A 115,343-nucleotide genomic window follows, 5' to 3' on the forward strand; every position below is an offset into this window, starting at 1 on the left:
CACCCTGAGCGCGACGGCGAACGCAGAGCTCAGCGCCCAGCGCACGCTCGAGCTCGGTTATCGAGGCCGAGATGGCGGACGGCGAGAACCGTAGCGTCTTCGCGGCCCCGCTGATCGTGCCGGCGTCCGCAGCGGCGACGAAGTGGGCGAGTTGACGGAAGGTGAGCTCACCACGGGTGAGCTGACCCTCGAGCGTGGGATCGACATTGACCATGCGCTCACTGTATAACCCAGCAAAACCGTGCTTCATCCTCGCATTGTTCTGTTTGACCGTCGAAAGAGCGGCCGCACAGGATGGTCACGGATCCACATCCCGGTCAGGCGCCCATTCAGGTCGCGGCCGCGACGCCATCACCAGACCGCCGAGTTCAGCGACGACCCCGGCGGGATGAGCGTCACCACCACGGGAGGCACAGCTCGATGAAGATCTCAGGTTCCTCGCGTCGCGCGTACGCGACGCTCGCAACGATCAGCGTCATCGCCTTGGCGATGACCGGATGCGCTCGAGGGGGTGGGGGCTCGGGCGATGCGAGCGACGGCACGGTCGAAGCGAGCCCCGGCATCACCGACACATCCATCACGATCGGCACAACGGCGCCGCTCACGGGCAACGCGGCGGGTGTCGGCAACTGCGCCGTCGACGGCGGGCTCGCCTACTTCGGCGCGAAGAACGCCGAGGGCGGTATCGAGTTCGGCGACGGCAAGACCCGCACGGTGGAGTTCACGGCCTACGACGACGGCTACGACCCGCAGCGCGCGCTCGCGAACTTCCAGCAGATGCAAGCGGACGGTGCGTTCGCGGCGGCACTGAGTCTCGGCACGCCAACGAACCGCGCGTGGCGCGAGGCCGCCATCGACGCCGAGTTCCCGCAGGTTCTTCTGCAAACGGGTGATCCGCTGTTCAGCAACCGCGAAGAAAGTCCGTGGCAGTTGGGCCTGCTTCCGGTTTATCAGCAGGAGGGCGAGGCGTTCGGCGAACTGCTCGCCAATTCCCCCGATGACCACAAGGTCGCCATCCTGTTCCAGAACGACGACTTCGGTGAGGGCTACGTCGAGGGCTTCAGGGAGGCGATCGAGGACGCTGACAACGTCGAAGTCGTCAAGGAGCTGGGCTACGAGGCCACCTCAACCGATGTGAACGCCCAGATCACCGACCTCGCGTCGACGGATGCCGACGTTTTCCTCAACGCCATGTCTTCGCTGGCACCGCTCGTGATCGGCTCGCTGCAGCAGGCCGACACGATCGGGTGGCACCCCAGCATCTTCCTCCCCTCGGTCTCTGCGAGCCCCGCAGCGTTCCTCGTCCCCTCCGGAGTGGCCGACACCTTCCCGGGCATCTACACCACGGCATCGTCAATGACCGTGGGCTCGCCGCTGTTCACGGAGGACCCGAACAGCACGGTATTCCTCGACGCGCTCGCGGAATACACGGCGCAGCCGGGTGAGCCCAGTTTCCCCCAGTGCCTCTGGAGCTGGATCGGAGCATCGATCCTCGAGCAGGCGTTCATGAAGATGGAGGAACCGACGCGGGAGAGCTTCATGGAGGCCCTCCGCTCGATCAGCGATTACTCGGCGCCGTTCCTCCTCGACGGCGGCGTGATCGACACGACGACCGATGACCGACCGGCCATGAGCACCGTCGTCGTCCAGATGTACAACGGGGCTGGCTTCACGATCGTCGACGCGCTCGACTGATCGACTCCCCACCGAAGGGCGCACGAACGAGAGGTTCGTGCGCCCTTCGTCATGACCGCCTCGTGACGCGCATGCTCCGAACGAGCACGCTCGTGCACGAGGTGGGTGTACGGTGATATTGTACGTATACGGACGATCTTTCGTGATCGACGCTGCCGCGCATCGAAGGAGATATGACATGCAGTTCTACCGTGACGGCTATCGGCCCGGCGATCCCGACGAGCTTCCGGCCCGGGACTACGGACTCGCCCGATCCGTCGACATGCCCAGCGAGGTCGATGTGCTGATCGTCGGAACCGGGCCCGCCGGCTGCGTCCTGGGCGCCCAACTGGCGGCCTTCCCCGACATCGATACGCGAATCGTCGAGCGTCGGAACGGCCCCCTTCAGGTCGGGCAGGCAGATGGAGTCGCATGCCGCACGGTCGAGATGTTCCAGAGCTTCGGTCTCGCCGAGGCTCTCGTGCGCGAGGCTTACTGGGTCAACGAAACGCGCTTCTGGGGACCCTCGGCTGAGGACCGCTCGCGCATCGTTCGCACGGGATGGGTCGACGACACCCCCGAGGGGCTCAGTGAGTTCCCGCACGTCATCGTGAACCAAGCACGCATGCAGCAGTACCTGCTCGATCACATGGAGTCCTCGGCCAGCAAGCTGGTTCCGGATTACGGGATCGAATTCGTGGACCTCACGGTTCTCGACGGCGACTATCCGGTCGAGGTGCGGCTGCGCCGGGCCGACACAACGGGCGAGAGCGAATTCACGATCCGCGCCCGCTACGTCGTCGGGTGCGACGGCGCCCGCAGCTCCGTCCGCCAGGCGATCGGCCTCGAGCTGAAGGGTGACGCCGCCAACCATGCGTGGGGCGTGATGGATGTGCTCGCCACGACCGACTTTCCGGACTGGCGCACGAAGAACGTAATCCAGTCCGCGGGACGCGGCAGCCTCATCATGATCCCCCGCGAGGGCGGGAACATGGTGCGCTGTTACGTTGATCTCGGCGCCGTGCCCGCCGGGGACAGCCGCATTCGGCAGACCACGGTCGAGCAACTCACCGCCGTCACCAACTCGATCCTGCATCCCTATTCCATAGACGTCCGCTCGGTCGCCTGGTCTTCCGTCTACGAGGTCGGACAACGACTCAGCGATCGTTTCGACAACGCAGACACCGCGCCCGAGCCGAGTGTGTTCATCGCGGGTGACGCGTGCCACACCCACTCGGCAAAAGCCGGACAGGGCATGAACGTGTCGATGCAGGATGCCTTCAATCTGGGCTGGAAGCTCGCCGCTGTCCTGCAGGGTCGCTCCCCCGCCGAGCTTCTTCGGACGTATTCGGCCGAGCGCCAATCCGTGGCCAAGGACCTGATCGAGTTCGATCGGTTCTGGTCGGCGTTCGTCGCGCAGCCGACCTTCGACCCGGATCGCCCCGAGGAAGGCGGCGTGACGGCGACCGAACTGCGAGACGAGTTCGCCCGGCAGGGCCGGTACACCGCCGGACTCGCCACGACCTATCAACCCTCGACGCTGACGGGCACGAGCCAGTACCAGTCACTGGCCTCCGGCTTCGTGATCGGTACGAGATTCCACTCGACCCCTGTCGTGCGTCTCGCCGACGCCAAGCCGATGGAGCTCGGGCACGCTCATCGAGCCGACGGGCGATGGCGAATCTACGCATTCGCTTCGAGTGATGATGCGGAACTCCTGAACACCGCTTCGTGGCTGTCGGACGCTCCGGACTCCCCCCTGCGGGTTTTCGCCGCGGAGGCGGACGACCTCGACGCGGTCATCGATGTGCACGGCGTCTTCCGATCCGGGCACCACGAAATCGACGTAACCCGCCTTCCCGCCGCGCTGATCCCGCGCACGGGCCCGTTGCATCTCCAGGACTGGGAGAAGGCGTGGGCAAAGCATCCGAAGCGCGACATCTTCGCCGAGCGTGGGATCGCCGATGCGGGAGCGCTTGTCATCGTGCGACCCGATCAGTATGTCGCGCACGTCCTGCCCCTCGACGCCCGCGCCGAACTGACGGACTTCTTCGCCGGGTTCCTCACCGCACAACCCGCGTTATCGATCGGGAGGGCGCGCCATCCGGAAACCTGACACAGGGGATGGGGCGCATTCCCGTTCGTGACATGATGGGCGGCGATGGTCGACTCGCATCCCGCCGATGGTGGAGCGCCCCTCGGGGGCGTCCCGATGCACGCGATCTGTGGCCATCTTCTGCGACGCGCTCAGCAGGTCCATACCGCGATCTGGACGGAATCGTTCGGAACGGATCTGACCAGTCCGCAATATGCCGTGCTCACCGCGCTCGCCGCGCACCCGCGGATCGACCAGCATCGCCTCGGGCAGCTCGTCTCCCTCGACAAGTCCTCCGTGGCGGACGTCGTGGCTCGGCTGACGGACCGGGCATGGATCGTCCGCGAGGGCGACCCCCAAGACGCCCGCCGCAATGTGTTGACACTCGCGCCGGGCGTCGGAGCTACGCTCGATCGCTTGACGAGCATCGCCCAGTCCGTGCAAGATCGGCTGCTCGAAATCGTACCGATGGCGCAGCGACCACATCTTGTGTGCGGGTTGCGCCAGATAGCTTCGTTGGATCCGCGAAACTGGGCAGCGTTCGTTGTGAGCCCGATCTCGACGCTACGGAGCGACGCGCCCGGAGCGCTGCTGCGCCGCGCACAGCAGATGCACACGGCTCTCTGGACCGAAACGTTCGGGCAGACAATAACCGGGCCCCAGTTCGCCGCCGTTCAGACTCTCGCGCAATATCCCGGTATCAGTCAGCGCAACCTGGGTGAGCGAGCGGCGCTCGACAAGTCCACGGCCGCCGACATCATCGCCCGCCTCGCGCGGAGAGGATGGATCGCACGAGAAAATGATCCGCTCGATCGTCGCCTGCGGCTCCTGACGTTGACGACGACAGGGAAACAGACGGCGGAGTCGACTTTCACGCCGGTCATGCAGGTACAAGAACGGCTTCTCGAACCCGTGCCCGCACCGGAGAGGGAGCGCTTCCTCGAGGCGCTCGCCGTGTTGGCGTACTCACGCAACACCTGAGATGTTCACGGGTCAGCCGGAGCGAGATCCGACTCCGGTGCCGCGGGCACGCGATGCCCGGCCCGATCGAGCGCGTTGCGCGCGCGCCGCAGATAGTCGCCGAACTGCTCGCGTTCGCTCTCCGACAGATCCGACACCAGCAGATCCTCGAGCGCCTCGACCTGCGGCGTCAGACCCGCAACGGCCTCCGCGCCGCTCTCGGTGAGGAAGAGCAGGATGCGACGACGGTGCAGGGGATCGCTCTCGCGCCGGACGTACCCGGAATCGAAGAGCGGGTCCATCGTCGCGGCCATGGTCTGCGCGCGTACGAACGAGCGCCGCGCAAGCTCTGAGCTCGTGATGCCGGGACGTCGGGCGAGCACCGTCATCGCCGTGTACTGGGCCGCGGTCATGCCGGCCGCCGCGCAGGCCTCGAACAACCGTGGACGCAAAGCCAGGTCGAGCTGTTTGATGATGTACACGAGTCCACGACTGCTCTCCACGTGCTCCTCCTCCCGCCGCGGTTCAGGGTAGCGCGTTCGGGTCGCTTCGTCCCGGTCGCGAGTTTCAGTTATCCTGAATATGAATCGATGCGCAGTCGCTCGGATTCACGCTCATGCTCAAAGGAGAAGCCATGACGCCATCTACCGAAGTCGTTCGCTTGGACGGTCGTGTCGCCATCGTCACCGGCAGCGGTCGAAGCCTCGGGCGTGCCTATGCCCTCGCGCTTGCAGACGCGGGTGCCGCCGTCGTCGTCAACGATGTGGACCCCGTGACGGCTGCCGAGACGGTGGCCGCCATCACCAGCACGGGCGGGCGAGCCGTCGCCGTCGTCGCGCCGGTCGGCCCCGCGAGCACGGCGGAGGCGCTGGTCGACGCGGCCCTGACGCAGTTCGGGCGCCTCGACGTCTTGATCGCCAACGCGGGCGTGCTGCGCGACCGCGTCCTGTGGAAGATGTCGGACGAGGACTTCGACGCCGTGGTCGACACGCACCTGCGGGGCACGTTCACGTGCGGCCGTGCCGCCGCGATCGCCATGCGCGAGCAGGGCGACGGCGGACGAATCGTTGTGATCGGGTCGCCCGCGGGCCAGTTCGGCAGCTTCGGACAAACGAACTACGCCGCGGTGAAGGCGGGTGTCGTCGCGATGGCCCGCACCTGGTCGCTCGAACTCGCGCGGGCCGGAATCACCGCGAACGCGGTGATCCCCACGGCCCTCTCGCCGATGACGGCGACGATACCCGCGTACACGCAGGTCTACGAGGACTTCCTCGCGACCGGCGAGATTCCGCGCGAATACCGAAGCAGCCACGCTCTGGGAACCCCCGAGGACGTTGCGCCGCTGCTGGTCTGGCTCGCCTCCGAGCGCTCTGCACACGTCACCGGTCAGGCCATCGGGATCGGCGGCGATCGACTCACCCTGTATGCGCACCCGTCAGCGCTCCGCACCCTCGACCACGACGGCGGCTGGAGCGCCGAGCGGATCGACGAGGCGTGGCGAGACGATCTGGGCGCTCTGGCCCAGACATCCGGTCCGCCGGACCTGTCCTGACGCGCGGTCATGGCTACGGCGATGAAGGGGTACTACAGCGACGTCTGGCAGGCGCTCGGGCGCGCGATGCCCGACCGCACCGCGATCGTCGCCCCCGACGAACGCATCAGCTACCGACGGTTCACGGATGCAGCGGGCTCGCTCGCTCGCCATCTGACCGAACGGGGCCTGGGGCCGGGCGACGGCCTCGGGATTCTGCTCTACAACCGGCCCGAGTACCTCGTCGCCTTCTACGCGGGATTCGCGACGGGGATCGCTCCAACGCCCATCAACTACCGGTTCCGTCCCGCCGAGGTCGCCGGGCTGCTCAACGACAGCAGCGCTGGCGCCCTGCTCTATCCGGCCTCGCTGGCCGATGTCGTCGCGGAGGCCGTGCTGCTGTGCGCCATCCGTCCCGCGCTCATCGAGATCGACGACGTGGGCGCGGGAACGGGTCCCGTGCTCGCCGGGGCGACCAGCTACGTCGATGTCATCGCGACGCCCGGGCGGTTGCCCGAGACACCCCCGCCCGGCGGCGAGCTCCGCCTCTACACGGGCGGAACCACGGGCCGGCCGAAGGCCGTGCTCTGGGGCGCGGAGGACATCCTGGACGTTCAGCTGTACTCGATCTACGACTCGGTCGGCGTCCGCCCACCGACCGATATGACGCAGGCCGTCGGCATCGCCCTCTCCCCCGAAACGCCCCGCGTCGTGAGCCTGCCGCTCGCCCCGTTCATGCACGGCACGGCGCTGTTCACCTCCATCAACACGTTGATCCTCGGCGGCACGGTCGTTGTCACCTCCTCCCCCCGCCTCGACGCCGACGACGCGGTGCGCCTGAGCATCGAAGAGGGCGTTACGCGGCTCATAGTGGCGGGTGACGCGATCGCCCTCCCCCTCGCCGCCGCCGCCGAACAGGCAGGCATCACGCGGCTCGGGCGCGTCTCGTCGGCGATCAGTTCGGGGATGCGCTTCGGAGACGTGGCCAAACGTCGCCTGCACGATCTCGGACTGACATCGATCATCGACCTGCTGGCCTCGACCGAAGGCGGGCCCTTCGCCGTGAATGTCACGACATCGGTCGAGGATGTGCCGGGCACTTTCCGGCTCATGCCGGGCGCCGTCGTGCTGGACGAGCAGCAGGAAGAGGTGCAGCACACGGTCGGCGCCCGCGGCATCCTCGCATTCCGGGGGACCCTGCCGCGAGGCTACCTGGGCGATGAGGAGAAGACGCGTGCGACCTTCCCCGAACTCCGCGGAGTCCGACACGTCGTGCCCGGCGACTGGGTGCGCGTGCTGCCCGAGGGAGCGGTCGAGCTGCTCGGCCGTGGCAGCGCCGTCGTCAACACCGGGGGCGAGAAGGTCTACCCGGTCGAGGTGGAAGAAGCTTTGTTGACCCACGCATCCGTCGCGGATGCCGTGGTCTTCGGCATGCCCGACGCCCGCTTCGGCGAGGTCGTCACCGCCGTCGTCGTGCCGGCGCCCGGCGCGACGGTCGACACGGAACAGTTGCGCGATCACGTCGGTGCGCGCCTGGCCGGCTACAAGAAGCCGCGCAACGTCTTCGTCCGCGAGAGCCTCGAACGCACACCGCACGGCAAGGTCGACATGCTTCGACTGAAGGAGAGCGTGGCCGCTGAGCTCACGGTCGACTGAAGAGCCGGCGCATAACAGCGAGGGTCAGTCTCGTTCGGCCAGGATCCGCTCGAACCATGCGAGCGTCGCGCGCGTCATATCGGCGGGTTGACCGGATGCCTCGAGCTCTGCCAGTGATGCGCGCACCTCTTGTTCACGGCGCGGCGCGTGCTCGTACGAGCCCGAGACGAGCCGCTCCACGAGCGCCGCACCACCCTCGCCGAGCTCTTGCGCGATGCGGTCGCGCAACCAGACCTCGGAACCGGACACCCGCGCGGCTCCCAGACTCTCGATCACGAGCGCCGCGAGGCCTTTCATGAAGATGCTCCGCAGCAGCTTCATGCGCGCCGCCTCGCCGGCAGCGCCCGGCACCACCGTGAGCGACATCCCGAACGGCTCCATGAGAGCCACAAAGCCTTCGGCGCCACCGCCGCTTGCGAGAAGCGCGGTGCGGTGGCCGTCGCGGGGCACGGGTGCGAGTACGGCCACATCGGCCATAAGCACCCCGGAGCGCTCCGCCCGCAGTGCGATCTGCTGCTTGATCTCCGGCGCGGTGGTGTTGAGGTCGGCGTAGATCGTCTGTGCGCCCAGGAGCGGGAGCGTCTCGGTTGCAACCTCGACGGCTGCTGACGCGCCGACGAGGCTCAGGACGAGATCCGCCCCGTTGATCGATTCGGACAGCTCGTCGCGCTGGTCGACCACGGGGCCCGGCGTCGTACGCGTGTCCTGGTACGGGTCGAAGCCGCGCACCTCGGCGCCGGCCCCGGCAAGCCCCGCCGCGTAGAGACGGCCGGCTTCGCCCAGTCCGATGATCGCGATTCTCGTCATGACACCCGTCACGATACCCGCGCGTCACGACACCCGCGGCGTCACGTTGCCCATCACGACACCCGCGGCGGGGCGGGCGGATCGTGCGGGTCGTGCGCGAGCCGCTCCAGGTACTCGATCGAGCGTCGCGACGAACCCACGAGAGAGCGGATGCCTCGGGATCCGTCGCCCTCGTCCGGAAGGTAGGCCTGCGCGAGGTCGTGCGAAACGCCCACCGCGGCGCGGCGCAGTAGGTCGATCAGGGACTGCGGCGACGCGCCATCGTTCGGCACGACCACGCCGAGCGCCGCATACACCGAGCCGTCCGGACCCGTCACGGGCACGGCGATCCCGGTCGATTCGGCATGAATGTGCCCCGCGCTGACCGCGTACCCGTCTGCTCGCACACGACGGACCTCACGGCGGAGCTCGTCCGGATCGACGATCGTCCGATCCGTGTACGCACGCAGACCACCGAGGATCACGTCCTCGACGACCGAAGGATCACCGTACGCGGCGAGGACGAGCCCGCTGGATGAGGCGAACAGCGGGATGCGCCCGCCGATCAGGGTCGCGTTCAGCACGGCGTCCTGCGCCGACATCCGCTCGATGAACAGCACATCACGACCCGCGCGAACCCCGAGCTGCACGTGCTGGCGGACGCGCTCGTGCACCGCACCGAGCCACGGCCGAGCGATCTCTCGCAGACCGACCGCGCCCGGCGTCCGACTCGCGAACTCCCACAACCGCACGCCGAGGCGATACGTGCGATCGGGCTGCCGCTCGAGCAGACCCTCGCGTTCGAGCTCGGCGATCAATCGGTGTGCGCTCGACGGCGCGAGCCCCGTGGCATCCGCGATCTCGGTCAGGGTGAGAAACGGATGCCACGCGTCGAACGACTCCAGGATGCGCAGGTGCTTGTGCAGCACCGACTCCCCCGCGGATCCGCGAGCCATGGCATCCTCCTCGACGCATCCCGCGGCGCCGCCCACGCGGCCACCATGGGTGGTCGGGCGCCATGTTAGTCGACGGATCGCGCAACCCACGTTCGCGTGGGATCTCGGGCGTCAGCCGTTCGCGCGGTACACGGTGCGAGCCCAGTCGTGGAAGGGCGCCGGGGCAACGGTCGCGCGAATCCGCACCTGGCGGTGGACGGCATCGACCGAGTGCTTCTGCGAGATCGGGTCTTCGCCCCAGACGACCTCGACGACCGATCCGTCGGCGATGTCGACGTCGAGTGTGGCGAGCGACATGTAGAGCTGGTCGTAGGCGACGTACCCGGCGTCGGTCGAGATGCCGACCGGCTTTCCCTCGAGCAGCACGGTGTCCATCTGGTACAGGCCGTAGCGCGCCTTCGGGAAGTCGAGGAACTTCGCGGGAATCCCCGGCTCAACCTGCGAGCGGACGACATCCGCGACGTCTTCGGCGTTCCAGAGCAGCGTGACCTTGTGTCGCGTCTGGTTCTCCTTGTGGCGCTCGAGCGCGGCGCGGCCGTGGAAGTCGTGGTCGAAGCGCACCGAGCGACCGAGGCCCAGGTCGTACGGCGTCATGTAGTAGTCGTGGATGTCGTCCGAGAAGAGCGACCCCGCGATCGATCCTGCTCGATCCGCGGGCAACCACTCGCGGTACTCGGCCAGGTCGTCGTCGAAGATGGCCGGGAACGGCGTCGGAACCCAACCGGACTCGAGCGGCGTCGCCGAGTACGCCTTCGCTCCGACCCGCCGGATGTCGAACTCGGCGCCCGCCTCGAGGATCGCGCCCAACACGACCTCGTTATCGGCCCACGGCCCGAAGAACTCGAATCCGGGCTGCCCCGCCATGCCGTGGCGCAGGCCCTTGACGGCGCGGCCGGCGATCGTGAAGTCGCCGATATGGAAGAACTTCACCTCGGGCACCGGACCGCCGAACAGCTTCTCCATGACCTCGTTGGCTGCGGGCCCCTGCAGTTCATACCGATAGAAGGTCGGCGGGCCCTGACGCATGTGCGAGTTGCCCTCGAGCCGGTGATGCACGTCCTTGCCCGCGGCCTCAGCCTTTTCGACGTTGAAGCGCACCCAGTCGATCAGCAGGTGGTGCCCGATCAGCACCAGTCCCTCGCGGTCTTCGGAGTTGTAGAACAGGATGCCGTCGCCGATCAGGTAGCCGTCCTGGTTGACCGAGATGAGCTGCTTCGCGATGCCCGGCCGGAAAGTGGCGAACGTGTTGGGCGAGATCGACTCCAGCAGCGGAATCAGGTCGGTTCCGCCGAGGAAGAGCTGCGTCATGTGGTGCGACTGGTCCATGAGGGCGACGGTCGTGTTCCACGCGCGCTGCTCGTCGCGCCAGTTGGTGAACTCGGGAGCGACGGGGAACGTGAACGCGGGCCAGTTCTGGTTGCGCAGCAGTTCGACGGCGCCGCCGGCGCGGGTGATCGCCTGGGCGAGGGATTCGGATGTCATCATCGACCTTCCTGTGGGGAGCGGGAAACTCATGCTGACACGACGTCACGGTGAAGTCGTCCGCCGTTTCCGTTCAACAGAAATCAGCACGCGCCACACGGATTCCGTCGGAAAGAATCACGATCACGACACAGGATGCAGGACTCACACCAAGATCGTTGACAATCCACAGACGCATCCGTAAGGTCCCTGAAGCGGGATCTCACCCGACCCGAATGCAATGGTGCGACGACAAGGACGGTAGCTATGGCGGCTCAGCTGACCTTGAATGAGGTGAATCTGCGCTTCGGCGGCGTCCGCGTGCTCGAAGACGTCGGGTTCACCGTGGAGCCCGGCCAGATCTTCGGACTGGTGGGCCCGAACGGTGCCGGAAAGACATCGCTGTTCAACTGCATCAGCGGGCACTACCGACCCACGTCCGGCTCGATCAAGATCGACGACACTGAGATCCTCGGCACCCGGCCGTCGAGCCTCGCGGCACTCGGTCTCGCACGCACGTTCCAGCACCCGGCCCTTCAGTTGCACTCGAGCGTTCTCGAGAATGTGCTGCTCGGTGGCCACTCACGCCTCCCGGGTGGCCCCGCCGCATGGTCGCTGCGGCTTCCTCCCACACCTCGGGCGGAGCGGGACCTCCGCACCGAGGCACGTGGCCTGCTCGAGCGGAACGGACTCGGCTGGGCCGCGGATCTTCCCGCGGACGAGTTGTCGCACGGCCTCCACAAGGGCGTCGAGCTCTGCCGGGCACTGATCTCTCGTCCGCGGCTCCTGCTCCTCGACGAGCCGGCTGCGGGCCTCTCCCACGGCGAGGTCGAGCAGTTCATCGCCACGATCCGGCGCCTGCGCGACGAAGAGGACATCACGGTCATCATCGTCGAGCACCACATGGGTCTGATCTCGGCGCTGACCGATCGCGTCGTCGTCCTCGACCACGGCCGCAAGCTCATGGAGGGCACGGCGGCCGAGGCGCAGTCGGACCCCCGGGTCATCGAGGCCTACATCGGAAAGGAGCCCGCGGATGACGCTGCTTGAGCTTGTCGACGTCACGGCGTCATACGGGTCCGTCCAGGTGTTGGAGGGCGTCTCGCTCAGCGTGCCCGACGGCGGCGCCGTCGGGATCCTGGGCGCCAACGGCGCGGGCAAGACCACGACGCTCCGCGCGATCACCGGGGTCGTCCGCACGGGCGGCACCATCCGATTCGACGGGCGCGACATCAGTGGCATGCGCCCCGACCAGGTCGCAGCACTCGGGATCGCACATGTTCCGGAGGGGCGCGGCACGCTCGGGCAGCTCTCGGTCCGCGACAACCTGCGCGTCGGTTCCTACCTGCGGAAGGACCGGAAGGCGATCTCGGAAGACATCGACTACTGCCTGGATCTGTTTCCGCAGTTGAAGGATCGCATCGGTTCGCACGCCGCGGCGCTCTCGGGCGGTGAGCAGCAGATGCTCGCCGTCGGGCGGGCGTTCATGGCTCGGCCGCGACTGCTGCTCCTCGATGAGGCATCTCTGGGGCTCGCCCCGAGCACCGCTCGCAACGTCTACGACGCGATCGGGCGCCTCCGCCGTGAATCCGGCATCGCGATGCTCGTCGTCGAGCAGAACGCCAACCTCGCATTCAGCCTCGTCGACTCGGCCACCGTGCTCGAGACCGGCAGGAACGTCCTCACCGGAACCTCGGCCGAGCTCAAGGGCATGGACGAGATCCGCCGCGCCTACCTGGGAGGGTGAGCGATGGGTACCTTCGTCCAACTCGTCATCGACGGCCTGTCGGTCGGCTCGATCTATGCGGCGCTCGCGCTGGCAATCGTGCTCGTCAACCAGGCGACCGGATTGATCAACTTCGCACAGGGCGGGATGGCCGTGCTGTCGGCCTACCTGGCCTATGCGTTCCTGCAGCTCGGACTGCCGCTGATCGTCGCGATCATCATCTCGGTCATCCTGTCGTTCGCCCTCGGGGCGCTCATCGAACGGTTCGTCATGCGCCGCTTCGAGGGTGGTGAGCCCGACACCGCGATCGTCGTCACGGTGGGTCTGCTCACCCTCATCACCGGCATCTGCGGCTGGATCTGGAGCTACAACAACCTCCAGTTCCCCTCGCTCTTCCCCCTCGACAGCATCAGCGTGCTCGGCGCCGTCGTGAGTGTGCGCTCGATCGGCACGACACTCGTCATCGTCGGCATCATGCTCCTTCTGCAGCTGCTGTTCCTGCGTACGAAGCTCGGACTGGCGCTGCGTGCCGTTGCGAGCAATCCGCAGTCGGCGTCGTTCTCGGGCCTGCCCGTCGGCCGGCTCCTCATGACCGGCTGGGGTCTCGCGGCCGTGCTCGGCGCGGTGGCCGGCGCGCTCATCGCACCGCAGCTGACCCTCACCCCCGGAATGATGGACACGGCGCTGGTCTACGCTCTCGCGGCCGTCATCCTCGGCGGCATGTCGAGCCCGATCGGTGTCGTGATCGCCGCGTGGGCGATCGGCATCCTCGAGAACCTCGCGGCCGTCTATGTGCCGTTCATCGGATACGACCTGAAGATCGCGGTGCCGTTCATCCTGATCTTCGTCGTCCTGATCGTCCGCCCCCAGGGCCTGTTCGGCCGGAAAGATGTGGTGCGAGTGTGATGGCGCAGGCAGCGAGTCTCAAGAACAAAACGTGGGTGCGGTGGGGCGGCATCCTGCTCGTCGTCGTCATCCTCGCGGTCGCTCCGCTGATCCTGCCGGAGTTCGCCAACCAGACGGTCGCCCGCATCGGCGTCTTCGCGGTCGCGGTGCTCGGGCTGAACGTCGTCATGGGCTACACGGGGCAGGTGTCGCTCGGCCAGATCTTCTTCGTCGGCGTCGGTGCGTACGTCACCGCGTGGGGTGTGAACAACGACTGGAACATCATCCTGACGTTCGCGCTCGCCATCCTCATTCCCGGTATCGCGGGTCTGCTTGTCGCTCTGGCGGCGGCGCGTCTGGGCGGGCTGGCCATCGCGATGGTCACGATCGCTCTGCCGATCGTCGGCGTACCGCTCGCCAAGAGGCTTTCGGAGTTCACCGGCGGGTCGCAGGGAACATCCGCGCGATTCTCGGATGCTCCCGAATGGACCGGCCTGTTCGATGACCAGTGGCAGCTCTACATCGTCATCGTGATCGGTGCGGCCACATTCCTCCTGACTCGCAACCTCGTGCGTGGCAAGTACGGCCGCGCCTTCGGAATCGTGAAGAGCAATGAAGCGGTGGCGTCGTCGATGGGCATCTCGCCCTACCGGTACAAGGTGCTCGCGTTCACCATCGCGTCGCTGATCGGCGGTGTCGCGGGCTTCCTCTACATGGTCGTCGTGCAGTACACGTCCCCCGAGACGATGAGCTTCGGACACTCCATCACGCTGCTCGCCTCGATGGTCATCGGCGGAGCGGGAAGCATCATCGGGTCGCTTCTGGGGGGCGCGTACTACGTGCTCGGACCGCAGCTGACGAACCTGATCGATCCGAACCTGACCGCCGCCCTTCAGGGGGCGCTCCTGCTGCTGATCCTCTTCATCCTGCCCGGCGGGCTCGTCTCACTCCCCCGCCTCTGGCGCCGTCGACGCGGCGGTCACCGTCCCGGCGATCCGGCAGCGCCTGCGTCTGCGGCTTCGGGCACACCTACCGCACCAGCCGCAACACCGACCTCAACCACACCCGCACCACAGAACACACACTCAGAAGAAAGAGGCACGTGACATGAGCACACTGCGCAAAAAAGCGCGGATCACCTCGGTCGTGGCAGGAATCGGCATCGTCGCCGTCCTGGCCGCCGGATGTTCCCGCGGAGGAGATAGCGGCGGATCCAGCGATGGACCGGTCGAAGCCAGCCCCGGAATCACCGACACGAGCATCACGCTCGGCATCACGACACCCCTGAGCGGCGCAACAGCCGGCCCCGGCACCTGCACCGTCGCCGGGATCACGGCATGGTTCGGCGCGAAGAACGCCGAGGGCGGCGTCGAGTTCGGCGATGGCGTGACGCGCGAGGTCATCATCGACGCGCTCGATGACGCGTACGACCCGCAGAAGGCGCTGGCGAACTTCCAGCAGCTCGAGGGCAGCGCGTTCTTGATGACGTCGGGCCTCGGCACGCCGACCAACCGCGCGTACCGCGAAGCGGCGATCGCCGACGAGGTACCTCAGGTGCTGATCCAGACCGGCGACCCGATCTTCAGCAACGAAGAAGAGAGCCCCTGGCAGCTCGGCTTCGTGCCGATCTACCAGAACGAGGGCGCCGCCTTCGGTGAGCTGCTCGCCAGTTCCGGCGAAGACCACAAGGTCGCCATTCTGGCTCAGAACGACGACTATGGCGAGGGCTACGTCGAGGGCTTCAAAGAGGCCATCGAGGGCGCCGACAACATCGAGATCGTCGACGAGCTGACGTATGAGGCGACCGACACGGACGTCAACGCACAGCTCACCGAGCTGGCGGCGACCGACGCGGACGTGTTCTTCAACGCCATGTCGATTACGCCGCTCGTGATCTCCTCGCTGCTCAAGACGCAGGAGCTCGGTTGGCTGCCCAGCTGGTTCCTGCCCTCGAACACGTCGAGCCCCGGCGCGATCCTCACCCCCGGAAACGCCGTGGCCTTCCCCGGCATCTACACGGTGGCCTTCGCCCAGTCCGCATCGTCCCCGACCTTCGCGGACAGCGAAGAGGGCGCGGCCTTCCTGTCGAACCTCGCGGAGTACGCGGACTACCCGGATGTCCCGGCGTTCCCGCACTGCGTGTGGAGCTACCAGATCGGCGCGACGCTCGAGCAGGTCTTCGCCAAGATGACCGAGCCGACGCGTGAGGACTTCATGGAGCAGCTGCGTACGATCAGCGACTTCACGGCCCCCCTGATGCTCGAGGGTGCGTCCATCAACACGACGGAGGACGGACAGCCCGCTATCTCGGGTGTCACGGTCCAGAAGTACAACGGCGCGGGCTACGCGACGGCCGAGACCTTCGGATAACACCTACCCGCTAGAACGAGAACGGCCCGGTCGGGAAATCGACCGGGCCGTTCTCGTCGTTCCGCTCAATCGATACTGCGGAGCACGGCGACGATTCCCTCGAGGTGCTTGCGGGTCGCCGCCTCCGCCGCGTCGGCGTTGCGCGCCAGCACAGCCTCGATGATCGCGATGTGCTCGGGCGCGGACTCGGTGGCGCGTCCCGGGTGGAACGCGAGCCGGAACTGATGGCGCGCCGACTGGGCACGCAGGCGCTCGAGCAGTTGCATCGCGGTCTCGTGACCGCTGATCTCACGGATGCGGCGGTCCATGTCCTGGTTCAGGCGGGCGTATTCGACGAGGTTGCCGCTCGCGACGGCCTCGCGGATGCGGTCGCGCAGGTCGCGGAGTTCGTCGGCTTCGTCGTCGGACAGCCGCTCGGCTGCTTTTCGCGCGCAGAGGGCCTCGAGCCCCATGCGCACCTCGACGATCTCGACGGCTTCGTCGACGCTGATGGCGCGGACGCGTGCGCCGCGGTTCGGCAGTCGCTCGACGAGCCCCTCGCCCGTGAGGTTGAGCAGAGCGGTTCGAACGGCCGCGCGCGTTGCGACGAATCGCTCGCTGATGTCCGCCTCGATCAGACGCTGATGAGGGGCGAACTCACCGCCCAGGATGGCCTCGCGGATCTGCTGAGTGAGATCGGGGCGACCACCCGGCGCGGGCTCGACCGCCGGTGCGACAGAAACCACGACCGACCTCCTGTTCTTCGGCGGCGACGACCCTGTCTCCGCACAGCTGGTTCACGACATGCTGGTGTGAACGGTGCCTCGACAGTACCGCACCACCCCATATTGGCGCCGACATTCGCGCCAATATCGGTCGTTGGAGGGAGGCCCGAGTCCCGCACAAGAAGTACGGTCGAAGGTAGCGCGAGCCTCGACGTTCCGCCCCCATCCCCTTCCGCGCAATCAACACGAGGTAACCATGTCCGACACCACCCGCACCCGTGGCCGCGGCCGCGGACGCCGCTCCGAGCCCGAGGGCCCGCGCGCGACGATGCGCCAGCTGCTCCCCTTCCTGTTCGAGCACAAGAAGGTGCTGATCGTCGTCGCGATCCTGAGCGTGCTCGGCGCGGGCGCGACCCTGGTGCAGCCGCTCTTGGTCGGCCAGATCATCGAGCGCGTGCAGACCGAGGTGTCGCTCGGCGCGCTCGTCTGGCTGCTGGTCGGATTCGTCATCGTCTCGTCGATCATCTCGGGCTACCAGCACTACCTGTTGCAGCGCACGGGAACGGCCGTCGTCTACTCCAGCCGGCGCAAGCTGATCTCCCGCATCCTGCACCTCCCGATCAGCGAGTTTGACGCACGACGCACAGGCGATCTCGTATCTCGAGTCGGCACCGATACGACCCTGCTCTACGCGGTACTGACGCAGGGCCTCGCAGACGCCATCGGCAGTGCGCTCATCTTCGTCGGGGCCCTCATCGCGATGGCCATCATCGACCCGCTTCTGCTCGGGCTGATCGTCGTCGTGATCGGCGTCTCGGTCACCGTCGTGGTGCTGCTGAGCGGACGCATCCGCACCGCTTCCACGGAACAGCAGGTCAAGGTCGGCGAGCTCGCCTCGGGCGTCGAGCGCGCCGTCGGGTCGATCCGCACCGTGCGCGCCTCGGGCGCGACCGAGCGCGAGGTCGCGCAGGTATCCTCGCTCGCCACGGAGGCGTACGGCGTAGGAGTGCGGATCGCCAAGGTCTCGGCCCTCGTCGTGCCGATCGCGGGGATCGCGCTGCAGGTTTCGCTGCTCGTCGTGCTCGGCGTGGGGGGCTTCCGCGTCGCATCCGGGGCGATCGGCATCGCCAGCCTCGTGACGTTCATCATCTTCCTCTTCATGCTGATCGGCCCGCTGGGCTCGACATTCGGTGCGATCACGAGCGTGAACCAGGCACTCGGTGCCCTCGGCCGCATCCAAGAGGTGCTCGACCTGCCGACCGAAGACCAGGAAGACGCCACTCTCGCGGCCGGGGTCGCCGCGCGCGTACGGTCTGCGGATGCCACGGCATCGGCGTCCTCCGGGTCGGGAACCGCCCCCGCGTTGGCATTCCGCGACGTGCACTTCCGCTACCCCGACGACGTCGTAGCGGCCCGTGCCGCCGCTGCCGCCGCCGCGCGCACCCTGCTCGAAGAGGTCCACCTCGAGAAGCCCGCGCAGGAGAGCGCTGCGTTCGAGAACGGGGCCGAGCACGACGCCGAGCAGGAGGCCGCGCGCGAGGTGCTCCGCGGTATCTCGTTCGACGTGCCTCATGGCGCACGCGTCGCCCTCGTCGGGCCGAGCGGCGCCGGCAAGAGCACCGTCCTGTCTTTGCTGGAGAGGTTCTACGACCCCACCGCGGGGTCGATCGAGCTCGACGGAGCAGACATCCGCACTCTTCCGCGCGACGAGTTGCGCGCTCGCTTCGGATACGTCGAACAGGATGCCCCGACGCTCGCCGGCACGATCGCTGACAACCTGCGGCTGGCCTCGCCCGACGCGAGCGACGCCGAGTGCGAAGCGGTGCTACGCGCCGTGAACCTCGGCGATGTGCTCGAGCGCAGCCCGCTCGGGCTACAGGCGCCCGTGGGCGAGGATGGCGTCATGCTCTCGGGCGGTGAGCGTCAACGGCTCGCGATCGCCCGCGCCCTGCTGTCCGCTCCCCCGATCCTGCTACTGGACGAATCGACGTCGTCGCTCGACGGCGTCAACGAGCAACGGATGCGGGACGCTATCGACGCCGTCGCGACAGGCCGAACCCTGCTCGTCATCGCGCACCGCCTCTCGACGGTCGTCGACAGCGACCTGATCGTCGTGCTCGATCAGGGTCGCGTCGTCGGTCAGGGCACGCACTCCGAGCTGGTCGCTTCAACGCCGCTCTACCGCGAGCTCGCGAAGCACCAGCTGCTCGTGTGAACACCCTGGGAAGGGGACTGCTGCACGGATAGGTGACAGGTTGTAGTCACGCCGCCAGTGCGGCGGTCGTGTTCATGATGGTCTCGAACTCGATGGGCGTCAAAGTCCCGAGTCGACGTTGTCTGCGTCGACGGTGGTAGGTCCGTTGGATCCAGGTCACGATCGCGATGCGCAGCTGTTCCCGGGTGGTCCAGGATCGGCGGTCGAGGACGTTCTTCTGCAGCAGGGCGAAAAACGATTCCATGGCCGCGTTGTCTCCGCTGGAGCCGACTCTGCCCATCGATCCGACCATGCGATGACGGGTCAGGGCGCGCAGGAATTTCCTGCTGCGAAATTGAGATCCTCTGTCGCTGTGGACGGTGCAGCCGGCGACGTCGCCGCGCATCGCGACAGCGTTCTCGAGCGCTTGGACGGCCAGACGGGACTTCATTCTCGAGTCGATCGAGTAGCCCACGATCCGGCCGGAGAACACGTCTTTGATGGCGCAGCAGCAGAGCTTGCCTTCCGCGGTCTTGTGCTCCGTGATGTCCACCAGCCAGCGCTCGTTCGGCGCCTTCGCCGCGAACACATGTCGCGTTCTGCCGTCCTCGTCGATGACGGCGCAGAGATCGTCGTGGACCGGCGGGCCTGGCTTCTTGCCATTGCGGCCCCGCTTCTTCCCGAACGCGGACCACCAGCCGTTGCTCGATGCGATCCGCCATGCGGTCCGATCGGCCATCGCCTCACCCGCCTCCGCGGCCTCGTCGGCGAGGAGCCGGTGCCCGAACTCCGGGTCGTCCTTGTGCGCGTCGAACAACGCGTTCGCGCGATACGCCTCCACCACCTCGCTGGGCAAGATGGGAGCGGCCAGCCACCGGTAGTAGGGCTGGCGAGAGAGCTTGAGCACCCGACACGTCACCGTCACAGGGATCCCTGCGGCGGCGAGCTCACTCACGAGCGGGTAGAGCCTTTTCCCGGCAGATTCGCCTGCGACAAATACGCCGCAGCCCGCCGGAGGACCTCGTTCTCTTGCTCGAGGAGCCGGATTCGCTTCCGCGCTTCGCGCAGCTCGGCGCCCTCGGTTCGCGACTGACCGGGCATGGAACCGTCGTCGACCGCAGCACGTTGCAGCCACTTCTGCAGAGTCATCGGGTGAACGCCGAAGTCTTTCGCGATCTGCTCGATCGTCACTCCGGACTCGCGGTGCCTGGCGACGCGCATGACGTCATCACGGAACTCGGACGGGTAGGGCTTAGGCACAGCAACATCCTTCCAGGCCGCCCTCCCGGGCAAGCCAGATCAGATGTCACCTACTCGTGCAGCAGTCCCTTGATGTTCTCCGACCAGCTGTCCGGGTCGCTCAGATCGGTGGTGTACGCGTACTTCAGCTGATTCGCGTACCAGCCCGACTGCCCGGACGTGAACAGGTAGTAAACCCCGTCGACCTGGGTGATCGCCGCTGCCTCCCGGCTCTGGCCGTTGAACAGCGGGTAGGAGTTCTCGTAGTCCGTCTCGGTGTAGGCCGCGGTGAGGGGGTAAATCCGCAGCTGCTCGTGCGCCTCCGCGGAGATGAGCCATCCCTTGTCCTCGGCGTCAACGTAGACCGTGAAGTCGCGGGACTGGTGCCCATTGGGCGTGTTCCCGGCGGCCCGATACGCGGCTTCGGCTGCTGCGAAGTCGGGGTAAGTGCCCGCTGTGACGGTCGCGTCGATGGCATGCTCCTGCTCAAGATCCCACACCACGCCTTCTCCGGGCCGCCCGTGGTAGGAGACCGCGTAGTCCCCGTCGATGGTCGAGGAGGTCGCGACGACCACCTCGGATGCCGAGTACGAGTCAGCGGTCTCCCAGTGGCCCCACAGCACGAACGTGTCGGTCGACTCGTTGTACAGCAGCTTCGGTCGCTCGACCTTGCAGGTTGCCGCGCCCTTGACGTTACAGTCCAGCCCCGCCGCCTCAGGCTTGAGGATCTGGGTGATGAACTCCCAGTTCAGCAGGTCCTGCGAACGGTAAAGATTGACACCGTTGAAGGACGCCGAGTTGTGCGACTTGTCCTCGCCGACCCAGTAGTAGTAGCCGTCGTGCTCGAGGAAGCCGCCACCGTGCGCCTGGATGCTGTTGCGGTCCGTGTCAAACCACGGAGCACCTACCGGCACGGACGTGTAATCGCCGTCCTGGACCACGATCGTGTAGTCCGCTGCGGTAATGGGGCTGGGCACTCCGTTCGTGATTGCGACGGCGCTCACTGTGGCCGAAGCGGAGAGAGTGAACGGTGCAGAATACTTCGTGCCGTTCACTCGCGAGGGAGTGCTGCCGTCGGTGGTGTAGTAGACGACTGTGCCGTTCGCGGCGCTGATCGAGATCTGCTGTGCGGTGCCGTAGATCGTGGCGGCGGTCGGCGATATCACCGGCGCAGTCACCGTGTCCGGGGTCAGGTCAAGCGTCTGCGCGCCCTTGGCGATTCCGAACCACGTCACGGTCGCGCCCTGCCAGCCCACGTTCGTGAACCGAAGGGTGACCGCGCCAGCCCCATCCGCGGGGACGGTGAAGGTGCCCGAAAGAGAGGTGGACCGGTTGTTCTTGTTGATCGCGCCGGCGGTACTCTCTGCGATGGCGATGCTGCGACCCTGAGAGTCGACGAGGGTCGCCCGCACTTGGCGGTCTGGGGCGTCCCACCACTCGTAGATTCCAAAGGCGGCCGTGTATGTGCCCGCGGGCAGGGTCAACGCGTAGTCGACGTTGTTCCCGGCGTTGTTCTTCCCATAGAGACCGTTGACCTCCTTGGCGCCGGCTTCAGTAACCACACCGTCCTGTCCGGAATAGCCCCAGGTAGTGGAGTTTGTCTTCGCCCGATCTGACGCGCTGTTGAGCAGGTCGGCGCCGCGCAGCCACTTCGCGCCCAGATAGGAATTCGATGAACCTGTAGCGGTGCCCGAGTCCACGTAGTAGATGGTCTGAGTCGCGAGCGTCTCGATGCTGCCGGTGGCGTAGCCCGGGAGTCCATCGACGGTGCCGTAGATCGTGTACGACTTGTACGGCTTAGTGAAGGTCATCCCGTCCAGCTCCCACGTGACCGGCGCGTCCACGACCCCGCCGGATGCGGTATTGACCTTGATCGTTGCGGGAAGGTCTGGCGTCTGACCGGGCACGACCGCGTACGCGGGGGTCTCGGCCACACTCACCGGGCTGTCCCCAGACAGGATGGAGTACGCAGCGGTCAGGACCTCACTGACCGTGCCGTCGCTGATCGCAACCGCCTTCAGGGTGTAGTCCCCGAGTTCGGTGAGCTGGATCGGTGCGGTGTACTCCGTGCTCGAGGCGGTGGGAGTAGACCCGTCCAGTGTGTAGTGAATCTCGGCGCCCTGGTCGCTGCTGGTCAGCTCGATGGTCTGCGCGGCGTAGTAGCGGCCCGCGGGGACACTGGGGACCGGGGTGGAGACGGGCGTGCCGAACACGGCGACCTCGTACAGTCCGTCACCCCAGCCGGTGACACTGCCGCCGTCTTTGATCTTGGTCACACCGGTGACGGTGAGTTTCACGTACCGGTAGGACGCTGTGCTGTTGACCTTGTCAATCAGGTATCCAGGACGGGTGTTGTTGGTCTGGTCGACGAGCTTTGTGAAGTCGGAGCCGTCCAGCGAACCGGAAATCGTGTACTTGTACGCCGCCTCGGACCCGTTGTACAGGAACGTGGTCGTATCGATCTCGGTGAGGCGGTGCGCCGTGCCGAGGTCGATGACCGCATCGTACGGGTACGCGTTGGCGGCGCCTTCATTGCCCGAGCGGAAGAACCCGGAGGCGGCAAGGTCTGCGCCGTCGGTGATGACGCCCTGGTTGTTGTTGGCGGATGCTCCATCAACGGAAACACTCACCGGCTTGTTCAGGGACACGAGGCGTCCGGACTGCACCGGGACGAGTCCCGTGCCTGGGTAGTACTCGACGGTGCTGTAATACTCCATCGACGCGAAGCCGGCGTTGAAGCTCACCGGCAGCAGGCGCGGGTAGTTGCCTGTGCTTTCCGCGGGCGTCCAGTTGGCACCCCACCGCCACCCGTACAGTGCATAGCTGTTCTCACCGAACTCGGAGACACCGGTGGATTGCGTGCCGTAGGTGGCGGCGTTTCCGAGCTCCCGCAGGTCGGTCCAGGGTCCGGCAAGGGACCCGGCGGACGCATAGTTCGCCTGGCTGGGCAGCCACCCGGATGCCTTGGAACTGAAGAAGTAGTAGGTGTCTCCGTTGCGGGTGATCTGAGGTGTTTCGCGGCCTTGCCCCTGGAAGGCGGTCGCGACCAGGGTGTCGGGTGCAGTCCAGGAGCTGTTGAGCTTGATAATCGCGATATCCGCGTTGGTGTTGGTTGCGGTGCTCACGTAGGCGGAGCCATCGGTGTCGGTGAACACCGACATATCGCGGGAATCTTTCCCCAGCGGGCGGCCACTGAAGGTGACGGACAGGTCACCGCCGACGGTGACCTCGGCCAGGAACAGTTCGGCTTCGTTGTAGTCAGCAGCGTTCTCCCGGTGCGCAGCGATGATGACCTTGCCGGTGGCGGGGTTGAGGTGCGCGGAGAAGCTTTCCAGCTTGGTGTCCTCGAGCGTGGTCAGCGTCCGCGCCGTGCCGAAGGTTCGCCCATCGGTGGAGGCCGCCTCGGTGATCGTGGTGGAGCCGCCCTCGCCGGTCGTGGCGTACAGATAATAGGCGTCGCCGACTTTCACTCCGCGCGGCAGGCCGAGGTCATTGCCGTTGGTCGTGTTGTCCCAGACCGCCGGGCTACCCGTGGGGGTGTACGTGCGCACCGCTGCGGGCACAGAGGTGCCGATCTCGGCATCATTGTGGAAGGCTTTGACCGTGTACGTGAGGGCCACATCTGAGCCCAAGGCGTAGTCGTCGACAGTGTCGCCGGTCGTCGTCGCGATCAGATCGGAGCCGCGGAAGACCTCGTACCGGGTTGCCTCGGACACAGCATCCCAGGTCACCTTGACGTTGTCCGCAGCCGTCCCGCCGGCGAGTTTGAATGCGGTGGCCGTCGCGCCCCACACGCTGATCGTCAGTTGGGCGGAACTGATCGCGCTGACATCGTCGCCGACCGCGGCGATCGTCTTGATGGCGGCGCTGTGACTGAGCGTGAACGGCGCCGTATACGGGGTGCTTCCCGTCGTCGGCTCGCTGCCGTCCAGGGTATAGAAGATCTCAGCACCCGCAGTCGGCGACGAGATCGACACCGTCTTGGCGGCGTTGAATGTGCCGGACCCTGGAGTAATCACCGGCGCCGCGGTGGTGCTGGCAACTTTCGAAACACCCAGCCAGCTGACTACCGGCCATCCGCCGGCAACCTCACTGAAAGACAACCGGTAGACCCCGTCGGTCTGTGCCTCCACGGCACCGGCGGCGACAACGACGGATCCCTTGTTCAACTGCATGTCGGTGACGACCGGCGTAGCCGTGCCATCCGGTGCGATCAGTGTGACGTTCTGCTTGCGACCGGGGGTGTTCCACCACTCGTAGGCTCCGACCGTGATCGCGTACTTCCCTTTTGCGAGGGTCAGCACGTACGAGGCCGGGTTGTCATCTGCGTACAGTCCGGTCTGGTCCTTGCGAGAACCGGAATCGTTCTTTGCCACCCAGTCCGGCTTGTTCCCCGCGGTGCCATTCAGGTCGTAACCCCACGTTGCCGTCCCGCTGTACTGCTGGTCAGGGCTTACGTTGAGAAGCGTTGCCTGCTCCCCCACGCCGGCGAGCTGCTGGGCAGCCGTGAACTCCACTGAGTTGGATGTCCCGGAGTCGATGAGATAGACCAGATCTTTGGGGACGACCTCGACGGTCGCGGCAACCGTGTCCCCACCATCCAAGGTGCCCGTGACGCTCCGGGTGACGTACGCGGTCCCGGTGTCCACAGTCGGCCAGGTCACCGCCCGGCTCACCCGGCCCACGGTGACAGTAGCCGGCAACGTGGTCGTTGCCGTGTCCTCATAGGCTGCCGCCCGCACGTGCCCGGTGTCGGGCGTGACCTCGGCCGCGGTCGCGGCGCTCGGTGCTGCCACAAGGGACAGCAGCAGCCCCAGAGCGGTTACTGCGACTGCGGAGGCAGAAGCGGAAGAAACGGGCGACGTCTTCGTCATTTTGGATCCGTTCGTGGACGCAAGGGTCAAATACACGCCAATGTTTGCGCTGCCATTGTTTGCGTAAACACTGACGGTAGCCGTTGACGGCGAGTCCGTCTAGAGGGAGTTAGCGGGAGGGCGCGGCGGTGCTGCGTCGAACGATTAGCTCCGTGGGAACCAGATCACCGCGTTCCCGGGGCTGGCCCTCGATCGCGGCGACAAGCGCCTGCAGCGACGCCACGCCGACCTGGTCAAAGTGCTGACGGATGGTCGTGAGGGCCGGCCAGAAGCTTGCGGATTCGGGCGTGTCGTCGAACCCGACCACGCTGATGTCCTCGGGGATACGCAGTCCTGCTTCGTGAATGGCGTGCATCACGCCCAGCGCCATCTGATCGTTCGCCGCAAAGACGGCCGTCACTTCTTCACGCAGCGCGAGCTCGCTCCCCGCCACCCTGCCGGAGTCCGCGGACCAATCGCCGACCAGGACCTCGGGCGCCGCAGCGCCGCGGCTGTGCAGCGTCGCTTTCCAGGACTCACGTCGCCGCTGTGCAGAGAAGGACTCGTCAGGGCCGGCGACGTGCCACACCGTCCGGTGACCCAAGTCAAGTAAATGTTCCGTGGCCAGACGAGCACCTTGCGCCTGGTCGGTGTCCACGACCGGCTGATCGTACTGGGCGTTGGAGTCGACGACGACGACCGGCAGCCCCTGCGGAAGCTCGATGTCTGACTCGTTCAGCTGGTGCGCTTCGATCAGAATCACGATTCCGTCGACAGCCTGCTCGCTCAATCGCGCAAACGCCCCCGAGACCCTCGACTGGCTGGCCGCGCCGAGCGGGATCAATGTCAGCGCGTATCCGACCCGAGCCGCCTCCCCCGCAATCGCCTCCAGAGTGCGCATGTTGCCGTACGAGGACAACGAGAACATGATCACGCCGATATTCCGATACCGGCCAGACTTCAGAGCGCGAGCAGCGCCGTTCGGACGGTACCCCAGACGGCGCATTGCCTCGACGACTTTTTCGCGAGTCTGCGGTCGGACAACGTTCTTGCCCGTCGCGACTCGGGAAACTGTCTGCGCAGATACGCCAGCCTCGCGGGCCACGTCCATGATGGAAGGCTCACGCCGTGGGGCGACCTCTACAGATTGGTTCAGCATCATCGCTCCACATTCTTGGATGTTTGCGTTGACATTATACGCGAGACCCGGGTTTTCACTGTTTCACCCGCGATTTTGCCGGCGTTGCGCCTCGATCCATGTCGCCCCATTGGCCCGCCAAGGCTTCGGCGATTTGTCATCACCTTGATTGCGGGGTGGGATTGTCACAGAATGTTTGCGTTGACATCGTTCGACATCCGTCATATGTTTGCGTAAACAGCCCCGGGATTTCTGACCCGGGAACACGAAAAGGTACTCCGTCAATGACGACCACAATCGCACCCGTGCCGCCCTTGGCGGCCCGCGCCCGGCCGCGCCGAGAACGGCGAGACTGGCGAGGATGGACCTTCGTAGGCCCCTTCCTAGTGGTCTTCGCCCTGGTTTTCATCGCACCCGTTCTTTACGCGCTCTACTTGAGCCTGTTCCGCAACCAGCTGGTAGGCGGTAACGCGTTCGTTGGGCTCGAGAATTACCTTCGCGTTTTCGGTGACGCACAGTTCTGGGAGGGGTTCTGGCACGTCTCGCTGTTCCTCGTCATCCAGGTGCCGATAATGCTGGGCCTCGCCATGCTGGCGGCACTGGCGATCGACAGCGCTCGCCTGCATGGCTCGGGCTTCTTTCGCATCGTCATCTTCCTGCCCTACGCCGTACCCGGCGTCGTCGCGGTACTGATGTGGGGGTTCATCTACGGCGGCAACTTCGGACTGGCCGGCAACATCAACGATGCCGTCGGATTCGAGCTGATCACCCCCTTCGCCCGCGACTGGATCCTCGCCTCCATCGGCAACATCGTGACCTGGGAGTTCGTCGGCTACAACATGCTGATCTTCTACTCCGCACTCCGCACAATTCCCGCAGATCTCTATGAAGCGGCGGAGATCGACGGCGCCGGCCAATTCCGGATCATCACCGCGATCAAGATCCCCTCCCTACGCGGCGCGATCGTGATCGCGACGATCTTCTCCATCATCGGCAGCTTCCAGCTGTTCAACGAACCAAACATCCTCAAACCCCTCGCACCCAACGTGATCACCACCTTCTTCACCCCCAACATGTACGCCTACAACCTGTCCTTCGCCGGGCAGCAGTACAACTACTCAGCGACCGTGGCCATTGTGATGGGTGTGATCACCGCGGTGATCGCCTACGTCGTGCAGCTGCGCGGATCCCGGGCGGAGACACGATGACCGCCCCCACCCTCGTTCGCAACAAGCCCACCCACCCGCGGCGGTCAGTCACCCTCACGGTGGTCATGACCCTGTTTCTCATCTACACCCTCGTGCCACTGTGGTGGCTTGTCGTCAACTCGACCAAGACACAGGCCGGGCTGTTCGACAGTTTTGGACTGTGGTTCGCCGACGACTTCGTCTTCTTCCAGAACCTTGCCGAGACCGTGACCTACCGCGACGGGATCTTTGTCCGCTGGCTCGGCAACACCCTGCTGTATGTGGTAATCGGCGCCGGGGGCGCGACAGCCCTCGCAACTCTCGCCGGATATGGAATGGCGAAATATAAGTTCCCCGGCCGTCGCGCTGTCTTCGCGATCGTTCTGGGCGCCATCGCCATCCCCGGAACGGCACTGGCGGTGCCGACGTTTCTGATGTTCAGCGAGCTCGGCCTGACCAACACGCCCTGGGCGATCATCATCCCGTCGCTGATCAGTCCGTTCGGGATGTATCTCGTGTGGATTTACGCGATCGATGCCGTCCCGACAGAGTTGCTGGAAGCCGCCCGGATGGATGGCGCCGGCGAGATCCGCACCTTCTTCACCATTTCCCTGCGCCTGCTCACACCCGGCATCGTCACCGTCGCACTCTTCGCCGTCGTCGCGACCTGGAACAACTACTTCCTGCCTCTGATCATGCTGAGCAATCCCGAGTGGTATCCGCTTACCGTTGGCCTCAACCAATGGAACGCGCAAGCGACCGGGGTATCCGCGCAGCCGATCTACAACCTGGTGATCATGGGCTCGCTGCTCACGATCGTCCCCATTGTCGTCGCCTTCCTCTTCCTGCAGCGGTACTGGCAGTCGGGGCTGAGCGCCGGAAGCGTCAAGCAGTGACGAGAGGCACCGCATGACGCCCACCGAACCCTCTCAACCGGCACTCGTCCGGACATTCCGAGTACAACGATGTGAAAGGAAACACAGCATGAATTACCCGACTAGCCGCGCCGCATTCACCAGGCGCGCACTCACGGTCCTCGCGACCGGGGCAGTCATCGGCGTAACACTGGCCGCCTGCTCCGGCGGTGGCGGCGGTGACACCGCAGCCCCGGGGTCAGACACCGATGTCGAGGCCGCGCTCGAGGCTGGTGGCTCGCTCACCTACTGGTCCTGGACCCCGCAGGCCGAATCTCAGGTCGCCGCGTTCGAGGAGGCATACCCGAACGTTGACGTCGAACTGGTCAACGCCGGCACCGGTAACGACCAGTACACCAAACTGCAGAACGCCATCACCGCAGGCTCCGGCGCCCCGGATGTCGTGCAGATCGAGTATGGCGCACTTCCGCAGTACGCACTCTCGGAGTCGCTGCTGGACCTCACCCCGTACGGGTTCGCGGACCTCGAGGACGACTACACCGCCTCTACCTGGAGCCAGGTCGTCTTCGACGACAAGATCTACGGCCTCCCCCAGGATTCCGGTCCCACCGCGCTGTTCTACAACGCGACCATCTTCGACCAGTACGGCATCGAGGTCCCCACCACGTGGGACGAATACCTTGCCGCGGCGCAGAAGCTGCACGCCGCCGACCCGACGAAGTACATCACCAGCGACACCGGTGATGCCGGCTTCACGATGACCTCGATCTGGCAGGCCGGTGGCCTGCCGTTCAAGACCGAAGGCACCAACGTGACCGTGAACCTGCAGGACGAGGGCACGAAGCGCTGGGCGGACTTCTGGAGTCAGCTGACCGAGAACGACCTCGTCTCTCCCGTGCCCGGGTGGAGCGATGACTGGTACCGCGGACTGGCCGACGGTGGGGTTGCATCGCTGGTCATCGGCGCGTGGATGCCTGGTGTGCTGGAAGGCTCCGTGCCCGACGCCGCCGGTGACTGGCGCGTCGCACCGGTCCCCACATGGGATGGCACGCCTGCCTCCTCGGAGAACGGTGGCGGTGGGCAGTCGGTGACCGCTCAGACTGAGAACCCTGCACTGGCGGCAGGATTCCTGAAGTGGCTGAACAACAGCGACGAAAGCCTGAAGATCTTCACGGACGAGGGCGGCTTCCCGTCCACGAACGCGCAGCTGACTGACCCGGAGTTCCTCTCCTACGAGTCGGACTACTTCGGTGGCCAGAAGATCAACGAGGTGCTCGGCGCGGCTGCTGCGGACGTCATCCCGGGCTGGTCGTACCTGCCCTTCCAGGTGTATGCCAACAGCATCTTCGGTGACACCGCCGGTCAGGCGTGGGCGAACAAGACCGACCTGAACGAGGGTCTGATCGCCTGGCAGGACGCCATCATCGAATACGGCAACCAGCAGGGCTTCACGGTTAGCCAGTAGCCCCCGGAAGAAAGCGGCGTGGCCAGCCAGACCCGACGGCTGGCCACGCCGCCCCACCATCCCTACGACATGAATTCCCCCACCATGCCCGCCATTCGCACCCGCCAGCCGTCGCGGAGCGGCGCGGCGAATCTGGAAGGGATACCGTGCGACTGAACGACTTCCGCATCCGCGATCCCTACATCCTGGCCGACGCGACCTCGGGTTCCTATTTCCTCTACGGCACCACCGATCTCGACCCCTGGTCCGGCCCAGGCGTCGGCTTTGACGCCTACCGCAGCACCAACCTCGAGGACTGGTCCGGACCCGTAGCCGTGTTCCGGCCCCCCGCGGACTTCTGGGGAACAGCCCAGTTCTGGGCACCGGAAGTGCACGCCCACTCCGGCCGCTACTTCATGTTCGCTACCTTCGCAGGCGAAGGGCGATCACGCGGCACACAAGTACTCGTAGCTGAGCAACCTGAAGGCCCGTTCCTGCCGTGGAGCGATGGCCCAGTCACACCCGAGGATTGGGAGAGTTTGGACGGCACGCTGCACATCGACCCACACGGAAGACCGTGGCTGGTGTTCTGTCACGAGTGGGTACAGATCGGTGATGGGTCGATCGCGGCGCTACGACTGACCAGCGACTTGAAGAAGGCCGCGACCACACCCGTCGTTCTGTTCCACGCCTCGGAAGCGCCGTGGACGCGCCCCGTGCCCGGCACCGCGAATTACGTTACCGACGGGCCATTCTTGACCCGCGACAGCATCACCGGCGAACTTGTGATGCTGTGGTCAAGCCTCAGCGATACTGGCTACACCCTTGGCGCAGCACGCTCCTCCACCAGCATCCTCGGTCCCTGGAAACATCACGACCGGCCAGTCTGGTCGCAGGACGGCGGCCACGGCATGCTTTTCACCACATTTGATGGCCGGCAGATGCTGACCCTGCACCAACCCAACGACTCCCCCTGGGAACGCGCCACACTACTTCAGCCACGCGGACGCGGCACGACACTGGGCCCAGCCACCCCCGTTCCCGCCGAGACGTGACCTCGCCCACCGGCCACCCCTACCCCACCTCACCCCACATTGACAACGATGGAGCCGCACACCTTGCCCACCTTCCAGATCGGCGACCAGGATTTCCTGCTCGACGGCCAGCCGCACCGCATCCTCTCCGGGGCGTTGCATTACTTCCGTGTACACCCAGAGCAGTGGGCAGACCGGATTCACAAGGCACGCCTGATGGGGCTGAACACGATCGAAACCTACGTGGCCTGGAACGCGCACGCGCCCAGCCAGGGCGAGTGGGATGTCACCGGTGGTCTCGATCTCGGCCGCTTCCTCGACTTGGTCGCTGCGGAGGGAATGCACGCCATCGTGCGGCCCGGGCCATACATCTGCGCGGAATGGGACAACGGCGGGCTCCCCGCATGGCTTTTCCGCGACGAGCAGGTCGGTGTGCGGCGCCTCGAACCGCTCTATGTAGCCGCTGTCACCGACTACCTTCAGCGCGTCTATGAGATCATCACTCCGCGTCAGATTGAGGACGGCGGCCCGGTGATCCTGGTCCAGATCGAGAACGAGTACGGCGCCTACGGCGCCGACAAGCAATACCTCACCGAACTGGTCCGAGTCACCCGTGAAGCCGGCATCACTGTGCCGCTCACCACGGTCGACCAGCCCATCGATCAGATGCTGATCGACGGCAGCATCCCCGGTGTTCACATGACCGCCTCGTTCGGTTCTCGCACCACTGAACGGCTGGCTACCCTCCGGAAGCATCAACCCACGGGGCCTCTGATGTGCATGGAGTTTTGGAACGGCTGGTTCGATGACTGGGGCACCCACCACCACACCACCGACCCCGAACTGACCGCACGCGACCTGGACGCTATCCTCTCCGTCGGCGGATCGGTGAACTTCTACATGTTCCACGGTGGCACCAACTTCGGGCTCACCAACGGCGCCAATGACAAAGGCCGCTATGCCGCCATCACGACCTCCTACGACTACGACGCGCCTCTGGATGAGGCGGGCAACCCCACCGAGAAGTACTTCGCCTTCCGAGACGTCATCGCCCGCTACGCCCCCATTCCCGACGAGGTTCCCTCCGCTCCGCACCGAGTCGACGAGTTCAGCACCCCGCTGTCGCACCGTTCGAATCTTCTGCCGCTCGCCAGCTCCCTGGGCGTCGCGAGCCGTCACGACACTCTCCCCACCTTCGACGACCTGGCGCACGACCGTGGCATCGCCATTTTCACCACAACCCTGCACGGAAATGGCCCAGGATTGCTCAGCTTCGACGAGGTGCGCGACCGGGCGTGGATCTTCCTCGATGGGGCACCGGTCGGTGTGCTCGCCCGCGACGCGCACGAGCAGGCCATCGTCCTGACACGCAGCACCGGCGAGCTCGTGATCATCGTGGAAGACCAGGGACGGGTGAACTACGGCCCCCGAATCGGCGAACACAAAGGCCTCATCGGCGGAGGCCGCCTCGACGGCGAACCGATCATCGGATGGACTGCCATCCCCCTCGACCTCGACCGCGTCCCGGCCATCGAAGTCGACCATGATGACCTGGCCGTCGGCCCGGTCATCGCCCGCGGAACGTTCGAGTTGACCAGGCCGTGCGACCTGTTCTTGGACACCCGTGACTGGGGGAAGGGCTTTGCCTGGATCAACGGTTTCGCCCTCGGCCGGTACTGGCGACGCGGCCCGCAACGCACCCTATATGTCCCCGAACCCGTCCTACGCTCCGGACAGAACGAGCTTGTCATCCTCGAACTTGAAGTGCTCACCCAACAGGAAGCCGTCTTCGCGGCGACACCGCTACTCGGACACGAGGATTTCTAGTGACATGGCTTGTCACCGGAGGTGCCGGCTACATCGGCGCTCACGTCGTACGGGAATTGATCAAAGCCGATATGCGCGCTGTCATCGTTGACAATCTGTCCAGCGGGCTACTGCCCTTCGTCCCCGACGGAGTGCCGCTCATCCGCGCAACGATCCTCCACACCGACACCCTGACCCAAGTGATGAAGGATCATCACGTCACAGGCGTCATCCACGTCGCCGGCTTTAAATACGCCGGAGTTTCCGTGCGGCGGCCGCTGCACACCTACCAGCAAAACGTGACCGGGACAATAAGCGTCCTCGAGGCCATAGTCCGCTACGGGATCGACCAGGTTGTGTTCTCCTCCAGCGCCGCCGTCTACGGAACGCCGGATGTCGAGCAAGTCACCGAGAACACCCCGAAGGATCCGCAATCCCCTTACGGCGAGTCCAAGCTGATCGGCGAGTGGCTGCTTCACGACCAAGGCATCGCCACCGGGTTGCGGCACACCTCCCTGCGCTACTTCAACGTGGTCGGTTCCGGCGACCCGGCGGTGTACGACACCAGCCCGCACAACCTGTTCCCACTCGTCTTCGATGCTCTCGTCTCCGGCCGAACCCCGCAGATCAACGGCGACAATTACCCGACCCCCGACGGCACGAACGTCCGCGACTACGTCCACGTGTCGGATATCGCCGCCGCGCACGTCGCCGCCGCTCGCCGTCTCGAAGCGGCAGAGCCCATCGAGTCCGCCTACAACCTCGGTAGTGGCGACGGGCTCTCCGTTGCCGAGATCATGACCGCCGTCGCGACCGTCACCGGCATCCAGTTCACACCAACGATCGGACCCCGCCGGCCCGGCGACCCGCCCCGCATCGTCGCGAGCGGCAAGCTGGCCGCGCGCGACCTCGACTGGCGGATGCGGCACTCCGTGGAGGAGATGGTACGGAGCGCATGGGAGGCGCGGCTGCGCGCAGAGAAGGAAACCCCGCAATGACCACCGGCGGGATCGCCAAGCGAGTCACCCGCCCTACCCCACGGGCGCGAGCTGATCTACTTTGACGACGTCGACACCACCCTCGGGCCCGAGCGGGCGGTCGACGCCAGGCCGCTCGACCCGCGGCCGCCGACGGCGACCATGCGGCAGGACGTGCTCACGGGCGGCGACTGGGTCTCGATCGCCGCACCCAGGCAGAACCGGGTCTTCCTCCCTCCGGTCGACCAGGACCCCCTCGCACCGCAGACCCCCGGGAACCCCTCCGAGGTCCCGGCACGCTACGACGTGGCCGTGTTCGAGAACCGCTCCCCGTCCTTCGGACCCGACCTCGCCGTTGTGCCCAACAGCCCGCGCGGCCTGGATGATCTTGCGGAGCGAGGCCTGGGGCGCACCCGCACCTCGATCGGCCGCTGCGAAGTGGTCTGCTTCAGCCCCGACCACGAGGGATCGTTCGGCACCCAGACCCCCAGCCGGGCACGCACCCTGATCGAGGCATGGGCCGACAGGACCGAAGCGCTCGCCGCACTTCCGGGGCGTGCATCAGGTGATCCCGTTCGTAAACCGCGGCGAGGCGATCGGAGTCACCGTCCATCACCCGCACGGCTAGATCTACGCCTACCCCTACATCTCTCCCAAGACACAGCAGACCCTCGACACCATCCACCGCACCGCCCCCGACCTGTTCCGGCGCATTCTCGACGTCGAGCGCACCGGGGACCGGGTCGTCAGCGGCGAACATTGGACAGCGTTCGTGCCATTTGCCGCACGCTGGCCGATCGAGGTACACCTGCTGCCACACCGCCAAACTCCCGACTTCGCGGCTAATTGCGGAGGCGGTACCGCAGGGCCGAGAGCTCGGACTGCAGGGCCGCGGGCACCCGACCCTCGAACGTCGCGTAGAAGGCCTCGGTATTGTCGGCCTCGGCCTGCCACGTCGCCGGGTCCACCGAGAAGAGCTCTTCGAGGTCCGCCTCGGGTACATCGATACCGTCGAGGTTCAGGTCCTCGATGCGCGGGAGTCGGCCGATCGGGCTGTCGACGGCGCCGACGTCACCCTGGATGCGACGGACGACCCACTCGATGACGCGCGAGTTGTCACCGAAGCCGGGCCAGAGGAACCGGCCGTCGGCACCGCGGCGGAACCAGTTGACCTGGAAGATGCGCGGAGCGCGGTCGAAGCGCAGCTTCTGCCCGACCTTCAGCCAGTGGCCGAAGTAGTCGGCCATGTTGTAACCGCAGAACGGCAGCATCGCGAACGGGTCGCGGCGCAGCTCGCCGAGGGTTCCTTCGGCGGCTGCCGTGCGCTCGGACGAGATGTTCGAGCCGATGAAGACGCCGTGCGTCCAGTCGGTCGCTTCGACGACCAGCGGCACGTTGGTGGCACGTCGTCCACCGAACAGGATCGCGTCGAGAGGCACACCCTCGGCGGCATCCCAGTCCGGTGCGATCTGCGGGCACTGACCGGCACTCACCGTGAACCGGGAGTTCGGGTGTGCGGCGGGACGACCGGATGCCGGTGTCCACGGGTTGCCCTCCCAGTCGGTCAGGTGCGGCGGGGCCTCATCGGTCAGGCCCTCCCACCAGACATCACCGTCGGGTCGGAGCGCGACGTTCGTGAAGATCGTGTTGCCCCACAGGGTCTCAACCGCCGTGACGTTGGTCGACTCGCCCGTGCCGGGTGCAACGCCGAAGAAGCCGGCCTCGGGGTTGATCGCCCAGAGGCGTCCGTCTTCTCCGGGGCGGATCCAGGCGATGTCGTCGCCCAGGGTCTCGACGCGCCAGCCGGGGATCGTCGGGCGAAGCATCGCCAGGTTCGTCTTGCCGCACGCCGAGGGGAACGCCGCGGCGATGTGGTACTTCCGGCCCTGCGGGTCGATGACGCGGATGAGCAGCATGTGCTCGGCGAGCCATCCTTCGTCGCGCCCGATGACCGAGGCGATCCGCAGCGCGAAGCACTTCTTGGCGAGGATGGCGTTGCCACCGTAGCCCGACCCGTACGACCAGACTTCGAGGGTGTCCGGGAAGTGGACGATGTACTTGTCGTCGTTGCACGGCCACGCGACATCCTTCTCACCGGGCGCCAACGGCGCACCCACCGAGTGGACCGTACGCACCCACGGGGCTCCGTTGGCGATCAGGTCGGTCACGTCGGCGCCGACGCGCGTCATGATGCCGATGCTCGTGACCGCGTAGGGGCTGTCGGTGATCTGCACGCCGATGTGTGAGAGCGGGCCACCGACGGCGCCCATCGAGAACGGGACGACGTACATCGTGCGGCCGCGCATGCTGCCGGAGAAGATCTGCGACATCGTGCCGCGCATCTCGGTCGGGTCGGCCCAGTTGTTGGTGGGGCCCGCGTCCTCTTCGCGCTCGGATGCGATGAACGTGCGGCCCTCGGTACGGGCCACGTCCTTCGGGTGCGAACGTGCGAGGTACGAACCGGGGCGCCACTCGGGATTCAGGCGGATGAGCGTGCCGTCGTCGACCATCTGGCGCAGCAGCGCCTCGTTCTCAGCGCGCGATCCATCGATCCAGTGCACGCGGGCGGGCTGCGTGAGTGCGGCGACCTCGTCGACCCACGCAAGCAGTTCGGTCAGACCGGCCTCGTCCGCGGGGCGCTGTCCGAAGTCGGTGACGCGACGGGGGACGGCGATGCGGGTGCTCAGGGATTCGGCAAGTGCCACGATGCGCTCCTACTTTCTCGGCTCTCCTCAATTTCACCGCGGTCGTGCCGTGATTTGCCAAAGTTTGCGAACGAAAGAAACACGATTCTTTCCCTATACTCAAGGAATGGTCGGCTCCGCTCTCGAACTCACCACCCTCGGTCACCGCATTCGGCATCACCGGCTGCAGAAAGGGCTGACGCTGGATGAGCTCGGCGCTCTGGTGGGGGTCGCCGGCAGCCAGCTGAGCCTGGTGGAGAACGGAAAGCGCGAGCCGAAGCTCTCGCTGTTGCAGGCCGTCGCTGCAGCGACCGGCACCGAAGTGTCGGACCTGATCTCCGGCGAGCCCCCCAACCGTCGAGCGGCACTGGAGATCGAACTCGAACGCGCGCAGGCCAGCCCCGCCTTCCGTCGCCTCGGAGTTGCTCCGGTGCGGGTGGCGAAGACAATGTCGGATGAGACGATCGAGTCGCTGTTGGGGCTCCATCGGGAACTCCAGCGGCGCGAACGTGAGGCCATCGCGACTCCGGAAGAGGCGCGGCGTGCCAACACCGAGCTGCGCCTGCGGATGCGCGAGCACGACAACTACCTGCCCGACATCGAACGACTCGCCGAGAAGCAGCTCAAGACGGCGGGGCATGTCACCGGCGCCCTGACGCACCGCACGGTCAGCATCATGGCCGAACGGCTCGGCTTCGAGCTGATCTACGTCAACGATCTGCCGAGCTCGACCCGATCGATCACCGATCTCGAGCACGGACGGATCTACCTGCCCCCCGCGTCGATTCCCGGAGGCCACGGCCTGCGGTCGATGGCGCTGCAGGCCATGGCCCACCGCCTGCTCGGTCACACCCGGCCGACGGACTACGCGGACTTCCTGCAGCAGCGCCTCGAGATCAACTACTTCGCGGCGTGCTGCCTCATGCCCGAGACGGCCGCGGTCGCGTTCTTGCAGCAGGCCAAAAAGGATCGGAACCTGGCCGTCGAGGACTTTCGTGACGCGTTCGGCGTGACGCATGAGGCCGCCGGAATGCGCCTGACGAACCTTGTCACCAAGCATCTCGGCATTTCGCTGCACTTCTTGCGGGTGGGTCACACCGGATCTCTCCAGCGCGTGTACGAGAACGACGGACTTCCCCTGCCGATGGACGTTACGGGTTCAGTCGAAGGTCAGATCGTGTGCCGCAAGTTCTCGGCGCGCGGCGCGTTCGACCAGCAGAACCGCGCGACCGAGCACTATCAGTACACGGACACGCCCGCCGGCACGTTCTGGTGCTCGACGCAGACGGGAAACACCACCGACGGCGAGTTCTCGATCACCGTCGGCGTGCCCTTCGACGACGCCCGCTGGTTCCGTGGGCGCGAGACGGCGAGCCGCGCCGTTTCGACCTGCCCCGACGACGCGTGCTGTCGGCGCCCGGCCCCCGAGATCGCCGACCGGTGGGAGGGCAAGTCATGGCCCTCGGCGCGCGTGCACATGCAGATGTTCTCCCCGCTCCCCCGCGGGGCCTTCCCCGGCGTGGACGACTCCGAGGTCTACTCGTTCCTCGAGCGCCACGCCGACTGATCCGGCAGAACAGCTGACAGGTTAACCGGCATCCTGGCGCGGTGACCAGCGGAACCACGCCGCGACGTATATCGCGAGCCCCCCGATGAGCCCGACGATGACCCAGAGCACGATCAGGAAGTCGATCCAGGATCCGATCGGCGGCGAACCGGGCAGGAATGTGCGGAGCGGAATGGTCGCGAACAGCATGGCGCCCATCCAGCTCATGAAGGATGCCTCCACGCGCCGTCGCCCCCGGTAGACGGTGATCGCGACGCTCAGCACGAGCACCGGCATGACGATCATGAGCCCGAGCAGCACGATCCCGAACGCGATCGTGCTGCCGGAACGGGTCGCGGTGAACTGGACGACGTCAACGCCCTCCGAAACGCCGTCGAACTCGGCCTGCAGACCGAGGTCGATCTCTTCGGCAGCGATGCTCCATCCCGGCACGCGACCTGACGCGCTCACCCAGGTCCGGAGCGCTTCGGGCTCTCCGTCAACCACTCGATACGCGATGATCGAGGTCTCGCCCACGTGCGAGTCGAACGGCCACCGTTCGACCACACCGTCGGTCACCAGCTCGACCGCGACCGGCGATGCCACACCGCTCGACCCGAATTCGATCATCCGGTCGCCGTCGGCTCCGCTGATCAACACGCCGAGTGTCTCGTTCAGAACGAAGCCGTCACCCGCGGGGCCCGCTTCGATGACGTCGATCTGCATTGTCACTCGGTCGCGCACGGCGTCGACAGATTGCGGCACGACCGAGAGTTTCACATCCCACTTTTCGGGCTCGTCACCCTCGGCATCCGTGACTTGTCCACCTACCGCGTAGAGCAGGACGGAAACCAAATACACCGCCACCATCACTCCCAGCGCAACGATGAGAGTGGTGCGGCGCCGCCTCCGTGCCGCGGGCGCACGGGTGTCCGCGCTCACGCCAGTTCGGCTCCGGCGCGTTCCAGCTCGGTGAGGGCCGCCGCGCTCGTCTCCTGTGCGACGCCCGCGACCAGGTCGGTCAGGATCCGCACCCGACGCCCGTGCGCTATCGCGTCGAGCGCCGAGGCTCGCACGCAGTAGTCGGTTGCGAGGCCCGCGACATCCACCTCGGTCACCCCGTGCGATTCGATGAGCTCGGCGACCCGGCTGCCGTCGTCGGTCGTCCCCTCGTACAGCGAGTAGGCCGGGATGCCCTGGCCCTTCTTGACGTGATGGGTGACGCGCGAGGTGTCGAACTCAGGGTCATACTCGGCACCTTCTGTGCCCGAGACGCAGTGCACCGGCCAGGTCTCGATGTAGTCGGGTTCGGTATGGAAGTGTCCGCCGTTATCGTTATGCGGATCGTGCCAGTCGCGTGAGGCGACGATGAGGTCGTAGTCGTCGCCGTACGCGTCGAGATACTCCGTGATCTTCGCGGCGACGGCGTCGCCCCCGTCCACGCCGAGGGCGCCCCCCTCGGTGAAGTCGTTCTGGACATCGACGATGAACAGCGCCTTGGTCATCCCCCGAGCGTAGCGCCGAGTACTTCTCCGGCGGAGGTCAGGCGAGTGTCAGGCCAGGGCCTCGACGAAACCCACCTTGCTCACGGCAACACGCTCCGGCACTCCCGCGAATGCCTCGGCACGACCTTCGGACGCCATGTAGGTGCTCTCGAGTTCGAGGAAAGCCGCCTCGTCACCCTCGATGCTCACGGCCCACACGAACTGGTTCGACTCGCGCACGGCGTAGGCGAACTCGATCCCGAATCCGGCGGCGGCGCGCACCCGGGGCATCCATTCCTTCCACCACTCGAGGAAGGCGTCGAACTCTCCGTCGACGATCGTGTACGTGCGCAGTTGGATGGTCTTCACGACTCCAGCTTGGCACGTGCCCGCTCACCCCTCGAGTATCAGCGCGATCCAGCCCGCCGCAAACGCGAGCGCCGCCACCCCCACCATCAGGAACGACAGGCGCACGAGCGCACGGACGAGGGCGGATCCCTTCGACAGACGCATGCGGTTGTGCCATCCCACGCGGTACTCGATGTCGGCCATGTCCCGACCGCCGACGATCGTCAGATCGTGTGCACTGAGCGGCGCCTCGTTCACCGTGCCCTGGTCATCGAACCAGCGCACCAGGGACCCGTCATCGGTGTGCTCCACGACCGCGCGAGTGGGGGCCCAGCTCCCGTCTGCGATGCGCGCGACGAGAGCGAGAAATGCCAGGCCCAGCGCACCGAGCACGCCGATCCACGTGAAGACCTCAGCGATGAGTCCCACCACGTCGGCCATCCGTTCAGGTTACCGGGACGTGGGTCGCCCTCCCCCTCCTGATCGAAAGCCGACGGCGACTGCCGATCCGCGCGCGACCCCGCGACCTATCGCACCACCTCCGGCCCTGACCAAACCCCTGGTCAGCGAAACCGCCCCCACGCGGATGCAAGGTTTCGTGACCGTCCCGCAGGTGAGCCGCGCCCGGCAAACACGTCGACGTGGCTCGTGCCACACGACCGGGCGGGCCTCAGAACGGGGGCGGATCGGGGTCCGGGATGAAGTGGATGACCGGGGGTGGTTTGTCGATGTAGACATGCCCGCCCGGTGAGGTCCATTCGAGAACACCGCCTCCGAGTTGTCGGACTGTCCACGCGGTTTCGCCTTTGAGGACGTGATGGCGTTTGCAGAGACAAGCCAAGTTGCAGACATCCGTGGCGCCGCCGAACGCGTAATCGAGGGTGTGGTCGCGATCGCACCGGTGCGCGGGTTGCCGGCACCCGGGGAACCGGCAGTGCTGATCCCTCGCCCGCAGGAACCGCTTCATATCCGCCGATGGCGTGTACCGATCCACGGCCAGAACGCATCCCGTGATCGGGTCGGCGAGAACTCGATCCCATCCGGTCGCGTGTCCCGCGAGCTGGCGCGCGGTGGCCGGGTCGATCGGGCACCGGCCCACGAGCTCTGCCGGCTCGTCCGTCACCCCGGCCAGAGCCAGTGCGGGGACGGTGACGTTCACGATCGCCTTGATCGTCCCGAGACCACCGAACCCATCCGAGAAGCCGGCACCGGTTTCGACGGTGGGTGTGGTCGTCAGCAGCATGTCGGCGACGAGGTCTGCACGGATCTGATCCAGAGTGCGGGTGTCGGTCGGGTCGGCGTTCTTCAACGCCTGGGCTTGTTGCGTGATCCGGTCGTGCATCGCGTGCGCGAGCACGGCGGGTTGGGTGGAGATGAACTCCGCCATCCCGTCCCCGACGTCGCGAACGCACGCACCCCGCAAAGCGCGTGCCTCCTTGTGCCGCTCCGCGAGCGGACGGGGCTGCAACGACTCGGCGAGGCGCGCGAGCGACGCCCCGAGCCGCCCGGGCGTGGTCCCCTCGGCCCGGAGCAGCGCTTCGGCCTCGAATTCCGCCCGCGCTTCCGGATCGGTGAGGGGGAGTCCGTGTTCCATGATCACCGCGACATGCCCGCCAGCGATCCGTCCCTCTTCCCACGCCGCGAACGTGGCCGGGAACGACTCATCCAAAACCGCGGCATCGTTCATGCGGCGCTGCACGGTCCGGTCGGACATGTTCATCGCCGCGCCGAGTTCTGCCGCCAAAGCCCGGAACGGCAGCTCCGCTTCGCGGGAGGAAGGGGAGGCGAGTTCGGCAACGCGGCGCGCACCGACGCTCGCGGCTTTCGCAAACACTCGCGCGAGCGCAGCTTCGGTGCGCGCATTCGCACGCCGGGCTTCGAGGCCCTCCCCGGCGAGCTCGCGCGCGATCGCGTCCACGCCCCCCGTTTCGACGTCACCATGATTCGAATGCATGTTCGAAACTCTACGGATGACCACCGACATTCGAACCCCGAAAAGTGCCCAAATCATGCGGAATCAGCCCCGTGAAGATGAGAAATTTCCCATCTTCACACTTCGCGCCGGCGGTCTCAGCCGTTACCGCGACCTCCGCTATTTCCGTTCCCGCCGTTCCCGTTCCCGCCATTGCCGCCGTTGCCGTTCCCGCTGTTCCCGTTGCCGTCGTTCCCATTGCCCGGGTTGTCCTCATCACCGCTGCCGTCTTCATCGCCTTCATCCTCGTCCGGCTCAGGAGCCACCGGGGCCACCGGAGTCACCGGCCCCGGCCCCTCGATGGGTTCCTCGGCGGGCGCACTCGGCGTCGCGGATTCGGCGGCTTGCACGAGGTCGGCGCGCACCACATCGATCGCCGTCTGGATCGTCGCGGCCCGCTCGTCGCTGACGTCGCCCTGGCCCCGCGCGGTGTCGAGCGCCGCCTGAAGCGCATCGAGTTCGGCCATCGCTGCGGCATAGTCGCCCGTCGCGGCGGTCTCTGCCACCGACACCACGAGGGACTGCAGTTCTCCAGCGGACTCCGCATTCAGGTCGCTGTCCGCCTGCGCGCACCCACTGAACACGAGCGTGAGAGCGAGCGCGGGGGCTAGCCATCCCGCGCGCCGCGTCACGGTGTCACCTCATCGAGAAGGTCCTGCAGATGCGTGTCGAGGGGCTCGCCCACCTGCGGCAGATCCGGTTGCGCCGGTTCGGACGGCAGGTTCGCGTTCCACAGGGCGACGGCGAGCACGCCCGCGACGACCAGCGCCACGAGCACCAGCAACCACAGCCGCACACGGGTGGGCGAGCTTGCCTGCCCCGCCTCGGCGCGAGTGCCGAGCGGCGCGACTTCGGGAGGCACGGGCGGGACATCCGTCAGCGCTTCGGTCGGCAGCATCAGGGTGGGCGCGGGTGAAACCGCACCCTTCGACGAGACAGGTGCGACGGATGCCGCGCCCCCGTCGGCCCCGCCACCCGTATCGACAGCAAGCGCGGTCACGGCCGGATCACTCGGCGCGACATCGAGTGAGCGCGCCCGTGAGGCGACCTCGAGGGCGGTGGGGCGCTGTTCGGGATCGCGCGCGGTCATGTCGGTGAGCAACGAACGCCAACCGGGACCGAGAGAGGCGGGGATCTCGGGCTGGATCGACAGTCGGGCGGCGATGGCCTCGACCGGGGTCTGCTGCGCGAACGCGCGGCGACCGGTCAACGCCTCGATCAGAACGAGGCCGAGCGAGTAGATGTCGGACGCCGTCGTGGGCGGGGCACCCCGTACCTGCTCGGGCGCCAGATACGCCGCCGTGCCGATCGCGGTGCCCGGCGCGGTGAGACGGGTGGTGTCGACGAGGTAGGCGATGCCGAAGTCGGCGAGCGTGGGGCGGAGGGTGCTCTGCGGCGTCAGCGCCGGGCGCAGCAGGATGTTGGACGGTTTGACGTCGCGATGGATGATTCCTGCACCATGCACGACGTGCAGCGCCTCGCCGAGCTCTCGCGCAAGCGAGGTGGCATCCTCATCGCTGATTGCCCCACCGAGAAGGCGCGAGTCGAGCGTTCCCCCGTCGATGTACTCCATCACGAGGAACGCATCTCCACGCTCGGGCAGGTGCGCATCGAAGAGCGTGACCAGCGCGTGGTGGCTCAAAGACGCCAGCAGCCGCGTTTCGGACACCTGCCGCGCCTCGTCCCCGCGGCCCGCCGTGCCGGGCGTGAACGACTTGATGGCGACCGTACGGCCGAGCGCTTGATCGGTGGCGCGAAAAACGGATGCCATGCCGCCTGAGCCGACGAACTCGTCGACCCGGTATCTGTCCGCGAGCACGTCACCGGCCTGCAGGGTGTTCCCCCGCAGGCCGGCACGTGCGCGTGGAGCATCCGCCCCGCCGCGACGGCCGTCACTGGCCCGTCGCGGGTCGGATGCGATATCCCCCGTCATACCCGCGTTCAGCTGCGGCGCGAGCGACGACCCGAGAAGGCGCCCCAGAGCAGCAGGACGATGATCGAGCCGATGAGCGCGCCGATAATGCCGGCCGGCTGGAAGAATCCGTCCTGTGCATCGGCGCCGAACAGCAAGAACCCGAGGAATCCACCGACGAAGGAACCGACGATACCGAGCAGGATCGTCATGCCGATTCCCATGCTCTGCTTGCCGGGCACGATCAGGCGGGCGAGCGCTCCCGCGATCAGTCCGATGACGATGATGCTGATGATGAGTCCGAGCATGTGCGTAGTGCCTCTCGTGGAGTGAAATGAGCAGTTCAGATCATGCACCGCCCCGGCGCCGCGCGGAAGGGGCTTGCTTTTTCGTCCGCGGCTTCTCGTTCTGCTGATCTTCGTCGCGGGACCGCGGCGTCCGTGGTTCACCGTAGCGTTCTCGGGTGCCATCCGTCGTCCCGCTCGCTGACCCGTGTGTCCTCTGCGGGGCGGTGGAGGGCGAGCGCCGCGACGGATGGCTGAGGTGTGCGCTCTGTCATTGGCGCGTCGGTGACTCGATCGACGCCGACCTGGAGCGACCTCGGGTGGAGGTCGTCTACTACCTGCGGTATGCCGACCGCATCAAGATCGGCACGTCGGCCAGGCCCCGGCAGCGGCTCTCGGCGATCTGGCACGACGAGTTGCTGGCGTTCGAACTCGGTGGTCGGGCGCTCGAGCAGCAGCGTCATCGAGAGTTTGCGGGGATCCGTGAGGGCGGCGAGTGGTTCCACGCGGGCCCGGAGCTGGTGTCGCACATCGCGGCACTCGAGTGCCCGGACCCGTGGCTGTCGTACGCCCGATGGGTGAGCGAAGCGCTCCGGCGGATCACCTGAGTCGATCACCGTCGTGCGAAGGTTGGGAGGACCGTCGTTGCCTGGATGCGACATCGGGCGGCAGTAGACGACGCGACCGACAGGATGAGCGGATGCCTCAGGCACCACGGAGAGACACCGGACCCAGCGCGTGGCGCGGGTGGTGGGCGACCCTGTCCGAAGCGATCGATTCGCGGCTCTGGCCCGTCCCCGTCGCGACGGTCGTGGTCGCGGTGGTCATCGGCATCCTGCTCCCCCGTCTCGACCTGATCGTCGACCCGGAACTGCCGAACGCGGTCGATTCCGTCGTGTTCAACGGCGGCGCCGAGACCGCACGCACCGTGCTCTCATCCATCGCCGGTTCGCTGATCACCGCGACCTCATTGACGTTCTCGCTCACCGTCGTCGCACTGCAGCTGGCCAGCAGTCAGGCCTCACCCCGTGTCCTGCGCCTGTTCGCGCGCGACCGCCAAGTGCACTGGACGCTCGCGGCATTCCTCGGAACATTCGCCTACTCCCTCACTGTGCTGAGGTCGGTGCGGTCGGAAGACGACGACATCGCCGAGTTCGTGCCGCGCCTGTCCGTCACGCTCGGCTTCGTTCTCACACTCGCGAGCGTGATCATGCTCGTCTTCTTCCTCGCGCATCTCGCGGCGCAGCTGCGGGTCGAGACGATGCTGAAAGAGATCCATGCCGAGACGGATGCCACCATCGATCTGATCCATGCGCGAAACGCCGATACGCCCGGCTATGCCGGCGAGATCACGCCCACCGCGGAGCACGAGGCGGCGGCGGTCGCGGATTCGAGCGGGTTCATCACCCGCCACGACCACGATCTGCTCGTCCGATACGCCGCCGAACACCGGATCGTGATCCAGGAGCTCCATCGGGTCGGAGAGAACGTCGTGACGGGAACGCCACTGGCACGGTGGTGGCCGTCTGGGGACGATCGCACTGATCGAGAGGACACCGATCGAGAAGACGTCGTGCGCACGATCCGGAGGGCCTATCCCATCGGATACGAACGAACCTCGGCGCAAGACGTCGACTTCGGTGTGCAGCAGATCCTCGATATCTCCCTGCGAGCACTGTCACCCGGTGTGAACGATCCGACCACCGCCGTGCACGGCCTCGGCCATCTCAGCGCGATCACCGCACGCCTCGTCGCGATGTCACGCCTGCCCGCGGGACTTGCGGGACCCGACGGTCAGCTCTGCGTCATCACCATGCCCCGACGCCAGGCGGACGATGTGGATGCCTCGCTGACCCCTCTTCGCCACTACGGTGCCGAGCACCCCGCCGTCGTCACGCGTTTTGTCCAGGCCGTTTCCGAGCTTTCGCTCGTGTGCGCCAGCTCTGAGGTCGACGCCGCGCTCGTCGCCCAGCTGGATGCGCTGGACGAGCAGATCCGCGGGACCACCGCGGACCCGGCAAGTAACTCGGCGATGCTCACGCTGATCGCCGAAGAACGAACACGTCTGGCTATCACCGGGTCATCGACGAGCTGAGCGATATATCCCGCGTGACCACCCGATCCACCCGAAAGCGGTGGCAGGGTAGATGCCATGTTCACGCAGCAGAGCGCCCGGTCGCGTCACGAACCGGTGTACTCCCTCGCTGTCGGGTTCGGTCGAATGCTGTTCGGCGGGGTCCTGCGACTCAAGCCGGTGGTCAGCGGAATAGACCGGATTCCGACATCCGGCTCCGGTGTTCTTGCGATCACGCACTTCGGATACGCCGACTTCGCGCTCGTCGAGTGGGTCACGTGGCTGCACAATCGGCGTCACGTGCGCTTTCTCGCAATGAAAGGCGCCTTCGACAAACCCATCGTCGGCTGGCTGCTGCGAGCTATGCGCCACATCTCGGTAGACAAGGCCGCGGGGAGCGCCGCGTACGAACTCGCCGTCGATGCCCTCCGCCGGGGCGAACTGTTGGGGGTCTTTCCCGAGGCCGGCGTCAGCGCGTCCTTCACGGTCCGCGAACTCAAGACCGGTTCGGCCCGGATGGCGGCCGAGGCAGGCGCGCCGATCATCCCCATCGTCGTGTGGGGCGGGCAGCTCCTGCGCACCAAGAACCACCGCCCGCGGCTGCGCGAGGCGTTCAAGGCGCCCCTGCGTATCGCCGTCGGCGAGCCGCTCACGGTGACGACGAGCGATGATCCCGTAGCCATGACGGAAGAACTGCGCGAGCGGATGCAGGCTCTCCTCGATGAGGCACAGGCGTCCTATCCCCTCTCGGGTTCGGGGCAGTGGTGGCAGCCGAAGCACCTCGGCGGCAGTGCCCCGACCCCCGAAGAGGCGGCGGTCGCCGAGGCCGAGCGCCAGCAGCGGAAAGCCGCGGCGCGCAACCGTTAGGGCGGGCGCACTCCCGCTCACTCGGGCGGGATACCGCCGGGCCCGCACGTACGATCGAAGGATGACCGACACTCCCCTCGTCCTGGTCGCCAATGCGGGCGACGGATCGATCAGCGTCTTCCAACTGGTGGACCGCACGCTCGAACGCCTCGCCGTCACGGACGGGCTCACCGGATGCTCGACGTTCGCCGTCGACTCGGCGCGCGGCTTGGTTTACGCCGGCGTCAAGGGCAGCGAACCGGGTGAACCCTCCGGCATCCTGACACTCGAACTCGACCGCAGCACCGGGCGCCTCACCCCGCGGGGCCGGCTCGACCTGCCCGATGGCGGGATGAATTATCTCGCGCTCGGTCGCGACGGAACCCTGCTGCTCGGTGCCGCCTACAGCGGCGGCTACGGCATCAGCTGCCCCATCGACGACGGGGTGGTCGGTGAGCCGGTCAGCACGATCGCGTTCCCGAATCTGCACTCGGTGCAGCCCAGCACCGACGGTCGATTCGCCTACTTCGTCTCACTCGGAGCGGACCTCGTCGCGCAGTACGCCGTCGACGACGAACTGCGCCTGGAGCCGCTCGAACCCGAGACGGTCGCGGCACCCGAGGGAAGCGGCCCACGTCACCTCGTGCTGAACACGGCTCAGGATGCGGTGTATGTGATCACCGAGTTCTCGGGCGAGGTCCTGCACTTCTCCCGCGACACCACGACCGGCGAGCTGGCGTTCAGCGGTGCGACGACGGTGGTTGACCCGGCACGGGGGCTCGGGCACAGTGTCTTCGGCGCCGACCCGCGCGAGAATCACTTCATCTGGGGCGCCGACGTGCACTGGGGCCGCGATGAGGCGACGCTCTGGACATCCGAGCGCACGGAGAGCACGCTTGCGGCTGCTCCCGTGGGCCCGGACGGCAGAGTTTCTGCGCCCAGGATCTTCCACGAGACCGAGCCGCAGCCGCGCGGTTTCGCGCTCAGCCCGAACGGATCGCTGCTCGTCGCAGCCGGGGAACGCTCGACCACCGTCTCGCTCTACGCGGTGGACGGCGACCGCCTCGAACTTCTGCAGCAGGCCGAGACCGGCGGCGGCGCGAACTGGGTCAGATTCGCCTGACCGCCGGACCCCGCGCGTTCCCGTACGGGAACGTCGCGGTTCTCGCAATCCCCTGCCCCTGCGGGCGCCGGCACGCCAGACTCGGCGCATGGTCTTCATCGGATACCACGCGTCCCACGAACAAGTTCCGCCGAATCGGCTCTTCGAGGCCGTCGTCCGTGCCGAGGCGGCCGGTTTCGACGGGGCGATGTGCTCCGACCACCTGGCGCCCTGGAGCCTCGATCAGGGCGAGTCGGGCTATGCCTGGAGTTGGCTCGGGGCCGCGCTCGCCTCGACATCTTTCTCGCTCGGAGTGGTCACGGCGCCCGGTCAGCGATATCACCCCGTCATCGCGGCCCAGGCGATCGGGACGCTCGAGCAGATGTTCCCCGGGCGATTCTGGGCGGCGCTCGGCAGCGGCGAGGCCGTCAACGAGCACGTCACGGGCGACCCGTGGCCGCCCAAGGATCGACGCAATGCACGACTCCAGGCATCCGTCGAGGTCATTCGCGACCTGCTCGCCGGCCGAGAAGTCACCCGCGATGACGAGGTGACGGTGCACCGAGCGCGCGTGTGGAGCCGACCCGAGACCCCGCCGCCCCTGCTCGGCGCCGCGGTCACCGCCGAGACCGCGGGCTGGCTTGCATCGTGGGCCGACGGACTCGCCACCGTGGCTCAGCCGCGTGATGTGCTCGCCGGCGTCTTGGACGCTTACGGGAGCGCCGGCGGGCGCGGGCCGCGGGTTCTTCAGGTCCATGTGTCGCTCGAGGATTCGGACGAGGAGGCACTCGCGGTGCTCCGGCAGCAGTGGCGTCACGCGACGATCGAGGGTTCGCTGTGGGATGTCGAACAGCCCGCGGACTTCGATGCGATGGCCGGCGACCCGACAGACGAGGAACTGCGTCGGGGCGCGCTCGTCTCGACAGATGCCGGAGCGCTCGCCGCTCAGATCGCCGAACTCGTCGCGCTCGGATTCGATCGCGTCTACCTGCACGGAGTCGGCACAGACCAGACATCCTTTCTCGACCGCGCCGAACGCACGCTGCTGCCGGCTCTGAGGAGCGCCCTGTGAACATCACCGACACCAGCGACCTGTGGTGGAAGTCCGCCGTCGTCTACTGCCTCGACATCGAGACATATATGGACGACAACAACGACGGCGTCGGAGACTTCGCGGGCCTCGCGCGTCGTATCGACTACCTCGCCGATCTCGGGATCACCTGCCTGTGGCTCATGCCGTTCTATCCGAGCCCCGACCGCGATGACGGATACGACATCAGCGACTTCTACGGCATCGACCCCCGCCTCGGCAACCACGGGGACTTCGTCGAGGTCATCCGCACGGCCAAGGACCGAGGTATCCGTGTCATCGTCGACCTCGTCGTCAACCACACGTCCGACAAGCACCCGTGGTTCGTGTCGGCCAAGCGCAGCCGCGACTCGTTCTACCGGGACTTCTACGTCTGGCGCGACGAACCGCCCGCCAACGAGCAGCCGACCGTCTTCCCGGGCGAAGAGGCGAGCGTCTGGGAACACGATCCGCGGACGGATCAGTACTTCCAGCACGTCTTCTACAAGCACCAGCCCGACCTGAACATCGCGAACCCGCGCGTCCGCGACGAGATCGTCAAAACGGTCGGATTCTGGCTCGCGCTCGGCGTCTCGGGGTTCCGTATCGACGCCGTGCCGTTCTTGATCGAGCCGCCCGACGGCGTCGATCTCGGCGATCCGCACGACTTCCTGCGCGATCTCAAGCGGTTTCTGCAGCGGCGTTCAAGCGACGCCGCCCTTCTCGGTGAGGTCAATCTGCCGTTCGCCGAACAGTTGGACTTCTTTGGCGGCGAGCGCGGCGGCGAACTCGACCTGCAGTTCGACTTCATGTCGATGCAGGCGCTCTATCTTTCGCTCGCGCGCAGCGATCCATCGGCTCTTCGAGAGTCCCTCGCGGCGCGCCCCGCTGTGCCGGACGGTGCGGCCTGGGCGAACTTCGTGCGCAACCACGACGAACTGACGCTCGACAAACTGTCCGACGCCGAACGCGAAGAGGTCTTCGAGGCGTTCGCGCCCGAGGAGTACCAGCGCGTCTACGGGCGCGGCATCACGCGTCGCCTCCCACCCATGCTCGACGGCGATCCCCGCCGCATCCGGATGGTCTACAGCCTGCTGTTCTCGCTACCGGGCACGCCCGTGCTGTTCTACGGCGAAGAGATCGGCATGGGCGAGAACTCCGACGTGCCGGGGCGCGGCGCGGTGCGTACCCCCATGCAGTGGACGGACGGGAAGAACGGTGGGTTCTCGCAGACGTCGCCCGGGCGCCTCGTCGGCCCGATGCCCGGGGATGGCTACTCCCCCGAGCACGTAAACGTGCTGAAACAGCGGAACGACCCGGACTCGCTGCTGCAATTCATCCGTCACCTCATCCGCCGTTACCGTGTCTCGCCCGAGATCGGCTGGGGCGAGCTGGAATTGTTCGAAACCAGCGCGGACGGCGTGCTCGCGCACGGTGTTCTGTCGCCACTCGGACGGATGATCACCCTCCACAACTTCACGGCCGTGCCGGTGCGCACGCGGGTGGAAATCGGTGCGGTCGAGGAGGGCACGATGCTTCTCGATCTGCACGGCCCCGAACGCATGGCCCTGGACGTGAGCGGTCGTGTGGAGTTGGAGCTGGCGCCCTACGGCTTCCGCTGGCTGCGGGTCTCGCCACCCGGCGACACGCGAATCGGCTGATTTCTTCGGGCTGGGGTTTACGCGTTGCGGTCACCGGATGATGTGGTCGCGATGGCGGTGCTTCAGCTACACCGGCTCGGTGGCGCGGATCAGACCACAGATCAGGCACGTCCAAGCGACCAGGAATCGCTCGTCGTCGAGGATTTCGAAGGTAAGCGCATCGCCGCATGTCGGGCAGACTCTCGGATCCAGCCCCGGCAGTGTCATCATGCCAGGCTACGGAAACCTCGATATTTGTGGAGCCACCTAAGGGAATCGAACCCTACTTCGCGGCCTTTTCCGGATCTTGCTCGATCAGAAACCGCGGATTCACGCGGGTCTTGCATAGGGTTCGATCAGGCTGTTCGAACCAGATCCGGATAGCTCGTGGGCACGCTGTGGGCACGAACGCTCCACCGGCTGCCCGCACGAGTGTGATGTATCAGGACATGCCTGACGATTCTGCATCAGGACATCTCTGACAGTTGATGTGTCAGGACATCTCTGACACTCAGACGGTGGGGCGGCCGCGCCCGCGGGGTCTGCCGCTGCCGACGTACTTCGTGCCGGGTGCGGGCCAGGGCTGCTGGATGAGCAGGGTGCCTTGATAATCGAACACGAGCAGTTCGGTGTCTTCCTCGACGACGTAGGCGATCGCGCCGACGAGGGCTCGACTGATGTGGAATCGGATGCCGCGGACGAAGACCGTGCCGTTGTCTCGGACCCGTGTCATCCGGATCCCGTCATCTGCCGGCAGAGTCGCGGGTCGCGGCGCGGGGCGCGGTGGCTCGACTTTCGCCGTCGCTATCCATGCCTGTTGCGGGGTGATTCGACCGGGCAAAGCTTGATGCGGACGCTCGGTGTTATAGACCAGATCGAAGACGTCGACCTGAGCCTGCAACTGCTCGAGCGTGTCGGCGAGGGGTTGCTTATCGAGGAACCGGAACAGGGTCTGGTGGAAGCGTTCGTTCTTGCCCTGCGTGGTCGGCTTATAGGGCTTGCCCGTGATCGGCTCGACCCCCAGAGAGGTCACATACGAGACGAGCTGGCCCAGCACGCCTCGACGGGACGGGTTCAACGCAGCCCCGTTATCGCTGAGCAGTCGCTGCGGAACACCGTGAGCCTCGATCCCCTTCCGGACAACAGCGATCGCCGCTTCCGACGTCTCACCCCAGGCCACGTGAGAGGCGACTGCGAACCGAGAGTGATCATCGATGAGCTGGAAGATGACACACTTCCGACCGCCCGAGAGGACATACTCGGTCGCGTCCAACTGCCAGCATGCGTTCGGGGCCGGATAGACGAACCGGCGAAACGATGCCCTCGGCTTCTTCCGCGGTTCGACTTTCGCTACTCCCGCGTCACGGAAGATCCGCGCCAGCGACGCCGTCGAGGGCACCGGCGCCATCCCGAGCGACCGCATCTTCTCGTGAACACTGATCGGGCCGTGATCCAGGCCGGATCGCTCTAACGCCGCCCGCACCGCCACCGCCTGCTGCGCCACATTCTCTGCGAGCCGCATCGGGCTCTGCTTCGGACGCCTCGATCGCGGCTCCAACGCTGCCACGGGCCCATCCACCGCCGCTCGTTTCCGGATCGCATAGAACGTCTCCCGCGAGATCCCATGCTCCCGGCAAAACGTCGTCACCGACCCGCGCGGCGCATCCGAAGGCCACTGCACGATCGCGAGACGGACACGAGGATCAACAGGCTCAACACGACTCATCCCCCAAACATCGAGGCAGAAGTGTCAGGACCAAACGACCCCGAAACGTCAGAGATCTATTGATCCAGAACCGTCAGAGATGTCCTGATAGATCACAGCTGCCCGCACGAGCTCACCAGGATGCTTGGCGGCACGTCCTAGCCGAGCAGCTCCACCCCGAAGCCTGCGACGACCGTCCGTACTTCGGAGAGGTACCGCAGCGCCTGCTCCGTGAGCGGGATGGCGGAGTGGCCGATCCATCCGATCTCGATGCGTTCGTCGACGTCGAGCGGCACGGCGACGATCTCCGGGTCGAGGTCGTCGCTGATGATGCCCGTCGAGATCGTGTAGCCGTCGAGACCGATCATGAGGTTGAAGATCGTCGCCCGGTCCGAGACCCGAATCTCTTGCTTGCTCGACAGGGTCGAGAGGATCTCTTCGGCGAAATAGAACGAGTTGTTCGCACCCTGATCGAACGTGAGCCGCGGCAGATCCGCGAGATCGTCGAGCATGACGCTCTTTCGAGAGGCCAGGCGGTTCCTCCGCGAGACGAAGATGTGTGGCTCGGCAAGAAACAGCGGATGGAACGCCAACCCCGAATCCCTCAGCAGTTTGTCGATGACGTTCCGGTTGAAGTCGTTCCGATACAGGATGCCCAACTCGCTGCGGAGCGTTCGAACATCCTCGATGATGTCCCAGGTGCGGGTCTCGCGCAGCGAAAACTCGTACTCCGCCGCTCCACTGGCCTTGACCATCCGCACGAACGCGTCAACGGCGAACGAGTAGTGCTGCGCCGACACACCGAGCAGGCGCCGCAGCGGCGGCCGGCCGAGGTAGCGCTGCTCGAGCAGCCCGACCTGCTCAACGACCTGCCGGGCATACCCGAGAAACTCCGCACCATCGGTGGTGAGCGTCACCCCACGGGCGGAGCGGAGCAGCAGCGCACGACCCACCCGCGTCTCGAGCTCTTTCATCGCCGCCGACATCGTGGGCTGAGAGACGTAGAGCAGGTCGGCGGCCGCGCTGATCGACCCCTCCGCCGCGACCTCGATGAAATAGGTCAGCTGCTGCAGCGTTATGCCGCTCGAATCACGTGCCATAGGCAAAGACTATAGGCATGCATAGTCGCGGCTGGTTTCTCGATACATGCGACGTAACCGCACGATGGATGCATCGACTTCCGCACGGCCCAAACGGCCGATCAGCCACCCGATTGGCCACTCATGGCGCACGACTTCGCGTTCCGCATCACCACCACCCGGTTCGACGAGGACTACTCGCCGTCGGACACCTCCCGCATCACCACGAACTTCGCCAACCTGGCGCGCGGCGACAACCGGCGACAGAACCTGCGCAACGCCCTGACGATGATCGACCAGCGGTTCAACGACCTCGCGTCCGGGGACAACCCCAACGGCGACCGGTACACCCTCGAACTCGACATCGTCTCGGTGGCCCTGCAGTTCGACGATGACAGTGAAGATCGGGAGTTTCCGCTGCTCGAGGTCCTCGACGTCCAGATCGTCGACCGACGCTCGGGCGAGCGCCACCACGGGATCATCGGCAACAACTTCTCGTCCTACCTGCGCGACTACGACTTCAGCGTGCTGCTCCCGGCGGTCAACGCGGGCACGACCGAACTCATCGTGCCGGAGGACTTCGGCGACCTGCACGGCAAGCTGTTCCAGCGGTTCCTCGACTCCCCCGCGTATCAGGAACGGTTCCCGACGGCACCCGTGATCTGCATCAGCGTTTCGACGACCAAGACGTATCGCCGGACCGACCTCCAGCATCCGGTTCTCGGTGTCGAGTACAGCCAAGATGCCTTCTCGTTGACCGACGAATACTTCGCGAAGATGGGGCTGCAGGTCCGATACTTCATGCCGCCCGGTGCCGTGGCGCCGCTCGCGTTCTACTTCCGCGGCGAGCTGTTGAGCGACTACTCCGACCTGCAGCTGGCCGGCACCATCAGCACTATGGAGACGTTCCAGAAGATCTATCGCCCAGAGATCTACAGCGCGAATTCAGCCGCCGGGCGCGTCTACCGACCGAGCCTTGAACACCAGGACTATTCGCGGACGCCGATCGCCTACGACCGCGTCGAACGCAGCCAACTCGCGATCACACAGGGGAAGTACGCGGAAGAGCACTTCGTGAAGCCGCACAAGCACGCCCTGGAACAGTGGGCTGCCCTCTCGCCCGTCTCATGAGCACCGGAAAGTCAGCGATCATGCACAAGCTCTTGCCCACCACGATCGTCGGTAGCCTGCCGAAGCCTTCCTGGCTCGCAGAACCCGAAACCCTCTGGTCTCCGTGGAAGCTCCAGGGCGAGGCGTTGGTCGAGGGCAAGCAGGACGCGCTCCGGATCGCGGTGCAGGAACAGCGCCGCAACGGCATCGACATCATCAGCGATGGCGAACAGACCCGACAGCACTTCGTCACGACCTTCATTGAGCACCTCGACGGGGTTGACTTCGAGAAGCGCGAGACCGTACGCATCCGCAATCGATACGACGCAAGCGTGCCGACCGTCGTCGGTGCCGTGAGCCGCGAAAAGCCCGTGTTTGTCGACGACGCAAAGTTCTTGCGTCAGCAGACCGATCAGCCGATCAAGTGGGCACTCCCGGGCCCGATGACAATGATCGACACCCTCTACGACGCCCACTACACGAGCCGCGAAAAGCTGGCATGGGAGTTCGCAACAATCCTCAACCAAGAAGCGAAAGACCTCGAGGCCGCGGGCGTCGACATCATCCAGTTCGATGAGCCGTCGTTCAACGTCTTCTTCGACGAAATGGAGGACTGGGGAATCGCGGCGCTGGAGCGGGCCGCTGAAGGACTGCGCGCCGAGACCGTCGTGCACATCTGCTACGGCTACGGCATCAAGGCCAACACCGACTGGAAGGCAACCCTCGGGTCGGAATGGCGACAGTACGAGAAGTCGTTCCCGATCTTGCAGCGCTCGAGTATCGACGTCATCTCGCTCGAATCCCAGAACTCCCGCGTCCCGCTGGACCTCATCGAGCTCATCCGTGGCAAGAAGGTCATGCTCGGCGCCATCGACGTGGCGAGCGAGACGATCGAGACCGCGGATGACGTCGCCGACACCCTCCGGAGGGCTCTCACGTTCGTCGACGCGGACAAGCTCATCCCGAGCACGAACTGCGGCATGGCACCGCTATCTCGCGATGTCGCCCTGGGGAAGCTGAGCGCGCTGACGGCGGGTGCGAACATCATTCGGGAGGAGCTGACCGGAAGCGAGAGGTGATGCGCAGCTTCTCTGCGGCGTGGACCGACATCTCGCGTCATACGCGCGTCACGGTGCGTAATCGGCAGGCTTATCGGTGAGCTCTCAGCCTAGCTTTGCCTCATGACCGACTTCTTTGATCGTGAGGCCGACCGCGCCTACACGCGCGTTTACAAGGCCCAAACCCCCGACATCCTCAAGGCATGGGTTGACTTTGACGGAGCCGTTTTCGCGGCTGAAGGGCGCGAGATCCCGCTGAAGTATCGCGAGCTGATCGCTCTCGCCGTGGGCATCACGACGCAGTGCGCGTATTGCATCGACGCCCATGCACAAAAGGCCGTTCATGCGGGTGCAACCCAGGGCGAGCTCGCCGAAGCGGCGTGGGTGGCAACCGCGATCCGCGCCGGTGGCGGGTTTGCGCATGGTCGCCTGGCCTTCAAGCTGGCGGAGGGCTCATCCGCCGCTCACAGCCACTGACAGAGCCCTGGCTAGAGGCTGGATCCCGGGTTCAGGATTCCGCGCGGGTCGAGCACCGCACGGATGCTCCGTTGGAGCGAAAGCACTTCGGGTCCGAGCTCTCGGGCCGCCCACGCGCGCTTGAGTCGACCGACGCCGTGCTCGGCGGTGATCGTGCCGCCGAGCTCCAGCGCCAACGCGAAGATTCGGTCGGCGGCGGCCTGCGCGGGCGAGGGAACAGGCGCCCCCGCCGGCGCGTGTTCGGTGACGATGATCGGATGCAGATTGCCGTCGCCGGCGTGCCCGAAGACGAAGATGCGCACCCCCTCCTCCGCCGCGATCATTCCGATCCTTCGCACCGCTTCCGCAAGGCGCGACCGCGGCACCGCAATGTCTTCGATCAGCGGTCGCCCGATCGCTTCGAGCGCGGGGAGTGCGCGTCGACGGGCGAAGAGCAAGCGATCGGCGTCGGCCTGATCGACAGCTATCTCGATCCGGGATGCGGCACCATCGAGTGCGGCGGTGACGACGTCGAGTTCTTCCTCTGCACCGAATCCGTCGGTCTGTGCGATCAGGAGCGCCCCGCCCCGTGAGCGCAGATCGGTTCCTTCCAATGCGTCGATAGCGGCCAGGGTAGCCCCGTCCATGATCTCGAGGACCGCGGGACGTGCCCCGGAGCGAGTAATCGCTGTGATGCCCCGGGCCGCGAGCTCGATGTTGTCGAAAAAGGCCGAAGCTGTCGCTGTCCGCGCGGGACGGGGAAGCAGCCGAAGCGTAGCCCCGACGACGACTCCCAGGGTGCCTTCCGACCCGGTGAACAATCCCACGAGGTCGTAGCCCGTGACGCCCTTGATCGTGTCGCGGCCCGTGTGGATCAGTGTGCCATCGGCCAGCACGACGTCGAGCGCCAGAACGTGATCGCGGGTCACTCCGTACTTCGCGCCACGCAGTCCGCCAGCGTTCGTGGCGACATTGCCGCCGATCGTGGAGATTCCGACGCTTCCGGGATCGGGCGCATACATGAGCCCGTGGGCGCCGGCCGCCGCATCGAGATCGGCGGTTATCACTCCCGCCTCGACACGCGCGAGTTGTTCGTTCGGGTCGATCGAGATGATGCGGTCGAGCCCGGAGAGGTCGAGCACGACGGCATCGGCTACTCCGACCGCGCCGCCCGCGAGCCCACTTCCCGCGCCCCGGGGGACGATGGCTGTACGGGTTTGGTTGGCCCACGCGAGCACCGCGCGAACGCCCTCGACCGAGCGGGGCTGGACGACACCGCGAGGCGCGACCGCTTCGGGCCATCCGGATCGATCTACCGATGCCGCGAGGAGCACTCCCGGGTCGTCGTAGATGTCGAAGATCACGTCCCGGCTCACCGCCCCCTCTGGCTCTCGCGCGCGCCGACGAGAAGGTCGTAGTCGAACTCGATCGGCAAAGCGATCTCGTCGGGGCCTCCACCGCGGGCGCCGAGCGCGCCGAGAGTTCGCGCGACGGCGGCGTTCAGGGGCGCCTCGGCGCCGATCGATCGAGCGATACGGGTGATCTCGCCGCTCAGAAAGTCCACCTCGTTGCTGGTGCGGCGAGCGAAGCTCTGCCACGTCGAGAGCCGACCGGGCGTGTGGCCCGGGACATCCCCGATGGAAAGTCGTACGTCATCGATGGGAGGCGGCGCGACGGCGAGCCCCGCGGCCTCGAAGATCGATCGCGCCTCCTCGACGAGCGCCGCCTCGGCGCGTTCGGCTTCGTCGCGAGAGGCGGCGAAGACATCCACGACATTCCGCAGATTCGCGATCAGCTTGCGTCGCTTGGCCGCGGCGATGTTAGGTTCGACCGCGGTCGCGAATCCCGCCTGAGCCAGGGCTGCTCGATGTCGCTCTTCATCGCCGGGAAGCGAACGGGGATAGCCGCCGATCCAGGCAGCCCCGATCACCGGGTACGCGGGTGAGACGATGACGCCCGGTTCGAGGTGGCTTGCCGGTATGCCGAGCGAGACGCCGAGAACCGTGTCGAAGCGACGTAGCGCGACGCCTTCGGCCCAGAGTCCGTTCTGCAGCGTCAAGATCGGCAAATCGGCGACAACACCGCGCTCGTCGGCGAGCGGAACCCAGGCGATTGCGGCCACGGCAGCCTCGGCATCCTGCGCCTTCACCGCCAGCACGATCGTGTCGGACGAGGTCGGAGCGGCGGCCTGAATATCTTCGACCACGTTCACACGGATGAGGTCGTCGCCGTGAGGACGACGCACCCGGATTCCGCGCTCGCTGATCGCGTCGAATGTCACCCCTCGCGCGAGAAGTATCGAGTGCACACCGGCGAGAGTCCACTGGGCCGCGAGAAGGCCTCCGATGGCCCCCGCCCCCACCACGATGTAACGACTCACGGGATGACGACCTCTCTCGACGCAAAATCCGATCTCAGACGCGCGCCGGGCACGGCGCTGAGGAGCGCCTTCGTGTACTGGTGCTGGGGCGCACCGAGGACGGCGGCGGCGGCTCCGGTCTCCACGACGCGTCCGCGTTGAACGACCGCGACCGTGTGCGCCACCTGCGCTACGACCCCGAGGTCGTGGGAAACGAGCACGTAGCCCACACCGAGGTCCTCCTGGAGTCGCGCGAGCAGGCGAAGGATCTGGTCCTGGACCGAAACATCGAGAGCCGAGACGGGCTCGTCGAGATAGATCAGTTCGGGTTGGATCGCGAGCGCGCGGGCGATCGCGACGCGTTGGCGTTGCCCGCCAGACAGTTCTGCAGGGCGCCGGGTTGCTGCATCCCTCGGCAGTCCCACCAGATCGATGAGATCCGCCACCCGCGCGCGGCGCTCGGCGCGACTGCCGATTCGGAAGGACGTGAGCGGCTCGGCGATCGAGCGTCCGACGCTGAATCGGGGGTCCAGCGCGGCAAACGGATTCTGCTGCACGAGTTGGAACCGCCGACGAAGTGGCCGTGCGGCGCGCCAATCCAGCGCCGTCAGATCTTGTTCGGCAAAGACCACTCGTCCCGTCGTGGGCAGCTCCAGTCCGAGCGCGATCCGCAAGAGGGTCGTCTTGCCCGACCCCGACTCACCCACGATCGCGAGCGTCTGTCCGGCGTGGGCCGCGAGCGTCACGTTGTCCACCGCTCGCACGGTCGGCTCGATCGATCCACGGGGAAGGGAGAAGTCCTTGGTGACACCCTCCCAGCGCACGATGACGGGGGTCTCGGCGACCGCTCGTTGTGGCGCAACCGCTGCGGACAGGCCCGGAGCGGCGGCCACGAGGCGCCGAGTGTAGGGGTGCCGCGGCGCGGCCAGTACATCGAGGGCGGGGCCCTGCTCGACGACCTCGCCATGTTGCATGACGATCACCCGGTCCGCGCGGTCTGCCGCGACCCCGAGGTCATGCGTGATGATCGCGAGCGCGATCCCCCTCTCGCGGACGAGGGCGTCCAGATGATCCAGGATCTGCTTCTGCACGGTGACGTCGAGCGCGCTCGTCGGTTCGTCCGCCACGAGCACATCGGGATCTCCCGCAAGGGCAATGGCGATCAGCACGCGCTGCCGCAGGCCGCCGGAGAGCTGGTGGGGGTACTGCCTGGCGCGTGTCACCGGATCATCGATGCCCGCCTGCGTGAGCGCTTCGACGACGGCGACATCGACGAGAGGCCGCGGGACGCCACGTAGCCGGACGGCTTCGCCCACTTGGTGACCCACCCGCTGCGTCGGATTGAGCGAAACCGTCGGATCCTGCGGCACAAGACCCACAACACGCCCCCGGATACGGCGGGCGGTCCGTTCGGATGCCCCGGCGAGTTCGACGTCGGCGACACGCGCGGAGCCTTCCACAATGTGTCCCGACGAAGGCAGCAGCCCGAGAAGCGCGAGCGCGACGGTGCTCTTTCCGGATCCGGATTCGCCGACGATCGCGACACGCTCCCCCCTGTCGATATCGAGGTCGATACCTCGCACCGCCTGGGTGACACGGCCGTCGCGGCGATATTCGACTCGTAGATCACGGATCTTGACGACCGAGCTCGTCATCTCTGGACCTCCTCGAGCGTCTTGGAGAGGTGATTGAGCGAAAGCACCACAACGGCGACAAAGAGACCGGGGATCAGCGAGACCCACGGCGCGGTAACGAGATAGTTTCGGCCGTTCGCAATCAGAGTTCCCCACTCGGCGGCCGGTGGCGCGGCGCCGAACCCGAGAAAGCTGAGCGACGCGACCGCGAGGATGGCGACACCGATGTCGAGCACGGCAAGCACCATCACAGGCCCCCACGAGTTCGGGAGGATGTGCGTGATCAGGATGCGGGTCCAGGAGGCACCCCCCGCGCGCGCTGCCTCTATATAGGGGAGAGTCCGCACGCGAAGGACTTCGGCACGGGTGGTGCGCGCGAAGCCGGGCACTATTCCGATCCCGACCGCGATGGCGACAGGGATGGTTCCGAACCCGAGGGCCGTGACGATCGCCAGCGCCAGGAGCAGCCCGGGGATCGCCAGGAACACATCCACGATCCGCATCGCGATCGAATCAGTGAGGCCGCCGACGAATCCCGAAAGCACACCGAGAGTCAGCCCGACGACGAGCGCCAGCCCGACAGCCAGCGCTGTGGCCGCGATCGTCAGAGCAGAGCCGTGTACGACCCGCGAATACAGATCTCGCCCGAGTTCGTCCGTTCCGAACCAGTGCGTTGGGCTGGGAGGCAGCAGCCGATCGAGCGGCGCGGTGGCCGTGGGGTCGTAGGTTGCCAGAAGCTGCGGAACGACCGCCGAGAGAACCGCGAACAGGATGATTCCGAGGGCGAGGATCACTCCGAATCGCCGTGGCAGAGCACCCACAGGTCGACGTGTTCGAGCGAGCGAGGCGGTGGGCGCGGCTGCCGCGGGTCCGCTCGGGACCGCGTCAAAGTCGGTGGTGGGCGGACTCTCGAGCACAGTGACTGTCATGCGCGGCTCACATTCGGGGTATGGCTGATCCGGGGATCGAGCAAGGGGTAAAGCAGGTCCACGATCAGGTTGACGACGACGAACGCCCCTGCCGCAAGCACGACGATCGCTTGCACGACCGGCACGTCCTGCGCGAGCACGGACTCCTGCGCGAGCCGCCCCAGGCCGTGACGCGAGAACACTGTTTCGACGACGATCGACCCGGTCACCGTCGCTCCGACGAGCAAACCCAAGATCGTCAACGTCGGCAGCGCCGCGTTGCGGAACGCGTGTCGCAGCTGCACCGACCAGCGACTGAGTCCCTTGGCGCGAGCCGTCGCGATGTAAGGCTCGCTCAGGGTGTCGTCGAAGCTGCGGATGAGCACCTGGGCGAGCACCGCCGACGTCGGAATGGCCATCGTGATGGCCGGCAGAACATAGCTGGCGGGCCCCTCGTTTCCCATTGCAGGGAACCAGCCGAGGGTGAACGCGAAGACCTGGATGAGGAGGAGGCCGATCCAGAACCCGGGGACGCTGACGCCCACCGCCGGCACGCGCCGAAGAATCGCGGCGACAGGTCCCCGCGGCAGCCACGTCGCGAAGAGTGCGAGGGCGACCCCGAAGACGAGCGCGATGAGTACCGCGAACGCGCTCAGGATCGCGGTGGGCGGCAGCCGGTCGGCGATCAACTCGCCGACCGGCACCTGCTTGGCGAACGACACCCCGAAGTCGCCGCGAAGCGCTCCGAGGAGCATGCCGAGGTACTGCTCCCACACCGGTCGATCGAGGCCAAGCCTCGCCGCGGCGGCCTCGCGCTGCTCCGGGCTGAGCGAATCGATCTCGACGTTGTTGGCGGCCAACTGCAGCGCAACCGGGTCGCTCGGGAGCAGGTAAAGGATGACGAAGGTCACGGTATACGCCGCCCAGAGAACGACGACCGCCTGACCGATCCGTCGGAGCACGTACCCCGTCATGTCACTCCTCGGACTTCCAGATGTCGTAGTACGACAGGAACGACTCGCTGGTGAACCGGAACCCGTGCACCCCTGGGGCCGTCGCCGCGTACTGCACGCGCTCGAAGATGGGGAAGGTGACTCCCTCATCGACCAAGACCTTCTGGAGCGCGTCGTACGGCGCCTTCTGCCCCTCGGCAGTCGTCGCGGTCAACCCTTCGTCGAAGAGCGATTGGATCTCGGCCGCGGTTTCGGGGGTCGCAACGCCGTTCGCGAAGGCCTTCGATGACGCGTAGCGGGCGTCGATGATCCACTGGATGACAGAGGGCTCGGCCCGCGTGTAATACGTGACGAGAACGTCGTAGTCGCCGTTGGAGATGATCGATGCCCGCTCCGCGGCCTGGTAGACCCGCAGCTCGAAGTTGATGCCGACCTGCTTGAGCTGATCTTGGAGAAGCACGTCGCCCGGGGATTCGGCCGTGATGGGCTGCACGATCGTGAGGGTCTCACCATCCTTCTCGCGATAGTCCTCACCGTCCTCGAGCACCCAGCCGGCATCCTCGAGGATCTCGGCGGCACCCTCGGGGTCGTATGCGAGCGCCTCGGTCTGCGGCTCGAAGAACGGAGTCGTGGAATTGAACGCACCTTCGACGACGGGGTAATCGGCGCCGTAGATCGTCGCCGCATAGGTCTTGCGGTCGATGGCCTTCTGCAACGCCTGCCGCACAGCGCGGTCGGCGAGAATCGCCCCGTCAGCGGTGTTCGCGAACAGGCTCTGGGACACCCCGGGGAGAGGGCGCGACTGGACCGTCGCGCCGCTGGACCCAAGCAGTGTCCGATCCTCGGGGGTGAACGGGTTGCGTGGCCACGCGACGTCGCTCGCCCCGCTCGCCAGATTGCCGACGCGGACGCTGTCCTCAGCGACGTAATTGATGCGGACCGCGTCCAGATACGCCTCGCCCTGGTGGTCGTTCAGGTCGCTGGCCCAGTCGTACCCGTCGCGCTTGCTCAGATCGATCCCCTCCCCCGGTCGGTACGAGTCGAGCACGAACGGGCCAGAGCCGACCACGTTGCCGAGGCACCGCTCCTCGGGCGTCGCGTCGTACGACGAGGGGGCCAGGATGGCCAGGTTGGTTGTGGAGGTCCCCTGCAGGAAAGACGAGTTGGGGGTCGAGAAAGACACCTCGACGGTGTCGTCGTCGACGGCGGTCGCCGCCTCCAGACCCGCGACGTACACACCTCCATAGGCCCCCGGTACCGCCTGGATGGTCTCGAGCGCGCTCTCGAAGGTGCGCACGACGGCGGCAGCGTTGAGCGGGGTGCCATCCGAGAACGTCACGCCGTCGCGCAGGATGAAGGTGTAGGTCAAGCCGTCGTCACTGACACTCCAGTCCGTTGCGAGCCACGGCACGAGCTCACCCGTTTCGGGGTCCTGGTCGGTCAGGGAGTCGGCCACATTGCGGATGACCTGCCGGTGCTCGATCCAGTAGGTCTGGAACGGATCGACGCACGCGAAGGCTGCGTTGTCGGGCCAGAACTCGAGCGTCAGCTCGCCGCCGGCGACAGGCTCTGCGTCGGTGGTCGGGGCGGGGCCCGCCTGTCCCCCCGCGCAGGCGGTGAGGGCCAGGGTGAATACCGTGGCGGTGGCGATCAGCGGCCATCGGAGGCGATGAGTACTCATGGTGTGGTCGTGCCTTTCTGCTGCGTCAGGACTGAAGGATCGAGCGGCCCGTCGCGAGGAGAGCCGCATCGTCTTGGGGTGGGTGGGGGCGCGCGCACAGAACGTCGCGCAGATGCCGTTCGAACGGCAGCGACCGGGTCAGCCCCGCGTTGCCGATCGAGGCGACGAGCGTTTCGACCGCGCTGATCGCGGCGCGCGAGGTGATCAGCTTGACCAGGCCGAGATCGGCCGGGTTGGCGCGTCCCGCGTCGATATCAGCGGCGACGGCGGCGAGGACGAGTTCGGCCGTACGGATCTGCGCGGATGCCTCACCCGCCGTGGACTGGATGCGCTCCAGTGTCGCGATCGGACGCCCGAGCGAGGTCGGCACCCGCTCGCGGGCGAACTCGCCGAACGCGGCGAGCGCGGCGCGCGCGACCCCGACGTAGAGGGCGGGCACGCCAACCGAGTACGCGCCGGGCAGAGTGGGGTTGTTCGGGACCGTGCCGACGGGGGCACCCGAGAAGTTCTCGAACGGAACCTCGACACCGTCGTAGATGACGTCGTGGGTCGAGCTCGCCCGCATCCCGAGGTGATCCCAGGTCGGCACGACCGTGACCCGCGGGTCATCGCCGGGGACGATGACATGCCCGACGCGGGGTTCGGCCTCGTCGGTGACGACCCAGACCAAGTGGTACGCCAGACCCTCGGATCCCGTCGCGAACCCTTTCCGCCCCGAGACGGACCAGCCACCGGATGTTCGATGCGCCGTCGTTGCGGGCAGCCCGCCCCGGGCTGGAGCCCCGAGCTCGGGTTCCGCCCGCACGGCGTTGAGCAGCACCGGGCGCTCCGCGGACTCGGCGAGCACCCGCGCGTACAGGTCCTCGGGCCAGAACGGCGCCGCATCCTGCACGGCGTGCTGTGCAGCCGTCATCGCCACGAGCAGCGCGACGGACGGGTCACCCTCGCCGAGCGCGAGGTAGACGTCCACGGCCTCGCGGGCCGACAGCCCGCGTCCCCCGTATCGGCGCCCGACCGTCGCGGTCAGTAAGCCTGCGTCGTGCGCTGCCTCGACCCCCGGCCAGGGGAATGACCCGTCGAGGTCGTGGTTCGGCGCGTGTGCGGCGAGCGTGCGGGTCAGCGCGCTCAGCTCGAGCGGCGTCAGGCGCGGCTCGCCGAGGGCGCGCCCGGTTGTCGTCACGGCGCTCACGCGCGCACCCCCTCCGTGATGGGCGGCTGGGCGACGACCTCGCCGCGGACTCCGGTGGCGGCACGGTGCGCAAGCTCCTGGCGCACGAGCGGCAGCACGTATCGTCCGTAGTCGATCGCGTCATTGAGGTTGTCGTACCCGCGGATCGAAATGAGGTCGGCACCGAGGTCGACATAGTCGAGGATCGCCGCGGCGACCGTCTCGTAGCTGCCGACGAGCGCGGTCGAGGCACCGGCGGCGTTCGTCACCTCGGCGGGCTTAGTCCAGAGCGCCCGGTCATGCACCTCACCGCGAGCCGCTGCGTCGAGCAGTCGCTGTGACCCGACGTTCTGCGGGCGCGCGCTGTCGTAGTGGCGGAAGGGAACGAGGCCGGCGTTCGCATATGTCTCGGCGACACGAGCAACGTGACGATGCGCCTTCTCCCACGCGAGTTCGTCCGTCTCGGCGACGATGGGGCGGAACGTCACCCAGATGCGCGGCTTGTCGGCGCGACCCGCCGCGACGGCCTCCGAGTTGACGCGCTCGATCTGCTCGCGCGTGTCGGCGAGGGGCTCCCCCCACAGCCCGAAGATGTCACCCACCGCACCGCCGACGCGGTAGGCCGCATCCGATGAGCCTCCGACCGAGATCGGGATGGGCGCAAACGGGGCGAACCCCGGGCCGAAATCGTCGAACCGGTAGTAGCGACCCTCATGGCTGAACGATCCGGTCTCGGTCCACGCACGTCGGACGATACGGATCCACTCTTCCGAACGGTCGTAGCGTTCGTCCTTGCTGAGGTAGTCGCCCTGCCGCGCCTGCTCGGCATCGCTCCCCCCGGAGATGATGTGCACCACGGCCCGACCGTCCGAGATCTGGCTCAGGGTCGCCAGCTGTTGCGCAGCAACCGTCGGGTAGACCGTGTTGGGTCGCACGGCAACGATGGGGGCAAGCCTCTCGGTAGCAGCCGCGACAGCGGTTGCCACCACGAACGAGTCCGCGGACGAGCTGCCGTAGGGAACGAGGGTGTAGTCGAAGCCCGCGTCCTCGAGCACACGCGCATAGCGACGCACGTACGCGGGATCGAGCGGGCGGCCACCCTTCAGCGGGTTGAGCTCGTCGCCCGGGCGGGTGTTGATGGCACTGATGAACTCGACGGTCATGACTGGTTCTCCTTGACAAGGGGCGCACCGGCGCCCGGGTGTGATCCGACGGCGACGGGGCGATCGGGGTGGTTGGACCATTGGCTCCACGAGCCGGGGTACAGCTGCGGGGCGTATCCCGCCAGGGTGAGAGCGACGAAGGCGTGGGAGGCCGTGACCCCCGAGCCGCAGTACACGCCGACCGGCGCGTCCGGTCGAGCACCCGCCCGGGCGAAGCGCGCGCGAAGCTCTTCCGGGTCGAGGAACCGCCCATCCGGCCCCACGTTCACGGTCGTGGGGACGTTGATGGCACCCGGGATGTGCCCCGCCCGCGGATCGACGGGTTCGGCATCTCCGCGGTACCGCTCCTCGGCGCGCACATCGAGCAGAACCCCGTCCTGCCCGAGGGCCGCCGCCTGATCGATCGTGAGCCGGGGCAGTCGCCCGGGGGTCAGGGTGATGTCGCCGCGCGGCGGGTCGACGAGGCCGTGCTCGAGCGTGCGGCCCGACGCAGTCCAGGCACGCAGCGACCCGTCGAGGATTCGCACGTCGGACACACCGGCGTCGGTGAGCAGCCACCAGGCGCGGGCCGCTGAGAGCGACTTCAGGTCGTCGTAGACCACCACCGTGTCGCCGGTTCGCAGTCCCCAACCGCGGGCGGCGGTCTCGAGCCGGTCCAGCGCAGGGAGGGGGTGCCGCCCATCGCGCGGCGTGCCGTGCTCCGCGAGCTCGGAGTCGAGATCGACATACACGGCGCCCGGGATGTGCCCGGCGAGATATTCCGGGCGACCGTCCGGACGATCGAGCCGCCAGCGGACGTCGAGCACACGCAGGGGGGCTCCGGAGGCGAGGAGCTCAGCGAGCTCAATAGCGGAGATGAGAATGTCGGACATGGTTCTCCTAAGAACGGGCGCAGAGCAGACAGGCGAGCGCCGATGAGGCGGATCAGGACGGCTAGCGGGTGGAGGTGCTCAACACCCGCGCATCATGCGCATTCGACGGACCAGCGAGCTCCCGACACGCACGAAGCGCACGGACGAAGCGGCGGCGAAGATGCCCGTGCTTTCCATGTCATGCCTCTCGCGGTGATGCGCTGGATACGTCGTGTGGTCAGGTTAGGGACGCCGTCGACCGAGCGTTGCCGCGACGTCCCGATTGTTTCGGCACGTTTCACGCCGCGAGCCATCCCGGACTCTCCAGCACCTGCCGCGGTTCGATTTCCGCCTTTCCACCTGGGATAAAAGTTCGAGCTCGGAATGAGCTGCTCGCTACTCCTGGATATCGCTCTGTCACCGATTGCGACGAAAGATGACAGCGATTCTGCGATCGGAGCGCCCGTGCTCGCGTTGACCGACGCCGAAACAGTACTGTCGGGTCCCACCCGCTCCCGCATTCACGGAACGGCGACGACAAGGAAGGCTGTGTCCCCCGATGAACCCACCGTTAGAGATCTGGCATGCAGGTTTCTTGGGGAACACCGCAGTGTTGTATGACGGCGCGTTTCATCGCCCTCGTCGCCCGGCCGCACCCGGCGTAGTGTCACCCGAAATACCCGACACGGAACGCCGCCATGACAACATCCCTCGATCCCGCCGCGGGCTTCGCAACCCAGCAGCTGCACGCAGGTCGTGAACCTGGAGACCCCCACCAGGCACGCGCCACCCCGATCTACCTGACCGCCGGTTTCGCCTTCGACGACTTCGACCACGCGCAGGGAGCTTTTTCGGGCGACGAGCCGGACTTCATCTACTCGCGTCACGGCAATCCGACCGGCGAATCCGTCGAACGTCGCCTGGCGGCGCTCGAGCGCGGGAGCGAGGCGATGCTCGTTGCGAGCGGGCAGGCCGCGACCGCGAACGCGCTGCTGGCGATCCTGCACGCGGGTGACCATCTCGTCTCGTCCGGCACGATCTACGAGGGCACGCGCGGCCTGTTCCTCGAGCACCTCTCGCGGTTCGGGATCACGATCGACTTCGTGGACGATCCCACAGACCTGGATGCCTGGCGCGCGGCTGTCACTCCAACCACACGCGCCTTCTTTGCGGAGTCCATCTCGAATCCCAAGAACAATGTCCTCGATATCGCCGCCGTGGCCGAGATCGCCCATTCGGTCGGCGCTCCGCTGATCATCGACAACACCCTCGCCACCCCGTACCTCTTGCGCCCGATCGAGCACGGCGCCGACATCGTCGTGCACTCCGCGAGCAAGTTTCTCGCCGGGCACGGCAGTGTGCTGGGCGGGTTCATCGTCGACGCCGGCACGTTCGACTGGGGTTCGGGCGCGTACCCGCACCTATCCGAAACGCGGGCGATCGACGGCCTCACTCACGTCGAGCGCTACGGCAGGCGTGCCTTCGCGGGATTCCTCCGCGATCTCGCGGTTCCCCGCTTCGGTGCGGCGCCGTCGCCCATCAACGCGTTCCTGATCGAGCAGGGCATCGAAACCCTCTCGCTGCGCGTCGACCGACAGTCGGGCAGCGCGGCGCAGATCGCGCGTTTTCTCGAAGCGCAGCCCGAGGTCGAGTCCGTCGACTACGCCGGACTGGAATCCAACCCCAACCACGCCACCGCATCACGCTACCTGTCCCGAGGATTCGGATCGGTCTTCGCTTTCACGCTCCGGGGCGGCGAGACAACGGCCCGGCGCTTCTACGATTCGCTGCGCCTGTTCACCAAGATGACCCACCTGGGCGACGTCCGTTCGCTCGTCATCCACCCGAGCACAACGACCCACAATCTGCGGACCGAAGAGGAGCAGCGACGCGCGGGCATCTCCCCGTGCCTCATCCGCCTCTCTGTCGGCATCGAGGACGTCGACGATCTGATCCGAGACCTCGCCGGGGCCTTCGCAGCCACGCGGGACGTCTCCGCCGATGCTTCTGTCCCCGCCGTTTCGAGAGTGGCCTGACATGCCCCGTCCGCAGCACTTCGGATGGTTCCTCTCGCGCGGTTTCGGACCGCAGGGATGGGGCAGCCCGGCCTGGGACTGGGGCTACGAGTGGCAGCGTCCCGCCCTGTATCAGCAGTCCGTGCGCGAGCTCGAACAGGCGGGCCTCGACCTCGTGATCATCGAGGATGCTATCTCGGCGGGTCTGCCCGACACCCTTGATCTCCGCGTTCGCGGAGCCTACGGCGGACCCAAGCACGACCCCGTCGCGCTGACCCCGTACCTGCTCAGCACGACAGAGCACATCGGGATCGTGCCGACCGTGAACGTCGCGTCCTACCTGCCATACGTTGCGGCACGGCAGTTCGCCTCGCTGCACCACCTGAGCGATCACCGCGTCGGCATCAATGTCGTGACGGATGTCGGGAGCGCCCGTCATCTCGGCCTCCACCCGATAGCGCACGACGCCGCCTACGACCGCGCGGATGAATGGACCTCCGGCCTGCGCGAGTTGTGGCGCAGTTGGGGCGAGGGGGCACTCGTCGCCGACGCGTCGACCGGGCGCTTTGCCGACGCCGCCCACATCAACACCGTCCAGCACCGCGGCGAGTACTTCGCATTCGACGGGCCCCTCAACGCGATCCCCTTCGCGGGCGGTGACCCGATCATCGTCTCGCCCGGTGGCTCGCCGCGCGGAATCGAGTTCGCGGCGACACACTCCGACGTGCAGCTCGCGCTCGCGAGTCTCGACATCAACCCGGTGCGCAGCTACCGCGAGAAGGTCGGGGCGGCAGCCGCCCGACAGGGCCGCGAGGGACGCATCCGGACGCTGTTCGTGTTCAAACCGCAGGTGGTGTCCAGCGTCGAGGAGGCAGAGCGGATCGTCACGGCGTCGCTCCACCCATCCGAGGCGGAGTTGCGCCAGATCGCCCTCGGGCATTCGTCCGACCTCGAGACCGACCTGACACGGCTCGACCTCGACAGCCCCCTCGATCCTGCAATCTTCGGTGAGCATGTGTCCCGCGGCTCGATCTCGTGGCTGCGCGGCGGGTTCGAGTCCTTCGACGACGTTCCGCTCCGAGAGATCCTCACCCAGCACGCCCGCAAGGGCCGCATCACCGATCGGCGGGGCTATGTCGGTACGGCCGAAGAGATCGCTGACTTCATCGAGGAGTTGGGGGACGATGCGGGCAACGACGGCTTCATCTTCTCGGGCGACTTCCACCCCACGACGATCCACCGCTACCTCGACGAACTCGTGCCGGTGCTCCGGCGCCGCGGCATCCTGCGCCGCGAGTATGCGACCGGCGGTGCACGGGCCAACCTCTTCGATTTCTGACCCGCGTCGGCACGAATGTGCCGTCGTGTTTCGGGCGCGCTCGCGCCCGCGAGAGGACTGGTGAGAATGGGATCATGACTTCCCCCGCGCATCCGCCCGCGCATCCGTTCGACGCGCTGACGCGCGCGCGGCTCGATCGTCCCGAGAGTCGCAAGTGGAGCCTGCACGCGGGCAAGATCGGTGCCTGGGTGGCCGAGATGGACTTCGGAACCGCCCCCGCGATCGCGGAGGCCCTCGCGCGCGCGATCACCGACGGCACATTGGGGTACCTGTCCCCTCCGCTCGCTGCCGCCGTGGCCGACGCCACGGCGGAATGGATGTCTGCCGAGTACGGCTGGGCTGTGGATCCCGCCCGCGTGCACTCGGTCTCGGACGTCATGGCGGCGCTCGGCGTGGCGATCACCGAGTACTCCCCCGCCGGATCTGCGGTCATCGTTCCGACGCCGGCGTACATGCCGTTCCTGACCTACCTGCCGACGATCGGGCACCCGGTGATCGAGGTGCCGGGGGCCCTGATCGACGGCCGATGGCAGCACGATCTCGAGCGCATCGATGCCGCGTTCGCGGCGGGCGCCCGCACCCTGGTGCTCTGCAATCCGCACAACCCGACCGGGACCGTCCTCACCCGCGATGAGCTCCTCGCGATTGCCGCGATCGTCGAGCGTCACGGCGGCCGCGTGTTCGCCGACGAGATCCACGCACCGCTCCGCTTCGACGGACGCCCGCACATCCCGTACGCGTCGCTCTCACCCGAGACCGCGGCACACACGGTTACCGGCACGAGCGCGTCGAAAGCGTGGAACATCCCGGGACTCAAGGCCGCTCAGCTGATCACCTCCAACGACGCAGACCAGCAGGCCTACCGCCGCTTCGGCTTCGCCGTGCAGCACGGGGCGTCGACCCTGGGGGTTGTCGCTTCGACCGCCGCCTACCGGGAGGGCAAATCCTGGCTCGACGAGACGCGGGCATATCTCTCGGACAGCCGCCTCCTGCTCGCCGAGCTGCTCGCGACACACCTGCCCGGCGCGCGCTATCGTCCGCCCGAGGCGACGTACATCGCGTGGATCGACACCGCCGCCCTGGACATCCCCGATTCTCCAGTCGCGTTCTTCCGCGACCACGCCAACGTCGTGCTGACGGACGGAGCGCTGCTGGGAGCCGGGTACGAGAGATACGTTCGCCTCGTCTTCGCCACGCCCCGCCCGATCCTCGCGGAAGCGGTCGGCGCGATGGGCGACGCCTGGCGTGGCTTGCACCGGTAATGCTCGGCAACAAAACGCGACGGCTCGCCGGAGGGACTTAGCCTCGAGAAATGTCAGAAGCCAGCCTGCCGATCCTCGACCTCTCGCTCCTCGATCAGGGGGACGCTGCCGCGGCGCGATTCCGCGACGAATTGCGTGCCGCAACCCACGACGTCGGGTTCTTCTACCTGACCGGTACGGGCGTGAGCCCCGAGCTCGAGCAGCGACTGCTGGAAGTCTCTCGCGGGTTCTTCGCGCTGCCCGAGGCCGACAAGCTCGCGATCGAGAACGTGACGAGCCCCCACTTCCGTGGTTACACGCGCGTCGGCGGCGAGCGCACCCAGGGACACGTGGACTGGCGTGAGCAGATCGACATCGGGCCCGAGCGCGAGGCGATCACCGACCCCGAGGCGCCCGACTTCGCGCGCCTGATCGGACCGAACCTGTGGCCCGCCGCACAACCCGAGCTGCGCGAGGTCATCGACGAATGGCACGAGCACCTCACGGGAATCGCCCGCAAACTGCTCCGCGCCTGGGCCGTGGCGCTCGGCGCACCCGAGACCTACTTCGACGAGCACTTCGGTGAGCCGTCGACCCTGATCAAGATCGTCCGTTATCCCGGCAAGGACGACCCCGAACCGCAACAGGGAGTCGGCGCGCACAAGGACTCCGGCGTCTTGACGCTCCTGTGGATCGAGCCGGGCAAGGGCGGACTTCAGGTCGAGCGCGACGGTGCGTGGGTCGACGCGCCGCCCGTCCCGGGTGCCTTTGTCGTCAACATCGGCGAGCTGCTCGAGTACGCCACGCAGGGCTACCTCAAGGCGACGAATCACCGCGTGATCTCGCCGAAGTACCCCGACGAGCGCATCTCGGTGCCGTTCTTCTTCAACCCGGCGCTGGATCGACGGCTGCCGCTCATCGAGCTGCCGGACGAGCTCGCCGCCGAGGCATCCGGAGTCACACAGGATCCCGCAAATCCCATTCACGCGCTGTACGGCGAGAATGCGCTCAAGTCACGCCTGCGCGCGCATCCGGATGTCGCGGAGCGCTGGCACGCGGATCTGGTTGCGGAGCGGGCGGCAGCGGCCCGCTAGGCGTGGTCGAGGATTCGCCGAACTGACTCGGATGTCACGGCTCGAGGCTTCGCGTACGGCTGGACGGTGACGTCCGCGACGAAAGTCACCGCGCGCCGTGCTGCCTACCGCGAGTCCGCACCCAACCGCGTGAGACGTGCCGCGTGTCTTGCGTGGGCGGCGGCGTGCCCGAGAAGGGCCGCCAACACAGTCACCAACGCCGCGGCACCAACGCCCCAGCCGATGTGCACCTGAAGCAGCAGAGCACCGATAGCGGCACCGGCGGCGATCAGCACGATCGCGGCGAGCCGACGGAACCACGGTTGACCGGTGCCCCCCGCGAGCCGCGAGTCGGCCGCGAAACCGGTGATGGTCGACGTCACCACGACCGTGGTGACGTCCTTGACGGCGATATGCCGAGCCGTCGCCGCCTGGATGCCCATGCTCGCGGCCAGGAAGAACGTGATGAGGTACTCCCACGGCTGGGGTGGCGCTCCGTCCGTGACGAAGAGGCTCACCGCGAGCGCGGCCTGAACCAGCCCGACGACCGCAAAGAGCCACGTGGTGCGCGTCGTCCAACCCGCCGCGACCGGACGGAGCACCCGTCCCCCGACCACGGCGCCGAACATGAAGGCGAACAGAGCGAGCAGGGGGCCGATCCAGGGCAGGTCATCGGCGCCCGCGAGCGCCATGCCGAGGATGACGACGTTCCCCGTCATGTTGCCCGCGAAGACTTTGTCGAGGCCGAGATAACCGACCGCGTCGACGATGCCGGTCGAGAAGGTGAGAGCCAGCATGAGCGCCAGATGCAGGCGCTCAGGAGCGGATCGAAGTTGGTTGAGCACGGGATACATCCTGTCGATTGCTCTGCGGGCGGGGTCAGCTCAGCGCCCGACGGCGTAGCCCTGCATACCGCGCGCGTTGGCTGCAGCAATGACCATCCCGTCGTCGCGGAATCCCGCGGCGCTCAGTCTGCCGAGACTCCACGCGGGAGCCACGACGACATCATGACCGCGATCGCGCAGCTCGTCGAGCGCCGCGTCTCCCACAGTCTGCTCGACGACGACGCCCCGCGGTTGGAAACTGCGCGGGAAGAAGGACGAGGGCATATGCGTGGAGTGCCATGTAGCCGCGTCGATCGATTCCTGCAGATTCATGCCGTGCGAGAGCAGGTTCAGGAGGAAGGTTACGGTCCACTGGTCCTGCTGATCTCCGCCCGGCGTCCCGAATGCCAGATAGGGGGCACCGTCACGCAGCAACATGCCGGGACTCAGGGTCGTGCGCGGTCGCTTGCGCGGCGCGATCGAGTTCGGCAGTCCCTGCTCGAGCCAGAACATCTGCGCTCGGGTCGGCAACGAGAAGCCGAGCCCCGGAATGGCCGGTGAGCTCTGCAGCCACCCCCCGCTCGGAGTCGCGGCCACCATGTTTCCCCAACGATCGACGACGTCGAGGTGGCAGGTGTCGCCGCGGACCACCCCCATGCTCGCGAGCGTCGGCTCACCCGTACCCGCGGCCGCATCGATCGGCGCGTCGAAGATGGATCTGGACAGGTGCGGTTCGTGCCCGCCCGGCGACCCGGGGCGCAATTCGCCCGATGACTCCTCGCTCACGAGCTGTGCGCGGCTGCGGGCGTAGTCGTCGGCGAGGAGCGCGTCGAGCGGGACGTCGACGAAGTTCGGATCGCCGTAGAAGGCCTCGCGATCGGCGAACGCGAGCTTGGCGGTCTCGGTCACGGCATGGATCATCTGCGCCGAACCGGGTGCGCCGATGTCTTGATGGGCGAGCATCGCAAGTTGCTGCAATAGGACGGGCCCCTGACCCCACGGCCCCGTCTTCGCCACGGTCACACCGCCGAACTCGATCGTCGTCGGGCGCTCCCAGGTGGGCTCCCATTCCGCCATGTCTGCGCCGGTGAGCAACCCCGCGTGGTCGGAGCCGGTCGAATCGCGGACGGGTTGGCGCATCCACGCGTCGATCGCGTCGGCGACGAAGCCGCGGTAGAACTCGTCCCGTGCGCGCGCGATCACGGCCTCTCGACTGCCTCCGTCGGCGTTCGCATTCACCACGATCCGCTCCAGGGTGTCGGCCAGGAGCGGATTGCGGAAACGAGCCCGCGGCACCGGTTGCGTGCCGCCCGGCAAATAGATCTCGGCCGACGTGGTCCAGTGCTCCGACAAGAGCGAAGCCACCGAAGCAATCGCGACGGTCGCGTCGGGGACCAGGGGGTACCCGTGGCGCGCGTACTCGATCGCGAAGCGGGTCACCCTCTCCAGCGACAGCGTGCCGTGGCGCTCGAGCATGCTCATCCAGGCGCCGAACGATCCGGGCACGACGGCAGCGAGATGACCCGTTCCGGGAATGGCGCCCAGCCCCAGATCGGCATAGGCCGCTGCGGTGGCGGCGGCGGGCGCCGGTCCCTGCCCGCACAAGACCCAGGGCTCTCCCCCGGCGACATCAAAACCCATGATGGGTGTGTCGCCGCCGAGGCCGTTCAGGTGCGGTTCGACGACGTGCAGCACGAGTCCCGCGGCGACGGCGGCATCAAACGCGTTGCCGCCCTCTTCGAGGACAGCCATCCCCGAACTCGACGCGAGCCAGTGCGTGGACGCGACCGCGCCGAACGAGCCCACGATCTCGGGGCGAGTGGTGAATTGCATGACACGGTCCTTCTGGAGTGCCGACAAGCGGCCACCGGCTGAAAGCGGGAACTATCCCGAGACCATATCGTATACGAAACGTGCTCCGTGCACGCCTCGGCGATCAGTGGGTCGTGAAGCCGTCGTCACCACCCGTGTCGTGCGCACCAGGCTGCGTCGCGGCACGCCGCACGTGCTCGGCCATGAGACTTTCCGCGCGATCGGCATCACGCGCCTCGATCGCGTCGTAGATGTCGCGATGGTCACGCCAGAAGAACCGGTTGTCGACCGGGATGGAAGCCGTGTTGATCCATTCCGAACGCGCAGACAGCTGGTGCACGAACCCACCGAGCACGCTGTTGCCGCTCGCCGATGCGACGGCATCGTGGAAGCGCGAGTTCAGTCGGTGAAGCCTGTCCATCTGCCCGAGATCGATGGCGCGGTCACCCTCGTCCAGGATCTCCCTGATCGCAGCAAGATCGGCATCGGAGCGCTGGGTGGCGGCGAGCCGGGTGGCGTGCGGCTCGAGCACCGCCCGCGCCGTTCGAACCTCGTGCACGACCCGTTCGGTCAGATTCATGACGGTCGGGGAACCGAAATGGCGCAGCTCGACGAATCCCTCCGCGGCCAGCGCTCGCACAGCCTCGCGAATGGGCACACGAGACACATTGAACGCCGATGCCAGCGCGGGTTCTGTCACCCGCGATCCCGGGGCGAGCTCGCCCCTGATGATCATGTCGCGAACGGCATCCACCAGGGCGGGGCCCCGCAGAATCGTCTCTTCAGGCATCGGCCCCCTCCTCGATCGATCGACCCCGATCGTATCCAGCCCGAGCCATTCATCGACGCACCGCCGAAAAAACATCTTGCCTGGCGGTCGGTGCCGGCGATACAGTGACGCAACTTCGTATACGAAGTGACCCGAATATTGCACCTGCAGAGTCGCTCGTGAGAATCACATCGCGTCGCCGCCTGCCCTTCACACACACCAACAGCAAGGACGACACCATGAGCACGTCACTCAGAGCGGCCGCACTCGTAGCGGTCAGCGCCATCGCGCTGACCGGCTGCGTCAGTACGGCTGCGCCATCCACCGACAACAGCACGGCGACCTCGGACACCATCCTCCTCGGCGCCGTGATGGCCGAGACAGGCTTCATGTCCCCGTTCGACACCCCGGCGTTGAACTCACTCCGCATCGCGATCGATGAGCTCAACGGAGCCGGCGGAATCGACGGCACCCCCGTCGAGCTGCGGGTGATCGACACGGGTTCGGATCTCGAGAAGTACGCGCCGTCCGCACAGACCCTCATCGATGCCGGCGCGAAGGCGATCATCGTGACCTGCGACTACGACATCTCAAGCCCGGCGGCGCTCGTGGCGGAGCAGGCCGGAGTTCTGAACGTCTCCCCCTGTGTCGGCGACACGATCTACGGCCCCCGGGGCGGACTGGACATCGGGTTCTCGTTGGGCAACGCCACACCCGGAGAAGCCAGCGTGATGGCGGAGTTCGCTGACAGCAAGAGCTGGACGAACGCCGTCTTCCTGACCGACACATCGCTGAAGTACACCCAGAGCCAGTGCGCCATCGCGCGCGAGCGGTTCCTCGAGCTGGGCGGCACCGAGATCGCGGGCTACGACTACGTCCAGGGCGAGAACATCAGCGAGGCCGTCTCGAGCATCGCCGCCGGCCCGGCCCCCGACGTGATCTTCAACTGCGGCTATAGCCCGGGCGGCGCACAGGTCGCGAAAGACCTGCGCGACGGCGGCATCGCGGCCCCGATCGTCTCGGGCTTCGGCATGGACGGAACATTCTGGCTCGACTCCATCCCGGGCCTGACGGACTACTACGTGGTGACCTTCGCTTCCACCGCCGGAGACGACCCCGACCCCGCGGTCAACGATCTCGCGACGGTCTACGAGCAGACCTACGGCGCACGCCCCACCGTGGGGAGCTTCGTGACCGGTCCTTCCACGCTCGACGCCATCGTCACGGCGCACGAGGTCGCTCAGAGCTGGGACGGAAAAGCGCTCGCGGACGCGTTCCTGACTTTCGACGGCCTCGAGTTGCTGGCTGGCCCGACGACCTTCACGCCGGAACTCCACGTGAACGTCGACCGCCCCCAGCGCGTCCTGGTGGTCGAAGACGGCGCCCTGAAGTTCGTCGAGCGACGCGCACCCGAGAAGGTCATCCTCGGTGACTGATCGTCTCGCCCCTGGAGCAGGCCGCGGAGGCGGCCTGCTCCAGGGGCATGGGATCACACGCTCATACCGCGGGGTGAAGGCGCTCCAGAACGTCACGATCGATGTCCCACTCGGGCGAGTCACGGGCCTGATCGGAGCCAACGGTGCCGGCAAGTCGACTCTCGTCAACATCCTGAGCGGGTACGACCGTCCGAACGGCGGCGGGGTCTTCATCGACGGCGGCGAGCTGCCCCGCGAGAGCGCCGAGCGGCGCACTCGCCGAGGTATCGCCCGCACGTTCCAACACGGTCACCTCTACCCGCGGCTGACCGTCCTCGAGAACGTGACGGTCGCCGCCCTGGCCTGTGGACTCTCGCGACGAGAGGGACGCTCACTCGCGCTGGCACTCCTCGCGGAACTGCAGCTCGAAGAATGGGCGATGCATGACGCCGACCACCTGCCGCACGGGGTGGAACGACGTCTCGGCGTGGCCAGGGCGCTGGCGACACGACCGAACTGGGTGCTTTTCGACGAACCCGCGGCCGGACTGAACGATGGCGAGGCCGAGCACTTCAGGGACACGATGCGCGCCCTCGCGACTCGCGGACTCGGCGTGCTGCTGATCGACCACAACATGCCACTCATCTTCGGAAGCTGTGACCACATCTTCGTCCTCGGCGCCGGACTGAACGTCATGGACGGTTCACCCGACTCGGTGCGCACCGACCCCCGCCTCGCAGCGTCGTACCTGGGCAACGCCGCACAGCAGATCGCCGAAGGAGCCGAGCATGGTGTCGACTGAATCGCCGCGGATCCTTACCGTCTCAGACCTTCGGGTCTCGTATCGCGGCGTGCCCGCCGTGTCGGGCGTGAGCTTCCACATCGATGCCGGCGAGCTCGTCGGGATCATCGGACCCAACGGCGCCGGAAAGTCCTCGACCCTGCTCGGCATCGTCAACGCCGTGCGCTCGGATTCCTCCGAGACCAGCCTCGGCGGCGTCGACCTACGTCGCATGCCACCCGAGCGCGTGGCGCGAACAGGACTGGCCCTCGTGCCCGAGGGACACCACATCTTCGGGCGACTCTCGGTGCGCGACAATCTGCGTCTCGGCTCCACGGCCCGGCGCGATCCCCGCGGCCTGGAAGAAGACCTGAAATGGGTGATCGAGCTGTTTCCCATCCTCGATGAGTTCGCGAATCGCCCCGCGGGGCTCCTCTCCGGCGGTCAACAGCAGCAGCTCGCGATCGGCCGCGCCCTGTTGGCGAACCCGATTCTCCTCGCACTCGACGAACCCTCTCTCGGACTGTCACCGACCGTCGTCGACACAGTCTTCGCAGCCATCGCGCGCATCCGCGAGCGCGGCACGGCGGTGCTCCTCGTCGAACAGCGAGCACAGCAAACGGTCGCGGCCGCCGATCGCACGTATGTGTTGAACGACGGGCGGATCGTGATGGACCTGGCTCCCGCCGACGCGGCCGACTCCGCCCTCCTGATGAAGGCCTACCTGGGATCATGATGCCCCTCCTGCAATCACTTTTCGACGCCGTCTCCGCGGGAGCCGTCTACGCGCTCGCGGCCCTCGCCATCGGACTGGTCTTCGGCGTGCTGCGACTGGCGAACTTCGCCATCGGCGAGATCATCACCGGGTCGGCCTACGCTCTGATCCTCATCTGGCCCTTCTCGTGGCCGCTGGCGCTGGTCGCCTCGGTGGTCGTCGCCGTCGCACTATCTCTCCTGATGGATGCTGCCGTTTTCCGGTGGATGCGCTCACAGTCGCCGGCGACGCTCCTCATCGCGAGTTTCGGCCTGAGCATCCTGCTGCAGCGGACATATGACGGCATCTTCGGCACGAACGTCCGAACGGCATCCGTCGCTCCAGCCCTGACCACCTCGGTGACGATCGGCGGTCTGCGGATCAACCTGCTGGCGGTCGTCGCCGTCGTTCTGGCCGTCTGCCTGCTGGTGGGGGTGGGGCTCTTCCTGTCGCAGACGCGCGTCGGGCTGCAGGTGCAGGCCGCAGCAGCCGATTTCCGGATCGCGCGCATCCTCGGCATCCGATCCGGGGTCGTCATCTCCCTCACCTTCGTCATCAGCGGGGTACTCGCCGCCGCCGTTGCCTTCGTCCTGACCGCGCGATCCGGTGCCGTCGACCCGACTTTCGGCGTCCAGGCCACGCTGTTCGGTCTCATCGGCGCCGTCATCGGCGGCCTGAACCGCCTCGGTGGCGCGGTCGTCGGTGGGTTCGCCGTGGGCTTCGTTCTCTCACTCTTCACCGCCTGGCTCCCGGGCGGGCTCAACGATTTCCGGACGGCGTTCGTATATCTGCTCGTCATCGTCGTGCTCGTGATCGTCCCGAACGGCGTCTTCGCCGGCCGTACTCTCAAGGAGCGCGCATGACCATCGCCCAACCTGCTCGTAGCTGGATGCCCCGCTGGGTCGTGCCGTCCCCCGCCGTGGATCTGTGGACACTCGTCGTGCCCCTCGTCGTCGTCTGGTTGTTCTCCGCGTTCGCGAGCTCCGTCTCGCAGTCGGCCGCGATCGACCTGAGCTACGCCCTGGCAAACCTGATGATCGTCGTGGGAATGTGGACGTTCATCGGCAACAGCGGCGTTCTCTCCTTCGGCCACATCGCTTTCGTCGCCGTCGGCGCCTGGACGATGTCGCTCCTGACGATCAGCCCCGTGGTCAAGGCGTCCGTCATGCCCGAGCTCTTCCCCTGGCTCTCGGGTGCTGCGGTAGCGCCGCTCATCGCCCTGGTGATCGCGGCAGCGGTCGGCGGACTGCTGGCCCTCGTGAGCGGTCTCGCTCTCATGCGACTGCACGGGCTGGAGGCGGGCATCGCCACGTTCGCCCTCCTCGGCCTCGTCGTCCAGGTGCTCACGTACTGGAGCAGTGTGGGGCCGAAGTCAGGTCAGTCCATGACAGGCATCCCCCAGAGCTTCGACCTGCAGACGACGCTGTTGATCACCCTCGTCGTCATCACGATCGCCTGGACGTACGGAAAATCACGGAGCGCACGGATGCTTCGCGCATCTCGCGAGAGCGTGGTGGCCGCACCCGGGTCCGGCATCCGCATCACCCTGCATCGCGTTGTCGCGTTTGCCCTCTCGGGCGCACTGGCAGCCATCGGCGGAGCCGTGTGGGCACAGACGAACCGGGTCGTTCAGGCATCCCAGTTCTCATTGGATTTCACGTTCACCACGATGGCGATGCTGGTGATCGGAGGCATGCTCTCACTCTGGGGAGCCGTGGTCGGAACACTTCTGATCTCCACCCTCGATCACGTTCTCGGCCTGCTCGAGGGCGGTCTGCACATGGGGGGCGTCATCGTGTCGCTGCCCGCCGGCAGCCGCCTCATCGTGGTGGCCGCCGTCCTGGTCGTCGTGCTGATCCTGCGCCCGTCCGGCATCACCGGCGGCCGGGAAGCTCGCTGGCCGCTCCGGCCTCAAAACCCCTTCGCATCGTCTCTCCCAGGAGTGAAATGACTGTCGACCCGCCCATCCTGATCGCCGCACTGCTCAGGAGCATCGCCTCGAGCCGACTGGAACTCGTCGACCTGACGAGCACCCTCCGCGGATCCACGCCGATCATGACGCTGCCCGACCCGTTTGCGAGTCAGAGCGGCTTCGTCCTCGAGCAGCTGAGCCGGTACGACGAGCACGGGCCCGGCTGGTATCACAACAACATCCACACCGGCGAGCACTCCGGGACACACCTCGATGCTCCGATCCACTGGCTCAGCGGCAAAGAGGGCCGGGATGTCGCGAGCATCCCCCTCGATCGCCTGATCGGTCCGGCCTGTGTGATCGACGTGCGAGAACAGGTCGACGCCGATCCCGACTTCCTGCTCCAGCGGCATCATGTCGAAGAGTGGGAGGCACGGCACGGGCAGTTGCAACCCGGCAGCTGGCTGCTGTTGCGTACCGGATGGGACCGATACTCCGACGACCAGGAGGCTTTCGTGAACGCCGACGAGAACGGACCGCACAGCCCCGGCGTCTCGGGCGAGTGCGCGCTGTGGCTCGCAGAAGAACGCCCCATCTCGGGTTTCGGTGCCGACACTCTCGGTATCGACGCCGGTCGCGCGGGTGAGTTCGACCCGCCGTTTCCCATGCACAACCACCTGCTCGGCCACGACAAGTACGGGATCACCTCGCTTCAGAACCTGAGCAGGCTGCCCGAGACCGGGGCACTGTTGATCGTCGCACCATTGCGCATCGAAGGCGGCAGCGGCAGCCCCGCACGCGTGATCGCGCTCACCGCGGCCGACTCGGCGTAGTCGGTTCCCGACCGATTCAGCTCCCCACCCACCACACAGCCGGCTCGCACACTCCAGCATCCCTACGAGCTCGCGGATCACGATATTGAGGAGAAGTCATGGGCATGTTCGCACATAGGGCGATCGAGACGGTCGACGAAGCTCAGCGCAGGGCCAAGAAGTTGTTGCCCCACGATGTCTACACCGCGCTCGAGGCCGGCAGTGACGGCGGCGCGACGATGAAAGAGAATCTGCGCGCTTTCGAAGAGATCGGCATGATCCCCCGCATCGGCGCCGCGATCCCGACGCGCCTCGACCTGTCGGCGACATTCATGGGGCAGCCGATCGACCTGCCGGTGGTGATCGCGCCCGCCGCGGCGCAGGCGATGCACCCCGACGCCGAGATCGGCGTCGCACGGGCAGCGCAGCGCGCCGGCACCGCGATCGGTCTGAGCAACTTCGCGTCCGTCGCGATAGAGGAGGTGACGCGTGAGAATTCGAAGTCGTTCGCACACGTGTACTGGTCGGGCGGGCGCGACGTCGTCGCGGACCGCATAGAACGCTTCCGGCAGGCCGGGGTCAAGGGCCTGATCTTCACGCTCGATCTGTCCGGCGGACGTGTCGCCTACCAGCCTCGCGACTGGGGCTCGCCGGTCTACCCGGACCGCCTGAACTTCGCTGCTCTCCTCAGGTACGCGCCGATGGCGATCGGCAACCCGTCCTGGTTCCTGCGCTACGCGAAGCGTCGCGTCATCCCGGGATTGAATGCTCCGAACATGAGCCGACGCGGAGGTCCGGTTCCGACCCTGGTCGGCGGCCTCTACGAATGGATGGACACGGCCATCCCCACGTGGGAGGACGTCGCCTGGCTCCGTGAGCTGTGGGGCGGCCCGTTCATGGTGAAGGGTCTGGTGGCGGCCGACGATGCGCGACGAGCGGTCGATGCGGGCGCGACGGCCGTCGGGGTCTCCAACCACGGCGGCAACAACCTCGACACGACTCCTTCGCCTCTGCGGTTCCTTCCCTCGGTCGTCCGCGCGGTCGGCGATCAGGTGGAGGTCACATTGGACAGCGGCGTCCGTCGGGGCACCGATGTGCTGAAGGCGCTCGCGCTCGGTGCATCAAGCGTGATGATCGGACGGCCGTGGTTCTACGGCCTCGCCGCCGACGGGGAACGCGGTGTATATGAGGTCCTCGAAACGTTCCGCGGCACGATCGAGCGAGCGCTCGTCGGGTTGGGCAAGTCCTCGATCCGCGATGTCACCGTCGACGATCTGGTGATTCCAAACGGGTTCATCCTCGACCCGGCACCGGAGTCCGCACGCGCGAGCCGCGCTGTCGCGCAGGAGAAGTAGCGGCGCTCGCGGCAGCGCGGTCGTCCGCGGATGCCGAGCTTCGCGTCCGACTTCGCAATCAGCGATCTGGTTCGCGCGTCGTAGCGTTGGGCCGAGGTCGGGGTCGGCGATTCCTGTCGCCCTCGAGGTCGCTCGGGCTCGAGAGCGTGCCGCGGATCGCGGTCGCCGCGGCGACGAGAGGAGACACCAGGTGCGTGCGTCCGCCCGTGCCCTGACGTCCTTCGAAGTTGCGGTTGCTGGTCGAGGCGCACCGCTCCCCCGGAGCGAGCTGGTCCGGGTTCATGCCCAGGCACATGGAGCAGCCCGCGAACCGCCACTCGGCGCCGAAGTCCGTGATGATCTTGTCGAGCCCCTCAGCCTCGGCCTCGAGCCGCACCCGCGCCGAGCCCGGCACCACCATCACCCGCACCCCGTCGGCCTTCTTGCGCCCCCGGATGATCGAGGCGAAGGCGCGCAGGTCTTCAATTCGACTGTTCGTGCACGAGCCCATGAAAACCGCATCAACCGCGACATCCTTCATCGGCGTCCCCGCCTTCAAGTCCATGTACTCCAGCGCACGCTCGGCCGCGGCCCGCTCGTTAGGGTCTGCGAAGTCGGACGGAGTCGGCACGACGTCGTTCAGCGATACACCCTGACCCGGGTTCGTTCCCCAGGTGACGAACGGTTCGAGCTCGTTCGCGTCGAGGAATACCTCGGCGTCGTAGACCGCGCCCTCATCGGACGGGAGGGTGCGCCAGTAGGCCACCGCATCCTCCCAATCCTGACCCTGCGGGGCGTGCGGCTTGCCCTTGACATACGCGAACGTGGTCTCGTCGGGCGCGATCATGCCGGCGCGGGCGCCCCCCTCGATCGACATGTTGCACATCGTCATGCGGCCCTCCATCGAGAGGGAGCGGATGGCGCTGCCGCGGTATTCGAGCGCGTAGCCCTGCCCGCCGTTCGCACCGATCTTCGCGATGATCGCCAGGATGATGTCTTTTGCCGTCACGCCGGGCTTCAACTCGCCCTCGACCGTGATCGCCATGGTCTTGAAGGGCTTGAGCGGCAGCGTCTGCGTCGCCATGACGTGCTCGATCTCGCTGGTACCGATACCAAATGCCATTGCACCGAACGCCCCGTGCGTGCTCGTGTGCGAGTCACCGCAGACGACCGTGATACCCGGCATCGTGAGGCCGAGCTGCGGGCCCACGACGTGCACGATCCCCTGCTCCGTGTCGCCGAGCGAGTGCAGACGCACACCGAACTCCTCCGCGTTGCGCCGCAACGTATCGATCTGGGTCCGGCTCGTCAGATCCGCGATCGGCTTGTCGATCGCCAACGTCGGCGTGTTGTGATCCTCCGTCGCGATCGTCAGATCCAAGCGCCGCAACGGCCGACCCTCAGCACGCAGACCATCGAACGCCTGAGGGCTCGTCACCTCATGCACCAGGTGCAGGTCGATGTAGATCAGGTCCGGCTCACCGTCATCACCCTTGACCACGACATGGTCATCCCAGACCTTCTCGGCCAGGGTGCGCGGTCCGCGCGACATCGCTCCAGAGAGATCTTCGGACACAGGAATCCTCTCGGTTATGTGGCTCGCGAAGGGCCTTGTCCGTACAAGGCCGGGCGCTCACGCATCTTCACCACCGTCGGCGAGCCGGTCCGCAAAGCCTCGATGCACGCATCCGTCGCGGCGGCGGCGGCGTACCCATCCCAGGCGTTCGGTCCCGTGACGACACCGTGCAGTGCATCCTCTGCCCAGGCGGTAAGTTCGCGACGATACGCATCCCCGAACCGCACCGTGAAGTCCTTCTCACGGACCCCGCTCGTCCGGAAGTCCAGACTGACCGCGGTCACCGGTGCGTTGGTCAAACGCGCCACGCCCTGACGTCCCACGACATCGCAGCCGATCTCGTATCCGTAACCGGCGCGCAAGAAGACCTCGGCGTACACCATGGCGCCGCGCTCCGTGCGGAAGGAGAAGAACTGCGGGTCCAGCCACTCATCGAGACCGGAACGACCTCCCGTTCCCGTGACGCTGACCTCGGCGATCTCGTCGTCAGCGAGCCAGCGGGTCGTATCTACTTCGTGCACGACGGCTTCGGTCGTGTGCATCGCCGAGGTGAAGTACTCCGGAACGTCCGCCGCGCGGTGGACGTACTGCAGCGCGACGATTTCGCCGAGGTCGCCTGTCTCTACAGCGGCTTTCAACTCGACGAAGGCCGTATCGAAGCGGCGCATGAACCCGACCTGCACGAACCGCCGGCCCGCCGCGATCTCCGCATCGATGATCAGCTCGCAGTCCGCACCCGTGAGCGCGAGCGGCTTCTCGCAGAAGACCGGTTTGCGATGTTCGATACAGGCCAGCACCAACGACAGATGCGACGCGGCGCTCGAGGCAATGGCGACGGCATCCACATCGTCGGATGCGATCAGCTCTTCCGCGCTTCGCGCGACCCGTACGTCTCCGGGTAGGCCTTCGGCGATCGCGTGAGCCCGGTCGAGGTCAAAGTCGGAGACGGCTACCAGCTCCCCCAGGGCGACCGAACGGGCGATCGTCGCCACCTGTTCGGACCCCACCATACCGAGGCCGATTACACCGATGCGGAGTCTGTTCATGTGTTCCTCGTTTCCGTGACCTGTCACAATGTGGACCACCCTTCCGGGCGGCTGTTGTCGAACTACTCGACGCCGGGTGTCTCAGCCCACGGTCGGCGGTGCCGCCGCCGCAGGTGGGCTGGACGCCTCCGGCCCGTCACCGTCCCCCGTCGCGCGCGCCCGCGGCCGCAATACCTGGAACTCGTTCGACCCGAACAGCCCCTGCGGTCGGAGCGCAAGGACCACGATCAGACCGATTCCGAGCGTCAGCGCCCCGAACTCCGGCATGCGCGGCAGCTGCAACCCGAACAGGAACAGCCCGCTCTCTACCTGACGCGCCAGCTCCTGCCAGATCGCGACGATAGCCGCACCGACGATCGCTCCACTGATGCTGCGCACCCCGCCGATCACGGCCATGATCACGACGACGATCGCCGGGTCGATGCTGAAAGTCGTCGGCGAGAATGCCGTCAGGTAGTGCGCCCACACCGCCCCCGAGGCTCCGGAGAGGAGGCCTCCCAACAGGAGAGCCGGCATACGCACCCGAGTAGGCGAGAGTCCGGAGGACTCCGCGGCAACGGCGTCGTCGCGCCCTCCGCGAGCCTCCAGGCCCCACCGCGAGAACTTGAATGCCGTGCCGATGAGGGTGATCGCGACCACGGTGAGCCCGGCGACCGGGATCGTCGTGTCGTAAGGCACCCCCGGAAAGACCATTGCCCCGCGCGTGATCGCCGGCGTCTCGCGCAAGAGATCGGAAACGATGAACATGAGCCCCAGGCTGACGACCGCGGCGGCAAGTCCCGATACCCGCACGAGCACCGGCCCCGCGATCGCCGCGACCACGGCGCCCGCGAGTCCACCCATGAGCACGCTGACCCCGAAGCTCACCTCGACACCCGCGAGCCACTCGGGCAGATCGGGCAGAAGACTTGTCCGCGACGCCACGGGGACGGTCAGAACCCCGGAGACATAGGCGCCGACGGCGACGAAAGCGAACTGGCCGAAGAAGATCAGGCCCGTGTTGCCCATGATCACCTGCAACGAGACCGTCAGGCAGACGAAGACCAGACCCGAGACCACGATGGCCTCGAAAGTGCCGCCGGTGGCGGCGTCGATCGCAAACGCGATTGCCACCACGACGAGTGAGATTGCCGTCGGCCCGCCGACCGCGCTGGCGTATCCCCGCGAGGTCTGCACCCTGTCGGGGAAGAACATTCGTGATCTGCTCATTTCGTGGGCACCACCTTGCGTTGAAGGAGTCCGTCCGGTCGCAGCAGCAAAACCGCGATCAGCAGGGTGTACGTGAGGGCGCGCGTGAGGCCCTGAACGTCACTGGGCAGATATGCGGCCATGAACGAGTCCACGAGTCCGAGCAGCAGCCCGCCCAGCACGGCGCCGCCGATGTTGCGCAGCCCCCCGAGGACGAGCGCAACGAATGCAACCATCGTGATCTCGAGGCCAGACCGGGGGGTGACGCTGCCAGCCTTTGCGTACCAGAGGAAGGATGCGATGCAGGCCAGTACGCCCGCGATCACGAGAGCCGTGGTGACGACACGTCGGGTGCGCACGCCGACCAGGGCGGCGGTCGACATACTCTGTGCCGTCGCGCGCATCTTCAGGCCCAGATCTGTCGCGCGCAGGAGGATGAGAACCCCGCCAAGTGCAACCAGCGCGACGCTCAGGCTCGTCAGGCTCGCGGCGCTGATTCTCAGATCGCCGAGGACTATCACTCCGCCGAACCAATCCGGGGCAGGGTAAAGCCGCGGTGCGTCACCGAAGAACAGGACCGCGGCCGCCTGCAGCACGAGTCCGAAAGCGAGCGACTTCAGCATGAGGACCTCGCTTCCGGCCGGACTGCCAACGAGGAACGTCAGCCGCCCTCCAACCACCGCGATCACCACGACGATGGCCGTCGCGATCAGGAGCGCCGGCAGGAGGGGTATGGCTGCCGTGAGGCTTACCGTGATCGATGCGGCCCACATGACGAGCCAGCCATGCGCGAAGTTCGGGAAGGACATGACCGCGCTCACGACGGCAACACCGACCGCGAGGACGGCATACACCCCGCCCTGGGAGAGACCGTCGAACACGGCCTGTAAGAACTGAATCACTCTGCCATCGCCTCCTCGCCAAGGAGCGCGGCGGTGAGAACCCGTTCGTCCTGGAGCATCTCCGCTCCCCCAGACATGACGATCTCACCGCCGCGCATGACAACGACGTGGTCGGCCAAGTCCACGAGCCGCAGAGGTGACTCCTCGATGACCAGGAGCGACACACCGTTCTCTGTGAGCGCACCGAGGATCTCGTACACCGAATCCACGATTGCTGGCGCAAGACCCATCGACGGCTCGTCCACAATCAACACCTGCGGCGCGGCCGCGAGAGCGCGCCCGATCGCGACGATCTGCTGTTGGCCGCCCGAAAGCGAACCCGCCCGGCTGTTACGAAACGCCGCGAGCGCAGGGATCAGCTCGAATACGTCCTCCACGGCAGCCTTGCGAGCCGAAGCGGGACGCGTGAGCGCGCCCATGCGGACGTTCTCGGCGGCCGAAAGGCTCGGGAACACCTCGCGTCCCTGCGGGCAGAGCACGATTCCGAGCCGACAGCGTTCCTGGACGGGCATCTTCGTGATGTCCGCCCCCTGGAAGGTAACTTTTCCCGAAGACGGGATGACTCTCCCCGCCACAGCGGATGCGAGTGTCGTTTTTCCCGCGCCGTTCACGCCCGTCAGCGCGGTGACCTGTCCGGCGCCGAGAGTCAGGCTCACGCCGTGGAGAACGGTGTCTCCCGATCCGTAGCCGGCAATCAGATCCGTTGCTTCAAGCACTGGCATGTCGCTCTCCCAGATAGCACTCCAGCACTTGCGCGTCCTTGAACGCTGCGGCCGGGGTTCCGTCGAAAATCAATTGGCCCTGGCGAAGAACGAGCACCCGCGAGCAGACCCGCGCGATGAGGGCCATGTCGTGGTCGACCACCAGAGTTCCGACCCCGCGCGACGTAAGATCCGCGATAATCCCGGGCAGTCGCTGCCGTTCGGACAGGTCAAGACCGGCCCCGGGCTCATCCAGCAGGACGTACCGAGGCTCGCCGTTGAGGACCCTGGCGAGTTCGACCCGACGTCGGTGACCCCAAGAGAGGTCACCGACGCGGGCGTCCACGTCGTGCTCGAGGCCGAAAGTGCGGGCGATGTCCTGGACGATCGCTTCCGAGCCTCGGCGCCAGCCACCGGCCAGCCGGGCAGACATGGCGATGTTCTCGCGAACGGTCAGATCCTCGAACAACCGGAGGTTCTGAAAGTTCCGGGCCAGCCCCGCTTGCGCCCGCGCCCGCATCGAGAACCTCGTGACGTCCTTGCCCTCAAAGGCGATCGATCCTTCTGTGGCGTGTAGCAAGCCGGACAGGCAGTTCACGAAGGTGCTCTTGCCGGACCCGTTGGGACCGATCAGGCCGGTGCAGACGCCCTGCGCGAGATCGATCGAGACGCCCGACAGGGCCTTGAGCCGCCCGAACGACATCCCCACTCCCCGCGCCGAGACGACCGCGTGGGCGTCAGCGGACAACGTCGATCACTCCCCGTCAGTGAGGTTGTACGAGCCAACCTGCTCGAAAGCACCCTCCGGCGTGAATCCCACGACGACGTTGCTGCCGAGGATGTGGCCGTCCTTCCACTCGTAGACCGTGCGCATCGGCAGTTCGACGTCTTTCTGAGCGAACAGGGCCTTCTCGATGGCCGCTCCGTCCGTGGAGTTCGCGGTCTTGATCGCGTCGAACAGTGCCCACATCGACCAGTACGACTCGACGGCCTGGTGGTTCTCCGGGTAGGTGCCCGTCTTCTCCTTGTACTTCTCGACGTACGCCTGAGCAGCTTCGCTGACGTCCTCGCCTTCGGTGTAGGCGCCGGCGGTGTAGAAGACATTGTCCGTGTGACCGTCCAGCGCGTCGACGATGTTGCGCGTCGCCCACGTCGCGTTACCCACCACGGGGGTCTCGACTCCAGCCTTTCGAAGCTGGGCGATCATCGTTGGTGCGTCGGGGTACTGGGTGGCGAGCAGGATCATCGGGTTGTCGGCTTCGCCGACCGAGCGCTTGATATCGCTGATGACCGCCGAGAAGTCGGTCTGACCCGACTTGAGGACCGAGCTGCCCAGGTCGTCCATATCGTCCCCCGCATCTTCGCGGAAGAGACGCTCGACGATGGTGAAGTACGGATAGGCGTCGTTGGTGACGTAGTAGACCGAGTCGTACCCCTGCTCCTTCGCGAATGCCGCCGCGGTCTTGCCGTTGAGGCTCGCCATGCTCCCGCCGGTGGCGAAGAGCGCTCCGACGCCCGGCGCGTAGTCATCTTCGGAACTCCCCGCCATGCTGAAGATTCCCTCTTTCTGGGCGACCAACGCAGCCGGCGTGCCGAGGCCCCCTTGGTTGGGCGGAAGGAGCACCTCGGCGCCTGCGGCGATCAACTCGCTGGCGACCTGCCTGCCGACGGCGGGGTCGGATTTGGTGTCCTGTGTGACGAGCTCGATTTCGCAGCCGTTGATTCCGCCCTCGGCGTTGATCTGTTCGACGGCGAGCTCTTCGGCGTTCGAGCCAGCCGTGTCGTAGAACGCGAACCCCCCGCTGAGCGCCTTGGCAGAGCCGAGCGTGATCGTGCCGTCTGCGCACAGTTCGCCCGAGGCGTCGGGCGCGGCGTTGTTGCCGCCGGAACCTCCGCTGCAGCCGGCGAGGTGTCGAACTCCAGCTGCAGGGTGAGCTCACCCTCGAGCATGTAGGCATACTCGGACCCCGGGTGGCGCATCAGTTTGCCTTCGAGCGAGCTGGAGGCGCCCGGCTGATAGGTCACGAGCAGGGCGTCCACGTCATCCTGGCGGCCCATCGCGAGCCGCTCCCAACGCACCCCGTTCTCCATTTCCCGCCCGGCGAACGACGATGCTCCTGGACGGTTCGCTCGACGCCGCCATCATCCGCGGCGAGATCAGGAGCGACGCCCTGTGGACGTCTCATGTGTGGGACGAGAGGATCGTGGCCGCCCTCCCCGACCACCACCCGTTGGCCGAACGTGCCTTCGCCACCCTCCCCGAGCTAGCCGCGACCCCCGTCGCGATCGTCGAGAGGTCCGCCAACCCGGCCTTGCACGACCTGCTGAACGCAGCGTTGGCCGGCTCGGGTCGTGTCCTCACCCCCGGCATCCCCTTCTCGGGAATCGAATCGACGTTCGCCGAACTCGCCACGAGCCGAACGCCGATGTGGACCCCCGTTTTCGAGGGATACGAGGCGGAGCACTCCTACGAAGGTATGGTGACGCTTCCCGTCGAGCCCGCGCTCTACCTGCCGTCATTCCTCGCGGTGGGACCCCACATCACACGCCCGCTGCGGCAGTTGTACGTGGATGCGTGCCGCAGCGCGGGTACTCAGGGCTGAGCCGGGCTCACGCGACCCAGATGGTCTTCAGATTGCAGAACTCCCGAATACCTTCGACCGAGAGTTCACGCCCGAAGCCCGAGCGCTTGATGCCACCGAAAGGCAGCTCCGGGTAGGAGATCGTCATGCCGTTGACGAACACCGCGCCGCTTTCTAGACCGCGCTCCGCGCGGGCGATCTCGTCGGCATCTGTGCTCCAGAACGCCGACCCGAGCCCGAACGGGCTGTCGTTGGCGACCGACAGTGCCTCGTCAAGGGATGCCACCTTGTACATCGAGGCCACGGGGCCGAAGGCTTCTTCCTCGTACAGGCGCATGTCTGTGGTGATGTCCGCGATGACCGTCGGGGTGTAATACCAGCCCCCGGCGACATCATTCCGGCGCCCGCCCGTGACGACCGATGCCCCCTTGACTCGAGCGTCCTCCACGAGCTCCTCGAGCTCACGCAGCCCCGACTCCGTCGCGAGGGGTCCGATCTCGGTCAGATCATCGGCAGGGTCACCGATGACGAGCGCCGCCATGCGCTCGGCGAAGAGCGCCGAGAACTGGTCATATACGTCTTCGTGGATGATGAAGCGCTTGGCGTTGATACACGCTTGGCCGTTGTTGCTCGTCCGGGCCCTGACCGCGGTCTCGACCGCGGCATCGAGCCGTGCGGATGGCATGACGATGAACGGGTCGGAACCGCCGAGTTCGAGCACGGCCTTCTTCAGCACGCTTCCCGCCGCCGCACCCACGGAGCGACCCGCAGCCTCGGAGCCAGTCAGCGTGACGGCAGCGATGCGCGGATCGCGGATGACCGCCTCGACTCGTCGAGCCGCGATGAGGAGCGTCGAGAACGCGCCCTGCGGGAAGTCGGCGCGCGCGAAGAGCTCGCCTATGTAGACGGCGACCTGGGGAACGTTGGACGCGTGCTTGAGCAAGCCTGCGTTTCCCGCCATCAGGGCGGGGGCCGCGAAGCGCACGACCTGCCAGACCGGATAGTTCCAGGGCATGACGGCGAGCACAACACCCATCGGCTCGAAGCTCGTGCGCGCGGACGACGCAGAAACCGCGGCCGGGTCGTCGAGCTCCCGGCCCGTCAAGAACTTCTCCGCGTTGTCCGCGTAGAAGCGCATCGCATAGGCGGACTTCGCGACCTCGGCACGAGCCTGCGCAATCGGCTTGCCCATCTCGGCGGTGATGACGGCCGCGACCTCGTCCGCCTCCGACTCGAGGAGGTCCGCGGCGGCACGCATCCGCTCTGCGCGACCCGCGAAACCGAGCTCGGCGAGCAGGGGAACCGCGGCGGATGCTGCCGCGATGCGACTCTCGACAAACTCGTCCGAGTCCTCTTCGAACGCGGCGAGTTCGGCGCCCGACGACGGATTGATACTGCGAATGACAGCCATGGTCTCCTGGTTTCTGGGACGGACGGATCAGATGAGGATCGTGAGCGGATTCTCGATCCGACGTTGGAACGCGGCGAGCCACGTGGCAGCGACGGCACCGTCCAGAACCCGGTGGTCGGCCGACAGTGTCACGGTCATGACCTGGCCCACGCCGAGCTGGCCCGCGTCGTCCACGACGGGCACCGCCCGGGCGGCGCCCACCGCGAGGATTCCGGACTGGGGCGGATTGAGGATCGCCGAGAACTCGCTCGTTCCGAACATTCCGAGGTTCGACACCGAGAAGCTGCCCCCCTCGAGTTCGTTCTGCTTCAGGCGGCCCTCTCGTGCGCGACCGGCCATCTCGGCGACGGTTGCGCTGACCTGGCTGAGGGACTGGGTCTCGACGCCCCGCAGGACGGGGGTCGTCAGCCCACCCTCGGTTGCGACGGCGACCGAGATGTCGACCGACGAGAAGTGACGGATGCTGTCACCGTTCCAGATCGCGTTGGCCTCGGGAACCTCGACCAGGGCCGCGGCGACGGCCTTCAGCACGAAGTCGTTCACCGAGATCTTGCGCGGCGCGCTCTCATTAACCGTCCGGCGCAGCTCGAGCAGCGCATCGACGCGACAGTCGGCCACGAGGTAGAAGTGTGGCACCGTCGACTTGCTCTCGGTCAGGCGCCGGGCGATCGCCTTGCGCATGCGATCGAGGGGAACGTCGACGAAGGACGCGCCCGCGGTGGATGCGGATGCGGCGGGAGTCGGTGTGGTGGCCGGAGCCGCCGTCGGCTGCGCTGCGGGCGCTGCGGCGGGTGCTGCGGCGGGTGCCGTCACGGGTGCTGCAGCGAGGTGGCGTTCGAGATCGCGGCGGACGATACGTCCGTGCGGCCCGCTCCCCCTCACATCCGTGATCTCGACGCCTGCATCGGCGGCAAGGCGGCGCACGAGGGGGCTGGCGAACAGGCGACGGCCCGAGTCAGGTGCTGTCGCGTCACTCGGGTCCACGGGCGTCGGTGTCGGCGCCTCGGCTGCCTGAGCAGCCGTCGCGTCGTTCTCTTCCACCGGGGCGGCCGCCTGTGCGGCGGGCTCGGGTTCGGGTTCGGCGGAAGCGGCAGCTCCGGCAGTGACGCCCGCCGCGGCGAGCGCGAGCGCGATGGCAGTCTCGCCCTCGCCGTCGGCCAGCAGCACGATGATCGGCTCGCCCACCAACACGCTGTCGCCCTCGGCGACGAGGACACGACCGACCGTGCCGGCCTGTTCGGCAGAGAACTCCACGATCGCCTTGTCGGTTTCGATCTCGGCCAGCGGCTGGCCCACCGTGACGGAACTTCCCGCCGAGACGAGCCAGGTCTGGATCGCGGCCTCGGTCGCGCCGGCCAACACCTCCGGCATCCGGATGACGTCAGCCATGATCAGCCTCCCAATCCTGCGCGCACGGCCTCGAGACCGGCGACGACCTCGGGCGTGCGGGCGATCGCGGCCCGCTCGAGAACCTTCGAAATGCTCGGGGAAGCCTCTTGCCCGGTGACGCGGGCGATCGGCTGATCAAGCCAGTCGAAGAACCGACGCTGGATCTCGTCCGAGAGCCACGCGCCGTACGACGTGCCCTGCGCGCCCTGCTCGACGATGAGCACCGCGTTCGTCTTCTTGATGCTGTTGCCGATCGTGTCCCAGTCGATCGAGGCACGGTCGAGCCAGCGCAGGTCGATGAGCTCGGCATCCACGCCGGTCTGCTCGATCGCCTCGGCGGCGTCGTGGACCATCGACAGGTAGCTGATGACCGTGACGTCGCGGCCCTCGCGCACGATGGCCGCGCTTCCCGGGGGAATGATGTAGTCGAGGTCGCCGACGGGCACCTGGTCTGCCCGTCCGTACAGATCGACGTGCTCGATCACGAGCACCGGGTCTTCGAGGGCGAGGGCGGCGTTCATCAGACCGACGTAGTCCGTCGCGTTCGATGCGGCGACGATGCGCCAGCCGGGGCTGGTGGCGAAGATGCCCGCCGGATCCATCAGGTGCTGCGACCCGTAGCCGGAGCCGATCGCGACCTTGGTGCGCAGGACGAGCGGGACGGGGTTGTCTCCGCCGAACATGTGGCGCGCCTTGCCGATCTGGTTGAACACCTGGTCGGCCGCCACCCACATGAAGTCGGGGTACATGAACTCGACGACCGGTCGGAAGCGACCGTCGAGCGCGAGGCCCGCGGCGAGGCCGGTGAACGCGTTCTCGCTGATGGGCGTGCCCAGGACGCGCTCGTCGCCGTAGCGCTTCGCCAGGCCCTTGGTCGCGCCGTTGGTGCCGCCGTTCAGGCGGTGGACGTCTTCGCCCATCACCACGATCCGCGGGTCGACATCCATGCGGCGATCCATCACCTGGGCCACCGCGTCGACGAACTTCAGCGCGCGGGTCTCTCCAACCGCGCCGAGGGTCGTCAGGCTGGCAAGCTCCTGGCCGTCGCCCCGGACGCCCACGTTGACGAAGCTCGTCTCGGGCCACAGCTCGGGCTTGATGCGGCGTTTGCCGGCGTTGTCCGGGTCGGGCTGCAGCAGCTCACCGACGGCGTCGGACATCGCGGACTGGACGCGGGTGCGCAGGTCCGCCACCTGTGCATCGTCGATCAGCCCGCGCTCACGCATCCGTTTCGCCACCAGCTCGAGAGGATCGCGCGCACGCCATGTCGCCTCTTCGTCCTTGGTGCGGTAGCCGAACGCGCTGCCCGGGTAGGGACCGTTCTGATGGAAGAACCGATACACCTCGGCCTCGATGACCGTCGGGCCACCGCCCGAGCGCATTACGGCGGCCGCCTCTTGCGTCGCCAGGTAGACGGCGAGGGGGTCCATGCCGTCGACGCGCCACGAGGGGATACCGAATCCCTGCCCACGCACCGAGAAGCGCGTGTCGGCCGTAATCTCGTCAGCGCGCGTCGACACGGCGTAGAGGTTGTTCTCGATAAAGAACGACACGGGGAGCTTCCAGGCCGCGGCGAGATTCATCGACTCGAGCACGGACCCGATCTGCGCGGCGCCGTCGCCGAGATAGTTGATGGTGAGGTCTGACGTGCCGCTGTGCTTCTGGGCCCAGGCGTTGCCGGTTGCCATGGGCGCTCCGCCGCCGACGATGGCGTTCGTTCCGAGCGCACCTGCCTCGAACCACTGCAGGTGCATGGATCCGCCGCGACCGCGGCAGTATCCCTGCGCGAGGCCGAGGATCTCGGCGAGCGTGCGTTGCAGCACCTCTTGGATCACGTCGTTGACCGGCTCGGCGGGATCGATCACACCGCCCGAGACGTGGGTCAGCGCCTTGGCCAGGAACTGGTGATGACCTCGGTGCGAGCCGTTCACGCCATCCGCGGAGCGCAGCCCGACGATGGACCCGACCGCGCCGCCCTCTTGGCCGATGCTGGAGTGCGCCGGGCCATGCACCAAGCCTTCGCCCGCCAGCTCGAGCACGGTCTCTTCGAACGCGCGGATCAGATGCATCTGCGCGAGCATCGTGCCGAGCAGGGCCGGGCCAGCGGCATCCCAGTCGGCCTGGGTCGTCGTGAGCTCGTACCAGTCCACACCGGTTTGTAGGCGCTTCTTCTTCGGCATCCTCGCCTCAACTCCCTCGAACGACCCGGGACATCCCCGACCTGTGCAGGTTAGAGGAGGATTTGATCCAATGCAAGCACAAGAAGCAGCCATATCCTCAAAATCGCGGACAGTTCCTTGCTATCGGATACAATTCGACGATGGGCGGGGATGTGAAGATGATGACACGGAGGTCCTGATGAGCGTTGGCAACGGCATACCCGGCCTGCGGGGAACGGATCACATCGGCTTCACCGTGCCCGACCTCGATGAGGCGCACGCGTTCCTCGTCGATGTGCTCGGCTGCGATGAGATCTATCGGCTCGGCGCCAAACGGTCGAGCGACGACGACTGGATGCTCACGCATCTCGGCGTCCACCCCCGCACCGTCATCAGCGAGATCCGCTTCTACCGCCTCGGTCACGGGGCGAACTTCGAGGTCTTCCTCTACGAACCGGCCGACGGGCAGAATCCGCAACCGCGCAACAGTGATATCGGCGGGTTCCACATCGCCCTCTACGTCGACGACCTCGACGTGGCGGTCGAGTATCTTCGCAGTAAGGGGGTCGACGTCATGGGGAATCCCACCGCGAGCAAGCAGTCCGCCGAAGGGCAGCGCTGGATCTATTTCCGCAGCCCCTGGGGCCTCCAGTTCGAACTCGTGAGCTTCCCCGCGGGTAAGGCATACGAAAACTCGTCCGCACGCCTGCTCTGGCATCCGGCATACCCGCAACTATGAGGACCGAGAAAGATGCCCGCCGCATGAGCCACGGCGCAACCGGCGCAGCCATCGCCGACAGTCTGCGCGAGAGGATCCTCGCTGGCGCCTACGTGCCCGGCGAGAGACTGCGACCCGACGAAATCGCCGAAGAACACGGCGCAAGTCGCCTGCCGGTGCGCGAGGCTCTCCGCACGCTCGAAGCCGAGGGGTTGATCGACCTCGTCGCGAACACGGGAGCATGGATCTCGCGCATCACGATGGCGGAGTGCGAAGAGATGTATCAGATGCGAGAACGCCTCGAGCCGCTTCTTCTGCGCATGAACGTCCCCCACATCACGTCCGCGCTGGGCGACGACCTCGAGGCCCTCGCGCGCTCCATGGAGCAATCCACCGATGTCGAGAGGTTCCTTCAGCTCGACCGCGACTTCCACCTGTCAAGCCTGAAAGCGATCGAGACACCCGTCCTCGGCCCGACGGTCATGAACCTCTGGAATCGAACGCAGCACTACCGGCGGGCCGCGACGCGCCTGTTCTACCTCGAGGAGGACCGCAGCGTCCACCACGACCATCACCTCATCGTCAACGCGATCCGCAACGGTGACGCCGACGAAGCCGAACAGGTCCTCGCTCGACACATCCGCCGCAGCCGGCTCGAACTCTCGCGGCACCCCGAAGTATTCGGCTGAGCATGGCGACGGGCGGGCGTCGGCGACGTCGGTCCGTCACACGTTCGAACTTCGCAACCGCGGGTGCATCGTGCCCGGCTCACACGGCGACCGCCGAGGCGCGGCTCAGCTGCATCAACTGCTCCAGCGCCTCCGGCGGGAAGGCGCCGCCGGTGAAGGCGAGGAACTGCCGCATCGGCATGGACTCCACCATCTTCAGCTCGTCCGGGTTCTTCTCGGAGTGCTTGCGCTGTTCGTCGGTCATCCCCGCGCTCAGCCCCTGCATCAGAACGGGACCGACGACGGGATGCGCGAACCACTCGCCCACCGCCGACTCGAGGGTCAGCGGACGGACGCGGATGTCTCCGGCCAACGTGATCGTCTGTTCTGCAACGATGCGCGAGACGTCCTCGCCGATCTGGATCGCGTAGTCGCCCGCGGGCACGACCCATCCGGCCGACTCGATGTCCCAGTACGCGAACGCTCGCCGATCGAGAGCGAACTCGACCGTGCGGGACTCGCCCGGCTCGAGCCGGACCTTCGTGAACGCGCGGAGTTCGCGGGCCGCCCGGCGCACCGGACCGGCCGTGGTCGATACATAGAGCTGAACGACGTGCTTGCCCGCCACAGCGCCCGTGTTCGTGACCGTGACCGTCACGGCGGCGGTGTCCGACCCTGTGGTCTCGACCCGCAGGTCGCCGGTCTCGAACGTGGTGTAGCTGAGCCCGTACCCGAACGGGTAACGCACCGGCTGGGCCGCGGTCTCGTAGTGGCGGTACCCGACCATCACGCCCTCGCCGTAGCGCACGTGACCCTGCTCGCCCGGGAAGTTGTTCCAGCTCGGGTTGTCCTGCAGACGCAGCGGGATGGTTTCCGCGAGGTGCCCCGACGGATTCACGACGCCGAAGAGCACGTCGGCGATAGCCGACCCGCCCGCCTGACCGAGTAACCAACCCTCCACGATCGCGTCGACCTCGTCGTGCCACCCCTCGAGCGATACGACGCCCCCGTTGGAGAGCACGACGACCGTGCGCTCGGCGACGGCCGCGACCTCGCGAATCACGGCGATCTGCGCACCCGGCAACGAGAGCGTCGTCCGGTCGAAACCCTCGGACTCTTCGCGGTCGCTGAGCCCGGCGAACACGATCGCGACGCCCGCGCCCGAGGCGACCGAGACCGCTTCCCGGCGGTGCTGCTCGGCGCCCTCCGCGTCGGCCAGGACGAAGCCCGGAGCGTATTCCACACCGATCCCCCGGGCACCGGCGTGCTCGCGGATGCTGTCGAGAGCGGCGTCCGTTCGCGTCGCGTTGATGTGGGAGCTTCCGCCTCCCTGGAATCGCGGTTCGACCGCAAAAGCACCGACAACAGCGATGCGGGAGGGCGCCCCGAGCGGGAGTGTGGCCTGCTCGTTCTTCAGCAGGACGATGGAGTCCGCGGCGAGCGTCCGGGCGAGGGCGTGGTGCCCCTCGACATCCAGCTCGCCGCTCGCCGTGTGCGGCAGGCGCGCGAGCTGGACGACGCGGCGAACGGCCTCGTCCAACACGCTCTCATCCAGCCGTCCGCTCCGCACCGCGTCGACGATCTGCTGATCGGTCGATCCGCCACTGCCGGGCATCTCCAGGTCCATACCGGCCGCGACTGCCGCCACGCGATCGCTCACGGCGCCCCAGTCCGAGACGACCGCGCCCGCGAAGCCCCACTCGGTACGCAGGACGTCTGTGAGCAGCCACGGATTCTGCGACGCATAAACGCCGTTGATCTTGTTGTACGAGGCCATCACGGTGGCCGGTTGAGCCTCGGTGACGACACGCTCGAAAGCGGGCAGGTATATCTCCCGCAGCGTCCGCTCGTCGACGTCGGAGCTGATCCGCATCCGCTCGTGCTCCTGATTGTTGGCGGCGAAGTGCTTCACGGATGCCCCGGGACCGACCTCTTGCATGGCCGCCACGTGAGCCGCGCCCAGCACGCCCGAGAGCAGCGGGTCTTCGGAGTAGTACTCGAAGTTCCGGCCGCACAGGGGGGACCGCTTGATGTTGACGCCGGGGCCCAGGACGACGGAAACGCCGAAAGCCAGCGCCTCTCGGCCGACGGCAGCGCCCACCTGGCGCGCGATCTCGGGATCCCAGCTCGAGCCGACGGCGACGGCCGGCGGAAAACAGGTCGACGGCTCGGCGGCGTTGATGCCCAGGTGGTCGGACCCGCCGGTCTGACGACGGATGCCGTGGGGTCCGTCCGTCAGCACGATGGACGGGATGCCCGCCTCGGGGATCTCCTTCGTGCTCCAGAAGTCGCGCCCGGAGAGAAGCGCTGCCTTCTGCTCGAGGGTCAGGGAGGTGAGGTCGGGATTCATGAGGCCGCTCCGGTCTGCGTGAGGGATCGTTCGAGTTCCGCCCGGAGGGCGTCGGAGGCACCGGGGATGTACTCGAGCAGCGTCGCGATCGTCATCGCGGCCGCCTCCGGCGCCTTGGCGTCCAGGGGAACCCCCGGAAAGTGGGTGCCGAAGACGTCGGTGAATCGCCGCCATGCCGCGGGGTCATCGGAAACCTCGCGCAGGGTCGAGTCGAGGCTGAGGGCGACCGGGGCGGGCCCATCCGGCAGCGCGTACGTCCACGAGTGCTCCCCCGCATCCGTCACCTCCGCCGTGAGTCCCTCGGGGTGCAGCGGCAGGACGACCTCAGCCGACGTGCCGCGCGGGATCTCGACCGTGACCCGCGCCGAGCCGGAGTCCACCGCCCACTCGACGCGCACCGGGCCGTGCACCGTGTCGTGGCGCAGCGACGCCGAGGTCAGGTCGCCGCCGGGCCGAGGGGCGATCCGCATGCGGCGGTACCCGGGTTCGAGCAGGGTCAGCCCCCCGATGGTGCGATGCATCCAGTCCACGACCGCGCCGAGCGCGTAGTGGTTCAGGGAGGTCATGCCCGACGGGTTGATGGTGCCGTCGGGACGCACCGAGTCCCACCGCTCCCAGATCGTGGTCGCGCCCATCGTGACCGGGTACAGGAACGACGGGCATCCCGTCTCGAGCAGCATCAGGTACGCCGCGTCGAGGTGCCCCGTCGACGAGAGGGCGTCGGTGACGAGCGGGGTTCCCGCGAAGCCCGTCGAGATCCGGTAGGCGGCCTGCGCGACGATCTCGGCCAGCCGGTCACCGGCGTGCTTTTTCTGAGCATCGTCGAGGATGTCGAAGACGATCGCGAGCGCGTAGGCGGTTGCCGTCTCGTTGACGACGCGGCCGCGGGCGGTGACGTACTCGTCGAGGAATGCCCGCCGAACACGTTCGGAGAGCCGCTCGAACTCGTCGGCATCGTCGGATCGATCCAGGATGCGTGCGGTCTCGGTCATCTCGCGGGTCGTCCGGCAGAGGTAGGCGGCGGCGACGAGGTGCCGGTCGGTCTTCCCGCCGGCCGGATTGTTCTCGGGCGCGTCCGGGTCGAGCCAGTCCCCGAACTGGAAGCCCCCGCTCCAGAGGCCGTTCGCATCGAGCGACGCGGCGACCTGACGGATGAACGTGGTCATCGACGCGTACGCATGGGCGAGGATCTGCTCGTCGCCGTACTCGCGGTACAGGGCCCACGGCAGGCTGACCGCGACATCGCTCCAGAGCGCGGTCGGCGAGGACGGCGTCGAGAGGACGTCGGGCACGACCCAGGGCACGAATCCCTTCTCGCGCTGTTCCGCGGCGAGGTCCTGCAGCCACGACCCGAGCACCCCACGCACGTCGTACAGGAAGGCGGCAGACGGGGTGAAGGCGTTGATGTCCCCCGTCCAGCCGAGGCGCTCGTCCCGCTGCGGACAGTCCGTGGGAACGCCCACGAAGTTTCCGCGCATCGACCAGACCGCGTTGGAGTGCAGCTTGTTCAGCAACGGATTCGAGGTCTCGAGCCATCCGGTGCGCGTCATATCGGAGTGGATGACGACGGCCTGGAAATCGTCGGGCGTGGGGACGCCCGGCCATCCCTCGACCTCCACGTAGCGGAATCCGTGGAACGTGAAGCGCGGCTCCCACGTCTCGCGCCCCTCACCGGCGAGCGTGTAGCGGTCGGTCGCCCGCGCGGTCCGGATCGTCTCGTAGTCGGGCTCACCGCCCGTCATCACCTCGGCGTGGCGGAGCGTGATCTCGGTACCGGCCGGGCCCTCGACCGAGATGCGCACCCAACCCGAGACGTTCTGCCCGAAGTCGACGACGGTGCGGCCGGCGGGCGTGCTCAGAATCTCGACGGGAACGAGCGCGTCGATGCGGCGGATCGGCGGAGCGGATGCCTCGAACAGCGTGTCTGCCGACCAGTCGAACGACTCCACGTCGCCCCAGGCGGAGTCGTCGAAGCCGAAGGTGTCCCACCCGGTCGGCTCGACCCGGGCGTCGTAGGTTTCGCCGTCGTAGATGCTGTTGACCCCGACGCCCCCGGTGCCCGCCCGAAAGGCGGTGTCGGTCGCGATCACGTCGACCGAACCGTCGGCGTACTCGAGCTCGAGGTGCAGCCATGCTGCCGGGCGGTCCGCGAAGTGATTGCGCACACCGTCCCAGCCGAGTCGGCCCAGCGCCCAGCCTTCGCCGAGCACCGCGCCGAGGGCATTGCCGCCGACGACGATGCCCCCGGTCACATCGTGCGTGCTGACCGCGAGCCGGTGACGGTACGACGTCCACCCGGGCGCGAGGACCTCGGCACCGACCACCTCGCCGTTCAGGTGCGGTTCGATGAGGCCGAGCGCCGTCACCCGCAGAGTCGCGCGAACGGGCTGCTCGGCGACCGCGAACTCGCGGCGCAGGTACGCGGCGGGTTCGCCGCTCGCCCCCGTCGAGGTGACGGGGGTGATGAACGCGGCGGACGGGGCGATGGGCACGATGAAACTCCTCGGAGAGCGGATGTTCGGGGTGCTGATCGTCGACCGATGGACCGGCCGGCCCTCAGCGGACGGAGCGCACCTTCAACACGACCAGGCCGCCGAGGACCGTGAAAATCCCCGCGACGATGTACAGCAGGGTGTAGTTCTTGTCACCGACCGCCGACGCGCCGACCGCAAGGAACACCGGGGCGATGAACGGGGCGACGGCCTGCGGGATCGACACGGCGAAGCCGATGATGCCCATGAAGCGTCCCGCGTTCGTATCCTTTTCCGGCAGGACGTCGAGGATCAGCGCCTGGTCGACGGCGGCGAACATTCCGATACCGACCGACGTGATGAGCGATCCCGCGTACAGCATGGTGATGTCGGCGGCGAAAGCCATCACGATCGCGCCCGCCGCGAACAGGACGGCACCGGCAAGCACGAACAGGCGACGACGGCGGAGCTTGTCGGAAAGGAATCCGCCACCGATCGCGCCGACCGTGGTTGCGAGGATGCCGAAGAGGCCGAGCGACGCGATGATCGGAGCGACCTCGACGACGTCCACGCCGAGCCTCGACGCGAAGAAGAATGCGGTGAACGTGGTGTTGAGGGTCAGACCGAAGTAGAAGAGGAAGCGCCCGAGCCAGACCCAGGAGAAGTCGGGGTATGTCCGCGGGTTGTAGAGGTACTTGCTGAAGAGCGTGCCGAGCGAGAGCGTGTCGGCGAAGCGCGCACCGCGCGTGTCCGCTTCACGCGTGAACAGAACGAACAGGATGACGGCGATGACGCCGATCAGGCCGGGCAGAAGGAACAGCAGGAGCGCGTTACCCGCGAAGCTGCCCGCGATCACGACACCGACAACGGGAGCCACCTGGGTCGCGAAGCCGGCCAGACCGGCCACCTTGCCGCGCTGGGTCTCGGAGAGCTTGTCGGCCATCGAGGTCTGCAGATTCTGGAAGACCTGACCCCAACCGATCTGGGCCAGGATCCATCCCGCGCCCAGCACCCAGACATTCGGGGCGAGGGCCATGACGACGAGCGAGAGAACGCCGAGCGTCATCCCCGCGACCATGAAGGGCCGACGGCGTCCCCAGCGAGTGCGCGTGCGGTCGCTCAGGACCCCGAACAGCGGAGCGGTCAGCATGACGGCCAGCGCGCCCGAGCCGGCGATGTAGCCCAGATACTCTTCGCGGCCGGGCGCGAGCTCGGACAGTCGGATCGACAACGAGATCGCCAGCGGGGTGATGAAGGCGACGAAAACACCGAACTGGCCGAGAACCTGGAACCAGATATACGACGCGCTGGCCTTCTGACCCGTCGGCGGGACGCTCGGGTCGATCACGACCTCGTCGAGCGCACCGGGAACGGCGGGGAGGGATTGCGGTGCCGCGAGCGGGAAGGCCGCAGCGTCGTCCGAGTGCATCGTCATAGAAGACTCCATTGTCACAATTGCGAGAGGATTACTAGCGCGAGCTAGCTTGCAGCAGAGTAGCGGAGACTACTAGCACGCGCAAGTTATTTTGCGAGGCACCGTCGGCCGACAAGAGACCAGCCCCTGAAGCAATACCATGAACCCGGAGGATCCGTGTCGGACAGGACAGCAGAGCGACGGGTGACCGCGGCGGACATCGCCCGTGAGGTGGGTGTTTCTCGCGCCACCGTCGGCTTCGTCCTGAACTCGACTCCGGGCCAGACCATCTCAGAGGCGACCCAAGAGAAGGTCCTGGCCGCAGCGCGACGACTCGGCTACCGCCCGCACCTGGCCGCCCAGGCCCTCGCGAGCGGGCGCAACAGGATCATCCTCCTCGTGCTCCCCGACTGGCCGATCGACTACAGCATGCGCCGCCATGTCGACGAAGCATCCGCGGCCCTCGACCAAGCGGGTTACTCGCTCGTGACGATGACACCTCATCCGGGCGGAAACGCACGACCGCTCTGGGAGACCCTGCAGCCCGACGTCGTGATGGGAATGCTCCCGTTCGGCGAGGAGCTGTTCGACGAGATCCGCGCGTCGGGCGTGGGCGCCGTCATCCCGCAGCCGACCGAGTCCACCGAGGACGACGAGCAGCCCTTCAGCTTCAGCCAGGGCCCCCGCCTACAGGTCGAACACCTCGTCGAGCGCCAGCGCCGACGGCTGGCCTACGCGGCGTCAGCGGATCCGCGCCTCGCCGAACTGGCGGCATCCCGATACGAACTCGCCGCCGCGACCGCACGACAACACGGCATCGAGGACATCCCACACGCCGCCGTCGACGCCGCGAACGTCCGCGAGATCGTGAGCGGCTGGCGGCAGGCTGGGGTTACCGGCATCGTCGCGTACAACGACGACGTCGCGGCCCTCGTCGTCGGCGCCGCCCTCCGCGAGGGAATCGCCGTGCCCCGCGACATCGCCGTGATCGGTCACGACGACGCTCCCATCTCCAGCGTGTTCGTCCCGTCTCTCTCGACCGTCCACGTCGACGACGAGGGGCTCGGCCGGTACTTCGCCGACCTTGCTCTGGCGGCCGCCGCCGGCGAGGATCCGCCTCGTCGGCAGCACAGCCCGCAGGTCACTCTGCGGGTGCGCGAGTCGACCGCCTGATCCGACTGCACATCCTGATCCGACTCGGACCGGAGGTCATGACCGGGCTACTGGTTCACCTCCGGGCCGCGAGCGATTCGCGACGCCAAGCTGCCGCGAGTTGACCTGGGGTTTTGTGGAGCCACCTAAGGGAATCGAACCCTTGACCTATTCATTACGAGTGAATCGCTCTGCCGTCTGAGCTAAGGTGGCGCGCGCCGCTTGCGCGATGCACAAGCAACGATCTTACAGGCTGCCGAGCCGCGCCGTGAACTCGCGCGCGACCGCACCTCGACCTGCCACGCCGAGTGCACCGGTTAGTACCGAATGCACCCCTGACGCCCGGCGAACAGGTGGCGCACTCGGCAACACTTGGCGCACTCGGCACCCCGCGGGCTGCGCGGCGCGGGTGCTACTCGCAGAGCCCGTCCGGTGGCACGGTGCCGTCGATCAGGTACGCCTCGACCGCGTCGTCAACGCACACGTTGCCCTTGTTGTAGCCCGTGTGCCCCTCCCCCACGTTCGTGATCAGGGTGCCGGACTCGAGCTGTTCGGCCAGGGCCACCGACCAGGCGTACGGGGTCGCGGGGTCACCCGTGGTCCCCACGACCAGGATCGGCGCAGCACCGGCCGCAGCGATCGGTCCCCGCGTTCCGGTCGGTTCGTACGGCCACACATCACACGGGTCGGGGCCTTCCCAGTACGGCGCGATCGTCGGGGCCTCAGCGTCGATGCGGGCATTGGATGCATCCTGATCCGCCTGCGAGCCGTCCACCGGGTAGTCCATGCAGTTGTAGGCGCGGAAGGCCTCGGCAGAGTTATCGGTGTACACACCGCCCTCCCGACCGTTGTAGAAGTCAGCCAGCAGGAAGGCCGTCTCGGGATCACCCTGGAGCGCTTCGTTGAGCGCCTGCGTCAGGAAGCCCCAGCTCTCCTGCGAGTACAGGGCGGCGACGATGGCCGTCACCAGGCTGTCCGCGCCGAGCTCCCGCCCATCGCTGGCGGGAAGCGGCGTGCGGTCGACACTCGCCAGAAGCGCACCGAGGTCTGCCATCGCCTGATCCACCGACCCGCGGAACGGGCATTCCTGCGTCGTCAGGCAGTCCGCCATGTACGCCCGCAGCGCGTTCTCGAACCCGATCGCCTGCTCGGTGCCGACCTCGAGACCCGAGATGGACGGATCGATCGCCCCATCCAGCACCATGCGCCCCACGTTCTCGGGGTACAGGTCGGCATACGTCGCGCCGAGGAAGGTACCGTACGAATACCCGAGGTAGTACAGCTCGTCGTCGCCGAGCACGGCGCGCAGCAGATCCATGTCGCGCGCAGCGCTGACCGTGTTGATGAACGGCAGGATGCCCTGACTGTTGTCCTCACAGGCATCGGCGAACGCGGTGTTCCGGTCGGTCAGCTCCGCCTCCCACTCGGCCGAACCTCGCGGGTTTGCCGGCAGGTCGTAGAGGTAGGCGTCCATGTCGGCGGCGTCGAAGCAGCGCACGGCCGTCGACTCCCCCACCCCGCGCGGGTCGAAACCGATGATGTCGTAGGACTCCTGCAGCGCGGACCCGACCGCGAAGTCGAGCGAGTCGCGGATGAGCGAGACACCGCTCGCACCGGGGCCGCCGGGGTTCGTCAGGAGGGATCCGATCCGGTCGGACCCGGTCGCGGCCGAGCGGATGACCGAGAGCCCGATGGTTCCGGCCGAAGGGTCTTCCCAGTCCAGCGGGGCCGCGACCATCGCGCACTCGAAGCCGCCGCAGTCGCTCCACGAGACCTCCTGCTCGTAGAAACCGTCGAGCGTCGTCGGGTCTTCTATCGCGGGCGCGGACGAGGTCGCGTCCTCGGGAATGGCCGCATAGAGGCATCCGCTCAACATCACGGAGGCCGCCACCAGGGCGATCGAGGCACGCAGGATGCGGCCCGCAAGACGTGCGGGGCCGCGGCGTTCGGTACGGGTCACGAGATCCTTCCGGTCGCCGCGGTCACGAGCATGCTCTCGAGGGCGAGAGCCGGCGCGGCATTCTGTTCAAGGTTACGACGGGTCACCTGCAGCTGATCCAGCACCGCAAGCGTTCGTTGGGGCGTCCACGCGGATGCGGCGGCACGCAGTTCCGGCTCGAGTTCGACGTTCACGAGGTCGGTGTCGCGGCCGAACTGCAGCATGACGATGTCGCGGAACATCGACTGCAGGTCGGTGAGGACGCGGTCGATGCCATCTCGGAGGCTCCGCGTGGCGCGACGCTTCTGGTCTTCGTCGAGGGCACTCAACTGCGAGCGGACCGCGGGCGGCACCGCCTGGCCCTCCGTGACGCCGATCGTGCGGAGGAATTCGGCACGCTCGGTCGCGTCGCGCTCTGCCGTGAGCGCCTTGGCATCGTCGGTCGCGACCTCGACGATACGAGCGGCGACCGTCACGACGTCCCCGACGTTGCGGACCGCGAGCACGGCACGCAGCGTCTCTTCGCGCCTCGCGCGGGCGGATTCGTCCGTGGCGAGGCGCTGGGCCATACCGATGTGCCGCTGCGCGTGCCGTGCGGCCTGCTCGGCGATCTCGGGCGATGCACCGGTGCGCTCGGCGACGAGGCGCGCCACGTCCGCAACCTCGGGCTCGCGCAGCCGCACCGACCGGACGCGGGAGCGGATGGTTGGCAGCAGGTCGGCCTCGCTGGGCGCGCACAGAATCCACACCGTGCGCTCGGGCGGCTCTTCGAGCGACTTGAGCAGGACGTTGGAGGTGCGCTCGGTCATCCGGTCCGCGTCCTCGACGACGATCACGCGGTGACGCCCGAGCGAGGGTGAATATGCAGCGCGCTCGACGAGCTTGCGGGCCTCGTCGATCGTGATGATGACACGCTCGGTGCGGAGCGCGGTGAGGTCTGGATGTGTGCCCGCGAGCACCTGGCGCATCGCACCCTGATCGTGCTCGTCGTTCGCGATGAGCGCCGCGGCGAACGCGTAGGCGAGGGTGGAGCGCCCCGAACCCGGGGGGCCAGTGAGCAGCCAGGCGTGCGTCATCCCCTCGGCATCACCGCTCGCCGCGGCGGACAGCGATGCGACGGCGGCGTCCTGACCCCAGACGGCGCCCCAGGGAAGGGCTGCGGGGACGGGGCTGGGCACTCCCCCAGACTAGCCGCGGCGTCCGACGCATCCCATCGGCGCACAACACTCCGGATGACTTGTCTATTCGGCTCCGCGGAGGTCCGTTCGGCCCCGCCGAGGCCGAATGTTCCGGAATGTTGTCCGCGCCGGGGCCGCACACCGGCGCGACGCCCTGCCGACCGTGGATTACAGCAGGGGTTCGATACGGGCTCGCACGCGCGCGGCGAGCTCGTCGGCGGTAAGGGTCGCGTCGAGCACGAGGAACCTCCCCGGCTCGGCCGAGGCCAGATCGAGGAAGGCGGTGCGTACGCGGGTGTGAAAGTCTTCGCGCTCGGCCTCGAGCCGATCGAACGGCTTGTCATCGGCGTCGAGTCGGGCTCGCGCGGCAGCCGGATCGAGGTCGAGCAGAATCGTCACGTCGGGCAGTTGCCCGCCCGTCGCCCACAGCGAGAGGTCCCGCACCTCGGTGGCGTCGAGCACTCGTCCGGCGCCCTGATACGCGACGGATGAATCGAGGTAGCGATCCTGCACGACCACGTCGCCGCGCTCGAGCGCCGGAAGCACCAGCGTCTGGACGTGCTGAGCACGGTCGGCCGCGTAGAGCAGCGCCTCGGCGCGCGGCGCCACCTCGCCCCGGTGGTGCAGCACGATGTCGCGGATCAGCACACCGACCTCGGTGCCGCCGGGCTCGCGCGTGCGGACGACGTTGCGACCGGATGCCTCGAGCCACTCCTGCAGCAGGGCGGCCTGCGTCGTCTTTCCGGCGCCGTCGCCGCCCTCGAGCGTGACCCACAGGCCCGGGCGCCGGGTTACCGCAGCGCCCCCGGCATCCGTCATCACTTCTTCTTGGCCGGCGCCTTGCGGGCGGCGGGCTTGCGAGCGGTGCGCTTGGGCGCGGGACCCTTCGCCCGCTTGTCGGCGAGGATCTGCACGGCACGTTCGAAGTCGATGTCTTCGACGCTCTCACCGCGCGGGATGGTCGCGTTCGTCTCGCCGTCGGTCACATAGGCGCCGAAGCGGCCGTCGCGGATGCGGATCGGCTTGCCGCTGACCGGGTCCGCCTCGAATTCCTTGAGCGCACTCGACGGGCGGCGGGCGCCGTACTTCGGCAGGGCGTACACGGCGAGCGCGCCGGGCAGGTCGATGTCGAAGATCTGCTGCTCGTTCTCGAGCGAACGCGAGTCCGTGCCCTTCTTCAGGTACGGTCCGTACCGGCCGTTCTGCGCCGTGATGACCTCGCCCGATTCGGGGTCGGTGCCGACCGTGCGGGGCAGTTCGAGCAGGCGCAGGGCCGTCTCGAGGTCGATCGTGTCGACCGACATGCTCTTGAACAGCGAGGCGGTGCGGGGCTTGGGCGCGACCTCTTTCTTCGCGCCGCGCTTCTTCGGTGCGGGGGCGTCGACGATCTCGCCGGTCGCCTCGTCCACGCCGGCGGGTTCTTCGGGCTCGAGCTCCTGCACGTAGGGGCCGTAGCGGCCGTCCTTGACGACGATGAGCTTGTGCGTCTCGGGGTGCTCGCCGAGCACACGATCCCCGGCGACGGGTGCCTCGATGAGCTCCTGCGCCTTGGCGGGGGTGAGTTCGTCGGGCGCGAGATCCTCCGGCACATTCACGCGGCGCGGGTCCGCCTCCGGGTTGGCGGGGTCGACGACCTCGAGGTAGGGGCCGTACTTGCCGATGCGGAGCGTCACGCCCTCCGATACCGGGCGCGAGTTGAGTTCGCGGGCATCGATCTCGCCGAGGTTGTCGACGATGTTGCGCAGCCCCGCGTGATCCTCGGATCCGAAGTAGAACTCGCGCAGCCACGACACCCGGCCCTGCTCGCCGCGGGCGATCGCGTCGAGGTCGTCCTCGAGTGCGGCCGTGAAGTCGTAGTCGATCAGGTCGGGGAAGTTCTCCTCCAGCAGCCGCACGACGCTGAAGGCGATCCAGCTCGGCACGAGGGCCTGGCCGCGCTTGGTGACGTACCCGCGGTCGAGGATCGTGTCGATGATGCTCGCGAAGGTCGACGGGCGCCCGATCCCCTTCTCCTCCAGCGCCTTGACGAGGGATGCCTCGGTGTAGCGCGGCTTCGGGGTGGTCTGGTGGCCCTTGGGCTCGACCTCGGTGACCTGCAGCGCGTCGCCGACGGCGACCTGCGGCAGCGACTGGTCGTCGGCCTTGTCGGCGTCGCCGCGCTTCTCGTCCCGGCCTTCTTCGTATGCCTCGAGGAATCCCTTGAAGGTGTAAACGGTGCCGGATGCGGTGAACTCGACGCGGCGCTCACCCGCTGCGACCTCGAGGGTCACGGTGGTGGTCTCGTACTTGGCGTCGGCCATCTGGCTCGCGACGGTGCGCTTCCAGATCAGGTCGTACAGGCGCTGTTCGTCGCGATCGAGCGATCCACTCAGCGACGCAGGGGTGCGGAAGTGCTCGCCCGAAGGACGGATCGCCTCGTGCGCCTCTTGGGCGTTCTTGCTCTTGCTCTTGTAGACGCGGGGGTTGAGGGGCACGGCCGCCGAGCCGTACAGCTGCACGGCCTGCTCGCGCGCGGCCTGGATCGCCTGCGTACCCAGCGACACCGAGTCGGTTCGCATGTAGGTGATGTAACCCTTTTCGTACAGCCGCTGAGCGACGCTCATGGCGTGCTTCGCGCTCATCGAGAGCTTGCGACCGGCCTCCTGCTGCATCGTCGAGGTCGTGAAAGGGGCGTACGGGCTGCGCGTACCGGGCTTGGCCTCGACGCGGGTGACGGATGCCTCCCCCGCCGTCTGCACGTCGGTTGCGAGTTGGCGGGCCGCGGCCTCGTCGAGCACGACCACGGCCTTCTTCAGCTGACCCTTGTCATCGAAGTCGGTTCCGCGCGCGATGGCCGCGCCGTCGATGCGGACGAGTTTGACGCCGAAGGCGGAGGCATCCTTCTCTACCTGAGCCTCGATGTCCCAGTAGTTGGCGCCGACGAAGGCGATGCGCTCGCGCTCGCGGTCGACGACGAGGCGCGTGGCGGCGGACTGGACGCGGCCGGCCGAGAGGGCGGCGCCGTTGCTGCCGGAGCCGATCTTGCGCCAGAGCACGGGCGAGACGTCCCAGCCGTACAGACGGTCGAGGATGCGGCGGGTCTCTTGCGCGTCGACGAGGTCGTGGTCGAGCTCGCGCGTCTTCTCGACGGCGGCCTGGATCGCGTCTTTGGTGATCTCGTGGAACACCATGCGCTTGACCGGGACCTTCGGCTTGAGCGTTTCGAGCAGGTGCCACGCGATGGCTTCGCCCTCGCGGTCCTCATCAGTGGCCAACAGGAGTTCGTCGGCACCCTTGAGCGCTCGCTTGAGTTCGGCGACGGTCTTCTTGCCGCGGTCGCTCTCGACGTAAAAGGGGGCGAAGTCGTTCTCGATGTCGATCGAGTACTTACCGACCGAGGTCTTCTTCAGGTCGGCGGGGATGTCCTTCTTGTCGGCGAGATCACGGATGTGTCCGACAGACGACAACACTTCGTAGTCGTCGCCGAGGTACGACTGGATCGACTTCATCTTCGTCGGAGACTCGACGATGACGAGCTTCTTGCTGGTGGCCACGGGGGTCCTTTCTCCGATGCACACCATACACACCGCAGACTGTGAGCCGGGTCGGGGCGGCTCCGCACCCCCTCAGCTGCTGGGCGGGCCGGCCCGCGCCCGCGCGGTCGTCACCATCCCGGCGAACGGCACCTCGACCGTGACGATCGCATCGAGATCGTCGGTGCCGCAGTCGATCAAGCGAGCTCCGAATGCCTCGGCCACCTCCGCCGCGCGTTGGCACGGCTCACCCGGCAGCGCGCCCGACACGGTGTCGGCCGCGGCGATCGCGGCATTGTCGGCCGCGCCTGCCGCACGGCGAGCGACGACCGCCGCCCCGCCCGTCGCGGCGAGCCCGATCGTGAGGGTCGCGGTCGCCAACATCGACCCGACGACCAGAATCGTGCCCGGCATCAGCGACCGCCCGCGGCGGCGCGAGCCATCAGCGACCGCCCGCGGCGGCGCGAGCCATCAGCGACCACCCGCGGCGGCGCGAGTCATCAGCCACCGCCTGCGGCGGCGCAGGCCCGGGCGGAAGCGTCGAACCCGGCCGCCGCGAGTCCCGGCACGGCGACGGGTGCGGACAGCGTGACGCACACGAGTCGGTCGCCCTCGTCGGCCCGCATCGCCGCCGCGCCGGGCACCCTTCCGACGAGGGACTCTGCGAGCTGGACCTCTCCGCGGGCGATCAGGCGTGCCGCATCCGCCGCCGCACCCTGCAGACGGGCGGTCTGTGCCCCGGCGCTCACGGCGCCGATACCGATCAGGATCAGCAGCAGAGCGGCCGGCAGCGTGACGGCGAACTCGGCCGCAACAGAGCCTCGATCACCGAGTCGTGCGGTTGGGCAGAGGCGAACGACCCGGCACAGGCGAGCGACCCGGCGCGCGTTCACGCCACCGTGAGGGCACGGCGGACGAGGTCGGTGAGGATGCCGCGCACCTCGTCGCTGCGCATGATCACGACAAGCAGGCCGGCAAATGCCACGGCTGCCATCGTGGCGATCGCATACTCGGCCGTGGCTGCTCCGGCGTCGTCCTCGAGCAGTCTGCGGCGTGCGGCGCGAACGGCTCGGGGGGTGAAGGGGTCCTTCATGATGTACCTCTCTATATGTGGTCGGTTCGAACGAACGGGCCCGGGTCGTGGGCCGCAGGGGATTCCCCTGGCACTCATTGCGGCTCTCGGGGGGCGTGAGCGACAACTCGTGCCAGGCGAGCAATGCGGTGGTACCTCCTCTATAGGGCGGGTAGGGCGGTGGTGCCGAGGATCGACAGCACGAGGGGTGCAACCGACAGCAGCAGGAACGACGGGAGCGTGCAGACGCCGAGAGGCAGGAGCAACCGGGTGCCGAGCTTGGAGGCTCGCAACCTGCCCTCGACCCGCGCCCGGTGACGGGCGCTCGCCGACTCGGCACGCAGAAGCTCGACCGCGGGCACGCCGGCCGCTCGCGAGAGCTTGAGCACGTCCTGTACCTCGGCGGGGATGACCGTCTCGGATTCGCCGCGCTCCGCTCCGATCGCGGCGCGCGCACGCCCGACCTGGACGGCTGCGGCGTCGATCGACACCCCGCCGCTCAGCGCAATCGCGAAGAGCTCGGCGTCGATCCCCGGAAGACCCGGCCCGGGGCGGGCGCGCCGGATGAGCTTCGCCGTCCAGGCACGCGCCGCGACGACGAGGGCGAGCCCGCCCGCGAGACACACGAGTCCCCTCGGGTCGGTGAACAGGATGCCGAGGGTGTCAAACCCCAGGGCGATCCCCATCAGCAGCCCCACCACGGGCAGCCACAGCATGAGCCGCGCGGTCGCGGCGGGATCGGCCAGGGCGACGGTCACGTCGTCGAGCGCCTCGGCCGCATCACGCAGACCGTGCGCGAAGGAGCGCAACGCCTCGGCGAGCGCTGCGCCCACCGCGGACGCCACGGCCCATGCCACGGCGAACTCGCGCCACGACTCCCCGCGCGCCGCAATGGCCACCGCCTCGGGCACACCACGTTCGAGGTCGGCGAGGACTGCCGCGGCCGACGCATCCGTATCGGCGAGATAACGCCACACGACCCGGGGAGCGACACCCGCCTGTACCAGCACCGCGGCCCGCCGCGCGACGTCCGCGACAGCCGCCGGTCCGCCGTCTGGCGACGCTCGGGCCGTCCGCTTCAGACCAGCCACGGCGCCTGCTCCATGATTGTCAGCCGATCCCCGTCGAGCGCGAGCCGACCCGCGCCGACCAGCGCACGACGTCCGTCGCCCATCCGAGCCACGTGCACTACGGCTCCGATCGCGCTGACCGCCTGCCGCGCCAGGGCGACATCGTCGAGACCCGCCAGCGCCCCGAGCGCCTCCAGCCGGGCCGGAACCTCACGCAGTCCGCTCGCGTGAACCGTTCCCGCTCCGCCGTCGTGGCCGGTGTTGAGTGCCGCCAAGAGTTCACGCACCTCGTCGCCGCGGCACTCCCCCAGCACGAGGCGATCCGGGCGCATTCGCAGAGCCTCGCGCACGAGCCGCGCGAGGCCGATGCCTCCCGCACCCTCGAGGTTCGCCTGTCGCGCCTCGAGCGCGACATGGTGCGGATGGGCGATGGTGAGCTCGGCGACATCCTCGATCGTCACGATCCGATCGGATGCGGGGGCCTCCGCCAAGAGCGCCGCGAGCAGTGTCGTCTTGCCGCTGCCTGCCGCGCCCGTCACCAGGACGTTGACCCGGTCGGTCACGAGCGAGCGAAGCCACGGCAGCGCCGCGGGGTGTGCGCGAAACATCTCGCGCCGGTCCAGGTCGTCGAGTGTCGGCCGCACCACCCGCGGGATCCGGATCGACACCGTGGTGCCGCCCGTCGAGATCGGCGGCAGGACGGCGTGGATCCGGATCCCGGACGCCAGACGCACATCAACCGCCGGACATGCCTCATCGATATGGCGACCGCCGAGGCCGATCAGTCCGAGCGCGAGTTCGCGAACCGCGTCCTCATCGGCGCGCCACGAGGGATCGCGGACCGCCCCCGCACCGCGATCGACCCAGAGCCCGCGCGCACCGTTGACGAAGACATCCGTGACCGTCGGGTCGTCGAGATAGGCAGCGAGCGGCGCGAGTTGGGGTGGATGTTCCGTGAACCCAGGCGCGTGGACCGTCCCGGATGCGTCCACCCGAGCGGACGCGTCGACCAGAGCGGATGCGTCGACCAGCCCGCTGACGAATCCCGAAGGTGAGGCCCCGGCATTCTGCGTGCCGCCCGCGAACACGGGCACAAAACCATCCGCTCGCCCGCGGAATGCCGCCACGCCTCGTTCGTTCACGGGTGCACGAACAACGGTGGCCGGTGGCGCGGGGACAAACGGAGGCGGCATGCAGCGAGGTTAGAGACCCGCGGCCCATCCACGAGCCGCTGTGATGTCGATCCGGGGACCCGCACCGCGACCACCTCGTTGGGGAGGACGAATGCGGCTGCTATCAGCCCGCGCCGTCCGCACGAGCACATCCCGCCATGCCGCTGCAGAGAACCGACCCGCGGAGTGTTTAACCCGTGTCGTGCGGATGGCGCACGCACACGGCGCTCGAGGCGCATGGAAAGGAAGGCGGCATCCCGTGGGGGGAACGGGATGCCGCCGAACGACGTCCGCGAGGGGACATCGCAATGCCAGAATCGAATGTTCGGCCGCCAAAGAGCATACGCACAGAAGTTGGCTTGACGCTGACAAAACGGGCAGATCAGGTGGTATATCAGTCGGCGGCCTCCCCACAGCGGCACACGACGCGGAAAACACCGCCTCGCAACACCGACTTTCGGCGGTAGTCTCGCCGACGATGACGCCGGTACATTCGCAGTGACGACACCCGGCGTCCCGAACGCCGGCGCTGCCACGCACAAAGGAGCGCGCATCCATGTCCAGCCAGATCGACCACCTGCTCAACGAGACCCGGCACTTCGCGCCGCCCGAGGGATTCGCCGACGGCTCGGCCGCGGCAGCTCTGTACGAGCGTGCGACCGCAGACCGCGAGGGTTTTTGGGCCGATCAGGCACGGGATCTGCTGCACTGGTCGACCCCGTTCACCCGCACCTTGGACTGGACCAACCCGCCCTTCGCGAAGTGGTTCGACGATGGCGAGCTGAACGTCGCCTACAACTGCCTCGACCGCCACGTCGAGGCAGGAAACGGCGACCGCATCGCCCTGTATTGGGAGGGCGAGATCGGCGACGAACGCCGCATCACCTATGCCGAGCTGACGGACGAGGTCAAGCGCGTCGCCAACGCGCTTACCGACCTCGGCGTGGAGGCCGGC

97 protein-coding genes, 1 tRNA gene and 1 pseudogene (2 of these 99 running past the window's edge) are annotated in these 115,343 nt (G+C 67.1%); 44 read left to right on the forward strand and 55 right to left on the reverse strand.

Going from position 1 to position 115,343, the window contains the following annotated elements; genetic code table 11:
- Positions 1 to 214, reverse strand: partial view of a LysR family transcriptional regulator gene (locus tag CGU34_RS11325; protein WP_051513157.1) — the 5' portion only. It extends 752 nt beyond the left edge of the window; the window shows 214 of its 966 coding nt (coding positions 1–214); it begins with the start codon at positions 212 to 214; the stop codon falls past the left edge of the window.
- A 206-nt stretch (positions 215 to 420) separates the two neighbouring features.
- Between CGU34_RS11325 and CGU34_RS11330 the strand changes: the two genes are divergently transcribed.
- The 3 genes from CGU34_RS11330 to CGU34_RS11340 all read left to right on the forward strand — a co-directional run bounded on the left by CGU34_RS11330 (position 421) and on the right by CGU34_RS11340 (position 4,750).
- The gene (locus tag CGU34_RS11330) at positions 421 to 1,695 is read left to right on the forward strand and encodes an ABC transporter substrate-binding protein (RefSeq protein WP_036296836.1); all 1,275 of its coding nucleotides are present in this window, start codon (positions 421 to 423) and stop codon (positions 1,693 to 1,695) included.
- A 178-nt stretch (positions 1,696 to 1,873) separates the two neighbouring features.
- Entirely contained in the window at positions 1,874 to 3,790 is a 1,917-nt protein-coding gene (locus CGU34_RS11335; RefSeq protein WP_051513155.1) for an FAD-dependent monooxygenase, read from the forward strand.
- Positions 3,791 to 3,835: 45 nt separating this feature from the next.
- Positions 3,836 to 4,750, forward strand: a complete 915-nt coding sequence (locus CGU34_RS11340; RefSeq protein WP_100814150.1) for a MarR family winged helix-turn-helix transcriptional regulator — start codon at positions 3,836 to 3,838, stop codon at positions 4,748 to 4,750.
- A 5-nt stretch (positions 4,751 to 4,755) separates the two neighbouring features.
- On the opposite strand, the gene CGU34_RS11345 is transcribed toward CGU34_RS11340, so the two are convergent.
- Positions 4,756 to 5,232, reverse strand: coding sequence for a MarR family winged helix-turn-helix transcriptional regulator (locus CGU34_RS11345; protein ID WP_198517758.1), 477 nt, complete (start codon positions 5,230 to 5,232; stop codon positions 4,756 to 4,758).
- A gap of 131 nt (positions 5,233 to 5,363) precedes the next feature.
- Here CGU34_RS11345 and CGU34_RS11350 point away from each other — a divergent pair, with 131 nt between their 5' ends.
- Together CGU34_RS11350 and CGU34_RS11355 are read left to right on the forward strand one after the other, a co-directional pair.
- Positions 5,364 to 6,281 (forward strand): SDR family NAD(P)-dependent oxidoreductase, encoded by a 918-nt coding sequence (locus CGU34_RS11350; RefSeq protein WP_036296822.1) that lies wholly within the window; start codon positions 5,364 to 5,366, stop codon positions 6,279 to 6,281.
- Between the two features lie 9 nt (positions 6,282 to 6,290).
- A complete protein-coding gene (locus CGU34_RS11355) occupies positions 6,291 to 7,916 on the forward strand; it encodes an AMP-binding protein (protein ID WP_081766195.1) in 1,626 nt (541 codons plus the stop codon).
- Between the two features lie 24 nt (positions 7,917 to 7,940).
- On the opposite strand, the gene CGU34_RS11360 is transcribed toward CGU34_RS11355, so the two are convergent.
- The 3 genes from CGU34_RS11360 to CGU34_RS11370 form a co-directional block, all read right to left on the reverse strand.
- Positions 7,941 to 8,723 (reverse strand): NAD(P)-binding domain-containing protein, encoded by a 783-nt coding sequence (locus CGU34_RS11360; RefSeq protein ID WP_100814151.1) that lies wholly within the window; start codon positions 8,721 to 8,723, stop codon positions 7,941 to 7,943.
- Between the two features lie 53 nt (positions 8,724 to 8,776).
- A complete protein-coding gene (locus CGU34_RS11365; RefSeq protein WP_100814152.1) occupies positions 8,777 to 9,658 on the reverse strand; it encodes an IclR family transcriptional regulator in 882 nt (293 codons plus the stop codon).
- 111 nt (positions 9,659 to 9,769) lie between these two features.
- Entirely contained in the window at positions 9,770 to 11,140 is a 1,371-nt protein-coding gene (locus CGU34_RS11370) for an aminomethyltransferase family protein (protein ID WP_036300283.1), read from the reverse strand.
- 246 nt (positions 11,141 to 11,386) lie between these two features.
- Here CGU34_RS11370 and CGU34_RS11375 point away from each other — a divergent pair, with 246 nt between their 5' ends.
- Genes CGU34_RS11375 through CGU34_RS11395 form a run of 5 tightly spaced genes read left to right on the forward strand, consistent with a single transcriptional unit; the run spans position 11,387 to position 16,100 of the window.
- Positions 11,387 to 12,169 carry an ABC transporter ATP-binding protein gene (locus CGU34_RS11375; RefSeq protein WP_036300269.1) on the forward strand — a complete coding sequence of 261 codons (783 nt, stop codon included), beginning with the start codon at positions 11,387 to 11,389 and terminating at the stop codon, positions 12,167 to 12,169.
- Positions 12,156 to 12,866, forward strand: coding sequence for an ABC transporter ATP-binding protein (locus CGU34_RS11380; protein ID WP_036300271.1), 711 nt, complete (start codon positions 12,156 to 12,158; stop codon positions 12,864 to 12,866). Before CGU34_RS11375 ends, CGU34_RS11380 begins: the two co-directional genes overlap by 14 nt.
- A gap of 3 nt (positions 12,867 to 12,869) precedes the next feature.
- The gene (locus tag CGU34_RS11385) at positions 12,870 to 13,751 is read left to right on the forward strand and encodes a branched-chain amino acid ABC transporter permease (RefSeq protein WP_036300273.1); all 882 of its coding nucleotides are present in this window, start codon (positions 12,870 to 12,872) and stop codon (positions 13,749 to 13,751) included.
- Entirely contained in the window at positions 13,751 to 14,836 is a 1,086-nt protein-coding gene (locus CGU34_RS11390; protein WP_036300275.1) for a branched-chain amino acid ABC transporter permease, read from the forward strand. Before CGU34_RS11385 ends, CGU34_RS11390 begins: the two co-directional genes overlap by 1 nt.
- A 1-nt stretch (position 14,837) precedes the next feature.
- Positions 14,838 to 16,100: an ABC transporter substrate-binding protein gene (locus CGU34_RS11395; protein WP_100814153.1), complete on the forward strand. Its 1,263-nt coding sequence runs from the start codon at positions 14,838 to 14,840 to the stop codon at positions 16,098 to 16,100.
- Positions 16,101 to 16,165: 65 nt separating this feature from the next.
- Here CGU34_RS11395 and CGU34_RS11400 read toward each other — a convergent pair whose 3' ends face one another.
- Positions 16,166 to 16,825 (reverse strand): GntR family transcriptional regulator, encoded by a 660-nt coding sequence (locus CGU34_RS11400; RefSeq protein WP_198517760.1) that lies wholly within the window; start codon positions 16,823 to 16,825, stop codon positions 16,166 to 16,168.
- Between the two features lie 235 nt (positions 16,826 to 17,060).
- On the opposite strand from CGU34_RS11400, the gene CGU34_RS11405 reads away from it, so the two are divergent.
- Positions 17,061 to 19,019: an ABC transporter ATP-binding protein gene (locus CGU34_RS11405; protein ID WP_036300280.1), complete on the forward strand. Its 1,959-nt coding sequence runs from the start codon at positions 17,061 to 17,063 to the stop codon at positions 19,017 to 19,019.
- Positions 19,020 to 19,065: 46 nt separating this feature from the next.
- Here CGU34_RS11405 and CGU34_RS11410 read toward each other — a convergent pair.
- The 3 genes from CGU34_RS11410 to CGU34_RS11420 form a co-directional block, all read right to left on the reverse strand.
- Positions 19,066 to 20,258 (reverse strand): IS3 family transposase gene (locus CGU34_RS11410; protein WP_100814154.1). Its coding sequence is split into 2 segments (ribosomal slippage): positions 19,066 to 19,971 and positions 19,974 to 20,258, totalling 1,191 coding nucleotides; the frame shifts between segments, so codons are not numbered across the junction.
- A gap of 50 nt (positions 20,259 to 20,308) precedes the next feature.
- The gene (locus CGU34_RS11415; protein ID WP_100814155.1) at positions 20,309 to 25,111 is read right to left on the reverse strand and encodes a chitobiase/beta-hexosaminidase C-terminal domain-containing protein; all 4,803 of its coding nucleotides are present in this window, start codon (positions 25,109 to 25,111) and stop codon (positions 20,309 to 20,311) included.
- A 109-nt stretch (positions 25,112 to 25,220) separates the two neighbouring features.
- Positions 25,221 to 26,252, reverse strand: coding sequence for a LacI family DNA-binding transcriptional regulator (locus CGU34_RS11420; RefSeq protein ID WP_332870619.1), 1,032 nt, complete (start codon positions 26,250 to 26,252; stop codon positions 25,221 to 25,223).
- 260 nt (positions 26,253 to 26,512) lie between these two features.
- On the opposite strand from CGU34_RS11420, the gene CGU34_RS11425 reads away from it, so the two are divergent.
- The 7 genes and pseudogenes from CGU34_RS11425 to CGU34_RS11455 all read left to right on the forward strand — a co-directional run.
- Positions 26,513 to 27,436 carry a carbohydrate ABC transporter permease gene (locus CGU34_RS11425; protein ID WP_100814156.1) on the forward strand — a complete coding sequence of 308 codons (924 nt, stop codon included), beginning with the start codon at positions 26,513 to 26,515 and terminating at the stop codon, positions 27,434 to 27,436.
- Positions 27,433 to 28,311: a carbohydrate ABC transporter permease gene (locus tag CGU34_RS11430; protein ID WP_036297360.1), complete on the forward strand. Its 879-nt coding sequence runs from the start codon at positions 27,433 to 27,435 to the stop codon at positions 28,309 to 28,311. The genes CGU34_RS11425 and CGU34_RS11430 overlap by 4 nt, the downstream gene beginning before the upstream one ends.
- Positions 28,312 to 28,399: 88 nt before the next feature.
- Complete coding sequence (locus tag CGU34_RS11435) at positions 28,400 to 29,755, forward strand: ABC transporter substrate-binding protein (protein WP_036297362.1); 1,356 nt, start codon at positions 28,400 to 28,402, stop codon at positions 29,753 to 29,755.
- Positions 29,756 to 29,901: 146 nt separating this feature from the next.
- Entirely contained in the window at positions 29,902 to 30,789 is an 888-nt protein-coding gene (locus CGU34_RS11440; RefSeq protein ID WP_036297364.1) for a glycoside hydrolase family 43 protein, read from the forward strand.
- Positions 30,790 to 30,837: 48 nt separating this feature from the next.
- Positions 30,838 to 32,595, forward strand: a complete 1,758-nt coding sequence (locus CGU34_RS11445; RefSeq protein WP_198517761.1) for a glycoside hydrolase family 35 protein — start codon at positions 30,838 to 30,840, stop codon at positions 32,593 to 32,595.
- Complete coding sequence (galE, locus tag CGU34_RS11450; RefSeq protein WP_036297366.1) at positions 32,595 to 33,572, forward strand: UDP-glucose 4-epimerase GalE; 978 nt, start codon at positions 32,595 to 32,597, stop codon at positions 33,570 to 33,572. Before CGU34_RS11445 ends, galE begins: the two co-directional genes overlap by 1 nt.
- Positions 33,569 to 34,392 (forward strand): annotated as a pseudogene (locus CGU34_RS11455) (galactose-1-phosphate uridylyltransferase); the annotation flags it as partial. The gene galE and the pseudogene CGU34_RS11455, both read left to right, overlap by 4 nt.
- Before the next feature lies 1 nt (position 34,393).
- Here the strand turns inward: CGU34_RS11455 and CGU34_RS11460 are convergent.
- A complete protein-coding gene (locus tag CGU34_RS11460; protein ID WP_232711665.1) occupies positions 34,394 to 36,169 on the reverse strand; it encodes a phosphoenolpyruvate carboxykinase (GTP) in 1,776 nt (591 codons plus the stop codon).
- A gap of 193 nt (positions 36,170 to 36,362) precedes the next feature.
- On the opposite strand from CGU34_RS11460, the gene CGU34_RS11465 reads away from it, so the two are divergent.
- A complete protein-coding gene (locus CGU34_RS11465; protein WP_036297372.1) occupies positions 36,363 to 37,802 on the forward strand; it encodes an XRE family transcriptional regulator in 1,440 nt (479 codons plus the stop codon).
- A gap of 21 nt (positions 37,803 to 37,823) precedes the next feature.
- On the opposite strand, the gene CGU34_RS11470 is transcribed toward CGU34_RS11465, so the two are convergent.
- From CGU34_RS11470 to CGU34_RS11505, 8 genes are all read right to left on the reverse strand, one after another.
- Complete coding sequence (locus tag CGU34_RS11470; protein ID WP_051513237.1) at positions 37,824 to 38,723, reverse strand: DUF4436 family protein; 900 nt, start codon at positions 38,721 to 38,723, stop codon at positions 37,824 to 37,826.
- Positions 38,720 to 39,286, reverse strand: coding sequence for an isochorismatase family protein (locus CGU34_RS11475; RefSeq protein ID WP_036297375.1), 567 nt, complete (start codon positions 39,284 to 39,286; stop codon positions 38,720 to 38,722). The genes CGU34_RS11470 and CGU34_RS11475 overlap by 4 nt, the downstream gene beginning before the upstream one ends.
- A 48-nt stretch (positions 39,287 to 39,334) precedes the next feature.
- On the reverse strand, positions 39,335 to 39,634 hold the full coding sequence (locus CGU34_RS11480) for a hypothetical protein (protein ID WP_100814158.1): 300 nt from the start codon (positions 39,632 to 39,634) through the stop codon (positions 39,335 to 39,337).
- Between the two features lie 24 nt (positions 39,635 to 39,658).
- Entirely contained in the window at positions 39,659 to 40,054 is a 396-nt protein-coding gene (locus CGU34_RS11485) for a hypothetical protein (protein ID WP_100814159.1), read from the reverse strand.
- 229 nt (positions 40,055 to 40,283) lie between these two features.
- Positions 40,284 to 41,567: an HNH endonuclease signature motif containing protein gene (locus CGU34_RS11490; RefSeq protein WP_157811293.1), complete on the reverse strand. Its 1,284-nt coding sequence runs from the start codon at positions 41,565 to 41,567 to the stop codon at positions 40,284 to 40,286.
- Positions 41,568 to 41,683: 116 nt separating this feature from the next.
- Entirely contained in the window at positions 41,684 to 42,217 is a 534-nt protein-coding gene (locus CGU34_RS11495) for a hypothetical protein (RefSeq protein WP_100814161.1), read from the reverse strand.
- On the reverse strand, positions 42,214 to 43,518 hold the full coding sequence (locus CGU34_RS11500; RefSeq protein WP_100814162.1) for a serine/threonine-protein kinase: 1,305 nt from the start codon (positions 43,516 to 43,518) through the stop codon (positions 42,214 to 42,216). The genes CGU34_RS11495 and CGU34_RS11500 overlap by 4 nt, the downstream gene beginning before the upstream one ends.
- Positions 43,519 to 43,526: 8 nt before the next feature.
- A complete protein-coding gene (locus tag CGU34_RS11505; RefSeq protein ID WP_036299908.1) occupies positions 43,527 to 43,805 on the reverse strand; it encodes a GlsB/YeaQ/YmgE family stress response membrane protein in 279 nt (92 codons plus the stop codon).
- A gap of 155 nt (positions 43,806 to 43,960) precedes the next feature.
- On the opposite strand from CGU34_RS11505, the gene CGU34_RS11510 reads away from it, so the two are divergent.
- The 6 genes from CGU34_RS11510 to CGU34_RS11535 all read left to right on the forward strand — a co-directional run bounded on the left by CGU34_RS11510 (position 43,961) and on the right by CGU34_RS11535 (position 50,533).
- Entirely contained in the window at positions 43,961 to 44,389 is a 429-nt protein-coding gene (locus tag CGU34_RS11510; protein WP_232711652.1) for a GIY-YIG nuclease family protein, read from the forward strand.
- A 92-nt stretch (positions 44,390 to 44,481) separates the two neighbouring features.
- A complete protein-coding gene (locus CGU34_RS11515) occupies positions 44,482 to 45,876 on the forward strand; it encodes a DUF2254 domain-containing protein (RefSeq protein ID WP_157811294.1) in 1,395 nt (464 codons plus the stop codon).
- 57 nt (positions 45,877 to 45,933) lie between these two features.
- Positions 45,934 to 46,722, forward strand: a complete 789-nt coding sequence (locus tag CGU34_RS11520) for a lysophospholipid acyltransferase family protein (RefSeq protein ID WP_036299904.1) — start codon at positions 45,934 to 45,936, stop codon at positions 46,720 to 46,722.
- Between the two features lie 61 nt (positions 46,723 to 46,783).
- Positions 46,784 to 47,824: a lactonase family protein gene (locus CGU34_RS11525; protein WP_036299902.1), complete on the forward strand. Its 1,041-nt coding sequence runs from the start codon at positions 46,784 to 46,786 to the stop codon at positions 47,822 to 47,824.
- A gap of 88 nt (positions 47,825 to 47,912) precedes the next feature.
- Positions 47,913 to 48,875, forward strand: a complete 963-nt coding sequence (locus CGU34_RS11530) for a TIGR03885 family FMN-dependent LLM class oxidoreductase (RefSeq protein WP_100814164.1) — start codon at positions 47,913 to 47,915, stop codon at positions 48,873 to 48,875.
- Positions 48,872 to 50,533: an alpha-amylase family protein gene (locus CGU34_RS11535; RefSeq protein ID WP_100814165.1), complete on the forward strand. Its 1,662-nt coding sequence runs from the start codon at positions 48,872 to 48,874 to the stop codon at positions 50,531 to 50,533. Before CGU34_RS11530 ends, CGU34_RS11535 begins: the two co-directional genes overlap by 4 nt.
- A gap of 490 nt (positions 50,534 to 51,023) precedes the next feature.
- Here CGU34_RS11535 and CGU34_RS11540 read toward each other — a convergent pair whose 3' ends face one another.
- Together CGU34_RS11540 and CGU34_RS11545 are read right to left on the reverse strand one after the other, a co-directional pair.
- Positions 51,024 to 52,238: an IS481 family transposase gene (locus tag CGU34_RS11540; RefSeq protein ID WP_036301396.1), complete on the reverse strand. Its 1,215-nt coding sequence runs from the start codon at positions 52,236 to 52,238 to the stop codon at positions 51,024 to 51,026.
- 137 nt (positions 52,239 to 52,375) lie between these two features.
- Positions 52,376 to 53,317 carry a LysR family transcriptional regulator gene (locus CGU34_RS11545; RefSeq protein ID WP_100814166.1) on the reverse strand — a complete coding sequence of 314 codons (942 nt, stop codon included), beginning with the start codon at positions 53,315 to 53,317 and terminating at the stop codon, positions 52,376 to 52,378.
- Positions 53,318 to 53,440: 123 nt separating this feature from the next.
- Between CGU34_RS11545 and CGU34_RS11550 the strand changes: the two genes are divergently transcribed.
- From CGU34_RS11550 to CGU34_RS11560, 3 genes are all read left to right on the forward strand, one after another.
- Complete coding sequence (locus CGU34_RS11550) at positions 53,441 to 54,427, forward strand: putative oxygenase MesX (protein ID WP_100814167.1); 987 nt, start codon at positions 53,441 to 53,443, stop codon at positions 54,425 to 54,427.
- A 20-nt stretch (positions 54,428 to 54,447) separates the two neighbouring features.
- Positions 54,448 to 55,485, forward strand: coding sequence for a methionine synthase (locus CGU34_RS11555; protein ID WP_100814242.1), 1,038 nt, complete (start codon positions 54,448 to 54,450; stop codon positions 55,483 to 55,485).
- Positions 55,486 to 55,587: 102 nt separating this feature from the next.
- The gene (locus tag CGU34_RS11560; protein WP_100814168.1) at positions 55,588 to 55,941 is read left to right on the forward strand and encodes a carboxymuconolactone decarboxylase family protein; all 354 of its coding nucleotides are present in this window, start codon (positions 55,588 to 55,590) and stop codon (positions 55,939 to 55,941) included.
- Between the two features lie 11 nt (positions 55,942 to 55,952).
- On the opposite strand, the gene CGU34_RS11565 is transcribed toward CGU34_RS11560, so the two are convergent.
- The 9 genes from CGU34_RS11565 to CGU34_RS11610 are packed head-to-tail and all read right to left on the reverse strand — an operon-like array spanning position 55,953 to position 66,658.
- On the reverse strand, positions 55,953 to 57,296 hold the full coding sequence (locus CGU34_RS11565; protein ID WP_198517762.1) for an FAD-binding oxidoreductase: 1,344 nt from the start codon (positions 57,294 to 57,296) through the stop codon (positions 55,953 to 55,955).
- On the reverse strand, positions 57,293 to 58,300 hold the full coding sequence (locus tag CGU34_RS17205; protein ID WP_051513699.1) for a ketopantoate reductase family protein: 1,008 nt from the start codon (positions 58,298 to 58,300) through the stop codon (positions 57,293 to 57,295). Before CGU34_RS17205 ends, CGU34_RS11565 begins: the two co-directional genes overlap by 4 nt.
- The gene (locus CGU34_RS11580; protein ID WP_100814169.1) at positions 58,297 to 59,934 is read right to left on the reverse strand and encodes a dipeptide ABC transporter ATP-binding protein; all 1,638 of its coding nucleotides are present in this window, start codon (positions 59,932 to 59,934) and stop codon (positions 58,297 to 58,299) included. The genes CGU34_RS17205 and CGU34_RS11580 overlap by 4 nt, the downstream gene beginning before the upstream one ends.
- Entirely contained in the window at positions 59,931 to 60,842 is a 912-nt protein-coding gene (locus tag CGU34_RS11585) for an ABC transporter permease (protein ID WP_100814170.1), read from the reverse strand. The genes CGU34_RS11580 and CGU34_RS11585 overlap by 4 nt, the downstream gene beginning before the upstream one ends.
- Positions 60,839 to 61,795 (reverse strand): ABC transporter permease, encoded by a 957-nt coding sequence (locus CGU34_RS11590; RefSeq protein WP_100814171.1) that lies wholly within the window; start codon positions 61,793 to 61,795, stop codon positions 60,839 to 60,841. Before CGU34_RS11590 ends, CGU34_RS11585 begins: the two co-directional genes overlap by 4 nt.
- 1 nt (position 61,796) lies before the next feature.
- Positions 61,797 to 63,455: an ABC transporter substrate-binding protein gene (locus tag CGU34_RS11595; protein ID WP_100814172.1), complete on the reverse strand. Its 1,659-nt coding sequence runs from the start codon at positions 63,453 to 63,455 to the stop codon at positions 61,797 to 61,799.
- 25 nt (positions 63,456 to 63,480) lie between these two features.
- On the reverse strand, positions 63,481 to 64,644 hold the full coding sequence (locus CGU34_RS11600) for an acyl-CoA dehydrogenase family protein (RefSeq protein ID WP_051513435.1): 1,164 nt from the start codon (positions 64,642 to 64,644) through the stop codon (positions 63,481 to 63,483).
- Positions 64,641 to 65,786 (reverse strand): LLM class flavin-dependent oxidoreductase, encoded by a 1,146-nt coding sequence (locus tag CGU34_RS11605; protein WP_051513433.1) that lies wholly within the window; start codon positions 65,784 to 65,786, stop codon positions 64,641 to 64,643. The genes CGU34_RS11600 and CGU34_RS11605 overlap by 4 nt, the downstream gene beginning before the upstream one ends.
- A complete protein-coding gene (locus CGU34_RS11610) occupies positions 65,783 to 66,658 on the reverse strand; it encodes a sulfurtransferase (protein ID WP_036298236.1) in 876 nt (291 codons plus the stop codon). Before CGU34_RS11610 ends, CGU34_RS11605 begins: the two co-directional genes overlap by 4 nt.
- A gap of 677 nt (positions 66,659 to 67,335) precedes the next feature.
- Between CGU34_RS11610 and CGU34_RS11615 the strand changes: the two genes are divergently transcribed.
- The 4 genes from CGU34_RS11615 to CGU34_RS11630 all read left to right on the forward strand — a co-directional run bounded on the left by CGU34_RS11615 (position 67,336) and on the right by CGU34_RS11630 (position 72,326).
- Positions 67,336 to 68,673 carry an O-acetylhomoserine aminocarboxypropyltransferase/cysteine synthase family protein gene (locus CGU34_RS11615; RefSeq protein ID WP_100814173.1) on the forward strand — a complete coding sequence of 446 codons (1,338 nt, stop codon included), beginning with the start codon at positions 67,336 to 67,338 and terminating at the stop codon, positions 68,671 to 68,673.
- 1 nt (position 68,674) lies between these two features.
- Positions 68,675 to 69,991, forward strand: coding sequence for an LLM class flavin-dependent oxidoreductase (locus tag CGU34_RS11620; protein ID WP_100814174.1), 1,317 nt, complete (start codon positions 68,675 to 68,677; stop codon positions 69,989 to 69,991).
- Positions 69,992 to 70,065: 74 nt separating this feature from the next.
- Positions 70,066 to 71,253: a MalY/PatB family protein gene (locus tag CGU34_RS11625; protein WP_036298232.1), complete on the forward strand. Its 1,188-nt coding sequence runs from the start codon at positions 70,066 to 70,068 to the stop codon at positions 71,251 to 71,253.
- A 50-nt stretch (positions 71,254 to 71,303) separates the two neighbouring features.
- Positions 71,304 to 72,326: an isopenicillin N synthase family dioxygenase gene (locus tag CGU34_RS11630; RefSeq protein ID WP_036298230.1), complete on the forward strand. Its 1,023-nt coding sequence runs from the start codon at positions 71,304 to 71,306 to the stop codon at positions 72,324 to 72,326.
- 104 nt (positions 72,327 to 72,430) lie between these two features.
- On the opposite strand, the gene CGU34_RS11635 is transcribed toward CGU34_RS11630, so the two are convergent.
- The 3 genes from CGU34_RS11635 to CGU34_RS11645 form a co-directional block, all read right to left on the reverse strand.
- A complete protein-coding gene (locus CGU34_RS11635; protein WP_232711653.1) occupies positions 72,431 to 73,150 on the reverse strand; it encodes a YoaK family protein in 720 nt (239 codons plus the stop codon).
- A 39-nt stretch (positions 73,151 to 73,189) separates the two neighbouring features.
- Positions 73,190 to 74,962: a gamma-glutamyltransferase family protein gene (locus CGU34_RS11640; RefSeq protein ID WP_100810113.1), complete on the reverse strand. Its 1,773-nt coding sequence runs from the start codon at positions 74,960 to 74,962 to the stop codon at positions 73,190 to 73,192.
- Positions 74,963 to 75,065: 103 nt separating this feature from the next.
- Positions 75,066 to 75,731, reverse strand: coding sequence for a GntR family transcriptional regulator (locus tag CGU34_RS11645; protein WP_198517763.1), 666 nt, complete (start codon positions 75,729 to 75,731; stop codon positions 75,066 to 75,068).
- 218 nt (positions 75,732 to 75,949) lie between these two features.
- Here CGU34_RS11645 and CGU34_RS11650 point away from each other — a divergent pair, with 218 nt between their 5' ends.
- The 7 genes from CGU34_RS11650 (at position 75,950) to mftD (ending at position 82,739) form a co-directional block, all read left to right on the forward strand.
- Positions 75,950 to 77,146, forward strand: coding sequence for an ABC transporter substrate-binding protein (locus CGU34_RS11650; RefSeq protein WP_157811296.1), 1,197 nt, complete (start codon positions 75,950 to 75,952; stop codon positions 77,144 to 77,146).
- On the forward strand, positions 77,139 to 77,927 hold the full coding sequence (locus CGU34_RS11655) for an ABC transporter ATP-binding protein (RefSeq protein WP_081766289.1): 789 nt from the start codon (positions 77,139 to 77,141) through the stop codon (positions 77,925 to 77,927). The genes CGU34_RS11650 and CGU34_RS11655 overlap by 8 nt, the downstream gene beginning before the upstream one ends.
- A complete protein-coding gene (locus CGU34_RS11660) occupies positions 77,914 to 78,642 on the forward strand; it encodes an ABC transporter ATP-binding protein (protein WP_036298223.1) in 729 nt (242 codons plus the stop codon). The genes CGU34_RS11655 and CGU34_RS11660 overlap by 14 nt, the downstream gene beginning before the upstream one ends.
- On the forward strand, positions 78,642 to 79,523 hold the full coding sequence (locus CGU34_RS11665) for a branched-chain amino acid ABC transporter permease (protein WP_157811297.1): 882 nt from the start codon (positions 78,642 to 78,644) through the stop codon (positions 79,521 to 79,523). The genes CGU34_RS11660 and CGU34_RS11665 overlap by 1 nt, the downstream gene beginning before the upstream one ends.
- Positions 79,520 to 80,611 (forward strand): branched-chain amino acid ABC transporter permease, encoded by a 1,092-nt coding sequence (locus CGU34_RS11670; protein WP_100814176.1) that lies wholly within the window; start codon positions 79,520 to 79,522, stop codon positions 80,609 to 80,611. Before CGU34_RS11665 ends, CGU34_RS11670 begins: the two co-directional genes overlap by 4 nt.
- The gene (locus tag CGU34_RS11675; protein ID WP_036298219.1) at positions 80,608 to 81,405 is read left to right on the forward strand and encodes a cyclase family protein; all 798 of its coding nucleotides are present in this window, start codon (positions 80,608 to 80,610) and stop codon (positions 81,403 to 81,405) included. Before CGU34_RS11670 ends, CGU34_RS11675 begins: the two co-directional genes overlap by 4 nt.
- A 98-nt stretch (positions 81,406 to 81,503) precedes the next feature.
- On the forward strand, positions 81,504 to 82,739 hold the full coding sequence (gene mftD, locus CGU34_RS11680; protein ID WP_232711654.1) for a pre-mycofactocin synthase MftD: 1,236 nt from the start codon (positions 81,504 to 81,506) through the stop codon (positions 82,737 to 82,739).
- A gap of 58 nt (positions 82,740 to 82,797) precedes the next feature.
- On the opposite strand, the gene leuC is transcribed toward mftD, so the two are convergent.
- The 7 genes from leuC to CGU34_RS11715 form a co-directional block, all read right to left on the reverse strand.
- A complete protein-coding gene (gene leuC, locus CGU34_RS11685) occupies positions 82,798 to 84,270 on the reverse strand; it encodes a 3-isopropylmalate dehydratase large subunit (RefSeq protein ID WP_100814245.1) in 1,473 nt (490 codons plus the stop codon).
- 38 nt (positions 84,271 to 84,308) lie between these two features.
- Complete coding sequence (locus CGU34_RS11690; protein WP_100810107.1) at positions 84,309 to 85,340, reverse strand: Gfo/Idh/MocA family oxidoreductase; 1,032 nt, start codon at positions 85,338 to 85,340, stop codon at positions 84,309 to 84,311.
- Positions 85,341 to 85,421: 81 nt separating this feature from the next.
- Complete coding sequence (locus CGU34_RS11695; RefSeq protein ID WP_081766287.1) at positions 85,422 to 86,549, reverse strand: branched-chain amino acid ABC transporter permease; 1,128 nt, start codon at positions 86,547 to 86,549, stop codon at positions 85,422 to 85,424.
- Entirely contained in the window at positions 86,546 to 87,430 is an 885-nt protein-coding gene (locus CGU34_RS11700) for a branched-chain amino acid ABC transporter permease (protein WP_036298214.1), read from the reverse strand. The genes CGU34_RS11695 and CGU34_RS11700 overlap by 4 nt, the downstream gene beginning before the upstream one ends.
- Entirely contained in the window at positions 87,427 to 88,152 is a 726-nt protein-coding gene (locus CGU34_RS11705) for an ABC transporter ATP-binding protein (protein WP_036298212.1), read from the reverse strand. Before CGU34_RS11705 ends, CGU34_RS11700 begins: the two co-directional genes overlap by 4 nt.
- Positions 88,139 to 88,834, reverse strand: coding sequence for an ABC transporter ATP-binding protein (locus CGU34_RS11710; RefSeq protein ID WP_036298210.1), 696 nt, complete (start codon positions 88,832 to 88,834; stop codon positions 88,139 to 88,141). Before CGU34_RS11710 ends, CGU34_RS11705 begins: the two co-directional genes overlap by 14 nt.
- A gap of 51 nt (positions 88,835 to 88,885) precedes the next feature.
- Positions 88,886 to 89,980: an ABC transporter substrate-binding protein gene (locus CGU34_RS11715; RefSeq protein WP_100810048.1), complete on the reverse strand. Its 1,095-nt coding sequence runs from the start codon at positions 89,978 to 89,980 to the stop codon at positions 88,886 to 88,888.
- Positions 89,981 to 90,242: 262 nt separating this feature from the next.
- Here CGU34_RS11715 and CGU34_RS11720 point away from each other — a divergent pair, with 262 nt between their 5' ends.
- Complete coding sequence (locus CGU34_RS11720; RefSeq protein ID WP_100810047.1) at positions 90,243 to 90,734, forward strand: LysR substrate-binding domain-containing protein; 492 nt, start codon at positions 90,243 to 90,245, stop codon at positions 90,732 to 90,734.
- Positions 90,735 to 90,741: 7 nt separating this feature from the next.
- Here CGU34_RS11720 and CGU34_RS11725 read toward each other — a convergent pair whose 3' ends face one another.
- From CGU34_RS11725 to CGU34_RS11735, 3 genes are read right to left on the reverse strand one after another with little or no spacing between them, the layout of a single operon-like run.
- Complete coding sequence (locus CGU34_RS11725) at positions 90,742 to 92,124, reverse strand: aldehyde dehydrogenase family protein (protein WP_036301794.1); 1,383 nt, start codon at positions 92,122 to 92,124, stop codon at positions 90,742 to 90,744.
- A 27-nt stretch (positions 92,125 to 92,151) separates the two neighbouring features.
- Positions 92,152 to 93,513: a dihydrolipoamide acetyltransferase family protein gene (locus CGU34_RS11730; protein ID WP_100814177.1), complete on the reverse strand. Its 1,362-nt coding sequence runs from the start codon at positions 93,511 to 93,513 to the stop codon at positions 92,152 to 92,154.
- 2 nt (positions 93,514 to 93,515) lie between these two features.
- On the reverse strand, positions 93,516 to 95,693 hold the full coding sequence (locus tag CGU34_RS11735; RefSeq protein WP_036301784.1) for an alpha-ketoacid dehydrogenase subunit alpha/beta: 2,178 nt from the start codon (positions 95,691 to 95,693) through the stop codon (positions 93,516 to 93,518).
- A gap of 178 nt (positions 95,694 to 95,871) precedes the next feature.
- Here CGU34_RS11735 and CGU34_RS11740 point away from each other — a divergent pair, with 178 nt between their 5' ends.
- Together CGU34_RS11740 and CGU34_RS11745 are read left to right on the forward strand one after the other, a co-directional pair.
- Positions 95,872 to 96,411 (forward strand): VOC family protein, encoded by a 540-nt coding sequence (locus tag CGU34_RS11740; protein WP_036301782.1) that lies wholly within the window; start codon positions 95,872 to 95,874, stop codon positions 96,409 to 96,411.
- Positions 96,412 to 96,434: 23 nt separating this feature from the next.
- Positions 96,435 to 97,079, forward strand: a complete 645-nt coding sequence (locus tag CGU34_RS11745; protein WP_036301780.1) for a GntR family transcriptional regulator — start codon at positions 96,435 to 96,437, stop codon at positions 97,077 to 97,079.
- 79 nt (positions 97,080 to 97,158) lie between these two features.
- On the opposite strand, the gene CGU34_RS11750 is transcribed toward CGU34_RS11745, so the two are convergent.
- From CGU34_RS11750 to CGU34_RS11760, 3 genes are all read right to left on the reverse strand, one after another.
- A complete protein-coding gene (locus tag CGU34_RS11750; protein ID WP_036301779.1) occupies positions 97,159 to 99,408 on the reverse strand; it encodes a glycoside hydrolase family 3 C-terminal domain-containing protein in 2,250 nt (749 codons plus the stop codon).
- On the reverse strand, positions 99,405 to 101,900 hold the full coding sequence (locus CGU34_RS11755) for an alpha-L-rhamnosidase (RefSeq protein ID WP_036301777.1): 2,496 nt from the start codon (positions 101,898 to 101,900) through the stop codon (positions 99,405 to 99,407). Before CGU34_RS11755 ends, CGU34_RS11750 begins: the two co-directional genes overlap by 4 nt.
- Before the next feature lie 64 nt (positions 101,901 to 101,964).
- Entirely contained in the window at positions 101,965 to 103,314 is a 1,350-nt protein-coding gene (locus tag CGU34_RS11760; RefSeq protein ID WP_051514204.1) for an MFS transporter, read from the reverse strand.
- Positions 103,315 to 103,470: 156 nt separating this feature from the next.
- Between CGU34_RS11760 and CGU34_RS11765 the strand changes: the two genes are divergently transcribed.
- Positions 103,471 to 104,466, forward strand: coding sequence for a LacI family DNA-binding transcriptional regulator (locus tag CGU34_RS11765; protein ID WP_232711655.1), 996 nt, complete (start codon positions 103,471 to 103,473; stop codon positions 104,464 to 104,466).
- Between the two features lie 116 nt (positions 104,467 to 104,582).
- On the opposite strand, the gene CGU34_RS11770 is transcribed toward CGU34_RS11765, so the two are convergent.
- From CGU34_RS11770 to CGU34_RS11815, 10 genes are all read right to left on the reverse strand, one after another.
- Positions 104,583 to 104,658, reverse strand: a tRNA-Thr gene (locus CGU34_RS11770).
- A gap of 199 nt (positions 104,659 to 104,857) precedes the next feature.
- Positions 104,858 to 106,405, reverse strand: a complete 1,548-nt coding sequence (locus tag CGU34_RS11775; RefSeq protein ID WP_440344738.1) for an alpha/beta hydrolase — start codon at positions 106,403 to 106,405, stop codon at positions 104,858 to 104,860.
- Positions 106,402 to 107,562, reverse strand: a complete 1,161-nt coding sequence (locus CGU34_RS11780; RefSeq protein WP_036301770.1) for a DNA polymerase III subunit delta' — start codon at positions 107,560 to 107,562, stop codon at positions 106,402 to 106,404. Before CGU34_RS11780 ends, CGU34_RS11775 begins: the two co-directional genes overlap by 4 nt.
- Positions 107,563 to 107,730: 168 nt before the next feature.
- On the reverse strand, positions 107,731 to 108,381 hold the full coding sequence (gene tmk / locus CGU34_RS11785) for a dTMP kinase (RefSeq protein WP_051514201.1): 651 nt from the start codon (positions 108,379 to 108,381) through the stop codon (positions 107,731 to 107,733).
- Positions 108,381 to 111,095, reverse strand: coding sequence for a type I DNA topoisomerase (gene topA / locus CGU34_RS11790; RefSeq protein ID WP_036301768.1), 2,715 nt, complete (start codon positions 111,093 to 111,095; stop codon positions 108,381 to 108,383). The genes tmk and topA overlap by 1 nt, the downstream gene beginning before the upstream one ends.
- 72 nt (positions 111,096 to 111,167) lie before the next feature.
- Positions 111,168 to 111,488, reverse strand: coding sequence for an Rv3654c family TadE-like protein (locus tag CGU34_RS11795; RefSeq protein ID WP_100814179.1), 321 nt, complete (start codon positions 111,486 to 111,488; stop codon positions 111,168 to 111,170).
- Between the two features lie 86 nt (positions 111,489 to 111,574).
- On the reverse strand, positions 111,575 to 111,967 hold the full coding sequence (locus tag CGU34_RS11800; protein WP_232711656.1) for a TadE/TadG family type IV pilus assembly protein: 393 nt from the start codon (positions 111,965 to 111,967) through the stop codon (positions 111,575 to 111,577).
- On the reverse strand, positions 111,964 to 112,167 hold the full coding sequence (locus tag CGU34_RS11805) for a DUF4244 domain-containing protein (RefSeq protein ID WP_100814180.1): 204 nt from the start codon (positions 112,165 to 112,167) through the stop codon (positions 111,964 to 111,966). The genes CGU34_RS11800 and CGU34_RS11805 overlap by 4 nt, the downstream gene beginning before the upstream one ends.
- A 140-nt stretch (positions 112,168 to 112,307) precedes the next feature.
- Complete coding sequence (locus CGU34_RS11810) at positions 112,308 to 113,237, reverse strand: type II secretion system F family protein (RefSeq protein ID WP_232711657.1); 930 nt, start codon at positions 113,235 to 113,237, stop codon at positions 112,308 to 112,310.
- Positions 113,225 to 114,208 (reverse strand): TadA family conjugal transfer-associated ATPase, encoded by a 984-nt coding sequence (locus CGU34_RS11815; protein WP_232711666.1) that lies wholly within the window; start codon positions 114,206 to 114,208, stop codon positions 113,225 to 113,227. Before CGU34_RS11815 ends, CGU34_RS11810 begins: the two co-directional genes overlap by 13 nt.
- A 736-nt stretch (positions 114,209 to 114,944) precedes the next feature.
- Between CGU34_RS11815 and acs the strand changes: the two genes are divergently transcribed.
- Positions 114,945 to 115,343: the 5' portion of an acetate--CoA ligase gene (gene acs, locus CGU34_RS11820; protein ID WP_100814182.1), read on the forward strand. Its footprint extends 1,569 nt past the window's final position; only the first 399 of its 1,968 coding nucleotides appear in the window; the start codon lies at positions 114,945 to 114,947; its stop codon lies off the right edge, out of view.

It is taken from the genome of Microbacterium lacus (genome assembly GCF_002812805.1).
GTDB lineage: Bacteria > Actinomycetota > Actinomycetes > Actinomycetales > Microbacteriaceae > Microbacterium > Microbacterium lacus_A.

What these genes read in the sequence shown, in the direction of transcription:
- CGU34_RS11330 (WP_036296836.1), top strand. Translation starts at nt 421, where the DNA reads ATGAAGATCTCAGGTTCCTCGCGTCGCGCGTACGCGACGCTCGCAACG.
- CGU34_RS11335 (WP_051513155.1), top strand. Translation starts at nt 1,874, where the DNA reads ATGCAGTTCTACCGTGACGGCTATCGGCCCGGCGATCCCGACGAGCTT.
- CGU34_RS11340 (WP_100814150.1), top strand. Translation starts at nt 3,836, where the DNA reads ATGGTCGACTCGCATCCCGCCGATGGTGGAGCGCCCCTCGGGGGCGTC.
- CGU34_RS11350 (WP_036296822.1), top strand. Translation starts at nt 5,364, where the DNA reads ATGACGCCATCTACCGAAGTCGTTCGCTTGGACGGTCGTGTCGCCATC.
- CGU34_RS11355 (WP_081766195.1), top strand. Translation starts at nt 6,291, where the DNA reads ATGGCTACGGCGATGAAGGGGTACTACAGCGACGTCTGGCAGGCGCTC.
- CGU34_RS11360 (WP_100814151.1), bottom strand. Translation starts at nt 8,723, where the DNA reads ATGACGAGAATCGCGATCATCGGACTGGGCGAAGCCGGCCGTCTCTAC.
- CGU34_RS11365 (WP_100814152.1), bottom strand. Translation starts at nt 9,658, where the DNA reads ATGGCTCGCGGATCCGCGGGGGAGTCGGTGCTGCACAAGCACCTGCGC.
- CGU34_RS11370 (WP_036300283.1), bottom strand. Translation starts at nt 11,140, where the DNA reads ATGACATCCGAATCCCTCGCCCAGGCGATCACCCGCGCCGGCGGCGCC.
- CGU34_RS11375 (WP_036300269.1), top strand. Translation starts at nt 11,387, where the DNA reads ATGGCGGCTCAGCTGACCTTGAATGAGGTGAATCTGCGCTTCGGCGGC.
- CGU34_RS11380 (WP_036300271.1), top strand. Translation starts at nt 12,156, where the DNA reads ATGACGCTGCTTGAGCTTGTCGACGTCACGGCGTCATACGGGTCCGTC.
- CGU34_RS11385 (WP_036300273.1), top strand. Translation starts at nt 12,870, where the DNA reads ATGGGTACCTTCGTCCAACTCGTCATCGACGGCCTGTCGGTCGGCTCG.
- CGU34_RS11390 (WP_036300275.1), top strand. Translation starts at nt 13,751, where the DNA reads ATGGCGCAGGCAGCGAGTCTCAAGAACAAAACGTGGGTGCGGTGGGGC.
- CGU34_RS11395 (WP_100814153.1), top strand. Translation starts at nt 14,838, where the DNA reads ATGAGCACACTGCGCAAAAAAGCGCGGATCACCTCGGTCGTGGCAGGA.
- CGU34_RS11405 (WP_036300280.1), top strand. Translation starts at nt 17,061, where the DNA reads ATGTCCGACACCACCCGCACCCGTGGCCGCGGCCGCGGACGCCGCTCC.
- CGU34_RS11415 (WP_100814155.1), bottom strand. Translation starts at nt 25,111, where the DNA reads ATGACGAAGACGTCGCCCGTTTCTTCCGCTTCTGCCTCCGCAGTCGCA.
- CGU34_RS11420 (WP_332870619.1), bottom strand. Translation starts at nt 26,252, where the DNA reads ATGATGCTGAACCAATCTGTAGAGGTCGCCCCACGGCGTGAGCCTTCC.
- CGU34_RS11425 (WP_100814156.1), top strand. Translation starts at nt 26,513, where the DNA reads ATGACGACCACAATCGCACCCGTGCCGCCCTTGGCGGCCCGCGCCCGG.
- CGU34_RS11430 (WP_036297360.1), top strand. Translation starts at nt 27,433, where the DNA reads ATGACCGCCCCCACCCTCGTTCGCAACAAGCCCACCCACCCGCGGCGG.
- CGU34_RS11435 (WP_036297362.1), top strand. Translation starts at nt 28,400, where the DNA reads ATGAATTACCCGACTAGCCGCGCCGCATTCACCAGGCGCGCACTCACG.
- CGU34_RS11445 (WP_198517761.1), top strand. Translation starts at nt 30,838, where the DNA reads ATGGAGCCGCACACCTTGCCCACCTTCCAGATCGGCGACCAGGATTTC.
- CGU34_RS11465 (WP_036297372.1), top strand. Translation starts at nt 36,363, where the DNA reads ATGGTCGGCTCCGCTCTCGAACTCACCACCCTCGGTCACCGCATTCGG.
- CGU34_RS11475 (WP_036297375.1), bottom strand. Translation starts at nt 39,286, where the DNA reads ATGACCAAGGCGCTGTTCATCGTCGATGTCCAGAACGACTTCACCGAG.
- CGU34_RS11485 (WP_100814159.1), bottom strand. Translation starts at nt 40,054, where the DNA reads ATGGCCGACGTGGTGGGACTCATCGCTGAGGTCTTCACGTGGATCGGC.
- CGU34_RS11490 (WP_157811293.1), bottom strand. Translation starts at nt 41,567, where the DNA reads ATGCATTCGAATCATGGTGACGTCGAAACGGGGGGCGTGGACGCGATC.
- CGU34_RS11500 (WP_100814162.1), bottom strand. Translation starts at nt 43,518, where the DNA reads ATGACGGGGGATATCGCATCCGACCCGCGACGGGCCAGTGACGGCCGT.
- CGU34_RS11505 (WP_036299908.1), bottom strand. Translation starts at nt 43,805, where the DNA reads ATGCTCGGACTCATCATCAGCATCATCGTCATCGGACTGATCGCGGGA.
- CGU34_RS11515 (WP_157811294.1), top strand. Translation starts at nt 44,482, where the DNA reads ATGCCTCAGGCACCACGGAGAGACACCGGACCCAGCGCGTGGCGCGGG.
- CGU34_RS11520 (WP_036299904.1), top strand. Translation starts at nt 45,934, where the DNA reads ATGTTCACGCAGCAGAGCGCCCGGTCGCGTCACGAACCGGTGTACTCC.
- CGU34_RS11525 (WP_036299902.1), top strand. Translation starts at nt 46,784, where the DNA reads ATGACCGACACTCCCCTCGTCCTGGTCGCCAATGCGGGCGACGGATCG.
- CGU34_RS11530 (WP_100814164.1), top strand. Translation starts at nt 47,913, where the DNA reads ATGGTCTTCATCGGATACCACGCGTCCCACGAACAAGTTCCGCCGAAT.
- CGU34_RS11540 (WP_036301396.1), bottom strand. Translation starts at nt 52,238, where the DNA reads ATGAGTCGTGTTGAGCCTGTTGATCCTCGTGTCCGTCTCGCGATCGTG.
- CGU34_RS11545 (WP_100814166.1), bottom strand. Translation starts at nt 53,317, where the DNA reads ATGGCACGTGATTCGAGCGGCATAACGCTGCAGCAGCTGACCTATTTC.
- CGU34_RS11550 (WP_100814167.1), top strand. Translation starts at nt 53,441, where the DNA reads ATGGCGCACGACTTCGCGTTCCGCATCACCACCACCCGGTTCGACGAG.
- CGU34_RS11555 (WP_100814242.1), top strand. Translation starts at nt 54,448, where the DNA reads ATGCACAAGCTCTTGCCCACCACGATCGTCGGTAGCCTGCCGAAGCCT.
- CGU34_RS11560 (WP_100814168.1), top strand. Translation starts at nt 55,588, where the DNA reads ATGACCGACTTCTTTGATCGTGAGGCCGACCGCGCCTACACGCGCGTT.
- CGU34_RS11580 (WP_100814169.1), bottom strand. Translation starts at nt 59,934, where the DNA reads ATGACGAGCTCGGTCGTCAAGATCCGTGATCTACGAGTCGAATATCGC.
- CGU34_RS11585 (WP_100814170.1), bottom strand. Translation starts at nt 60,842, where the DNA reads ATGACAGTCACTGTGCTCGAGAGTCCGCCCACCACCGACTTTGACGCG.
- CGU34_RS11590 (WP_100814171.1), bottom strand. Translation starts at nt 61,795, where the DNA reads ATGACGGGGTACGTGCTCCGACGGATCGGTCAGGCGGTCGTCGTTCTC.
- CGU34_RS11595 (WP_100814172.1), bottom strand. Translation starts at nt 63,455, where the DNA reads ATGAGTACTCATCGCCTCCGATGGCCGCTGATCGCCACCGCCACGGTA.
- CGU34_RS11605 (WP_051513433.1), bottom strand. Translation starts at nt 65,786, where the DNA reads ATGACCGTCGAGTTCATCAGTGCCATCAACACCCGCCCGGGCGACGAG.
- CGU34_RS11610 (WP_036298236.1), bottom strand. Translation starts at nt 66,658, where the DNA reads ATGTCCGACATTCTCATCTCCGCTATTGAGCTCGCTGAGCTCCTCGCC.
- CGU34_RS11615 (WP_100814173.1), top strand. Translation starts at nt 67,336, where the DNA reads ATGACAACATCCCTCGATCCCGCCGCGGGCTTCGCAACCCAGCAGCTG.
- CGU34_RS11620 (WP_100814174.1), top strand. Translation starts at nt 68,675, where the DNA reads ATGCCCCGTCCGCAGCACTTCGGATGGTTCCTCTCGCGCGGTTTCGGA.
- CGU34_RS11625 (WP_036298232.1), top strand. Translation starts at nt 70,066, where the DNA reads ATGACTTCCCCCGCGCATCCGCCCGCGCATCCGTTCGACGCGCTGACG.
- CGU34_RS11630 (WP_036298230.1), top strand. Translation starts at nt 71,304, where the DNA reads ATGTCAGAAGCCAGCCTGCCGATCCTCGACCTCTCGCTCCTCGATCAG.
- CGU34_RS11640 (WP_100810113.1), bottom strand. Translation starts at nt 74,962, where the DNA reads ATGCAATTCACCACTCGCCCCGAGATCGTGGGCTCGTTCGGCGCGGTC.
- CGU34_RS11645 (WP_198517763.1), bottom strand. Translation starts at nt 75,731, where the DNA reads ATGCCTGAAGAGACGATTCTGCGGGGCCCCGCCCTGGTGGATGCCGTT.
- CGU34_RS11650 (WP_157811296.1), top strand. Translation starts at nt 75,950, where the DNA reads ATGAGCACGTCACTCAGAGCGGCCGCACTCGTAGCGGTCAGCGCCATC.
- CGU34_RS11660 (WP_036298223.1), top strand. Translation starts at nt 77,914, where the DNA reads ATGGTGTCGACTGAATCGCCGCGGATCCTTACCGTCTCAGACCTTCGG.
- CGU34_RS11665 (WP_157811297.1), top strand. Translation starts at nt 78,642, where the DNA reads ATGCCCCTCCTGCAATCACTTTTCGACGCCGTCTCCGCGGGAGCCGTC.
- CGU34_RS11670 (WP_100814176.1), top strand. Translation starts at nt 79,520, where the DNA reads ATGACCATCGCCCAACCTGCTCGTAGCTGGATGCCCCGCTGGGTCGTG.
- CGU34_RS11675 (WP_036298219.1), top strand. Translation starts at nt 80,608, where the DNA reads ATGACTGTCGACCCGCCCATCCTGATCGCCGCACTGCTCAGGAGCATC.
- mftD (WP_232711654.1), top strand. Translation starts at nt 81,504, where the DNA reads ATGGGCATGTTCGCACATAGGGCGATCGAGACGGTCGACGAAGCTCAG.
- leuC (WP_100814245.1), bottom strand. Translation starts at nt 84,270, where the DNA reads ATGTCGCGCGGACCGCGCACCCTGGCCGAGAAGGTCTGGGATGACCAT.
- CGU34_RS11690 (WP_100810107.1), bottom strand. Translation starts at nt 85,340, where the DNA reads ATGAACAGACTCCGCATCGGTGTAATCGGCCTCGGTATGGTGGGGTCC.
- CGU34_RS11695 (WP_081766287.1), bottom strand. Translation starts at nt 86,549, where the DNA reads ATGAGCAGATCACGAATGTTCTTCCCCGACAGGGTGCAGACCTCGCGG.
- CGU34_RS11705 (WP_036298212.1), bottom strand. Translation starts at nt 88,152, where the DNA reads ATGCCAGTGCTTGAAGCAACGGATCTGATTGCCGGCTACGGATCGGGA.
- CGU34_RS11710 (WP_036298210.1), bottom strand. Translation starts at nt 88,834, where the DNA reads ATGTCGTTCGGGCGGCTCAAGGCCCTGTCGGGCGTCTCGATCGATCTC.
- CGU34_RS11720 (WP_100810047.1), top strand. Translation starts at nt 90,243, where the DNA reads ATGCTCCTGGACGGTTCGCTCGACGCCGCCATCATCCGCGGCGAGATC.
- CGU34_RS11725 (WP_036301794.1), bottom strand. Translation starts at nt 92,124, where the DNA reads ATGGCTGTCATTCGCAGTATCAATCCGTCGTCGGGCGCCGAACTCGCC.
- CGU34_RS11730 (WP_100814177.1), bottom strand. Translation starts at nt 93,513, where the DNA reads ATGGCTGACGTCATCCGGATGCCGGAGGTGTTGGCCGGCGCGACCGAG.
- CGU34_RS11735 (WP_036301784.1), bottom strand. Translation starts at nt 95,693, where the DNA reads ATGCCGAAGAAGAAGCGCCTACAAACCGGTGTGGACTGGTACGAGCTC.
- CGU34_RS11740 (WP_036301782.1), top strand. Translation starts at nt 95,872, where the DNA reads ATGAGCGTTGGCAACGGCATACCCGGCCTGCGGGGAACGGATCACATC.
- CGU34_RS11745 (WP_036301780.1), top strand. Translation starts at nt 96,435, where the DNA reads ATGAGCCACGGCGCAACCGGCGCAGCCATCGCCGACAGTCTGCGCGAG.
- CGU34_RS11750 (WP_036301779.1), bottom strand. Translation starts at nt 99,408, where the DNA reads ATGAATCCCGACCTCACCTCCCTGACCCTCGAGCAGAAGGCAGCGCTT.
- CGU34_RS11760 (WP_051514204.1), bottom strand. Translation starts at nt 103,314, where the DNA reads ATGACGATGCACTCGGACGACGCTGCGGCCTTCCCGCTCGCGGCACCG.
- tmk (WP_051514201.1), bottom strand. Translation starts at nt 108,381, where the DNA reads ATGACGGATGCCGGGGGCGCTGCGGTAACCCGGCGCCCGGGCCTGTGG.
- CGU34_RS11795 (WP_100814179.1), bottom strand. Translation starts at nt 111,488, where the DNA reads ATGCCGGGCACGATTCTGGTCGTCGGGTCGATGTTGGCGACCGCGACC.
- CGU34_RS11805 (WP_100814180.1), bottom strand. Translation starts at nt 112,167, where the DNA reads ATGAAGGACCCCTTCACCCCCCGAGCCGTTCGCGCCGCACGCCGCAGA.